General features: G+C 61.0%; 99 protein-coding genes (2 of these 99 running past the window's edge). 54 read left to right on the plus strand and 45 right to left on the minus strand.

The annotated features are described in order from the left end of the window. Nucleotides 1-545, minus strand: the 5' end (the start) of a protein-coding gene (locus E2F43_RS04180) for a Na+/H+ antiporter NhaC family protein (RefSeq protein WP_133209842.1). Its footprint begins 814 nt before the window's first position; the window shows 545 of its 1,359 coding nt (coding positions 1-545); its start codon is at nucleotides 543-545; its stop codon lies off the left edge, out of view. Between the two features lie 44 nt (nucleotides 546-589). Next, a complete protein-coding gene (locus E2F43_RS04185; RefSeq protein ID WP_133209845.1) occupies nucleotides 590-2,341 on the minus strand; it encodes an amidohydrolase in 1,752 nt (583 codons plus the stop codon). A gap of 165 nt (nucleotides 2,342-2,506) precedes the next feature. Here E2F43_RS04185 and E2F43_RS04190 point away from each other — a divergent pair, with 165 nt between their 5' ends. Further along, complete coding sequence (locus E2F43_RS04190; RefSeq protein ID WP_165954190.1) at nucleotides 2,507-3,469, plus strand: Solitary outer membrane autotransporter beta-barrel domain; 963 nt, start codon at nucleotides 2,507-2,509, stop codon at nucleotides 3,467-3,469. Between the two features lie 27 nt (nucleotides 3,470-3,496). On the opposite strand, the gene E2F43_RS04195 is transcribed toward E2F43_RS04190, so the two are convergent. Continuing rightward, complete coding sequence (locus E2F43_RS04195) at nucleotides 3,497-4,846, minus strand: glutamine synthetase family protein (RefSeq protein WP_133209850.1); 1,350 nt, start codon at nucleotides 4,844-4,846, stop codon at nucleotides 3,497-3,499. A 162-nt stretch (nucleotides 4,847-5,008) separates the two neighbouring features. Between E2F43_RS04195 and E2F43_RS04200 the strand changes: the two genes are divergently transcribed. After that, nucleotides 5,009-6,373, plus strand: a complete 1,365-nt coding sequence (locus E2F43_RS04200) for an aminotransferase (protein ID WP_133209853.1) — start codon at nucleotides 5,009-5,011, stop codon at nucleotides 6,371-6,373. A gap of 144 nt (nucleotides 6,374-6,517) precedes the next feature. On the opposite strand, the gene bfr (E2F43_RS04205) is transcribed toward E2F43_RS04200, so the two are convergent. Further along, entirely contained in the window at nucleotides 6,518-6,994 is a 477-nt protein-coding gene (bfr, locus tag E2F43_RS04205) for a bacterioferritin (RefSeq protein ID WP_133209855.1), read from the minus strand. Nucleotides 6,995-7,019: 25 nt separating this feature from the next. Next, nucleotides 7,020-7,484, minus strand: a complete 465-nt coding sequence (gene bfr / locus E2F43_RS04210) for a bacterioferritin (protein WP_133209857.1) — start codon at nucleotides 7,482-7,484, stop codon at nucleotides 7,020-7,022. Nucleotides 7,485-7,697: 213 nt separating this feature from the next. Here bfr (E2F43_RS04210) and E2F43_RS04215 point away from each other — a divergent pair, with 213 nt between their 5' ends. Together E2F43_RS04215 and E2F43_RS04220 are read left to right on the plus strand one after the other, a co-directional pair. Further along, nucleotides 7,698-8,771, plus strand: coding sequence for an efflux RND transporter periplasmic adaptor subunit (locus tag E2F43_RS04215; RefSeq protein ID WP_133209860.1), 1,074 nt, complete (start codon nucleotides 7,698-7,700; stop codon nucleotides 8,769-8,771). A gap of 8 nt (nucleotides 8,772-8,779) precedes the next feature. Then, on the plus strand, nucleotides 8,780-11,938 hold the full coding sequence (locus tag E2F43_RS04220) for an efflux RND transporter permease subunit (protein WP_133209862.1): 3,159 nt from the start codon (nucleotides 8,780-8,782) through the stop codon (nucleotides 11,936-11,938). A 6-nt stretch (nucleotides 11,939-11,944) separates the two neighbouring features. Here E2F43_RS04220 and E2F43_RS04225 read toward each other — a convergent pair whose 3' ends face one another. Together E2F43_RS04225 and E2F43_RS04230 are read right to left on the minus strand one after the other, a co-directional pair. Continuing rightward, nucleotides 11,945-12,283, minus strand: a complete 339-nt coding sequence (locus E2F43_RS04225) for a hypothetical protein (protein ID WP_133209865.1) — start codon at nucleotides 12,281-12,283, stop codon at nucleotides 11,945-11,947. Next, nucleotides 12,273-13,178, minus strand: a complete 906-nt coding sequence (locus E2F43_RS04230; RefSeq protein WP_133209867.1) for a LysR family transcriptional regulator — start codon at nucleotides 13,176-13,178, stop codon at nucleotides 12,273-12,275. Before E2F43_RS04230 ends, E2F43_RS04225 begins: the two co-directional genes overlap by 11 nt. Before the next feature lie 124 nt (nucleotides 13,179-13,302). Here E2F43_RS04230 and E2F43_RS04235 point away from each other — a divergent pair, with 124 nt between their 5' ends. Continuing rightward, complete coding sequence (locus E2F43_RS04235; protein ID WP_133209869.1) at nucleotides 13,303-14,076, plus strand: ferredoxin--NADP reductase; 774 nt, start codon at nucleotides 13,303-13,305, stop codon at nucleotides 14,074-14,076. Nucleotides 14,077-14,141: 65 nt separating this feature from the next. Here the strand turns inward: E2F43_RS04235 and E2F43_RS04240 are convergent, their stop codons facing one another. After that, nucleotides 14,142-14,417: a hypothetical protein gene (locus E2F43_RS04240; protein ID WP_133209872.1), complete on the minus strand. Its 276-nt coding sequence runs from the start codon at nucleotides 14,415-14,417 to the stop codon at nucleotides 14,142-14,144. A 105-nt stretch (nucleotides 14,418-14,522) separates the two neighbouring features. Here E2F43_RS04240 and E2F43_RS04245 point away from each other — a divergent pair, with 105 nt between their 5' ends. Both E2F43_RS04245 and E2F43_RS04250 read left to right on the plus strand, forming a co-directional pair. Next, entirely contained in the window at nucleotides 14,523-16,445 is a 1,923-nt protein-coding gene (locus E2F43_RS04245; RefSeq protein WP_133209875.1) for a DUF3604 domain-containing protein, read from the plus strand. A 125-nt stretch (nucleotides 16,446-16,570) separates the two neighbouring features. Beyond that, on the plus strand, nucleotides 16,571-17,155 hold the full coding sequence (locus E2F43_RS04250) for a nuclear transport factor 2 family protein (protein ID WP_133209878.1): 585 nt from the start codon (nucleotides 16,571-16,573) through the stop codon (nucleotides 17,153-17,155). Nucleotide 17,156: 1 nt separating this feature from the next. On the opposite strand, the gene E2F43_RS04255 is transcribed toward E2F43_RS04250, so the two are convergent. Beyond that, nucleotides 17,157-18,722: a SulP family inorganic anion transporter gene (locus E2F43_RS04255; RefSeq protein ID WP_133209880.1), complete on the minus strand. Its 1,566-nt coding sequence runs from the start codon at nucleotides 18,720-18,722 to the stop codon at nucleotides 17,157-17,159. Nucleotides 18,723-18,965: 243 nt separating this feature from the next. On the opposite strand from E2F43_RS04255, the gene E2F43_RS04260 reads away from it, so the two are divergent. Beyond that, on the plus strand, nucleotides 18,966-19,529 hold the full coding sequence (locus E2F43_RS04260) for an NnrU family protein (protein WP_238946742.1): 564 nt from the start codon (nucleotides 18,966-18,968) through the stop codon (nucleotides 19,527-19,529). A 79-nt stretch (nucleotides 19,530-19,608) separates the two neighbouring features. Here E2F43_RS04260 and E2F43_RS04265 read toward each other — a convergent pair whose 3' ends face one another. Genes E2F43_RS04265 through E2F43_RS04285 form a run of 5 tightly spaced genes read right to left on the minus strand, consistent with a single transcriptional unit; the run spans nucleotide 19,609 to nucleotide 27,214 of the window. Continuing rightward, entirely contained in the window at nucleotides 19,609-21,048 is a 1,440-nt protein-coding gene (locus E2F43_RS04265) for a M48 family metalloprotease (RefSeq protein ID WP_165954191.1), read from the minus strand. Between the two features lie 4 nt (nucleotides 21,049-21,052). Next, a complete protein-coding gene (locus tag E2F43_RS04270; RefSeq protein ID WP_133209886.1) occupies nucleotides 21,053-22,057 on the minus strand; it encodes a phospholipase A in 1,005 nt (334 codons plus the stop codon). 22 nt (nucleotides 22,058-22,079) lie between these two features. Next, nucleotides 22,080-24,671 (minus strand): AsmA-like C-terminal region-containing protein, encoded by a 2,592-nt coding sequence (locus E2F43_RS04275; protein ID WP_133209888.1) that lies wholly within the window; start codon nucleotides 24,669-24,671, stop codon nucleotides 22,080-22,082. Then, nucleotides 24,668-26,299: a glycerol-3-phosphate dehydrogenase/oxidase gene (locus tag E2F43_RS04280; RefSeq protein ID WP_133209891.1), complete on the minus strand. Its 1,632-nt coding sequence runs from the start codon at nucleotides 26,297-26,299 to the stop codon at nucleotides 24,668-24,670. The genes E2F43_RS04275 and E2F43_RS04280 overlap by 4 nt, the downstream gene beginning before the upstream one ends. A 27-nt stretch (nucleotides 26,300-26,326) precedes the next feature. After that, entirely contained in the window at nucleotides 26,327-27,214 is an 888-nt protein-coding gene (locus E2F43_RS04285) for a LysR family transcriptional regulator (protein WP_133209894.1), read from the minus strand. Nucleotides 27,215-27,310: 96 nt separating this feature from the next. On the opposite strand from E2F43_RS04285, the gene E2F43_RS04290 reads away from it, so the two are divergent. The 16 genes from E2F43_RS04290 to E2F43_RS04365 all read left to right on the plus strand — a co-directional run bounded on the left by E2F43_RS04290 (nucleotide 27,311) and on the right by E2F43_RS04365 (nucleotide 44,431). Continuing rightward, nucleotides 27,311-28,447 (plus strand): citrate/2-methylcitrate synthase, encoded by a 1,137-nt coding sequence (locus E2F43_RS04290; protein ID WP_133209896.1) that lies wholly within the window; start codon nucleotides 27,311-27,313, stop codon nucleotides 28,445-28,447. A gap of 213 nt (nucleotides 28,448-28,660) precedes the next feature. Beyond that, the gene (locus tag E2F43_RS04295) at nucleotides 28,661-29,686 is read left to right on the plus strand and encodes an HlyD family secretion protein (protein WP_238946743.1); all 1,026 of its coding nucleotides are present in this window, start codon (nucleotides 28,661-28,663) and stop codon (nucleotides 29,684-29,686) included. Continuing rightward, on the plus strand, nucleotides 29,679-30,611 hold the full coding sequence (locus E2F43_RS04300) for an ABC transporter ATP-binding protein (RefSeq protein ID WP_133209899.1): 933 nt from the start codon (nucleotides 29,679-29,681) through the stop codon (nucleotides 30,609-30,611). Before E2F43_RS04295 ends, E2F43_RS04300 begins: the two co-directional genes overlap by 8 nt. Further along, nucleotides 30,611-31,717: an ABC transporter permease gene (locus E2F43_RS04305; protein WP_133209902.1), complete on the plus strand. Its 1,107-nt coding sequence runs from the start codon at nucleotides 30,611-30,613 to the stop codon at nucleotides 31,715-31,717. Before E2F43_RS04300 ends, E2F43_RS04305 begins: the two co-directional genes overlap by 1 nt. 156 nt (nucleotides 31,718-31,873) lie before the next feature. Beyond that, entirely contained in the window at nucleotides 31,874-32,929 is a 1,056-nt protein-coding gene (locus tag E2F43_RS04310; RefSeq protein ID WP_133209904.1) for an MBL fold metallo-hydrolase, read from the plus strand. 67 nt (nucleotides 32,930-32,996) lie between these two features. After that, nucleotides 32,997-34,631, plus strand: coding sequence for a peptide ABC transporter substrate-binding protein (locus E2F43_RS04315; RefSeq protein ID WP_133209907.1), 1,635 nt, complete (start codon nucleotides 32,997-32,999; stop codon nucleotides 34,629-34,631). A 4-nt stretch (nucleotides 34,632-34,635) separates the two neighbouring features. Next, nucleotides 34,636-36,297: a peptide ABC transporter substrate-binding protein gene (locus E2F43_RS04320; protein WP_133209910.1), complete on the plus strand. Its 1,662-nt coding sequence runs from the start codon at nucleotides 34,636-34,638 to the stop codon at nucleotides 36,295-36,297. Nucleotides 36,298-36,305: 8 nt separating this feature from the next. Beyond that, nucleotides 36,306-37,238 (plus strand): ABC transporter permease, encoded by a 933-nt coding sequence (locus E2F43_RS04325; protein WP_133209912.1) that lies wholly within the window; start codon nucleotides 36,306-36,308, stop codon nucleotides 37,236-37,238. Between the two features lie 4 nt (nucleotides 37,239-37,242). Next, nucleotides 37,243-38,130 carry an ABC transporter permease gene (locus E2F43_RS04330; RefSeq protein WP_133209915.1) on the plus strand — a complete coding sequence of 296 codons (888 nt, stop codon included), beginning with the start codon at nucleotides 37,243-37,245 and terminating at the stop codon, nucleotides 38,128-38,130. Continuing rightward, nucleotides 38,130-39,719, plus strand: a complete 1,590-nt coding sequence (locus tag E2F43_RS04335; RefSeq protein ID WP_133209918.1) for an ABC transporter ATP-binding protein — start codon at nucleotides 38,130-38,132, stop codon at nucleotides 39,717-39,719. The genes E2F43_RS04330 and E2F43_RS04335 overlap by 1 nt, the downstream gene beginning before the upstream one ends. Before the next feature lie 15 nt (nucleotides 39,720-39,734). After that, nucleotides 39,735-40,589, plus strand: a complete 855-nt coding sequence (locus E2F43_RS04340; RefSeq protein WP_133209921.1) for an SDR family NAD(P)-dependent oxidoreductase — start codon at nucleotides 39,735-39,737, stop codon at nucleotides 40,587-40,589. A gap of 14 nt (nucleotides 40,590-40,603) precedes the next feature. Then, nucleotides 40,604-41,413 carry an inositol monophosphatase family protein gene (locus E2F43_RS04345; protein WP_133209924.1) on the plus strand — a complete coding sequence of 270 codons (810 nt, stop codon included), beginning with the start codon at nucleotides 40,604-40,606 and terminating at the stop codon, nucleotides 41,411-41,413. A gap of 1 nt (nucleotide 41,414) precedes the next feature. After that, a complete protein-coding gene (locus E2F43_RS04350) occupies nucleotides 41,415-41,714 on the plus strand; it encodes an antibiotic biosynthesis monooxygenase family protein (protein ID WP_133209926.1) in 300 nt (99 codons plus the stop codon). A 53-nt stretch (nucleotides 41,715-41,767) separates the two neighbouring features. Continuing rightward, a complete protein-coding gene (locus tag E2F43_RS04355; RefSeq protein ID WP_133209929.1) occupies nucleotides 41,768-42,202 on the plus strand; it encodes a nuclear transport factor 2 family protein in 435 nt (144 codons plus the stop codon). 89 nt (nucleotides 42,203-42,291) lie between these two features. Beyond that, complete coding sequence (locus tag E2F43_RS04360) at nucleotides 42,292-43,866, plus strand: phytoene desaturase family protein (RefSeq protein ID WP_133209932.1); 1,575 nt, start codon at nucleotides 42,292-42,294, stop codon at nucleotides 43,864-43,866. A gap of 142 nt (nucleotides 43,867-44,008) precedes the next feature. After that, entirely contained in the window at nucleotides 44,009-44,431 is a 423-nt protein-coding gene (locus tag E2F43_RS04365; protein ID WP_238946744.1) for a VOC family protein, read from the plus strand. 92 nt (nucleotides 44,432-44,523) lie between these two features. Here the strand turns inward: E2F43_RS04365 and E2F43_RS04370 are convergent, their stop codons facing one another. Continuing rightward, nucleotides 44,524-45,435, minus strand: a complete 912-nt coding sequence (locus E2F43_RS04370; RefSeq protein ID WP_133209935.1) for a DMT family transporter — start codon at nucleotides 45,433-45,435, stop codon at nucleotides 44,524-44,526. A 5-nt stretch (nucleotides 45,436-45,440) separates the two neighbouring features. Continuing rightward, a complete protein-coding gene (gene ggt, locus E2F43_RS04375; RefSeq protein WP_238946745.1) occupies nucleotides 45,441-47,231 on the minus strand; it encodes a gamma-glutamyltransferase in 1,791 nt (596 codons plus the stop codon). Nucleotides 47,232-47,363: 132 nt separating this feature from the next. Between ggt and E2F43_RS04380 the strand changes: the two genes are divergently transcribed. The 3 genes from E2F43_RS04380 to E2F43_RS04390 all read left to right on the plus strand — a co-directional run bounded on the left by E2F43_RS04380 (nucleotide 47,364) and on the right by E2F43_RS04390 (nucleotide 50,845). Further along, nucleotides 47,364-47,981, plus strand: coding sequence for a LysE/ArgO family amino acid transporter (locus tag E2F43_RS04380; RefSeq protein ID WP_133209941.1), 618 nt, complete (start codon nucleotides 47,364-47,366; stop codon nucleotides 47,979-47,981). 95 nt (nucleotides 47,982-48,076) lie between these two features. Continuing rightward, nucleotides 48,077-49,657 carry an AMP-binding protein gene (locus E2F43_RS04385; RefSeq protein WP_133209943.1) on the plus strand — a complete coding sequence of 527 codons (1,581 nt, stop codon included), beginning with the start codon at nucleotides 48,077-48,079 and terminating at the stop codon, nucleotides 49,655-49,657. Between the two features lie 108 nt (nucleotides 49,658-49,765). Then, nucleotides 49,766-50,845 carry an MBL fold metallo-hydrolase gene (locus E2F43_RS04390; RefSeq protein ID WP_133209946.1) on the plus strand — a complete coding sequence of 360 codons (1,080 nt, stop codon included), beginning with the start codon at nucleotides 49,766-49,768 and terminating at the stop codon, nucleotides 50,843-50,845. Between the two features lies 1 nt (nucleotide 50,846). Here E2F43_RS04390 and E2F43_RS04395 read toward each other — a convergent pair whose 3' ends face one another. Next, the gene (locus tag E2F43_RS04395) at nucleotides 50,847-52,343 is read right to left on the minus strand and encodes a flavin-containing monooxygenase (protein WP_133209949.1); all 1,497 of its coding nucleotides are present in this window, start codon (nucleotides 52,341-52,343) and stop codon (nucleotides 50,847-50,849) included. Nucleotides 52,344-52,508: 165 nt separating this feature from the next. Here E2F43_RS04395 and E2F43_RS04400 point away from each other — a divergent pair, with 165 nt between their 5' ends. The 5 genes from E2F43_RS04400 to edd all read left to right on the plus strand — a co-directional run bounded on the left by E2F43_RS04400 (nucleotide 52,509) and on the right by edd (nucleotide 58,534). After that, complete coding sequence (locus E2F43_RS04400) at nucleotides 52,509-53,531, plus strand: AraC family transcriptional regulator (RefSeq protein WP_165954192.1); 1,023 nt, start codon at nucleotides 52,509-52,511, stop codon at nucleotides 53,529-53,531. Then, entirely contained in the window at nucleotides 53,531-54,406 is an 876-nt protein-coding gene (locus tag E2F43_RS04405) for an alpha/beta hydrolase (protein ID WP_133209954.1), read from the plus strand. Before E2F43_RS04400 ends, E2F43_RS04405 begins: the two co-directional genes overlap by 1 nt. A gap of 171 nt (nucleotides 54,407-54,577) precedes the next feature. Beyond that, nucleotides 54,578-56,032, plus strand: coding sequence for a glucose-6-phosphate dehydrogenase (zwf, locus tag E2F43_RS04410; RefSeq protein ID WP_133209957.1), 1,455 nt, complete (start codon nucleotides 54,578-54,580; stop codon nucleotides 56,030-56,032). Further along, on the plus strand, nucleotides 56,025-56,708 hold the full coding sequence (pgl, locus tag E2F43_RS04415) for a 6-phosphogluconolactonase (protein WP_133209960.1): 684 nt from the start codon (nucleotides 56,025-56,027) through the stop codon (nucleotides 56,706-56,708). The genes zwf and pgl overlap by 8 nt, the downstream gene beginning before the upstream one ends. Next, entirely contained in the window at nucleotides 56,708-58,534 is a 1,827-nt protein-coding gene (edd, locus tag E2F43_RS04420) for a phosphogluconate dehydratase (RefSeq protein ID WP_133209963.1), read from the plus strand. Before pgl ends, edd begins: the two co-directional genes overlap by 1 nt. A 7-nt stretch (nucleotides 58,535-58,541) precedes the next feature. Here edd and E2F43_RS04425 read toward each other — a convergent pair whose 3' ends face one another. Both E2F43_RS04425 and E2F43_RS04430 read right to left on the minus strand, forming a co-directional pair. Beyond that, nucleotides 58,542-59,747, minus strand: coding sequence for an iron-containing alcohol dehydrogenase (locus E2F43_RS04425; RefSeq protein ID WP_133209966.1), 1,206 nt, complete (start codon nucleotides 59,745-59,747; stop codon nucleotides 58,542-58,544). Between the two features lie 81 nt (nucleotides 59,748-59,828). Next, the gene (locus E2F43_RS04430; protein WP_133209969.1) at nucleotides 59,829-60,683 is read right to left on the minus strand and encodes a sugar phosphate isomerase/epimerase family protein; all 855 of its coding nucleotides are present in this window, start codon (nucleotides 60,681-60,683) and stop codon (nucleotides 59,829-59,831) included. A gap of 133 nt (nucleotides 60,684-60,816) precedes the next feature. Here E2F43_RS04430 and E2F43_RS04435 point away from each other — a divergent pair, with 133 nt between their 5' ends. Then, entirely contained in the window at nucleotides 60,817-61,155 is a 339-nt protein-coding gene (locus tag E2F43_RS04435; RefSeq protein ID WP_133209971.1) for a c-type cytochrome, read from the plus strand. 15 nt (nucleotides 61,156-61,170) lie between these two features. Here the strand turns inward: E2F43_RS04435 and E2F43_RS04440 are convergent, their stop codons facing one another. Genes E2F43_RS04440 through E2F43_RS04460 form a run of 5 tightly spaced genes read right to left on the minus strand, consistent with a single transcriptional unit; the run spans nucleotide 61,171 to nucleotide 66,324 of the window. Continuing rightward, a complete protein-coding gene (locus E2F43_RS04440) occupies nucleotides 61,171-62,340 on the minus strand; it encodes an MFS transporter (protein ID WP_133209974.1) in 1,170 nt (389 codons plus the stop codon). 33 nt (nucleotides 62,341-62,373) lie between these two features. Continuing rightward, complete coding sequence (locus E2F43_RS04445; RefSeq protein WP_133209977.1) at nucleotides 62,374-63,153, minus strand: acetoacetate decarboxylase family protein; 780 nt, start codon at nucleotides 63,151-63,153, stop codon at nucleotides 62,374-62,376. Between the two features lie 56 nt (nucleotides 63,154-63,209). Continuing rightward, nucleotides 63,210-64,088 carry an SDR family NAD(P)-dependent oxidoreductase gene (locus E2F43_RS04450; protein ID WP_133209980.1) on the minus strand — a complete coding sequence of 293 codons (879 nt, stop codon included), beginning with the start codon at nucleotides 64,086-64,088 and terminating at the stop codon, nucleotides 63,210-63,212. Beyond that, complete coding sequence (locus tag E2F43_RS04455) at nucleotides 64,089-65,063, minus strand: Rieske 2Fe-2S domain-containing protein (RefSeq protein WP_133209983.1); 975 nt, start codon at nucleotides 65,061-65,063, stop codon at nucleotides 64,089-64,091. A gap of 46 nt (nucleotides 65,064-65,109) precedes the next feature. Further along, nucleotides 65,110-66,324 carry an amidohydrolase family protein gene (locus tag E2F43_RS04460; RefSeq protein ID WP_133209986.1) on the minus strand — a complete coding sequence of 405 codons (1,215 nt, stop codon included), beginning with the start codon at nucleotides 66,322-66,324 and terminating at the stop codon, nucleotides 65,110-65,112. Between the two features lie 117 nt (nucleotides 66,325-66,441). On the opposite strand from E2F43_RS04460, the gene E2F43_RS04465 reads away from it, so the two are divergent. The 11 genes from E2F43_RS04465 (at nucleotide 66,442) to E2F43_RS04515 (ending at nucleotide 80,008) form a co-directional block, all read left to right on the plus strand. Continuing rightward, nucleotides 66,442-67,065: a TetR/AcrR family transcriptional regulator gene (locus E2F43_RS04465; RefSeq protein WP_165954193.1), complete on the plus strand. Its 624-nt coding sequence runs from the start codon at nucleotides 66,442-66,444 to the stop codon at nucleotides 67,063-67,065. Between the two features lie 71 nt (nucleotides 67,066-67,136). Beyond that, entirely contained in the window at nucleotides 67,137-68,288 is a 1,152-nt protein-coding gene (locus E2F43_RS04470; RefSeq protein ID WP_133209992.1) for a CaiB/BaiF CoA transferase family protein, read from the plus strand. A gap of 10 nt (nucleotides 68,289-68,298) precedes the next feature. Continuing rightward, a complete protein-coding gene (locus tag E2F43_RS04475; RefSeq protein ID WP_133209994.1) occupies nucleotides 68,299-68,745 on the plus strand; it encodes a 2,4'-dihydroxyacetophenone dioxygenase family protein in 447 nt (148 codons plus the stop codon). Between the two features lie 2 nt (nucleotides 68,746-68,747). Next, on the plus strand, nucleotides 68,748-69,947 hold the full coding sequence (locus tag E2F43_RS04480) for a cytochrome P450 (protein ID WP_133209997.1): 1,200 nt from the start codon (nucleotides 68,748-68,750) through the stop codon (nucleotides 69,945-69,947). 133 nt (nucleotides 69,948-70,080) lie between these two features. Continuing rightward, the gene (locus tag E2F43_RS04485) at nucleotides 70,081-71,076 is read left to right on the plus strand and encodes a branched-chain amino acid aminotransferase (protein ID WP_133210000.1); all 996 of its coding nucleotides are present in this window, start codon (nucleotides 70,081-70,083) and stop codon (nucleotides 71,074-71,076) included. A gap of 2 nt (nucleotides 71,077-71,078) precedes the next feature. Beyond that, entirely contained in the window at nucleotides 71,079-72,062 is a 984-nt protein-coding gene (locus E2F43_RS04490) for an NAD(P)H-quinone oxidoreductase (RefSeq protein WP_133210002.1), read from the plus strand. Between the two features lie 9 nt (nucleotides 72,063-72,071). Beyond that, nucleotides 72,072-72,821: an SDR family NAD(P)-dependent oxidoreductase gene (locus E2F43_RS04495; RefSeq protein ID WP_133210005.1), complete on the plus strand. Its 750-nt coding sequence runs from the start codon at nucleotides 72,072-72,074 to the stop codon at nucleotides 72,819-72,821. 41 nt (nucleotides 72,822-72,862) lie between these two features. Further along, nucleotides 72,863-74,716, plus strand: a complete 1,854-nt coding sequence (gene pdxR / locus E2F43_RS04500; RefSeq protein WP_133210008.1) for a MocR-like pyridoxine biosynthesis transcription factor PdxR — start codon at nucleotides 72,863-72,865, stop codon at nucleotides 74,714-74,716. Nucleotides 74,717-74,797: 81 nt separating this feature from the next. Next, nucleotides 74,798-75,664, plus strand: a complete 867-nt coding sequence (locus tag E2F43_RS04505; RefSeq protein ID WP_133210011.1) for a carbon-nitrogen hydrolase family protein — start codon at nucleotides 74,798-74,800, stop codon at nucleotides 75,662-75,664. 116 nt (nucleotides 75,665-75,780) lie between these two features. Beyond that, nucleotides 75,781-78,279 carry a TonB-dependent receptor gene (locus E2F43_RS04510; protein WP_133210015.1) on the plus strand — a complete coding sequence of 833 codons (2,499 nt, stop codon included), beginning with the start codon at nucleotides 75,781-75,783 and terminating at the stop codon, nucleotides 78,277-78,279. 103 nt (nucleotides 78,280-78,382) lie between these two features. Next, nucleotides 78,383-80,008, plus strand: coding sequence for a tetratricopeptide repeat-containing sulfotransferase family protein (locus tag E2F43_RS04515; RefSeq protein WP_133210018.1), 1,626 nt, complete (start codon nucleotides 78,383-78,385; stop codon nucleotides 80,006-80,008). A 228-nt stretch (nucleotides 80,009-80,236) separates the two neighbouring features. Here the strand turns inward: E2F43_RS04515 and E2F43_RS04520 are convergent, their stop codons facing one another. Next, nucleotides 80,237-81,730 (minus strand): sodium:solute symporter family transporter, encoded by a 1,494-nt coding sequence (locus E2F43_RS04520; protein WP_133210020.1) that lies wholly within the window; start codon nucleotides 81,728-81,730, stop codon nucleotides 80,237-80,239. A 168-nt stretch (nucleotides 81,731-81,898) separates the two neighbouring features. Between E2F43_RS04520 and E2F43_RS04525 the strand changes: the two genes are divergently transcribed. Next, on the plus strand, nucleotides 81,899-83,530 hold the full coding sequence (locus tag E2F43_RS04525; RefSeq protein WP_238946746.1) for an MltF family protein: 1,632 nt from the start codon (nucleotides 81,899-81,901) through the stop codon (nucleotides 83,528-83,530). Between the two features lie 106 nt (nucleotides 83,531-83,636). Here the strand turns inward: E2F43_RS04525 and E2F43_RS04530 are convergent, their stop codons facing one another. Then, entirely contained in the window at nucleotides 83,637-84,188 is a 552-nt protein-coding gene (locus E2F43_RS04530) for a hypothetical protein (protein WP_133210022.1), read from the minus strand. Nucleotides 84,189-84,346: 158 nt separating this feature from the next. Between E2F43_RS04530 and E2F43_RS04535 the strand changes: the two genes are divergently transcribed. Then, nucleotides 84,347-85,015 carry a DsbA family oxidoreductase gene (locus tag E2F43_RS04535; protein WP_133210024.1) on the plus strand — a complete coding sequence of 223 codons (669 nt, stop codon included), beginning with the start codon at nucleotides 84,347-84,349 and terminating at the stop codon, nucleotides 85,013-85,015. Between the two features lie 150 nt (nucleotides 85,016-85,165). Here E2F43_RS04535 and E2F43_RS04540 read toward each other — a convergent pair whose 3' ends face one another. The 3 genes from E2F43_RS04540 to E2F43_RS04550 are packed head-to-tail and all read right to left on the minus strand — an operon-like array spanning nucleotide 85,166 to nucleotide 88,525. Further along, entirely contained in the window at nucleotides 85,166-86,686 is a 1,521-nt protein-coding gene (locus E2F43_RS04540; RefSeq protein ID WP_133210026.1) for a parallel beta-helix domain-containing protein, read from the minus strand. After that, the gene (locus E2F43_RS04545; RefSeq protein WP_420820752.1) at nucleotides 86,679-87,884 is read right to left on the minus strand and encodes a cytochrome-c peroxidase; all 1,206 of its coding nucleotides are present in this window, start codon (nucleotides 87,882-87,884) and stop codon (nucleotides 86,679-86,681) included. The genes E2F43_RS04540 and E2F43_RS04545 overlap by 8 nt, the downstream gene beginning before the upstream one ends. A gap of 8 nt (nucleotides 87,885-87,892) precedes the next feature. Then, nucleotides 87,893-88,525 (minus strand): c-type cytochrome, encoded by a 633-nt coding sequence (locus E2F43_RS04550; protein WP_133210028.1) that lies wholly within the window; start codon nucleotides 88,523-88,525, stop codon nucleotides 87,893-87,895. Between the two features lie 220 nt (nucleotides 88,526-88,745). Between E2F43_RS04550 and E2F43_RS04555 the strand changes: the two genes are divergently transcribed. Together E2F43_RS04555 and E2F43_RS04560 are read left to right on the plus strand one after the other, a co-directional pair. Further along, nucleotides 88,746-89,144, plus strand: coding sequence for a zf-TFIIB domain-containing protein (locus E2F43_RS04555; protein ID WP_238946747.1), 399 nt, complete (start codon nucleotides 88,746-88,748; stop codon nucleotides 89,142-89,144). Nucleotides 89,145-89,234: 90 nt separating this feature from the next. Then, nucleotides 89,235-90,299: a 3-deoxy-7-phosphoheptulonate synthase gene (locus tag E2F43_RS04560; protein ID WP_133210030.1), complete on the plus strand. Its 1,065-nt coding sequence runs from the start codon at nucleotides 89,235-89,237 to the stop codon at nucleotides 90,297-90,299. Nucleotides 90,300-90,329: 30 nt separating this feature from the next. Here the strand turns inward: E2F43_RS04560 and E2F43_RS04565 are convergent, their stop codons facing one another. After that, nucleotides 90,330-91,388, minus strand: coding sequence for a DUF481 domain-containing protein (locus tag E2F43_RS04565; protein ID WP_133210032.1), 1,059 nt, complete (start codon nucleotides 91,386-91,388; stop codon nucleotides 90,330-90,332). Nucleotides 91,389-91,588: 200 nt separating this feature from the next. On the opposite strand from E2F43_RS04565, the gene gor reads away from it, so the two are divergent. The 5 genes from gor to E2F43_RS04590 are packed head-to-tail and all read left to right on the plus strand — an operon-like array spanning nucleotide 91,589 to nucleotide 97,813. Next, a complete protein-coding gene (gor, locus tag E2F43_RS04570) occupies nucleotides 91,589-92,947 on the plus strand; it encodes a glutathione-disulfide reductase (RefSeq protein ID WP_133210034.1) in 1,359 nt (452 codons plus the stop codon). A 21-nt stretch (nucleotides 92,948-92,968) separates the two neighbouring features. Then, complete coding sequence (locus E2F43_RS04575; RefSeq protein ID WP_133210036.1) at nucleotides 92,969-93,901, plus strand: ABC transporter ATP-binding protein; 933 nt, start codon at nucleotides 92,969-92,971, stop codon at nucleotides 93,899-93,901. After that, the gene (locus E2F43_RS04580; protein WP_133210038.1) at nucleotides 93,891-96,716 is read left to right on the plus strand and encodes a Gldg family protein; all 2,826 of its coding nucleotides are present in this window, start codon (nucleotides 93,891-93,893) and stop codon (nucleotides 96,714-96,716) included. Before E2F43_RS04575 ends, E2F43_RS04580 begins: the two co-directional genes overlap by 11 nt. Beyond that, nucleotides 96,713-97,606: a DUF4340 domain-containing protein gene (locus E2F43_RS04585; RefSeq protein ID WP_165954194.1), complete on the plus strand. Its 894-nt coding sequence runs from the start codon at nucleotides 96,713-96,715 to the stop codon at nucleotides 97,604-97,606. Before E2F43_RS04580 ends, E2F43_RS04585 begins: the two co-directional genes overlap by 4 nt. Before the next feature lie 18 nt (nucleotides 97,607-97,624). Then, nucleotides 97,625-97,813 carry a hypothetical protein gene (locus E2F43_RS04590; protein ID WP_133210042.1) on the plus strand — a complete coding sequence of 63 codons (189 nt, stop codon included), beginning with the start codon at nucleotides 97,625-97,627 and terminating at the stop codon, nucleotides 97,811-97,813. Here the strand turns inward: E2F43_RS04590 and E2F43_RS04595 are convergent, their stop codons facing one another. Next, complete coding sequence (locus E2F43_RS04595) at nucleotides 97,814-98,806, minus strand: LysR family transcriptional regulator (protein ID WP_133210044.1); 993 nt, start codon at nucleotides 98,804-98,806, stop codon at nucleotides 97,814-97,816. 173 nt (nucleotides 98,807-98,979) lie between these two features. On the opposite strand from E2F43_RS04595, the gene E2F43_RS04600 reads away from it, so the two are divergent. Next, nucleotides 98,980-99,558, plus strand: coding sequence for a DUF4136 domain-containing protein (locus E2F43_RS04600; RefSeq protein WP_133210046.1), 579 nt, complete (start codon nucleotides 98,980-98,982; stop codon nucleotides 99,556-99,558). Here the strand turns inward: E2F43_RS04600 and E2F43_RS04605 are convergent. The 14 genes from E2F43_RS04605 to E2F43_RS04670 form a co-directional block, all read right to left on the minus strand. Beyond that, nucleotides 99,549-100,520 (minus strand): 2-hydroxyacid dehydrogenase, encoded by a 972-nt coding sequence (locus tag E2F43_RS04605; protein WP_133210048.1) that lies wholly within the window; start codon nucleotides 100,518-100,520, stop codon nucleotides 99,549-99,551. The two genes, E2F43_RS04600 and E2F43_RS04605, sit on opposite strands and share 10 nt — an antisense overlap. A gap of 10 nt (nucleotides 100,521-100,530) precedes the next feature. After that, nucleotides 100,531-100,962 carry an HIT domain-containing protein gene (locus E2F43_RS04610; protein ID WP_133210050.1) on the minus strand — a complete coding sequence of 144 codons (432 nt, stop codon included), beginning with the start codon at nucleotides 100,960-100,962 and terminating at the stop codon, nucleotides 100,531-100,533. An 84-nt stretch (nucleotides 100,963-101,046) separates the two neighbouring features. Further along, nucleotides 101,047-102,225, minus strand: coding sequence for an MFS transporter (locus tag E2F43_RS04615; protein ID WP_420820765.1), 1,179 nt, complete (start codon nucleotides 102,223-102,225; stop codon nucleotides 101,047-101,049). 14 nt (nucleotides 102,226-102,239) lie between these two features. Next, entirely contained in the window at nucleotides 102,240-102,803 is a 564-nt protein-coding gene (locus E2F43_RS04620) for a UbiX family flavin prenyltransferase (RefSeq protein WP_133210054.1), read from the minus strand. A 41-nt stretch (nucleotides 102,804-102,844) separates the two neighbouring features. Beyond that, entirely contained in the window at nucleotides 102,845-104,614 is a 1,770-nt protein-coding gene (locus E2F43_RS04625; protein ID WP_133210056.1) for a DEAD/DEAH box helicase, read from the minus strand. 82 nt (nucleotides 104,615-104,696) lie between these two features. After that, on the minus strand, nucleotides 104,697-106,772 hold the full coding sequence (locus E2F43_RS04630; RefSeq protein ID WP_133210058.1) for a TonB-dependent receptor: 2,076 nt from the start codon (nucleotides 106,770-106,772) through the stop codon (nucleotides 104,697-104,699). A gap of 34 nt (nucleotides 106,773-106,806) precedes the next feature. Then, complete coding sequence (locus tag E2F43_RS04635; RefSeq protein ID WP_133210060.1) at nucleotides 106,807-107,106, minus strand: hypothetical protein; 300 nt, start codon at nucleotides 107,104-107,106, stop codon at nucleotides 106,807-106,809. 69 nt (nucleotides 107,107-107,175) lie between these two features. Then, complete coding sequence (gltS, locus tag E2F43_RS04640; RefSeq protein WP_133210062.1) at nucleotides 107,176-108,369, minus strand: sodium/glutamate symporter; 1,194 nt, start codon at nucleotides 108,367-108,369, stop codon at nucleotides 107,176-107,178. Between the two features lie 16 nt (nucleotides 108,370-108,385). Further along, entirely contained in the window at nucleotides 108,386-109,213 is an 828-nt protein-coding gene (locus E2F43_RS04645) for a YbaY family lipoprotein (protein WP_133210064.1), read from the minus strand. 36 nt (nucleotides 109,214-109,249) lie between these two features. Further along, nucleotides 109,250-109,636 (minus strand): nuclear transport factor 2 family protein, encoded by a 387-nt coding sequence (locus E2F43_RS04650; protein ID WP_133210066.1) that lies wholly within the window; start codon nucleotides 109,634-109,636, stop codon nucleotides 109,250-109,252. A 94-nt stretch (nucleotides 109,637-109,730) separates the two neighbouring features. Further along, nucleotides 109,731-110,597, minus strand: a complete 867-nt coding sequence (locus E2F43_RS04655; RefSeq protein WP_133210068.1) for an alpha/beta fold hydrolase — start codon at nucleotides 110,595-110,597, stop codon at nucleotides 109,731-109,733. Continuing rightward, complete coding sequence (locus tag E2F43_RS04660; RefSeq protein ID WP_133210070.1) at nucleotides 110,590-112,149, minus strand: class I adenylate-forming enzyme family protein; 1,560 nt, start codon at nucleotides 112,147-112,149, stop codon at nucleotides 110,590-110,592. The genes E2F43_RS04655 and E2F43_RS04660 overlap by 8 nt, the downstream gene beginning before the upstream one ends. An 80-nt stretch (nucleotides 112,150-112,229) precedes the next feature. Next, nucleotides 112,230-114,503 carry a TonB-dependent receptor gene (locus E2F43_RS04665; RefSeq protein ID WP_133210072.1) on the minus strand — a complete coding sequence of 758 codons (2,274 nt, stop codon included), beginning with the start codon at nucleotides 114,501-114,503 and terminating at the stop codon, nucleotides 112,230-112,232. Between the two features lie 150 nt (nucleotides 114,504-114,653). Beyond that, nucleotides 114,654-115,343, minus strand: partial view of a sodium:solute symporter family transporter gene (locus E2F43_RS04670; RefSeq protein WP_133210074.1) — the end only. 750 nt of this gene lie beyond the right edge of the window; 690 of the gene's 1,440 nt are visible here — the last part of the coding sequence; its start codon lies off the right edge, out of view; its stop codon occupies nucleotides 114,654-114,656.

The raw sequence follows: 115,343 nt of genomic DNA on the forward strand, positions 1-115,343 counted from the left end.
ATGCCTTGTCCGGTTTCGGCAACGCCGTTTTTCTCCAGCAAGCCGGCGAAATAGACCGCCCAGGTAGAAATGGGGATGATCAGGCAGGTCGGCGCGGCGGTGGAGTCCACCACGTAGGACAGCATTTCGCGGGAGGTGCGGTATTTGTCGGTGACCTTCTTCATGGAGGAGGACACGGTCAGCGCGTTGAGGTAGTCATCAAGGAATATCACCATACCCAGGGCCCAGGTCCACATCAGGCTGCCGCGCTTGCTGTTGACCCGCCGGGTCACAAGGTCGCCGAAGGCGCGGGCGCCGCCGGCCCGCACCAGCAGGGCGATGAAACTGCCGTACAGGCCGCAGACCATCAGTACCCAGCCGGTGTTCTCATCTGCCATCACCGTCAGCAATGCTGTTGACAGGGAGCCGATAAAACCCATCCCGTCGGCGATGAGAAAAGCAACAATGGCTCCCGCGGTGACCGCGGCAATGGTTCGGTGAGTCACAATGGCCACCGTGAGAACCACAATGACAGGTATCAGGCTGATCGCCCCGTATTCTTCCACCTTGCCCCCTTACTCGGCACGCATTGGTCGCGCAACCATAATCATCAATTATTGTCGTTGGTCCCGGCGACCACAGCCGCCGGGCTTATCGGGTCACCATACACCTGCCGGCCGTCGACATAGGTCGCTGTTACCGGAACGGTGTGAATCTCGGTGACAGGAACCTCAAAGAGGTTTTTCTGCAACACCACCAGGTCAGCCTTTTTACCCACTTCGATAGAACCTATCTCATCTTCCCTATGCAATTGGTATGCCGCCTCAAGGGTAAAGCCCCGGATGAGGATCGGTAGCGACAGTCGCTCCCTGGCGTCCGGCTGGATCGGGGCATCGGGATCCTCGAGGGCCTGCCGGGTCATGCCGATCTGCATCTGCACCAGTGGTGACATGCCGAGCATACCGGCGCCACTGGCCGGGTAGTCGCTACCCCAGGTCAGCCTGGCTCCCGTCTGTTCCAGGCTGTGAAAACGCCAGAACCGATTGAACTGGTCCTCGCTGACAAACTGCTCTCCATAAACGTCGTAGGAGGCCCACAGGGGCGTGGACTGGGCGATGACATCGAGCGCGGCAAAGCGCGGCAGGTCCTCATCGGTAATCACCTGCACGTGAGTAATCGTGAAGCGGCTTGCACTATCGGGGTGCAGGCGGCGGGCGGCTTCGATTGCGTTGAGCCCCTGGTGCACCGCCCGCTCCCCGAGGCCGTGAAGATGCACGTCAACACCGGCTGCGGCCGCCTCCGTGACCATGGCGGTTACCTGCTCCTGGCTGAACACCAGTTCACCCCGGTTGCCCGGCTCCCCCTGGTAGTCCTCAAACATCGCCGCTGTGCGCCCCTCGACCGTGCCGTCGAGCATGATTTTCAGGGTGTTGTAGTGATACCGTTCGCCCCTTAGCTCCCGCGCCTGGGCAAGCGTGTCCGCGACCGCGGTTTCGGCTGCTGCCAGATCAGTGACGAAATGGCTACCGACAATCCTCACACTCATGTGACCGGCTGTTTCCAGTTCGGCGAGGATATCGCCGCTCCAGTGGGCGGCTTCCAGCGCTCCCGCATCAAACACCGAGGTAACCCCGTAAGCGTTGAGAACGTCGAACACGTAGGCCGTGCCGTCGACGATCACCGCCGGGGTAATCGCGCCCAGCGCATCCATCGCGTCGATGGCGGTACCTTCAAGCAGGTAGCCGGTTGGCTCTCCCTTCGCGTCCCGCTTGTAGTAGCTGAACCCCGGCACCGGATCAGGTGTTTCGCGGTTGATTCCCAGTTGCCGGAGGGCGGCACTGTTTGCCCAGGCACCGTGGAAGCCCTCGTCCATGATCAGGATCGGGCGGTCGGCCGCGATCGCATCCAGTTGCTGCCGCGTCGGGCCTTCCGGACCAAAAGTCGTCGCCAGAAAGCCATAGCCAAACAACAGGCCATCGCCGGGATTGGCGGCGACAAACTCGCCCACTGCATTGAGCCAGTCTTCGACCGTGCCCCAGGTATCCAGCGACAGGGCCCGGGCGTAGCCGCCGCCCGACAGGGGATGCATATGCGCGTCGATAAAACCGGGCAATAACATTTGCCCGCCGAGATCATGCAAGACGGTAGTCTCACCCACCAGGGCCTTTGCGCCCTCGTTGTCGCCGACGTAGACAATGGTGTCGCCCGTGACGGCGACTGCCTCGGCCCACGGCTCCGCCGCATTGACCGTGTAAGCCCGGGCATTCAGGAAAATCCGGTCTGCTGCAGCGTGGGCCAGGGGGGACATTACAAGTGCCAGCACCGCCGCCGCAGTCAGCAGGCCCGGAAACGCCAGGTTCATTTCAGCTTGGCTCCATGGGAAAAGGCGTACATTACCAGACCCGTCTAGCTAATGACCAACACGCTGGCGTCCGGACCTGCATTTTACGGGTATTCGCTCGCCGCTGCCGGTGGGCTGAACTACACTCAAGCGATGGACATATTCCAGCGACACCGGGAGATATGGATGCCACTGAGATATCGATACGCGGCACTGTTGACCTTGCTTTTTTCCTCGTCTTTGCCGGCACTCTCACAGTCCACTGTCGCAGATATCCGCGATCAACTCGGCCGCGATGTGCGCAATAGCGACATCGGGGCCGGCTATGCGCAAATGCTCAACCTGTTTACCGACCCCAGCATCAGCGCTTCCCTGCTGGAGCTCGATGACGGTGTCGACTACAACATTTTCAAGCTGCCGCTGCAGATTGAATTGCCGCCCAGCGAAAGGGGCTGGCAATGGATCCTGCGCGGCACCCTCAGTAAAGCCAGGGCAGAGGGCGAGCTGAGCGTCTTCGAAAACGAAATTATCGATACCCGCTGGGACGCTACCAGCGGCGAACTGGGCGCCGGCCTGCTCGTTCCGGTGAGCCGCGGGTTGTCGGTTTTTGCCGCCGGCGAAGTGGGCATCAGCCGGCTGGAAAACGAGGCCGAATACAACGGCCCCCTGGGGGATATCGTGCTGGCCCCGGTTGCCGATGGCGTACTGTTCAACTGGGACACCAACGCGCGCATTCTGAGTGCCACCCTGGGACTGAACCAGCAGTGGAAACTGCGGGAGCGCTATGACCTGTCGCTGAATTCGCATTACACCTTTTCGCACATCGCCAGTTACTCGGAGTCGGACGATCTGCCCTCGTTCAGCGAGGATACCGGCACCCTGGCGGCGAAAATCGATTTCCGTCACCCCTACGCCGCGACCGTTGCCGACCTGCCCCTGTTCGGCGTCGCCCATCTGGGGGCGACTGCGTTCACCGGGCCAAACCGCGATGCGCTGGACTTCAGCCACTTTTACGAAGCCGGTTATTCCCTGGGCCTGGACCTGCCCGAAACCAGCCGCTATTTCGAATCCCTCAGCCTCGGTTACCAGTGGAATTTCGGCGGTGGTGTGGACGGGTATTCCATCCTCTTCGGCTGGGCGCTGAAATAAGCGCTCGCCGGTTGCGGCCGGCCCGGCCTACAAACAGGCGTCGTACTCCAGCGCTGTTACCTGGCTGTCGAAAGTATCCAGTTCCTGCTGCTTGAGAATCGCAAACACTTTCTGGAACTCACTGCCCAGGTAGGCGGGAATATGCTCGGACTGCTCAAAGTCTTGCAGTGCGTTGGGCAGGTATCGCGGCAGGCTGGGAGGCACCTGCTCATAGGCGTTGCCCTCCAGGGGCTCCGGCGCCAGCAACTCGTTCTCGATCCCGTGGAGCATACCCGCGAGCACTCCCGCCATGACCAGGTAGGGGTTGGCATCAGCCCCCGCCACCCGGTGCTCGATACGGGTGGCCGCGGGTGAATCCGCCGGTACCCGCACCGATACCGTGCGGTTCTCATAGCCCCAGGTCGGCGCCAGGGGTGCGTGGGTTCCACGCCGGAAACGGCGGTAGGAATTCAGGTTGGGTGCAAACAACAGCATACTGTCTGCCATGGTCTGCAGGCAGCCGGCTATGGCCTGACGCAGCAACTCGGTGCCTCTTCCGGTACCGTCGTCAAATGCGTTGTTGCCCTCACTGTCCACCAGGCTGCAATGCACGTGCATACCATTACCGGCGATATCACCGAAGGGCTTGGCCATGAAGGTGGCGACCAGGCCGTGTTTGCGCGCCACGCCCCGGATCACCCGCTGCAGCATCATCGCCTGGTCGGCGGCCAGCAGGGCATCATCCACATGGTAGAGGTTGATTTCATACTGTGAGGGTGCCGACTCCTTGATCAGGGTGTCCACCGGCAGCCCCTGGGCCTTACAGGCATCGCGGATGTCGTGCATCAGCTCCGCCTCATCTTCCATCAGGTCTATGCCGTAGGTCTGGCCTGCGCAGAGGCCACCTCCGATCCGGTCCCGCTGGGTATGCAGGGGTCGCCCGACATCGTCCTCCTCCGGGTACAGCAGGTGGAACTCCATCTCACTGGCCATCACCGGGGTCAGCCCCCTGCTGGCAAAGCGATCCACCAGGTCCTGCAACAGGTAACGGGGGTCGTAGCGACAGCGACTACCGTCGACGTTGTTCATCGACATCAACACCTGGCCGGTCGGGCGATCCAGCCAGGGGGCAGGCACCAGGGTGCGAATATCGGGAGCGCACCAGCCGTCCCCATCGCCACTGTCGAATACCCACTCCTCGGCGTCGCGACCCCAGACATCGAAAGCCAGGGTGCTGAGCGGCATTTTCAGCCCGCCGGCCATCACCTTGGCGATTTTCTCGCGGGTCACCCACTTGCCGCGCAAGCCGCCACAGAGATCCATCAACATGACCTCAAAGATCTCCATGTGCGGATGCCGGTCCAGAAAGGACTGCAGTTTATCGTTGTTTTCAGACATATCAGGTTCCCGTACCCGCGGCTAAAACACCACCTTTGGGTTAATTTCTTGGCCAATTCACTATGCGACACTATTTAACAACGATGCGCAAACCCCGGCCATACCACTTCGGGGTATAGGGAATGTGCAAACACAATGCGTTCCAGACGGGAGAGCAACGCCATGAACATGCAAGCCAACACCGGCAACCTGAAGCAGCTTGATCAGTCCCACTACCTGCACCCGTTTACGGATTTCCGGGACTATGCCCAGCACGGTGGTCGGGTATTTTCCCGCGCGGAGCATATCTACATCTACGACAGCACCGGCCACAAAATGCTGGACGGCATGTCCGGACTCTGGTGTTGCAACCTCGGTTACAGCCAGCCGTCCATCGTGGAGGCGGTCACCGAGCAGATGCACAAACTGCCTTATTACAACAGCTTCTTCCAGTGCGCCAATGAGCCAGCCATCGAGCTCGCCAAGGCCCTGGTGGACGTGACCGAAGAGCGCTTCAACCACGTGTTCTTCACCAACTCCGGCTCCGAGGCCAACGACACCAACCTGCGCCTGGTCAGCCGCTATTACCAGCTTCAGGGCCGGCCGGAGAAGAAGCACATCATCAGCCGCAAGAATGCCTACCACGGCTCTACCATCGCCGCCGCCTCGCTGGGTGGCATGAAAGGCATGCACGACCAGACCAACGGCCTCGATTACATTCACCACATCGACCAGCCCCACTGGTTCGAGGTGGGTCCAGACGAGGAACCCGGGGAATTCGGCCTGCGCGTTGCCCGCCAGCTGGAACAGAAGATCGACGAGTTGGGTGAGGCCAACGTGGCGGCCTTTATCGCCGAGCCGGTGCAGGGCGCAGGCGGTGTCATCATTCCCCCCGATACCTACTGGCCGGAAATCCAGCGCATTTGCGACGAACGCGACATCCTGCTGATTGCCGACGAGGTGATCTGTGGCTTCGGCCGCACCGGGAAGTGGTTCGGCTCCGAGACCTATGGCATCAAACCCGATCTGGTCACGTTTGCGAAAGCGGTGACCAACGGCTTCCAGCCACTGGGCGGGGTCATGGTCAGCGATAAGGTGGCCGATGTGCTGCTGTCGAAAGCAGGCGAATTCACCCATGGCCTGACCTATTCCGGTCACCCCGCGGCTGCAGCCGCAGGTCTTGCCACCCTGAAAATACTCAGGGAAGGCAACATCATCGCCAACGCGGCGGACACGCTGGCTCCGCACTTCCAGGGCCGACTGCAGGAACTGGTCGACCACAAACTGGTGGGTCAGGTGCGCGGTCGTGGCATGTTTGCGGCGGTGGAACTGGTACGGGACAAAGCCTCCCGCGAAAAGCTGGCACCGGAGTCCGCCGGCGCGGTGTTCTGCCGCAACGCCGCCAACGAACTGGGGCTGATGGTTCGCCAGACCGGCGACGCCATGATCATGGCGCCGCCGCTGGTCAGCACAACCGAGGAGCTGGACAACCTGGTGGATATGCTGGTGCAGTCACTGGATGCCACGGCCAGCCATTACGGCATCTGACGGGCCCCGGCTCCATTCCAGGCCCGGCAACCCGCCGGGCTCTGGATAATCCCCTCTAACCGCCAGCGCCGACATTCGGGTCCTAGAAGGCCGCCTGGCTATCGTTTCGCGGCCACCACTGGCGACACCGGGACTGCAGGGCCGTCACTCGCTTCCCATCTGTGACTGCAGGTAATTTGGCAGGCCCACTTTCTCTATCAGGCCCAACTGCTTTTCCAGCCACCAGGTGTGATCGACCTCAGTGTCTTCCAGCAATCGTTCCAGCACTTCCCGGCTGTGGTAGTCCTGCTCGGCCTCACACACCTTGATGGCGTCCTTCAGGGCCTTGTCGACCGCCAGTTCCACATTGAGGTCGTTCTGCAACATTTCCGGGACGTCCTTGCCCACCTGTATCGGCGGACGGGTCACCATATCCGGCGTGCCCTCCAGAAACAGCATGCGCTCGATCAGCGCCTTGGCGTGACCCTTCTCGTCTTCAAATTCGTGGGCGATGCGTTCGTGAAGCTTGTTCAGGCCCCAGTCCGCATACATTTCCGCGTGAATAAAGTACTGGTCCATGGCACCCAGTTCCCAGGCCAGCAGTCCGTTCAACTCGGCAATGACTTTATCGCTACCTTTCATGATGATGTCCTCCGGTTAAACAGGGTTAAATTTGCGACTGGAGATAGTTCTCCAGGCCGGTGTTCTCGATCAGGTATTGCTGGGCTTCAATCCAGTCGACATGATCTTCCTCGTACTCCAGGATCTCCTCCAGCACCTCTCGGCTGACAAAATCCTGCGCCTGCTCGCAATAGCCGATGGCTTCCCGCAACAGGGCGAGCTCCTGTACCTGCAGGGTCATGTCACAGTCGAGCATCTCCCGGGCGTGCTCGCCAATACGCACCTTCTCCAGATGCTGCAGATTGGGCAGGCCCTCGAGGAACAGGATACGCTCAATGAGTTCATCCGCCTGCTTCATGTCCTTGATGGATTTTTTGTAGCTCTTTTCGTTGAGCTGTTCCAGACCCCAGTTGCGGAACATCCTGGCGTGCAGGAAGTACTGGTTGATGGAGGTTAACTCCAGGGTGAGAACGCGGTTGAGATAGCCGATTACCTTGCCATCGCCTTGCATGATTGCACTCCAAACGAGATATTGCTGGCCCTTTCGGGTTGACGCCCTAAAGCCTAGTCGCCACGGCGGTAAAAGTCAAAATATCCTTTTAAATCAATGGCTTGATATTAATAACAATACCGATTCTCATTGCTGTTCAGGCGTCGTACTTCTGGCAGTCAGCAGCAAAACCGGTCATCATTGCGCCTCGTCCACTATCGGCAGAAAACCACTATGCTGCAACGGCGCGGCCTCCCGGCCACCCTGTGTCTGTTCCTGTTCATTGTCACGCCGCTGGCCAACGGCCAGGGCGAGGGAGCGCCGGTGGCGATTGCCAGCGCCCAGGCGAGGGACATTGTCGAGGTGATCCAACTCAACGGCAGCGTGAGCGCGCGCAGGAACGCCCAACTCTCAGTGGCAACGGCGGGGCTGGTCTCCCGGCTCGAGCTGGACGAAGGCGATCAGGTAAAGGCCGGGCAGGTCCTGCTTGCCCTGGATGCCGAACTGGCGAGACAGCAATACCGGGCCGCCATGGCGGCCCAAACCCAGGCCAGCCGGGCTCTCGCTGACGCCCGCAGGCGCCTGGCTGAAGCCGAGGAGCTGGCACCCAAGCAGAGCATTGCCGAGACCGTCGTCAGGGACATCGCCGCCGAGGTGGCCGAGGACGAGGCCGCCCTCGACCAGGCCCGCGCGGAAGCAGGTTACCGGGAGGGTTTACTGGACCGGCATCAACTCAAGGCGCCCTTCGCCGGCGTGATTACCGCCCGCCAGGTCGAACTCGGTGAATGGATCGTACCCGGGGATGCTGCCTTTACCCTGGTATCGACGGATCAGCTGCGGCTGGACTTCCAGGCGCCGGAAGACTACCAGGGAAAGCTGCAGACAGGCCAGCCGCTCGAATTCAGCCTCGGCGGCCGACCGGGGCGCCACCCCGCCACCGTATCCGCCACCGTGCCCGCCAGCGACGCCCAGTCCAGGACGTTCCTGGTCAGGGCTCTGCCAGACCGGGCCGTGGCGGGAATGCTGCCCGGGATGTCAGTGCGGGCCGAGGTTCGCCTGCCCACGGGACAGCGCGGAATAACCGTACCCCGCGATGCGGTCCTGCGCTACGCCGATGGTCGCCAGATCGTGTGGGTTGTGGAGCGCGAGGAGGGCCGCACGGTAGCCAGCGAACGCCGGGTGCGGGTCGGCCTCGCCTTCGATGGCGAAGTGGAGATACGCAGCGGTATCAGCGCAGGTGATTCCGTGGTGATCGAGGGTAACGAGGCCCTGCGCAACGGCCTTGCTGTCGCTGTCACCAACGGATAGGCGCAGCCATGTTCAGCAAAATTATTCACCACGGCACCCTGGTCACCGTCTGCGTGCTGATTGTCGCGGTACTGGGCATTCTGGCGGCCAACCGCATCCCCGTACAGATGATTCCCGATCTGGACGTGCGCACCATCAGCGTGCGCACGGTCTGGCCCGGGGCCACGCCCCAGGACGTGGAACAAGAGATTCTCATCGAACAGGAAGATTACCTGCGCAATCTTCCCAACCTGACCCGACTGACGGCCACGGCGCAGATCGGTTCGGCATCCATTGAGCTGGAATTCCCCCTCGGCACCGACATGACTGACATGATGATCCGGGTGAACAACGCGCTCAGCCAGGTGCCTTCCTACCCGGAAAATGTCGATGAACCGCAGGTCTACGCCAGCTCGTTCTCCAGCAATTCATTCATGTTCTTCAATATCACTCCCCTGCCGGGGAATCCCCGGCAGCTGGACATGGACCTGATTCTCGACTTCCTGCAGGACAATGTCCGGCCGCGGATGGCCGGTGTGCCCGGGGTGTCGGAAATCAACATCTGGGGAGGGTCCGAACGCCAGGTCCAGATCCTGGTGGACCCGGCACGCCTGGCCCAGCGAGAACTGAGCCTGCTGGATGTGCGCACCGCGATCCGGGCCCGCAATCGCGACCGCTCCGGTGGCGACCTGTCCGCTGGCAAGCGCCAGTACCTGCTGCGCACCATCGGTCGCTTCCACGATCTGGAAGAGCTTGAAGAGCTGATTCTGGCCAGGCGCGGCGACAACATCATCCGGTTGCGGGATGTCGCCACCGTGCACATGGATCACTTCGAGAAGCGATCGACAGCCCGCTTCAATGGCGCCGATAGCATCATGATGGCCGTGCGCCGGGAGTCGGGTTCCAATGTCATCGCGATCAAGGAGCAGATGCTACGGGAAGTCGCGGCGCTGCAACAACAGGTGCTGGAGCCCGCCGGGCTGCAGATGAGACTGATGGCCGATGACGTGGTCTACGTGAAAGACTCCATCCGCACCGTGTGGCAGAACCTGTTCCTTGGCGCCCTGTTTGCCACCGGCATCATGTACCTGTTCCTGCGCTCGTGGCGGACCACGGCGGTGGGTGTGATCGGCATCCCGCTGTGTATCATCGTGGCTTTCCTGGGCCTGCTGATGGCGGGCCGGACCATCAACGTCATTTCGCTGGCTGGCATCGCCTTCGCCCTGGGCATGACCCTGGACAACAGTATCGTGGTGCTGGAAAGCATCGAACTTGAACGCCGCAAGGGGGCCGGTCGCTTCGACGCTGCCCTGGCTGGGGTGAGCAAGGTCTGGCCCGCGGTGTTCGCCTCCACCATGACCACGGTGCTGGTGTTCCTGCCGGTGGCCTTTATCGAGCAGGAGGCGGGGCAGCTGTACTCCGATGTGGCGATCGCCATTTCCGCTGCCATTCTCGCGTCGATGCTGGTCGCGGTCACCGTAGTGCCCACCGCGTCGGCGCGTCTGGAGCTGGTCAACGACAGCAAACGGCAACAACGGGGTGAAACCCGCGGTGAAAAACTGCGGGCGACCACCCTGGGCTGGGTAGACAAGTGCCTGCAAACGTCTCGCAACCGCTGGACCACCGTAATTGTGGCTGCGGCGCTCAGCGCGACCATTATCCTGTTCCTGACCCCCCCGGCCGAGTACCTGCCCGAGGGAGAAGAGCCCAAGGTATTCGCCAGCATGAGCGCCCCACCGGGCTACAACCTGGAAACCATGGATGCCATCGCTGCCGAGATCGAAGCGTACCTGCTGCCAGCCGTGGAGGCCGACCCGGAACTGTATCACCGCGGCGAGGCCCAGGTACCCGCCATGAAGTATCTCAACCTGGGGGCCAGCGACACCCGGGTGCGGGTGATTTCCGAACCGGTGGACGCCCGCGATATCGAGGCCCTGATGGATGTGATTACCGCTAAGTACCGCGAATACCCGGGCATGCGCGCCTTCGCCGCGCGCGGCTCCATCATCACCAGTAACGACGGCGGCACCCGCTCGATCAATCTGGAGATCTCCGGGCCCGACCTTTACACCATCTACCGGGTGGCCCAGCTGGCGGACACCCGCGCCCGCCAGGTGTTCGATAACCCCCGCATACAGAGCCAGCCCGGGGCGCTGAGCCTGGCCCAGCCGTTGCTGCAGATTCACCCCCGCTGGGACCGCGCTGCCGAACTGGGCCTCAACATCGACAACCTGGGCTACACCGTGTCGGCCATCACCGACGGCACCTACGTGGATGAGTTCTTTATGGGCGATGACAAGATCGACATGTACCTGTACAGCGACGCCGGGCTGGACATGGATATCGATGCCCTGGGACAGGTGCCGCTGTATACCGCGCAGGGAGAGATCATTCCCCTGGCCGCGGTTGCCGATTTCGAGGAGACAGTCGACACCAGTTCCATTCGCCGGGTTGGCGGTCGGCGCACTGTTACCCTCAACGTTATCCCGCCGCGGTCAGTTGCGCTGGAAAGCGGGGTGGAGACGGTGCAGCAGGACGTTGTTTCCTTCCTGCGTGACCGGGGTGACATTCCCGCCCAGGTGGATATCGTGATATCGGGTGCGGCCGACCAGTTGCAAGCCACCCGAGAGGCACTGCTGAGCAACTACCTGGTGGCGCTGTTTATCGTTTACCTGCTGATGGTGGCCATCTTCAACCACTGGGGCTACCCCCTGCTGATCCTGACCTCAATCCCCCTTGGGGTCGCCGGCGGGCTGGTTGGCCTGGCCCTGCTCAACGGCATTGGCGGACTACTGCCGGTGCTGGGCCTGGCGGCGATATCACAGCCCTTTGACATGATTTCCATGCTCGGCTTCCTGATCCTGATGGGGACGGTGGTCAACAACCCGATTCTGGTGGTGCACCGGGCGGTGGAGAACTTCAATGACGGTGCGGTGCCCCTGGAGGCGGTCAGGGAGGCGGTAAAAACCCGGCTGCGGCCTATCGCCATGTCGACGATTACCACGCTGTGTGGCCTGGCCCCCCTGGTCCTCATACCCGGCGCCGGCACCGAGCTCTACCGCGGGGTAGGCGCTATCGTCATGTTCGGCATTATGGGCGCCATGCTGGTGACCCTGACCATGCTGCCGGCCCTCACGGTCATGGTACTGGAATACCAGTCGCGGCGGGGTGAGACGGTCACTGGCTGACCGCGCTCACTCTTTTCGCTGATGCTCCTGATGGGCTTCCGAGGCCATCCGGGCAACGGTTTCAATCGCCTCGTCCATGGTGAAGTGGCCCTTGTCCTTGTACTGGTCGAACAGGTTGATGTACTCGTCGGAGCGCCTGCCAAGCACCATCAGGCGCAGGTAGAGACTATCCTCCAGGGCCGGCTTGCGGATCGCATCAAGGACAAACACAGCGATGCTCAACGGGCTCATCAGCAGATCGCGCAGGGCATCGGCGCCGAGCTTCAACTGGAACACGACCAGGTGTTTCAGCGCCGGACCAAAGGTGACCCTGGCACTGGAATCTTCAGGGGTGTCAAAAAACATGGGATGGGTTCTCCGTATTGTATTCCCGGCACAGTTCCAGCCACCGGGTGAGCGTACTGGCGTGAAACTTTTCCCGGTGCATGATCAGGTTCAGTTGCCGGCTGAAGTCGCGCTGAGGCACCTGCAGCGGAACCAGTGAGCCACGGGCAAAGGCCTCCCGCAGACTGATACGGGACAGGCAGCCTACGCCCAGCCCGGCTTCCACCGCACGCTTGATGGCCTCGGTGTGCTGCAGCTCCATGGCGATGTCCAGGTCCGTCAGTATGCCATGCATCGCCCGGTCGAAGGTCTGGCGGGTGCCCGAGCCAGGTTCGCGCACGATCCACGGCAATTGCAGCAGTTGCCGGTCGCTGACCGGTCGCCGCCCGGCGAGGGGATGGCCCGGGGCGGCAAACACCTGCAATTCGTCGTCCCGCCAGTGCAGGGTTTGCAAGCGGGGGTGATTCAGTTCGCCCTCGATCATCCCCAGGTCCAGTTCAAAATCGGCGACCTGGCGCGCGATGGTTTCCGTGTTGGCCACCTGCAGGGAGATCTCGGCCCCGGGAAAGCGATCGCGAAAAGCCGCAATCATCGGCACCACCAGGTAGTTACCGATGGTCAGCGTGGCTCCCAGCCGCAGCGAGCCCGCACCCTGTTCGCCACCCAGCGCCGCTTCGAAGGCTTCAGCCTCGGCCAGCAACCGCTCGGCCTGGGGCCGCAGCTGGCGGCCCAGTTCACTGAGCTGCAGGCGCTTACCCAGGCGGTCGAACAATTGCACGTCAAACTGGCTTTCGAGTTCCTTCAGGGCGCCACTGGCTGCGGATTGCGACATCGCCAATGCCGCTGCCGCGCGGCTGACGTTTTCGAAACGGGCCGTGGCGAGGAATACCTGCAGTTGGCGGAGGCTGAATTTCATATCTATTTTTCCGATATACGAAATCGAATATATCTGTTTTACAGATATTTATGCAAGCGCTATCTTGCCCCAACTGCTCGCGGCACTGCGCCGCGGGGACAGCCGGAATTACAGGAGCAAGACCATGGCTGCACTACTGCGGGAACAGGTAACCGAGGTTCACCACTGGACCGATCGCCTGTTCAGTTTCAAGACCACGCGCAACCAGGGATTCCGTTTCAAAAACGGGTTTTTCACCATGATCGGCCTGGAACTGGACGGTAAACCCCTGCTCCGCGCCTACAGCCTGGCCAGCGCCAACTACGAGGACGAACTGGAATTTTTCAGCATCAAGGTTCCCGATGGCCCGCTCACCTCGCGGCTACAGAACATCCAGCCCGGCGATGAACTGCTGGTTAACAGCAAGGCCACCGGCACCCTGGTGACAGACAACCTGCTGCCGGGCAGAAACCTGTACCTGATCGCCACCGGCACCGGACTGGCGCCATTTCTCAGCATTATCCGCGACCCGGAAATCTACGAGGCCTACGATAAAGTGATCCTTACCCACGGTTGTCGTGAGGTGGAGGAACTGGCCTACCAGGAACTGATCACCCAGCACCTGCCCAATCACGAGTACCTCGGCGAAGACGTGCGGCGGAAGCTGATCTACTACCCCACGGTCACCCGGGAAAAGTACGTCAACAACGGCCGCCTGACCGACCTGTTGCGCATCGGCAAGCTGGAAAAGGATATCGGCCTGCCGGCAATCAATACCGGGGACGACCGCTTCATGATTTGCGGCAGTCCCAGCATGCTCAAGGAAATCTGCAAACTGCTGGACAGCCGCGGTTTCAGCGAAACCCGTAACGGCCACATCGGCGAATACGTGATTGAGCGGGCATTTGTGGAAAGCTGAGGCCCGCCTTACCGACCGCGCAGGAGGCTATTGCGTCAGGGGGAAGAAGTCGTAGCGCTGGGTGCCTACGCTGCTGCCATGGGCAAAAAAAGTGAGCGCCCCTCGTCGTAGTAGGACAGCAGGTCTGAAGCTTCATCCGTATCAGTCGTGCTGATATCACCAATGCCCTTGTAGGGGCTGTCGCCCCAGCGCCAGCCAAAACCCGGGCCAGGCGTACCCTGCGGGACGTCGGCGGTGGCGATTTCGGTAACCGGGCTGGTGGCAAGCGCAGCAAGCGGGAAGGCGCAGCCTGCAATGAGCCACAGCCGGACTGCCAGCGACGGGGTGACGAACCTGATCAAAACCCACTGTGCTCCAGATGTTATTTCTGCCACTGGCCATTACCCTGCAATATTCTAGACTTGGAAGGCGACTTGCAAACAAGCTCAGGCAGACAGGGTACTCAAATGAAAAAGCTCACTGCAGCACTGGCGGCGCTATCGCTCACCGTGCTTAGCGGAACAGGTAGCGCCCAGGCGCCCGCCCCGGACAAGGATTCACTGGCGGCGGCCTGGCCCAGCCAGACCCAGTTCTCGCCCTACGCCGGACGCAACTTTCCGGGACAGGTCTTCTGGGGCGATACCCACCTGCACACTGCGATGTCATTCGACGCCGGCGCATTTGGGGCTCGCCTGTCCCCTGAGGACGCCTACCGCTTTGCCCGCGGCGAAGAAGTCACCTCCTCGGGCGGCCTGAAAGTAAAGCTGTCACGCCCCCTGGACTTCCTGGTTGTCGCCGACCACTCGGACAACATGGGCTTTTTCCCCACCCTGCTGGGCGGTGAGCCCTCCTACCTGGCCAACCCCACCGGCAAGCGCTGGTACCAGATGATCCAGACCGGAGGCAGCACGGCGGTGGACGCCGCACTGGAAATCATCGGTGCTTTTTCCGACGGCAGCTTCCCGCAGGAGATCGCCTCCGTGCCCGGCACCCCCACCTACCAGTCCGCCTGGGATATCGCCATTGAGGCTGCTGACAAAGCCAATACCCCGGGGGAATTCACCGCCTTCATCGGCTACGAGTGGACCTCCAACGAAAACGGCGCCAACCTGCACCGGGTGGTGATGTACCGGGATGGCGGTGATGTCGCCAGCCGCAGCCTGCCGTACACCACGCTCGCACCGGCGGGCAGTCCCAACCCCGTAGACCTGTGGAGGGAATTGCAGCGAGTTCACGACAACACCGGCGCCAACCTGTTGGCGATCGCCCACAATGGCAATCTCAGCAACGGCATCATGTTCCCCCTGGTGGACTCGTTTACCGGCAGGAAGATCGACAGGGATTACGCCCGGACCCGGATGAAGTGGGAACCACTGTACGAGATCACCCAGATCAAGGGCGACGGCGAGGCACACCCCTTCCTCTCACCCAACGATGAATTCGCCGACTACGAAACCTGGGACATGGGTAACCTGACCCTCACCGAGGCCAAGACCGACGACATGTTGCAGTACGAGTACGGTCGCTCCGGTCTGAAACTGGGCCTGCAGGCCGCTGACCGACTGGGCGTCAATCCCTACCAGGTCGGCTTCATCGGCTCGACCGACAGCCATACAGCGCTGGCCACTGCCGCCGAGGAAAATTTCTTCGGCAAGCATGCCGGCACCGAACCCACCGTCGAACGAATGACCCACCCGGTGGGATGCTTTGGCGAAAAGTGTATTTTCGGCTGGGAGCAGGCCGCCAGTGGACTGGCGGCAGTATGGTCAACCGAGAATACCCGCGGGGCAATTTTTGACGCCATGAAACGCCGCGAAACCTACGCCACCACCGGCTCTCGCATGCTGGTCCGCTTTTTTGGCGGCTGGGAATTTGACGAGGGAGATACGCTTTCCCGCACCCCGGGGCACGCTGGCTACACCAAGGGAGTCCCCATGGGTAGCGAGCTCAAGGGCGCCAAGGGAAATACGCCCAGCTTCCTGGTCGCCGCGCGCAAGGACCCTTTCAGTGGCAACCTCGACCGTATCCAGATCGTCAAAGGCTGGTTGGACAAAAAGGGCAAGCCCCAGGAGAAGATTTACGATGTGGCCTGGGCCGGTGACCGTACACCCAGCGCGGACGGCAAACTGCCTCCCGTAGGCAATACCGTCGATGTAGCCAACGCCACCTGGACCAATACCATTGGCGACCCCGAACTGATCAGCGTCTGGCGGGACCCCGACTTTGACCCCAACCAGCGGGCCTTTTACTACGCCCGGGTGCTGGAGATCCCGACACCGCGCTGGACCGCCTACGAGAAGTTGCGCTTCCCCGGTGCGGAAGTGCCGGAGGGCGTCCCCATGGTGCACCAGGAGCGCGCCTACACCTCGGCGATCTGGTATACGCCCTGAGTATTTGCCCCCGACCCGGGCGGTCGACCGCTCGGGTCAATTGGTTTGGCTGCAAAGGTCGTTGTCAGCCTACCGCCGCACCGCTACCTTGTGCCCTACACACTTATCAGCATCGGAGCAGGCACATGTCGGAAAAAAGACAGGTTCTTAACAAGGAAACCATGGGCATTGACGAGGGACTGCCGCTGGAGGCCTCGGCGGGCGGCATTGAGGAGTTACGCAGGGACATCCAGCGGCTCATGGACATGGAGGCGATCAAGCAACTGAAGTATGCCTACTTCCGCTGCATCGATACCGCCAATATGGACGAGCTGGCCACCCTGTTGCACGACGATGTGGTGGTGGATTTCAAGGGTGGCGATTACCACTGGCAGCTCAATGGCAAGCAGGAGTACCTGGGCAGCATAGGCACCTCTTTCAGCAAACAGTCCATCGGCCAGCACCATGGCCACCACCCGGAAATCCAGATGCTGTCAGCAACCGAGGCGACAGGCATCTGGTACCTCGAAGACAAGTTCTGGGTGCTGAACCACAAGTACTACACCACCGGCACGGTGCTGTACTGGGACCGCTATGTGAAGGAAAACGGCCGCTGGTTGATTCGCGAGACCCGCTACGAGCGGCTGTATGAATTCAACGAGGCGCTGGCGGAAGAGCCAAAGCCCAGCTCACACTACCTCGGCGTGCACGGGACCGAGCCGGCGTTCTAGATCAGCCCAGCGCGTCCTCGGCCACAAAGTACTTCGGATCCTCGATCACATTGACCTCAACCAGGTTGCCGGCCTTGCGCAGCAACTGTTTGCACTCCGCTGACAGGTGCACCAGGTGCAGGGTCTTGCCGGAATTGAGGTAGCGCTCCGCCAGGGTATCGATAGCCTCCAGTCCGGAGTGATCGCATACCCGCGAGTCGGCAAAGTCGATCACCACATCGTCATTAGCTTCCATGGGATCAAACTGCTCAAGGAAGGAGGTGACCGAACCGAAGAACAGCGGGCCGCTGACGGCGTAGACGGTGGAACCCTTGTGGTCCTGCTGGGCCCTGACCTGGACCTGTTTGGCGTGCTCCCAGGCGAAGACCAGGGCGGAGACAATCACCCCCACCACCACGGCCACCGCCAGGTCGGTGGCCACGGTCACCGCGGACACCAGCACCAGCACCAGCGCGTCGGACTTGGGTACCTTGCGCAACACCCGGAAGCTGGACCATTCGAAGGTGCCGATCACCACGATAAACATCACCCCGATCAGGGCTGCCAGCGGAATCTGTTCGATCAACGGCGACGCCACCAGGATGAAGGCCAACAGGAACAGGGCGGCGGAGATGCCGGACAGCCGCCCGCGACCACCGGAATTCACATTAATCATGCTCTGGCCGATCATGGCGCAACCGCCCATGCCGCCAAAGAAACCGGTGGCCACGTTGGCGACGCCCTGGCCCACACACTCCTTGTTTCCGCGGCCGCGGGTTTCGGTGATTTCATCCACCAGGCGCAGGGTCAGCAGTGACTCGATCAGGCCGATGGCGGCGAGGATCACCGAATAGGGAAAGATGATAGTCAGGGTTTCCCAGTTCAGCGGCACCATGGGAATGTGGAACTGGGGCAGGCCGCCCTTGATGGAGGCCACATCGCCCACGACCTTCGTGTCCAGGCTCAATCCCACCACTAACAGGCTCACCACGACAATGGCCGCCAGTGAGGAGGGGATGGCAGTAGTCAACCGGGGCAGGAAGTGGATGATCGCCATGGTCAACGCCACCAGGCCCAACAGCATGTACAGTTGCTGGCCTTCCAGCCAGGCCACGTCGATGATGGAGCCTTCCATGAAGGTGCCGGCCAGCCAGCCGGGCTCGCCGGGGTTGCCAAACTGCCCCAGTTGGGCAAGGAAAATCACAATCGCCAGGCCGTTCACAAAGCCCAGCATCACCGGATGGGGCACCATGCGGATAAACTTGCCCAGGCGCATGGCGCCAGCGGTGATCTGCAGCACACCCATCAGCACCACCGCGGCAAACAGGTATTCCACGCCGTGATCGGCCACCAGGGCGACCATCACCACCGCCAGGGCGCCGGTGGCGCCAGAGATCATGCCCGGACGACCACCGATACAGGCGGTGATCAGGCCCACCATAAAGGCGGCGTATAAACCCACCAACGGCTCCACGCCCGCGACGAAGGCAAAGGCCACCGCTTCCGGCACCAGGGCCAGGGCCACGGTGAGGCCGGACAGCACGTCATTTTTGACGGACGTGACGTTACTGGGATGGATCTCGAACATCGGACTACTCACCTAATAGTGTAAAGCGGACCATTTGGGCACGCGGGGTCGGGAACCGATCGGCGGAGTCGTTGTTATGCGCAGACAGGGAAGGGCGCGAATTTTACGGGAGTTGGCGGTGCTTAGCCAGCGATCGCGGAGCGTGAAAAATCACACCAGGCGTGAGCCCGCAGGTGAGCACGGCGGTGGCAATCCACGACCAAGGCACTACACTTGAATCAAAACCAGCAAATCAGGCCAGCTATGATTCTACTCACACTCGGCGTTCTGCTCTGGGCAGGCACCCACCTCATGCCATCGATCTCGCCATCGACCCGGGAGGCGCTGGTCGCCCGGCTCGGGGAGAATGGCTACAAGGGTATGTTCAGCGCACTCATGCTACTTGCCCTGGCGCTGATTATTTTCGGCTGGCGAAGCATTGATCAACCCACCTACCTGTATACCCTGCCGCTGTGGACGCGCCACCTCGGCATGCTGATTGTGTTACTGGCCTTTATCCTGTTCGTGGCCTCTGGCCAGCCAAGCCGGATCAAGCAGTACCTGCGACATCCACAGCTCACCGGCCTGATCCTCTGGGCCGGGGCCCACCTGATGATGAACGGAGATACCCGCGCCCTGGTGCTGTTCGGCGGACTGGGACTGTGGGCGATACTGGAAATTATTTTTATCAATCGCCGCGATGGCCAGTGGGTGAAACCAGAAGTGCCGGGCCCAGCACAGGACCTGAAGATACTCGTGGTCTCGCTGGTGGTTTTTGCGGGCGTGGCCTGGGCCCACCCGTGGCTGGCCGGGGTGGCGATATTCTGAATCGCTGGCCGCCCCGGACAGCGGTATCCCGACCGGCTGAAAGCACTTTTCTAGTCAACTGACGGTACGGGGCGACTACTCACAACTGCCCCAGCGCTTTACCCACCTGGTGAAAGAAAGCCAGGCGCCGGTTGATGCGCTCCACGGCGACATTGTCCGGCGCCAGCTTGAGGGCCAGGTTCAACTGCTCCAGCGCCGGTTTCATGGCGCCGTTAAGAAAAAAGTATTCCGCCCGCGACTGGTGCAGGCCGAAGCGATTGCCGGCCAGCCCCTGTACTTCCGCCAGCCAGTACCAGAGCGTCACGTTGGTTGGCTTCAATTTGGCATGGGCGGTTAACAGCTGGTCCGCCTCGGTGTAACGCCCGGCCTTGAAGTAGGCCTTGCCCAACTGAATGGTGATCGGGTGGTTGCCCGGCACCAGTTTTACCCCGCGTTCCAGCTTTTCGATGGCCAGGTCGTACTGTTCTTCTGCCAGGTCAATCTCGGTCTCGGCCAGCGCATAAGTCATGTTTTCCGGTTTGAACTCGCGCATTGGCGCCAGCAGTTGGCGAGCCTCCCCATAGTTGCCATTGTCGGTCAGGGCCAGTACCAGCCCATATTGCGCGGCGACCGCCTCCGCGCCGCGGCTTTCCTTGCGCTTCTTGCGGAAGTGGGCGACGGCTACCGCCGGGTCGTCGATAAAGCTGAGCTCGACACGTGCCCGCACCAGGTGAAACCCGGGATTGTCCTGGTACATCCTGGGTGGAAACTGGCCGGCGCGGTTGCGGGCATCGGCAATCCGGCTTTCGGTTAAGGGGTGCGTCAGCAGGAACTCCGGGGGCCGGCTGCCGTACTTGCGCGACTCGGCCTGCATGACCTCGAACATTCCCGCCGAGCCTCTCGGGTCCCAACCGGCCGCTACCAGATTCTGCATGCCGATCCGGTCAGCCTCCTGCTCGTGCAGGCGACTGTAACGCAGTGACGCGTCCTGGGACGCCGCCTGGGAACCGGCGATGGCCGCCATGCCGGCTTCACCGCCACCGGCGGCAACCGCCACCATCCCGGCGAGCAGCCCGGCCAGGGCCAGCTTGCCGGATGTTTTCGCATTTTCCTGACTGCGGGAAAAGTGGCGCTGGCTCAGGTGGGCCAACTCGTGACCCAGCACCGAGGCCATCTGGGCCTCACTCTGCGCCGCCAGGATCAGGCCGTTGTGTACACCCACCACCCCACCGGGCACCGCAAAGGCGTTAATGCTTTTTGCATTGACCAGCACCACTTCCAGTCGCCGGTCGCGCAACTGGCTGCTGGCCGCCAGTCGGTAGATAAGATTTTCCGTGTAGTCCTGAATAAGCGGATCGCTGAGAATCGGCGCCTGGCGCCGGAACTGCATCAGCCAGGCCCGGCCCATCACGTATTCCTGGGACAGGGGGACCGCGTTGCCCTCGCCAAAGTCAGGGATGGCGGCGGTCTGGCCACGGCTATGGGCCGCAACCTGCAGCAGGCACAGGCCGAGAATGAACGCCGCCAGGTAACGGTTCATACGCTTAGATCGCATCGGTCAACACAAAACCGACGCCAATCCGATTGGTGGCCTCATCGTAGTCGATCAGGCTCTCGCCATAGCCGTTGAAATACTGCACATAGCCCCGGAAGCGGTTGTTGATCGGGAAGGTCCAGTCGAGCTGGATCGCGCCCTTGTTGTCACTACTGAGGTTATTGCGCAGGGTGAAGCCCAGGGTATGGTCCTGCAACTTCCAGTAGCCTCCCAGGTCGCCATAGCCCATATAGTGATACATACGGGGATTGTCGTCGTCTTCCTCATCCTCCGGCAGTCGGTACCAGGCACGCATCCCCAGGCTGAAGTTACCGCGTTCAAATGCAGCCAGACCCATGACCCGGTTCCAACTGCGCGAGAGTATTTTGCCACGGCCATTGGACTGGTGGTTGAGGCTCAGGCCCAACAGGGTATTGGTGAAGCCCAGCACGTCCCAGTCGTTCTCCACCGTCAGCATCAGTTCCGGCTGGTAATTGGTTTCACGAAAAGGGGAAGAGGCATCCGTGTTATACACCTGCCACCAGTTTTCCTGAGTATAGGCGCCCCAGAGATTCGTGCCTTCGCCAAGAATGTCTTGCCACAGTACGGCCTTGAAACTGATCTGTAACTTGGCCTCGATGTTATCCATATCGGCTTCAGGGTAAATCTCAGCCCAGGCCGCTTCGTTCGGGTTGTTGTTGTAGGTCGCCGGCAGCAGGTAATTGCGATGATGGGGGATAATGGCCCAGGCCGACGACATAGCGCCCTCTTCCACCGCCAGCCGGTCCGCCAGCAGGCCGGTCTCTACCGCGGCCTGTTGGCGGACCTCGTTCCCGGCGATCCCCGGAGGCGCCTCACCGGGTACCGCGCCCGCAGCCTCCGCCAGCTTGTCGTAGCAGGCCAGGCGTTCCAGCCCATCACCTATCGCTGCGCAATCCAGGAGCGTTGCCGCACTCGATAGCGGCAGCTGGGTCATGGCCCCGAAAAGTACCAGTGCGGGGAACGTTTTATTCATCACGATAGGTCCTTGCTAGATATTACAGGGGACGGCCAAACAGCTTTTTAAATTCGCTTTCCGCTTTTTTGCTCTCATCAAACAGGGCTTCACAAGGGTTGGCCGAGGTCGCAATCCAGCGATCCCACATGCCCTCGGCCAGAATGGATAAGCCACCGGTTGCGAACGCCGCACCGCCCGAGATAACGACACCCTTGGCGTTCACACCCAGTCGCGGGTAACTGAAGTTACCCTCCAGTTTCAGGTAGGGAGTCAGGGCCTTGGAAGCACTGATACCCACGCCAGTACGCGAGCGGGTATTGAACACCAGGTCCAGTCCCTCGGTGTCCAGGTCGACCGTGCCACCGAGGGCAATATCAACCTTGTCAGTGCGCATTACCATGCCCGGATCCAGGGTGGCCAGGCCATCCTCAAAGACAATAATGCCGGAATGACACTCCACCTGGGTGTAGGGTTCCTGCTGGCTCATTGGGTTGATACTGGCAAAAATCTCGCCAATGACATCGCCAAAGAACAGGTTCAGTCCCTGGTTGTTAATCCTGCCGCCACCGCCGCGCAGGTAAACAGTGCCGTTGAGGCTGGTGGCCAGCTCCCTTACGCTGGCACCGCGGGCGGCGATCGTCGCCCGGTAATTGGATTGCTGTTCAGCAGTCGGATCGCCGGTAAACAACCAGAACAGCGGCAGACGATGGCTTTGCATTTGCAGGTTAACGGCGGCCCCCGCATCCAGATGCTCCAGGACCAGGGAGGCCTCACCGCTGGAGAATCCGCCACCCCACTGCAGACTCTCACTGACCAGCTTGCCTTCGGCCAGGGTAAAACTGAAATCGCCCTGGCTGCGCAGGTCGTCCCGGGCGATCAGCTCTTCTACCACCAGGCTGAACTTGCCCTCGTAATTTTTCAGCCAGCGGAAGTCCAGCGACGTAGCGGGAATCATGCGCTCAGCCAGCTGCGCCTTGCTCAACGGTGTGCTGGCGTCAAACGGCCTTTTCCCGGCCCCGGGACCCGCCTGCTCCACTTCACGGTCAAATGACCGCGACAGGAAGCGCATGTCCAGGGTTTTCGCGGTCAGCTCAGCCTGCAATTGCGCCGGCTCGCCCGGCCGGTAGTAAAACTGGCCGGCGAGGTCACTGCCCCCCAACTGGAGGTCCAGGTCGCTGAGTCGCAGTTCGCCCTCCGCGGAACGCGCCAGTTCGGTCCTCAACAGGTAGGCATCGTCCGGCAGCCGCACATGGAAACCCAGCGCCTCGAGGGCACGGTGGGCCCGCCGGCCACTGAGATTGACCTGTCCCGTTGCCGCGGTTCCGCCTTCCTCCGGCATCAGGGCGAGCACTGCCTCAAGCCTGTTACTGCCCAACTGCAGGTGCAGTTTCTCCACATGCCAGACCGGATCCCGCCAGTGACCTTCCACATCCAGCTCGAAGGGCGCATCCTCCGCGCCATCCCCGGTCCAGGGCGAGAGCGCTTCGGCCACCGAATCACCGTGGGCAAACAGTGATATCTCTGTGCCCTTCAGGCCGCCGGCGAGGGGCAAGACAAGGTCTCCCTGCAGGCGCACACCCCCGCTGCGGCCGACGATTTTTTCCAGCCGGAGCATTTTACCGTCGCTCCGCAGGCGTCCTTCCAGGGCCGCCTGCACCGGCCGATCGCTGGCGGCCTCCAGGGGCAGCAATGGCTTGATATCGGGGGAATCGAACACCAGGTCCAGGTCGAGGCCACGGAGCGTCGCCGGATTGCCGATCTCGCCATTAAGGGTCAACTGGCTCTCACCGGATACCAGCAGCCCGCGAGAGAGACTCAGGCTGCGCCCGGAACCGCCCAGGTGCACATCCAGGTGCAGGGGCAGTTGCCTCGCCGGTTGCTGGCGGGACGGCGGCATCGGCAGCTGACCCTGCAATTCGAGCTGGAAATCCAGCCCGCGAAACGCCAGCGGGTCGGCAAGCGTGCCATCCGCGTTGAGCTGCCACCCCCGATACTCACCCATGCCTGACAGGCTCAAACCGCCGCCCTCATATGACGTGTGGCCAGTGAACTGCAACGGCTGCTTCTGCCAGTGGCCACCGACCTCCAGCAGCAATCCCCTGCCGCCAGTGAGCTGACCCGACAGATTTGCCTGTATTTCCGCTCCCGGCGCCTCATAGGTCACCACACTGTCGCTGACATGGGCCTGTTTTAGCAGCAGCGGCAACGTGAGCGACTCCCTGCCCAGGTCGCCACTTTCGGCAGCCGGCTCAGCGAACTGCCAGTTGGGGGGATTCTCCTCCGCTTCACTCAGGGCAAGCCGGAGCCCGACCAGCGTCAAGTCACTGATGACAACCGGACCATCACCCCACAGTGACGGTACATGCAGGTGCACTCTGGCCCGGGAAAGTTGCAGCAGATAGGGATCCGGCGCCCACGCCGGATTGGCGATGGTGAGGTCTTCAATCAATACCGTGGAGCTGACGCCCAGGCTCAGCTCACGAAGCTTGCCAATGCGCACCTCCCGTTCCAGGGTGTTGCTGAGAACGTTCTCCAGCATTGCCGTGTCCTGCAGCAGCCGATTGACCGCCACCGCCATTGCCACACCGAGCACCAGCAACAAGCACAGCAGCCCGATAGCGGCTTTTTTCACGGCGCCGCGCCCGGCCCCGGCCCATGTCCGGCCAGGTATTCACGCAGGCGAGACTGCGCTGCGTCTGCAAACAGGATTTCGCAGGCTTCTGCGAGGCCGGGGGCTTTTTCGATATCAGACCAGCGCAACACCTGCTCGATCTTCGACCGCCGGCGCATAAAGTCTTCCAGCTTGACGATCATTTCCCGGCGGGCTGCCAACTCAATCTCACAGCGGGTGTACTCAGCGTTTTCGATCAACAGCTCGACACAGCTTTCATCCTCGCGGATATGCTCCAGCAGGCCGAAGGCGGCGGTGCCATAACGCCGCCAGAAGCGCTCCGACAGCGGCTCGGAAGAACTCGGGTCGGTGAGCGCATCCAGGTTCATCAGCCTGGCCTGCAGCATGAATTCCTCGCGCTGGCTCGCCGAGGGCTCACCGTACCAGCAGTTGTCCGGGAGCGGCACGACCACGCCCATGGCGGCAACCTTGTCAACGATCTCATTGCCCACGTTAAGGCAGTCAGTGAGCTTGCCACCGAAAATCGTCAGGTGCCGATGGTGCTCGCTCTGCTCGATCACATGCTTGCGGGAAAGCTGCACCCAGTCGGCCTCGCCGCCCTCGCCCTTGACCGCGAGCGGCCTCACCCCGACCCGCTCGGCAATGATACTGTCCATGGACAGGGGGGGATCGATGTCCAGCAGGGCGTTAACATTGTCGAGTACGAATCGCCTGTCCTCGTCGGTCACCCCTACCTCGGGATCCGCCACCTGGGTGTCGGTGGTACCGATGCAGGTTTTCGGTCCCATGGGAATCAGGAAAAACAGGCGCCCGTCGCTGGCGAAAAAGGTCAGCACCCGTTTGTTATCGGTCACCCGGTCGACAATCAGGTGTATGCCCTTGGAAAACAGGTGGCGGTATTCGGTGTGCTCGCCTGACAGCCGGTTATGGGCGTCGGCGTAGGGGCCACAGGCGTTGATGAGCACCCGGGAGCGAATCTGCAGCTCCCCGCCATCGATACTGTCCCGGGCCCGGGTGTACCACAGCTCTCCCACCCGGCGGTTGTCTATCGATTCCACATAGTTGGCCGCAATACAGCCGTAGTTCAGTGCCGTCCTGATGAAGTTGAAAACAAAGCGGGCGTCGTTGTCGTAGAGGTAGCAGTCGGAGTACTCCAGGCCGCCGGCGGCATTGCTGGTATTGACCACCGGCTCGCGCCGTTCCAGGTCACGGGCACTGTAATACCGGGGTGCAGCGGTCTTGAAGCGCCCCATCAGCCAGTACACCACGGCGCCCAGGTAGACAACAAACGGCCAGAAGCGGAAGCCCTTCTGGATAGTAGTAAAAAAGCGGATTTCCTTCACGGTGGACGGATAGGCGCGCATCAGCTCGTTGCGCGACTTGCACAGCTTGTTGACCAGCAGGTACTCATGGCTTTCCAGGTACTTGATGCCACCCCAGGCAAGATTGGAGGAGTTTGAACTGACGCCGCTGGCGAAATCCTCGCGCTCAATCAGCGCCACTTTCACCCCCCGGCCCGCCAGCGCCGCGGCTGCCACCGCGCCATTGATGCCGCCGCCGACGATCAGCACATCGTAGACCTGCTCGCCCAGCTTCTGCAGATTGCTGCTGCGCAGACTTATTGCCATGTTGTCCCCCTCCCGGAACGCAACACTCTACAAGTTCCAGTGTTGCTCGCAAAGGGCGACAAATTCACCGGCACTCGCATTGAGCTGCTTGCCGCTGCGGTAATAAAGACCCACCTGCTTGTCGATGGTGCTGAATGACACGTCATCAATCACGTGGAAGTTGGCGCAGTCATCGTCCTCGCGCAGCAGCTTCCGGTCGATAAATGTTACCCCCATACCCTCTTTCACCATGTGAATGCGCAGCAACAGGCTGCTCACTTCCCAGACCGTACTGAACTGGTCTCGCAGCCGCAGAATAGACGGCCGCAGGTCGGGATTATCCAGGGCGGAGGTGATCAGCGGGGTCTGCCTGAGGGCTTCCGCGTCGCCCTTCTTCATGTCCTCGTAGCGCGGGTGGCCGGGGCTCACCACGAGATGGCGGCTGTCCGTGTACAGCGGCACGGTGGTAAAGGCCTGCATGTCTTTCTGGAAGGGGCCGAAGCCCAGCTCAACGTTACCCGCCAGCACCGCGTAGATGATATTGCGGGCCGGCATCTCGGAGATCTTCATCCGCACCTGCGGGTTGCGCCGGTAGTACTCGCTGATCAGCGCCGGTGCGTAAAAGCGGTTGATCGAGGCGCTCAGCGCCAGGTTGAGTGTCTCCGACTGTCCCTGGCGCAGCTGGGCGATATCTTCCAGGGTCTGCTGCTCACCGGTCAACACCTCAAAGGCGTGGTCGAACAGCCGCCGGCCGGCGTCAGTCAGCCGCAGTTCCTTGCCGCGGCGGATCAGCGTTGTGCCCAGCTTGCTTTCGAGGCCGGCCACAGCCTGGCTCACGGCGGACTGGCTCAGGTGCAGGGATTCTGCAGCCCGGCGAAAGCCGCCGTCCTCGATCACAGCCCGGAACGCCCGTAACTCACTGTTTTCCAAGCGCATATAAGCCTGCCTTATAGTTTGATAAGTAAAATTAACCCAACTAATCAAGACCGCGAGTATACTGTGAAAAATTACCAAAAGCAGGAAGCCGCAAGCATGTCTGACACCCAATCCGTATTTTCCTATGACCTTGCAGGGGTCGTTGTCGGCGAAACCGCCATCTCCGACGTGCAGGGCGACTCCGGCCTGCTGTCCTACCGCGGTATCGATATCAATGACCTGATCGGTGTGCCTTTCCTCCACGTGGCCTGGCTGGTGGTGTTCGGCGAGTGGCCCGACGAGCAGGAAAAGAGCCGGCTGAAGAGCTTCATGTGTCGTCACGCGCGCCTCACCCACAGCGAACAGGACCTGCTGGGGCAGGTGCCACGGGACCTTCATCCCATGCTGATGCTGCAGGGCATGATTCCCCTGCTGCAAATGCCCGAGGAAGACACCCTGGGCAAGGGGCTGGACGCCGAGCAGGGCCTGTTTATCGCCGCCAAGATATCCGGGCTGATCGCCGCCCACCATCGGTTGGGGCAGAACAAGGTGATTCTCCATCCCATCGCCGGCAAGCTGCGCCATGAAAACTTCCTGACCATGTTCCATGGCAAGGCCCCCTCGCCGGATCAGGTGCGCATGCTGGACGCGGCCCAGATCCTGCAAATGGAACACAGCTTCAATGCCGGCACCTTTGCCGGCCGGGTATGCGCCAGTACCCTGGCCCCCATCCAGTCGGCCATTTCTGCCTCAATCGGCACCCTGTTCGGCAGGCTGCACGGCGGCGCCGACCAGGCGGCCCTGGAAATGGCGATGGAGATCGGCAGCCCCGACAAGGCCGACGCCTACGTCAGGGAATGCCTGGCCAACAAGGTCAAGATCATGGGTATGGGCCACCGCGAGTACCGCACGGTCGATCCACGCGCCAAGATTCTCAAGCCGATGGCCGTCGAACTGTGCCAGGACGAGGACAGCAGAAACCTGCTGGCTACGCTGATCGCCGTGGAAGAAGCCTGCCAGCGCGAGTTCGGCGAGCGCGGCAAGGAAATCTGGGCCAACGTGGAGTTCTACAAGGGCGCCGTGTTCCACAGCCTCGGCATTCCCAGCCACTACTTCACCGCCATGTTCGCCATGGCCCGGGTTTACGGTTACATCGCCCACTTCCTGGAATTCCGCCAGGAGAATCGCCTGATTCGACCGCGCGCCGCCTACGTCGGCAAACCGCCGGTGGCGGCGGACCAGTCGGCGGCCTGAGTCACTTCCGTCATCCCCGCGCAAGCGGGGATCCAGCCGGCCAATATCCTCCCGGCCTAGCTGATCATCCTGTGATGGACCTTTTACTGTGATCCCCGCTAGCGCCGGGACCACGGTGCATGCCTGTCACAATGAGTCTCTCCTCCACAGTTGCGCTATGCTGTTCACCGGACCCGAACCAGAAACAACCATCCCCAAAGGAGCCCGACGTCCGTGATTCGGCTACTTGCTCTGTGCCTGTCTCTCAACCTGCTCACCGCCTGCGGTGACCAGGCCTCCAACCAGGCCCTGGGCACCCTGGAGCGCGACAGGGTCGTCCTGAAAGCCACCGACAATGAAATCATCACCGCCCAACCGGTAGCCGAAGGCACCATGGTCACCGCAGGCACCCTGCTGGTGCAGCTGGATGACAGTCGACAGAAAGCCATCGTTGCCCGCGCGCAGGCGGAGGTGGGGCGTGCCGCAGCACAGCTGGATGAACTGCGCAACGGTGCCCGCCCCGAGGACATTGCCGCCGCCACCGCCCGGGTAGCCGGCGCCAGGGCCACCCTGGTGGAGACAACCGCAAGCTATGAGCGAATGGTCTCGCTGGTGCAACAGAAGCTGGCGGCCCAGGCCCAGCTCGATCGCGCACGGGCGGGCCGCGACGCGGCGGAAGCCAACCTGGAATCCGCCGAGGAAGAGCTGCTGCGATTGACCAACGGCACCCGCAAGGAACAGCTTGATGCCGGGGCCGCTACCCTGCAGGCGGCACAAGCGCAGCTGGCTTTGGAGCAACACCGGCTCTCCGAGCTGTCAGTGGTTGCTACCCGGGATGCCTACCTGGACAGCCTGCCCTGGAACGTGGGTGAACGGGTCAACCTGGGCGCGACGCTGGCCATCATGCTCGCCGGCGACAAGCCCTTCGCCCGGGTATACGTGCCTGAACCCTGGCGGGCACGACTGAGGGTGGGCGACGAATACCCGGTGCATATCGATGGCCTGGACCGCATGTATACCGGCATCTTGCGCTGGATCGCCACTGACCCCGCCTTCACCCCCTACTATGCACTGAACGCCTCCGACCGCGCCCGCCTGGTCTACCTGGCCGAGTTCGACCTGCTGGAGGGCGCGGACCTGCCCACGGGAGTGCCGGTACAGGTCATGCTCGCCGACGAGGTGAATGGCGAAGCCAGAGAGGGTGCCCTGGGGCACAAGGTGAATGGCGAAGCCAGAGAGGGTGCCCTGGGGCATGACTGAGCTCGCCATCGAGACCCGGGGGCTCAGCAAGCAGTTCGGCGACCTGACGGCCGTAAGCGGGCTGGATCTGGAAATTCCCCGGGGCGAGATTTACGGGTTTCTGGGGCCAAACGGCTCCGGGAAAACCACCGCCATACGCATGCTGTGCGGCCTGCTGACCCCCAGCGCCGGCGACATTTCGGTACTCGGACTGGAGATTCCCCGCGATGCCGAGCAACTGCGGCGCCGTATCGGCTACATGACACAGAAGTTCTCGCTCTACGACGACCTGAGCGTCAGCGAGAACATGCACTTCATGGCGCGCATTTACGGCATGGCTCGGAGCGCAGCCCGGGACAGGGTCAGCCAGCTGCTGGACCGCTACTCGCTGGGCAGTATGCGGGGGCGTCTCGCCGGCGCCATGAGCGGCGGCCAGCGCCAGCGACTGGCGCTGGCGGTGGCAACCCTGCACCAGCCCGACCTGTTGATTCTGGACGAACCGACCTCGGCGGTCGATCCGGAGAACCGACGGGATTTCTGGGAAAAGCTGTTTGACCTGATCGACGAGGGGGCTACGGTGCTCGTCTCCACCCATTACATGGACGAGGCCGAGCGCTGCCACCAGCTGGCGATACTGGAAACCGGCCACCTGCGCAAGCACGGCGCCCCCCAGGACCTGATGGAGGCGCTGGCGGGCAGGGTGATTGAAATCGAGGGTGCAGACCTGCGCCAGGTGAAAGAGAGGCTGTTGCGCATTGACGGTGTCCAGTCGGCCGCCCAACAGGGCCTGCACCTGAGGATACTGATGGCAGAAAACGGCCATACCGGCGATGCCGCCATCAGTCGCCTGCACCAGGAACTGGCCGGCGAGGAGCTGCGCATTCATGTCGGCAAACCCAGCCTGGAAGATGTGTTCGTGGCCTGTACCCGGGGAGAAGTTCGCTGATGAGCAGCCTGCAGCGTATGAGCGCCGTCGCCACCAAGGAGCTGCGCCAGTTGTCCCGCGACCGTGTGACCTTCAGCATGGTGGTCATGATTCCTCTCATCCAGTTATTGCTGTTCGGCTTCGCCATCAACACCATGGTACGCGGCATACCGGTGGCGGTAGTGGATCTCAGCGACAGCGCCGCTGCCAGAGTGATCAGCGAACAGGTACGGGTAAGCCAGGTGGTCGATATCGTCGCCCAGTACGACACCCCGGCGGAGGCCGAGGCCGCCATCGTCGCCGGCAAGGTGCGCGCCGCCCTGGTACTGCCGCGCGACCTGCCGCAACGACTGGCCAATGGCGCGACCGTGGGCCAATGGATGGTCGACGGTTCAGACACCATGGTCGGTTCCGCCCTGCTGGGCCTGCGTACCATGCCGCTGAAACTCGAGGCGGGCGTACCCCCGGGGGCTTATACCCAGCGTGTGCCCAGTTTCGAAGTGGCGCTGTTTTTTAACCCGGAGCGACGCTCGGAAGTTAACATCGTGCCCGGCCTGACCGCGATCATACTCACCATGACCATGATCCTGTTCACCTCGGTGGCGCTGGTCAGGGAGCGCGAGCGGGGCAACATGGAGCTACTGATTACCACGCCCATCCGCCCGCTGGAACTGATGCTGGGCAAGTTACTGCCCTACGTGTTTGTAGGGCTCATCCAGATCACTATCATTCTCGGCCTGGGCAGACTGGTGTTCAACGTGCCGTTCCAGGGCGCCCTGTTCGACCTGTCTGTCGTCACCCTGGCCTTTATCGGCGCCAGCCTTGCCCTCGGGCTGCTGATCTCCACCATCGCCAAAACCCAGATGGAAGCGATGCAGATGACAGTGTTCATACTCATGCCCTCCATATTGCTGAGCGGCTTCATGTTTCCCTTCGATGCGATGCCACGGGCCGCCCAGCATATCGCCGAGCTGTTACCGGCCACGCATTTCATGCGTCTGATTCGTGGCGTTTACCTCCGCGGGGCGACGGCCGGCCAGATGTGGGCTGAACTGTTATGGCTGCTGGCATTCGCCGCCATCATGCTGACCATCGCGACCAAACGTTTTCACAAGAGCCTCGACTGAGTTTTCCTTCGGGGCAGGAGCAGCGTGGGCGCCAGCCACGATAACATTCCAATGGATTTCGGCTCCGCCGGTAACAACGCTTTTACCCAACCAGATCAATCTGGCGCAAGCAGAGTGATGCTAGAATCGTCATGCCGAAAGCCCGGGGAGCGCAGCATGATTTTTCGCCAACTGTTCGATTCCGATTCGTCTACCTACACCTACCTGCTGGGATGCCCCGACACCCGCGAGGCAGTAGTGATTGATACGGTTTTCGAACAGCACGCACGGGATGCCGCATTGATCCGCGAGCTGGACTTGAAGGTGCGCTACGCCCTGGATACCCACGTACACGCGGATCACGTGACCGGTGCCTGGCTGATGCGGAAAACCTTCGGCGCGCAGACGGTGATCTCCGGCCAGGCGGGCGTCGATGAGGCGGATATCGAGGTCAATGATGGTGACGTGCTGGCTTTCGGCAACCAGTCGGTCTCGGTGCGGGCGACCCCCGGCCACACCGATGGCTGCCTTACCTACGTGACCCGGGACAAGGATATGGCCTTTACCGGCGACTGCCTGCTGATCCGGGGCGCCGGGCGCACCGACTTCCAGGCCGGTGATGCCCACCGCATGTGGCGCAGTATCCGCGAGCAGATTTTCTCCCTGCCGGAGGACTGCCTGCTGTACCCCGGTCACGACTATGACGGTCGCACGGTTTCCACCGTCGCCGAGGAAAAGGCCTTCAATCCGCGCATTGGCGGGGAGGCCAGGGAGGAGGACTTCGTCGGTTACATGGAGAACATGGCACTGCCCCACCCCCGGCTGATCGATATCGCGGTACCCGCCAACCTGCGCGGCGGCAAGCCCGAGGACGGTGTGGTACCGGACACCCCCGACTGGGGCCCGGTAACGAAAAGTTTTGCCGGCATCCCCGAGGTGCCGCCGGACTGGGTAGCCAGGCACAGCCGTGAACTGTGCCTGCTGGACGTTCGCGGCCCCGGTGAATACGCTGGCGAGTTGGGACATCTGGCAAACGCGCTACTGATTCCACTGGATCAGCTACGGGACCGCCTGCACGAGATACCCGACAACCGGCCGGTAATCACTATCTGCCAGTCCGGCAAACGCTCGGCAATGGCGACACAGATCCTGCTCAAGTCAGGTGTCGACAGGGCCGCCAACCTCGCGGGAGGTATGATCCAGTGGAATCGCCTGGGTTTACCGGTGGCCTGAGCCGCCGCGGCGCGAAAGCAGGTGATTTCTGTATAATAAGCGCTTGAATCCATACCGGGCACCACCCATGATCCGCAATCTCGCCACTGTCGTTCTCGCACTACTGCTCGCCGCCTGCGGCGGCGGTGAATCCAACGTGGTCCAGGGTAACCGCGAGGGAATTCTTCATTACGGCAATGGCTCTGAGCCACAGGGACTGGATCCGCACGTGGTCACCGGGGTGCCGGAAAACAAGCTGATACGCGCCCTGTTCGAAGGCCTGGCGGTCAAAAACCCCTACACCCTGGAGCCCGAACCCGGAGTCGCCGAATCCTGGGATATTTCCGCTGACGGCAAGGTGGTCACCTTCCACATCAATCCCGAGGCACGCTGGTCCAACGGTGAACCGGTGACCGCCGGAGACTTTGTCTGGTCCTGGGAGCGGGCACTTAACCCGGCCATGGGTAATCTCTATGCCTACATGCTGTTCCCCATCGTCAACGCCGAGGCCTATGCCAAGGGCGAACTGGAGGATTTCGAGCAGGTAGGCATCAAGGCGCCGGACGACCAGACCCTGGTGGTGAATCTCAACGCCCCTACCCCCTATTTCATCCAACTGATGGACCACTACTCCACTTTTGCCGTTCACCCGGAAACGATTCTCAAGCACGGCAAGAAAACCGATCGATTCACCCGTTGGACCCGGGTGGAAAACATGGTCAACAACGGGCCTTTCAACCTCAAGGAATGGAAGCTCAACCGCCGCATCAGCATGGAAAAAAGCGATACCTACTGGGATCGCGACAAGGTCAGGCTCAATGGGGTGATCTTCTACCCCACAGAAAACCTGGTTTCCGAGGAACGGATGTTCCGGGTGGGCCAGCTGCATTACACCCAGACCATTCCCCTGGACAAGATTCCGGTGTACCAGGCCATGGAGGACACGCCCTACGTCCAGGCGCCCTACCTGGGGACCTACTTTTACCTGATCAACACCAGGCGTCCGCCGGTGGATGATGTGCGGGTACGCAAGGCCCTGTCCATGGCCATCGACCGGCACAAGCTCAATGACACGGTACTGCAGAAGTCCAATGTGCCGGCCTACAGCATCACGCCACCGGATACCCTGGGATACTACCCGCCCAAACTGTTCGAGTACGACCCGCAGCAGGCTCGCCAGTTGCTGGCGGATGCCGGCTACCCCAATGGCGAAGGCTGGCCCGGGCTGGAGTTGATTTACAACACCTCGGAGAGCCACCGGAAAATCGCCGTCGCCCTGCAGCAGATGTGGAAGGACGTCCTCAACATTGCGGTGACCATTTCCAACCAGGAGTGGAAGGTCTACCTCGATTCCGTCACCCAGATGGATTTCCAGATTGCCCGTCGCGGCTGGATCGGCGACTACGTCGATCCCAACAACTTCCTCGACCTCTACCTTACTGACGGCGGCAACAACAACACCGGCTTCGCCGACCCCCGCTATGATGAAATGATTCTCGAGCTGGCCCCGCAGGCCGAGACCCAGGAAGAGCGCTACAGAATCTTTTACGAGGCCGAAACCATGCTGATGGAGCAGATGCCCATCCTGCCGATCTACACCTATACCAGCAAACACCTGATTCACCCCAGCGTGAAGGGCCTGCCGTCCAACCTCATGGACTCACTCAACCTCAAGTACGTCTGGCTGGATCCGGACTGGGACCAGCAGAAGCGGGCAGAATAACGCCATGGCTACCGACAACAGCGCAACGCGGTGGGTCGGTCCTCTCCTCGCAGCCCTGCTGGCGCTGTGCGTCGGCAGCTGCGGCTTCAACGAATCCAACGTCGCCGCGGGCAACCGCGACGGCGTATTCCACTTCGGCAACGGCACCGAACCCCAGAGCATCGACCCGCACGTGATGAGCGGCTCTCCCGAGGTCAACATCGCCCGGGCGCTGTTCGAGGGGCTGGTCACCCGCCACCCCCACACCATGGAAATGGTGCCAGGCGTTGCCGAACGCTGGGACATTTCGGAAGACGGCAAGGTCTACACCTTTTACCTCAATCCCCGGGCCCGCTGGTCCAATCGCGACCCGGTCACCGCCGAAGACTTCCGCTGGTCACTGCATCGCTCCCTCCACCCGCAGCTGGGCAACCAGCTGGCCTATACCCTGTTCGGTATTGTCGGCGCCCAGGATTTTGCCACCGGCAGGAACACCGACCCGGAGTCTGTGGGTATAGACGTGCTGGACGACCTGACCCTGCGTATCCGCCTGAACAACCCCGACCCTTACTTCCTCAGCACCATGGGCACCTATCCCACCTACCCGGTGCATCGCGCCACCGTGGAAGCCCATGGACAATGGACTGACCGTTTTGCCCAGTGGACCCGGGTGGGCAATTTTGTCGGCAACGGTCCCTTTGTTCTCAGCGAGTGGAAGCTCAACCGGCGCCTGGTGGTCACGCGCAGCGAGACCTACTGGGACCGCGAAAAGGTGACATTGAATGCCGTGGTGTTTCACCCCATTGAGAGCGCAACCGCCGAGGAAAAGATGTTCCGGGCCGGGCAGTTGCACTTCACCCAGTTGGTGCCGCTGAGCAAAATTCCCGGCTACCAGGCGATGGACAACTCCCCCTACCAGCAACACCGCTGGCAGGGGACCTACTTCCTCCAGTTGAACGTCAGGCGTGACCCGCTGGACGACAAGCGGGTGCGACAGGCACTGGCGCTGGCCACCGACCGGCAGAAAATCGTCAATACTGTATTGCTGAAAACCGAGGTACCCAATTCCGCACTGGTACCGGTCAACACACCGGGCTACCAGTCTCCCCCCGCCCCGGATTACGACCCGCAACGGGCGCGCCAGCTCCTGGCAGCGGCCGGCTACCCCGGCGGCGAGGGCTGGCCCGGGATGGAGTTTGTTTTCAATACCAGCGAGAACCACCGGAAAATCGCCGTTGTCCTGCAGCAAATGTGGCAGGAAGCCCTGGGTATCAGCATCACCCTGGCCAACCAGGAGTGGAAAGTCTACCTGGACACAATCAACGAGGGGGACTACACCCTGTCCCGGATGGGCTGGATTGCCTCGAACCTGGATCCGGCGACCTACCTGAACATTTTCACCAGCGAGAGCGGTATCAACCGCACCGGCTTCTCCAATGCGCGATATGATGAAATAATGCTCGAACTGGCGCCCGCCGAGGCGGACCCGGAGAAACGTAACGCGCTGATGCGGGAAGCGGAAGCCATCCTGCTGGAGGAAGTTCCGCTGCTGCCACTTTATACCTATAACAGCAAGCACCTGGTTCAACCCAGCGTTAAAGGAGCACCACCCAACGTGCTCGACGTACAGAACTACAAATACATCAGCCTGGACCCGGCGATCCCGGTCTGGAAAGGCGAGGGTTAGTAGACAACATGTGGCGATTTATCGGCTACCGCCTGTTACAGGCAATCCCGGTGATACTGGCAGTGATCACCGTTACCTTCTTCCTGGTGCGCATCGCGCCCGGTGGGCCATTCGACAGCGAAAAAGCCGTGATGCCGGAGGTGAAAGCGGCGCTGGAGGCCCAGTACCGGCTGGACCAGCCGCTGTTTTCCCAGTACACCGCCTACCTGGGGGACCTGGCCCGGGGAGAGTTCGGCCCGTCCTTCAAGTACCCCGGTCGCAGCGTTAATGAACTGATCGGCGCCGGGCTGCCGGTAACCGCGGAGCTTGGCTTCTACGCCCTGCTGGTGGCGGTCGTCATCGGCGGCCTCGCCGGCGTGATCGCCTCACTCAAGCCCAATACCGCCCAGGACTACATACCGATGACGGCGGCAATGATCGGTATCTGCATGCCTTCGTTCCTGCTGGGACCGCTACTGGTGCTGGTGTTTGGCATCCACCTGGACTGGCTGCCGGTATCCGGGTGGGGCGATATTCCCGGGGACAAGCTGCTGCCGTCCATCACCCTCGGCTCCGCCTATGCCGCCTATATTGCCCGCCTGTCCCGGGCCGGCATGCTGGAAGTCATGTCCCAGGATTATATTCGCACCGCCCGGGCCAAGGGTCTGCCGGAATGGCAGGTGGTCACCCGACACGCCCTGCGTGGCGGCCTGATCCCGGTGGTGGCTTTCCTCGGTCCTGCCTTTGCCGGCCTGCTCGCCGGCTCCTTCGTGGTCGAGACCATTTTCCAGATTCCCGGGCTGGGCCGCTTTTATGTGCAGGCCGCCTTTAACCGCGACTACACCATGATCCTCGGGACCACCGTGTTCCTGTCTACCCTGATCGTGCTGTTTAACCTGCTGTCGGACATCCTCGCCGCCTGGATGAACCCCCGACTGCGGGCACAATTCGGGGAGCAGTAATAAGATGACCACCGAAGTGATTACCGACATTACCGAAGCGGAACAGGGTTCCTCCCTGTGGCACGACGCCTGGCTGCGGCTGCGCAAAAACAAGTTGGCGCTGTTTGGCGGCATTACCCTGATCCTGTTCGTGATCATTGCCATTCTCACACCCTGGATCGCACCCTATTCCTACGAGACCCAGAACCTGGACCTTGGCGCTACCCCGCCCTCGGCGGCCCACTGGCTGGGCACCGACATTTTCGGCCGCGACCTGCTGACCCAGATCATGTATGGCGGCCGGATCTCCCTGGCCGTCGGCTTTGTAGCAACCTCGGTGGCGCTGATTATCGGTATCAGCTGGGGCGCCGTCGCCGGCTACGTCGGCGGCCGGGTGGACGCTGCGATGATGCGCTTCGTGGATATCCTCTACGCCCTGCCCTTCATGATTTTCATCGTGTTGCTGATGGTGGTGTTTGGCCGCAATATCCTGCTGCTGTTCCTGGCTATTGGCGCCGTGGAATGGCTGACCATGGCCCGTATCATGCGCTCACAGGTACAACAGCTGCGGCAACAGGAGTTTGTAGAGGCGGCCATTTCCCTCGGACTGCCGCCCAGCACCATTATCCGCCGGCACCTGATACCCAATGCGCTGGGACCGATCATTGTTTACACCACCCTGACCATTCCCTCGGTCATGCTGCTGGAGGCCTTTCTCAGTTTCCTGGGCCTGGGTATCCAGCCGCCGCAAACCTCCTGGGGCCTGCTGATTTCCTACGGAGCGGAAACCATGGAAGAGTTCCCCTGGCTGCTGATCTTCCCCGGCCTGGCACTGACGCTGACCCTGTTCTCACTCAACTTCCTCGGTGACGGCCTGCGCGACGCTCTCGACGTAAGGAGGTCCAAGGACTGATGGCACTACTGGAAGTCAATAACCTGCAGGTCAGCTTCGTGACCCGCATGGGCACCAACAGGGCCGTGGACGGTATTTCCTTCTCGGTCGAGACAGGGAAGATCACCGCCATCATCGGCGAATCGGGTTCCGGCAAATCGGTAGCCTGTTATTCCATGCTCGGGCTGATACCCCAGCCGCCGGGACGCATTGACGGCGGTGAGGCGCTATTTGAAGGGCGGGACCTATTGCAAATGAGCGAGGCCCAGTTGCGGGAGATTCGCGGTCGGGATGTGGCGATGATCTTCCAGGACCCGATGACCTGCCTCAATCCCTATATGACCATCGGCAAGCAGCTGATGGAACCGCTGCTCTACCACAAGCACGTCAGTAAGGAACAGGCAAAAAATCGCGCGCTGGAGCTGTTGGAGGAAGTCGGTATTCGTGACCCCGAGAGCACGTTTGAAAACTTTCCCCACCAGTTTTCCGGCGGCATGCGCCAGCGGGTCATGATCGCCATGGCGCTGATCAATGAGCCCAAGCTGCTGATCGCCGACGAGCCGACCACCGCCCTGGATGTAACCATCCAGGCGCAGATTCTCAAGCTGATCGCTGACCTGCAGACCAAGCGGGACATCGGTGTGATCTTTATCTCCCACGACCTGGCGGTGGTGGCTGACATCGCGGACCAGATTATTGTGATGCAGCAGGGCAAGGTGGTCGAGGGCGGCGACAGCCAGCACATCTTCCACAACGCCGAGCATCCCTACACCCGCAAGCTGCTGGCCGCCATCCCCGCGGGCAGCAAAACGCCGATGGCGGGGGAAACCCGGCCACTGATACAGGTGCGCGAGCTCTGTACCTGGTTCGAGCAGGGCAGGCACAAGGAACCGGTGAAGGCCGTCAACGACGTCAGCTTCGACATCAACCGCGGCGAGGTGCTGGGGCTGGTGGGCGAGTCCGGCTCAGGCAAGTCCACCATAGGACGCTCGATCCTCCGGCTGGTGCACGTCACCTCGGGATCGGTCACCTTCGACGGCACCGATGTCACCCGGCTGGAGGGCGGCGACCTGAAGAACTTCCGCAGCCGCATGCAGATGATCTTCCAGGACCCCTTCGCTTCACTGAACCCCAGAATGACCGTATTCGATACCCTGGCGGAACCGTTACTGCTACACGGCATCGAGAATCGCAAAACCGTTGCCAGCGGGGTGTTGAAGCTGATGGATGATGTGGGCCTGGCCCGCAACTTCGTCCGCAAGTATCCCCACGAATTCTCCGGCGGGCAGCGCCAGCGCATCGCCATCGGCCGTGCCCTGGCCACCCACCCCGAGTTCGTGGTGGCCGACGAGCCGGTGTCCGCCCTGGATGTCACCATACAGGCGCAAATACTGGACCTGATGCAGGGACTGAGCCGCGAGTATGGCCTGACCATGCTGTTTGTCTCCCACGACCTGGCCGTGGTGCGCCACCTGGCGGACCGGATACTGGTGCTGTACAAGGGAGAAGTGGTGGAACAGGGCACCGGCGACGACCTGTTCGAGCGACCACAGCAGGAATACACCCGACAGTTACTGCAATCCATTCCCGGGCGAGCGCTCATCGCCTGACAGAGGGCCAGGCACATGGACTTGAACGGCAAGCACATTGTTATCACCGGCGCGACCGCCGGCATCGGGCGCAGCAGCGCACTGACCCTGGGGCAACTGGGCGCAGACCTGACACTGCTCAACCGCAATCCTGAGAAAGCCGAAGCGCTGGCCGAGGAGGTGATGGCCGCCGGCGGCAGCGAGCCCACCCTCATCACCATGGACATGGCACGGTTGGACAGCGTCCGCGAGGCGGCCGCCGCAACCCTGGCCCTGGGCAAGCCGATCGACGTGCTGCTGAACAATGCCGGGTTGGTGAATACCGAGCGCAGGGTGACCGCGGATGGCTTCGAGGAAACCCTGGCGGTCAATCATTTCGCCCCCTTCCTGCTCACCGGGTTGCTCCTGCCCGCCCTGCAACAGGCGCCCGCGGCGCGCATCGTCAACGTTGCTTCCGATGCCCACGCCTTCGTCAAAGGCATGGGCTTTGAGGATATGCAGGCCGAGCAGAGCTACAAAACATTTCGAGAGTACGGCCGCTCCAAACTGGCCAATATCCTGTTTACCCGCAGCCTGGCGACTCGACTTGCAGACAGCAACATTACCGTCAACTGCCTGCACCCCGGTGCAGTGGCAACCTCCCTGGGCTCGCAGAATGAAGGCCTGCTGGCGAACCTGCTGCCGAAACTGCTGAAACCCTTTTTCCGCAACCCGGACAAGGGCGCGGAAACCTCGATCTACCTGTGCCAGAGCGATGCGGTGGCCGGCATCAGCGGCGCCTACTTCGCCAACTGCAAACAGGCCAAACCCAAACCCTGGGCCAGGGACGATGCAGCCGCCGCCAGGCTCTGGGAGATCAGCGAAGACTGTACCGGGTTTCACTATCCCTGAACCGCCGGGATGTCATGAACATTGATCACCAGGCAATCACGGGCATTCTCCGCGAAGCGGCGACACGGGAGATTCTCCCCCTCTGGCAAAATCTTCACCAGCACCACATTGAGCAGAAACAGCCCGGGGACCTGGTAACTGTGGCCGACCGGGCCTGCGAGGAATTCATCAGCCGTGAGCTGCTCTCCCTGATGCCCGGTTCCCTGGTCATTGGCGAGGAAGCGGTGCACCATGACCCCGGCCTGATGCTTGCACTGGAGTCAACGCGGCCGGTGTGGGTCATCGATCCGCTGGACGGCACCGGTAATTTTGCTGCCGGGGAGGGGCCCATCGCAGTGATGGTCTGCCTTGTCCACCAGCGGGAGACGCTGGCGGCGTGGATTTTCGATCCGGTGGAGAATACCATGCTGGAGGCTGAACTCGGCGCCGGCGCGCAGCTGGATGGAAGCCACCTTGCGATAGACGCTTATACCGGAGAGACCGGGGATATTTGCGGCGCCCTGTCCACCAAATACCTGCCAGGGAAACTTCGCGACCCGGCAATAAAGGGCGCGAGGCAGCTGGGTATGACGGTGGCCAGTGGTTGCGCCGGCAGCGATTACCGGGCACTGGCGCGGGGCGAATACCAGTTCGTGTTTTACTACCGTACCCTGGTTTGGGATCACGCGCCCGGTGTGCTTATCGTCAGCGAAGCGGGTGCCCATGCCGGGCGCTACGATGGTGCGAACTATCGACCGGGCCCTGGCGGCACCGGGCTGATCTGCGCGGCAGACCGGACCACCTGGAATACCGTCAGGAACCTGCTGGTGCCTTCGGAGATGTGATATGTATGCAGTGATTTTCAGGGCTGACATCCGGCAACTTAACCCGGAATATGTCCAACTGGCCGAGCAATTGCGTACACTGGCGATGGAACGCTACGGTTGCCGGGAATTTTTTTCCTGTACCGAGGGAAACCAGGAAGTGGCGATTTCTTACTGGGACAGTGAGCAGCAGATCAGCCGCTGGAAGCAGGACCCCTTGCACCAGCGGGCCCAGCAGCTGGGCCGCGAACAGTGGTACGCGTCCTACCGGGTACAGGTTGTGGAACTGAAGCGGGAATACGCAGGCACCGGAAGCGGGTAAACAGCCTCTGCCGAATCAGCGGGCAACAGCTCAACACTATTTGGGAACCGGGTATGTCAGTACAACAGAACCGCGAAATCGTCGAGAAAATGTGGCTCGCCCTCAGTAAGATGGACTGGGAAACCATGAAAAGCTGCATGCACCCGGATATCCATTATCGCGATGTGCCCAGCGATGACCCGGGGGCCCATGGGCCGGACAATTGCGTCAGGCGGCTGCAGATCGCGTTCAGGCACCTGAGCAAACAGGAGCAGGAAACGCACCATCTGGTCGCCGAAGGTGACGTGGTGTTTCTCGACCACACTGAAACCTGGACCTTCACCAGCGGTGAAACGGCCTCGCACAATTTTGCCACCATGCACGAGATCCGGGATGGGCTGATCTATCGCTGGAGCGACTACTGGGACATGCAGAAGTTCGTCGGCCAGTTTCCGGTCTGGTTCCTGGAAGAAATGATGCAAGCCAGCGCCGGGGACTTCAGTGACTGACGGATTCACAGGGCAATTGCACCCGGGGTCGGCAGGCCGCAAGCTGGGCCGCCTCCCGCTCGCAGCGAATCTCAGCAGGTAAGCCGCACATGTCCCTGGATATCATTATTATCGGCGGTGGCCACAATGGCCTGGTCTGCGCCAGCTACCTGGCCCGGGCCGGCCGTAAAGTGCGCATCCTCGAGCGTGCCCCTGTTGTGGGCGGCGCCGCCATCACCGAGGAATTCCATCCGGGCTTTCGCAACTCGGTAGCCTCATACACCGTCAGCCTGCTCAACCCGAAAATTATCAGCGACCTGGACCTGTATCGCCACGGCCTGAAGATCGTGGAGCGCAAGGTTAACAACCTGTGGCCCAACGACAGCGGCGACTTTATCGCCTTCCCTGCGGGCAGTGAGGCCCTGAAAGCCGAACTTGCCCGCTACTCCCGGGCTGACGCCGACGCCCTTGAGCGTTACAACAGGGACACGGGCATGGTCGCGGACCTGATCCGCGACTATCTGCTGAAAACACCGCCCAACGCCGGCGGCGGTCTCCGCGACCTGTTCAGGATGGCCGGCTTCGCCAACCGACTGCGCAAGCTCCCGCTGGAAGACGAACGCATCGTCATGGATATCTTTACCAAAAGCGTGGCGGATTTCCTGGCGCTGTATTTCGAGAACGATTTCGTCAGGGGTGCCTTCGCCTTCGACGGCCTGGTGGGAAACTACGCCGACACCCGGACGCCCGGCTCAGCCTACGTGTTAATGCACCACGCCTTCGGCGAGGTCAATGGCAAGAAAGGCCTCTGGGGCCATGCCATCGGCGGCATGGGCGCCATCACCCAGGCCATGGCGGCTGCCGCGAGGGAGCGCGGCGTGCAAATCGAGGTCAATCGCGAGGTTGAACAGGTGCTGGTGGAAAACGGCCGGGCGGTTGGCGTCCAGCTGGCCGACGGGGAGACCGTTCGCGCCAGAGCCGTGGTGTCCAACGTCAATCCTTCATTACTGTACGGCCGCCTGGTCGACCCGGCTGAGCTGCCGGCTGAGTTTTCCCGCCGTATCCGCCAGTACCGGAACGGTTCGGGTACCTTCCGTATGAACGTGGCACTCGATTCCCTGCCGCGGTTCAGCTGCCTGCAGCAACAGGCGCGGGCCACTGAAGACCACCTCACAGGTGGCATCGTCATCGGTCCTACCATGGACTACCTGGACAAGTCCTACCGCGATGCCCGAGAGCACGGCTGGTCCCGGGAGCCGCTGGTGGAAATGCTGATCCCCTCCCTGCTGGACGACAGCCTCGCCCCGCCCGGGCAGCATGTCGCCAGCCTGTTCTGCCAGCAATTCGATCCCGATGTGGACTGGGACCAGCACCGGGACGCTGCCGCAGAGCAAATACTCGACCAGGTGGAAAAGTACGCCCCGGGTTTCAAGCAAAGTATCGTCGGCAAACAGGTGCTCAGCCCCCTGGACCTGGAACGCAAGTTTGGCCTCACCCGCGGCGACATCATGCACGGGGCGCTCAGTATCGACCAGATGTTCAGTGCCAGGCCCATGCTGGGCCACGGCGACTACCGGGGACCGATCAGTGGCCTGTACATGTGCGGCGCCGGCACCCATCCTGGCGGCGGCGTCACCGGGGCGCCAGGGCACAACGCGGCCAGGGAGATATTGCGCGACGTCTGACTGTCGGTCGCCGCGAGGCGGGATCAAGCAGAGTCCCTGGCATTGGGCGACCTAACCTCTCAGAGCACACGCTGCCGATTCCGGCCAGGTCTTCACAAAGCTGCTACGCTGATGCTTTGCAATACCATCGAGAGGCGCTCCCGTGGCAGACATCAGCGGCATGGCACACCTGCAGCTCACCGTATCGGACATGGCCCGATCCCGGCCTTTCTACGAGCGGCTCCTGCACAGCATGAACATGGTCACCCTGCTTGACGACCCCAATTATTTTTACTGTATCGGCGGCAAGACCGGGCTCGCCATCGCTCCCGCCGACCCGGACCTGGCGGGCGACGGTTTCCACCAGCGACGCCCCGGGCTGCACCACCTGTGCTTTCGGGCGCGGAGCCGTGAAGACGTGGACGAGTTGTATCGCACCGCAGTGGACCTCGGCGCGGTAATCGTGCGCGAGCCACAGGAGGCGGAGTGGGCCCCGGGCTATTACTCCACCCTGTTCGAAGATCCGGACGGTATTCGCATCGAGGTCAATTACGTACCCGGCAAGGGCCATTTACAGCAGCCGTAGACCGGGTTTCCAGCAGCATCAGACAGCGGGCGGTTGCTCCGGCAATCCCTCGGTGGCCGGCCCGGGCGCGACGGCACTCCGGCAACGCGAGCTCAGCCGTAGCCCCGGACCTTCAGTCTTCGCGCCTCAAGAAAAAGCCCCGCCGCGTTGCCGGCAACAATCAGTGCCGAGCCCGCTACCAGCGACAGAGTGACGGTTTCGCCGTATATCAGCCAGGCCAGCAACATGATCAATGGCAGTCGCAGGTAATCCATTGGCATGACCACCGCGGCATCCGCCAGCGACAGGGCACGACTCAGGCAATAATGTGCCGCCAGCGCCGTGATCGCCGCAACCAGCAACCAGAGCCAGTTGCGTGAATCTGGCAATTGCATCTCACCGATAACAGGCAGCAGGGAAAAACAGGCCTGCATGGCGGTCATATAGAACAGGATAATCAGGAACGTCTGCCCGTTCCCGTGCAACAACTGGGTGAGTCGGCGGGTAGAGATAACGCTGACACCAAAGCCGATAGCGCCCGCCAGCAGAACCAGGCTGGCGGGATTAATGACCGCAGCTCCTGGCCTGAGAATAAACAGCACGCCCAGCAGGCCAAGCACCAGCGATATCCAGCGCCCGCGACTCAGGGACTCGCCCATAAACAGCGCTGCCAGCAGCGCAGCCCAGAGCGGGGTGGTGAACTCCAGGGCAAACACTTCAGCGAGGGGCAACGCGGCGATCGCCATCAGCCAGGCACACTGGCCGAAAAAATGACTGCTGTTGCGCAGTAGATGCCAGCCCATGACCCGACGGGGCATGCGCACGGCAGCAAGCCCTCCCGAGCTGAGCAGCAGGGTGGTCACAATGACCCAGCCCAGCAGGCTGCGCCAGAACAGGATGTCCAGGGTGCCCAGACTGGCCGTTAGCTCCCTGCTGGCAATCGCCAGCAGGCAGAAGCAGGCCAGTGCAACAATCATCCACAACACAGCCAACGCGGTGTTGTGGCCCGTTTCAGCCCGGCTCAATCAAGTCACCAGGCGGCAACAGTTCCGTCCTTGCGCATTTCGGTGGCGCCTGCGTAGCTGCCTGTTTCCCTGTCGACCCTGATCGCCTGGTAGCCGCCGAAGCGCACACCGCTTGGATCCACCTCGACATGGTGACCCATGGCGCGCAGCCGCTCCACCGTCTCGGCGGGCACGCCGGGCTCAACATACAGGGTACCCAGCGGGTCACCATGCTTACCCGTGGGTTGTCGTCCGCCGTCGTGCAGGAAGCGGGCAGCGTCACCCGCTTCTTGTACATTCATGCCGTAGTCGATCATGTTCACCAGAACCTGCACATGGCCCTGGGGCTGCATGCCGCCGCCCATCAGGCCAAAGCTCATGACCGGCTCACCGTCTTGCATCAGGAAGGCAGGGATGATGGTGTGAAAGGGACGCTTGCCCGGCGCATAGGCATTGGGGTGCTCCGGGTCCAGGGAGAACAGCTCACCGCGGTTTTGCAACATGAAGCCGGTACCGTCGGCGACCATGCCGGAGCCCATGCCGCGGTAGTTGGACTGGATCAACGACACCATCATGCCGCTCTCATCGGCAACAGTCAGGTAGGTGGTATCGCCCTCGCCTTCCAGCCTGGGCTCGCCCGGGCCGAATTCAGGCGAGGCCCGTAGCGGATCGATTTCAGCAAATCGCTGCCGGCCGTAGTCATCGGACAGCAAACCGTTCAGGGGGATGTCGGCAAAGTCCGGATCGGCGTAGTAGCGCGCCACATCTTCAAAGGCGAGGCGCTTGGCCTCCACCAGGTAGTGGAATACCTCGGCGGAGCCGCGGGACCACTGCCTGAGGTCGATGTTTTTGAGGATGGAGAGCATCTGCAGGGCCGCGTACCCCTGGCCATTGGGTGGCAATTCGTAAAGGTCGTAGCCCCGGTAATTGACGCTGCCCGGCTCGACCCACTCGCCCTGGTGTTGGCTGAAGTCCTCGTAGGCCAGGCCCCCTTCCATACCCTCGAAGTAGCCTGCCATGCGCCGGGCAATACTGCCCTTGTAGAACGCGTCGCGACCCTCAAGAGCAAGGGTTTCCAGGGTATCAGCCAGGTCTTGATTGGTCAGCAGTTCCCCCGGCTCCACCGCCCGGCCCTGCGGAAACCAGGTGCTGCGGATGTTGTCGAGATAGGGGGTGCCAGCAAACCGTTGGCTGAAAAACTTCCAGCTGCGGTCGAAGTAGTAGGAAATCACCGGGCTGACCGGAAACCCCTCCCGGGCGTAGTCGATGGTGGGCGCCAACAACTGGTTCATGGGCAGCTTGCCAAAGCGCTCATGCAGGGCGAACCAACCGTCCACGGTCCCGGGCACCGTCACCGGCAGCGGTCCGTGCGAGGGAATACCCCGCGCGTCCGCGGGTAACTGTCCCTGCGCCTTGAGCGCATCGATACGAGACTTGAGCTCGGCCAGGTTCTGCCCCCTCGGAGAGCGCCCGGAGCCGTTGTAACCATGCAGTTGCCTGCTGGCGGGATCCCAGACGATAACAAAAATATCACCGCCAATTCCGTTGCCGGTAGGCTCCATCAGGCCCAGCGCCGCATTGGCGGCAATGGCCGCATCCACCGCGGTACCGCCCTGTTTGAGGATATCCAGGGCGACCTGGGACGCCAGGGGCTGTGCGGTGGCCGCCATCCCCTTGCTGCCGTACACCGGGCTCCGGGACCAGATCTCCCCGACCGGGCGGCCCCCGGCCCCCAACTCAGCAGTCACGGGAGTCGCCATCGGCTGCGGCGCCGGGGACGCGCAGGCCTGGAGCAGGAACAGGGTTGAAACAGTCACCAGGAATCTGCATGTAAACGATCTCATTTCACTCACGGGTCGGTATTGAATCAGTGGCTAGCATAGCCCAGATTGTAAGCGCCCTGGACGCGACTTACACTGCTGCAAACGTTTTTGCCAGGAGACCCACCAGTGAACGCCCTCGTCGCGGGCTTCTCCCTCAGCCTGTCACTCATCCTGGCAATCGGCGCCCAGAATGCATTTGTGCTCAAACAGGGTTTAAAAAAACACCATGTGTTCATGGTGTGTGGTATTTGCGCCCTGTCGGATGCCATCCTGATCGTCGCCGGCGTGGCGGGGTTCGGCGCGCTCATCGCCAGCTTTCCGGCGATAGAATCGATCGCCAGCCTGGGCGGAGCCGCCTTCCTGATCGCTTACGGCAGCCGCAGCCTGATCTCGGCATTTACCGCGGAGCATGCGCTGGACCCCGCCGGCGATGCCACCGCCAGCGCCTGGAAAACTGCCCTGGCCTGCCTGGCGTTCACCTGGCTCAATCCCCATGTCTACCTGGATACTTTGGTATTGATCGGTTCGATCTCCACCCAGTACAGTGACAAATTGATGTTCACGGCCGGCGCGGTTGCCGCCTCACTGACATTTTTTTTCAGCCTCGGTTACGGCGCGCGCCTGCTGACCCCGATCTTCCAGCAACCCCGGGCCTGGAAGATGCTCGATGGGCTGATCGCCCTGATTATGTATGCGATTGCCGCATCACTGCTGCTTCGCGTACTGGACTGGGGTCCCGGCTGACCGCGAATCCAATAATTTGTGGCCCTAGCGACCATTGCCCCCGGGGGCTCAGCAACGAAAACTATGATTCACAGTGACCAGATAACGGAGCGACCATGAGCAACGATGCCCTGTACCAACCGACCCTGATGCCGCACCTGCTGGTGGAAGGACTGAACCGTTACGATGACAGGCCCTGCCTGCACCTCGGGGACAAGGTTGCCAGTTACCGGGAAATGCGCGAACTGACCAGTCGCCTGCAGCAGGCACTGCGCTCAAAGGGCATTGGCAAAGGCAGTCGGGTGGCGATTATCTCCACCAACCGGCCCGAGGTACTGGCCAATACCGCCGCCATGCAACTCAACGGCTGCATCGGTACGCCACTGCACCCACTGGGCTCGATCGACGATCACGCCTATGTACTGGAAGCGGCGGACATCGAGGCGCTGGTTTTCGATGCCCCGGCGTTTGCGGAGCTGGCCGCCGCGCTGAAAGCCAGGGTACCGGGCCTGAAACACCTGCTGGGCTTTGGCCCCAACGAAGTGGGCGATGACTACCTGGCTCTGGCGGAAGGCTTCAGCCCGCAAGCGCTGGTGGCTCCCGATATTTCCGCCGAGGATATCGCCTCGGTCAATTTCACCGGCGGCACGACCGGCAAGCCCAAGGGTGTAATGAGTCCCCACCGGGTCAGCGCCTATATGACCCAGATCCAGTTGGCGGAATGGGAATTCCCCGATGAGTTGCGGATGCTGATGGCCACCCCGCTATCCCACGCAGCGGCGGCGTTCTTTATCCCGGTGCTGCAACGCGGCGGCGCCTTTTACGTGATGCAGGGCTTCAGCCCGGACGAATTTTTCGACGTGGTGCGCGACCACAAAATCACCTGCACCATGCTGGTACCGGTCATGCTCTATTTCCTGCTGGACTCACCCCGCGCCAGCGATGGCTCCATGGACAGCATGGAAACTATTTTTTACGGCGCCTCGCCCATAAGCCCCGCCCGCCTGCGGGAGGGCATTGAAAAGTGGGGGCCGATCTTCTACCAGTTCTTCGGCCAGTCCGAATGCCCGATGGTCATTGCCAACATGCGCAAGGCTGACCACGACCTGTCCAAACCCGAACGTCTGGCGTCCTGCGGTAGACCCAGCCCGTGGATACATCTCGCCCTGCTCGACAATGACTGCCAGCCGGTCGCGGCGGGTGAACCCGGTGAAATCTGCGTGCGCGGCCCGCTGGTCATGAAAGGTTACAAGGACATGCCGGAGCAGACTGCGGAGGCCTTCGCGGGGGACTGGTTGCACACCGGTGATGTCGGCAGGCTGGACGAGGACGGTTTCCTCTATATCGTCGACCGCACCAAGGACATGATAGTCACCGGCGGCTTCAACGTATTTCCCCGGGAGGTAGAGGATGTGCTGGGCAGCCATGAAGCCGTCGCCCAGGTGGTTGTGGTCGGCGTACCGGACGAACAGTGGGGCGAGGCCGTCAAGGCCGTCATCGTACCCAGGCCCGGCGTGGAGGCCAGCGAGGAACTCAGCGCCGAACTACAGGCGCTGGTCAAGGAGAAAAAGGGCTCGGTGCAGTCTCCCAAGTCGGTGGACTTTGTCGACGCCTTGCCGCTGACACCGGTGGGCAAGCCCGACAAGAAGGCCGTAAAGGCCCGCTACTGGGGCGATCACGCGCGCAACGTGAGCTGAATCCAGTCCCTCTGGAGACCCGGTACCGGCACCGCCGCGGAATTGCAAGTCTGGACAGGCGGCTCGCAGAAGCCGAACATAGCCTTCCACTGTCACTCCGGACGGACCATGATCACGGACACCAGCGAAACCTACCGCGGACTCAATTACCCCTTCGGCCGCAGACCCGACCTACCGCCGGGGCAACCGGTAAAAGTCGCCGAAGGCGTTTACTGGGTCAGGTTTGCCATGCCCATGTCGCTGGATCATATCAACCTCTGGCTGCTGGAAGACGGCGATGGCTGGACTGTCATTGACACCTGCCTGAACATCGACAGCGCCCGGGACACCTGGGAGCAGCTGTTCAGCGGTTTTCTGCACAACAAACCCGTCAAGCGGGTGATCTGCACCCACCTGCACCCGGACCACGTGGGTCTCGCGGGCTGGCTCTGCGAGCGCTTTGACGCCGAATTGTGGATGTCGCGGGAAGAGTTCCTGATGTGCCATACCATGGCCGACGATACTGGCAAGCCGGCCCCGGATGTGGCCCTGCGCTTTTACAAGGCTGCAGGCTGGGAAGAAGACTGGCTGGAGGGATACAAGGAAAGGTTCGGCAATTTCGGCCGTGCGATCTATGCCCTGCCGGAAAGTTTTCGCCGTATCGTCGACCGGGAGACCATTACCATTGGCGGCCACTACTGGCAGGTGATTGTCGGCAGGGGCCATTCCCCGGAACATGCCGCACTCTACTGCCCGGGGCTGAAACTGCTGATCTCCGGCGACCAGGTACTGCCGCGCATCTCCCCCAATGTCAGCGTATTCCCCACCGAACCCAAAGGCGACCCACTCAAGGAATGGCTGCGCACCCAGAGCGTAATCCGGGAAATTCTGCCCGACGACCTGCTGGTACTGCCCGCCCACGAGGCGCCCTTTTACGGTCTCGACGTGCGCCTCAGCCAGATTATCGAGGGTCACAAGCGCGACCTGATCACCCTGTTCAATTTCCTGCAACAACCCTGTCGGGCGGTGGACTGCTTTCCAGCCCTGTTCAAGCGGGAAATAGACGGCCATAACATCAACCTCGCCACCGGTGAAACTCTCGCCCACCTCAACTGCCTGCTGGGCAGACACCGGATTACCCGTACCCGCGACGAGCATGGGGTGGACTGGTATCAGCAGATACCTGAAACCGCGGAATTCGACGAATAGCTCAGGCCGCCGGCCTCAGGGGCTCTTCTTCTGCCGGGGGCTGGCGCACAAAGTCGTCGAGCACCGGCTGCTCATGTTCCCGCACCCACTGTTGCCAGGAGTAGGGCCACATGGCCGGGTCGCCATCTGCATCCAGGTACCAGCTCTGGCAACCCCGCACCCAGACCGTCTTGCCCATACCGGCTTTCAGGTAGTCATTGTAACGCTGCTTGGCTTCCTCCGTTGCCTCCACCGTTGGCAACTCGCGGCGGCGCCACAGGTCGATCAGCTTTAACACGTAGTCGGTTTGCACTTCGCTCATGGCAATAACCGAGTAGTTGCCGATGGGCGAGTTCGGCCCCAGCATCAGGAAGAAATTGGGAAAACCGGGAATGCACAGCGAGCGGTAAGCCTGCACTTTTTTCTTCCATGCTTCATCAATGGTGACCCCGTCGCGGCCGCGTAAATCCATCGGCCGCATGAAATCGAACGGCCTGAACCCGGTGGCCAGGATCAATACATCCAGTTCGTGGGTGCGGCCATCGGCTGTCACCACGCCCTGCTCGCTGATGCGCTCGATCGCGGTTGTTTCGAGGTGTACGTTGTCGCGCTGCATGGCCTCGTAGAAGTGGCTGCTGATAATCAGGCGCTTGCATCCCACCGGGTAATCCGGCGTCAGCCTGGCGCGGAGCTCGGGGTCGCGCACGCTCTTGCGCAGGTTCCGTTTTGCCAGCCAGCTCACATAGGCATGAGGGAGTTTGCTGCCCGTGACTGCCTTGCTGAAGGTATGACGCAGGGCGAAGGCATACCAGCGGCGCAGGGCCGCCAGTCGGGAGGGCTTGCGGCTCAACCTGGCCTTTTCCTGCTCGCTGTATTCCTTGTCGGGTACAGACACCACCCACTGGGCAGTGCGCTGAAAAACCGTCAGCTCACAGTCCAGCCCGGATATCTCGGCAATGACCTGGCAGGCGGTGGAACCGGTACCGATGATTCCCACCCGCTTGCCGCGCAGGTCCACGTCGTGATTCCAGCGTGCCGTATGCCACAGGTCACCAGCAAAGCTGTCCAGACCGGGAATGTCGGGATAGGCAGGGTGATGGAGAATGCCGGTGGCAGAGACGACAAAATCCACCACCCGTTCAGCACCCTTGCTGGTCTTCAGCCGCCACTTGCCGTCGACATAGTGACACTGCTCCACGGCCTCATTGAAGCGCACCATTTCGCGGATACCCTGCTCCTCAGCGACCTGTTCGAAGTAGCGCTGGATCTCGTCGCCATGGGCAAATCGGTGACTCCACCAGGGGTTGGCCCGAAAACTGTAGGTATACATATGAGCGGGCACGTCGCAGGCCACCCCCGGGTAGGTATTTTCCCGCCAGGTGCCCCCAACCCTGTCGGCTTTCTCCAGGATGTGGATGTCGGCAATGCCCGCCTCGCGCAGCCTGATCGCCATCAGAATGCCGGTCATGCCCGCACCAATAACGGCGACCGAAGGATTCTGTCTTTTTTCATCGCTCATTGGGGTCAATTCCCGCCTTATGAAGTGACTGACAGGCTGACTTTACCCCCTGATCGGGACTGATCAAATAGCGATCAAGGACAAAAACTTATGAAATTCGGACAGAACCTGCTAGCCTGCGGACGTAGTCACGGGGCTTGCGGCCCGGGGAGAAAGCAGTACGGCATGGCGCGTAAAGTCGATACCACACATCACATCAGGGCTATTCCACCGGCCCTGGATGCCATGAAAACCATGGGCTTCGCCCCGCAGGACTGCCTCCAGGGAACCGATCTCAGGCTCTCGGATCTCGGCCGACCCGGGGCCGACATTGACTTTACGCTGGAGCAGGAATTCCAGTTTCATCGCAACCTGCTGGCGCTCAGCGACAACCCGATGCTCGGTCTGCTGCTGGGTAAATCCTACCTGCTGGAAAGCTATGGGCTACTCGGTTATGCCTTCATGAGTGCCCCTACATTGCGCCATGCACTGATCGTGTTGCGTAACTACGGCCCGCTCACCTTCACCCTGTTCCAGGTGAACTTTCTCAGCGAGGGCAACAAGGGCACCCTGCGCCTGTCGCCAGACATTCCGGTGCCCGACGACCTGCTTCAATACTATGTGGACCGCGACCTGACCGCCGCCGTCAATGGCGGACGCGGGGCACTGCGCGTGCCACTGGAGCCCCGACACATACAGGTCATGCACGGCACACAGAGGCTGCGCAACACCTACGAGCGTCACTTCGGTTGTTCTATTTCCTTCTCCGCCGAATGCTCGGAACTGCAGCTTGATGCATCACTGCTGGACGTGCCGATGCCCCTGGGCGACAGCGAAACCAGCGCCACCTGCCAGCAACAGTGCCGCCTGTTACTGGCCCGGATGCGGGCCGGCAGTACCTTTGTCGACAAGGTACGCGGGCTGATCCTGGCCCGACCGGGCTACTTTCCCGATATCGATTACGTGGCCGAGCGACTGAATATGACCAGCCGTACCCTGCGCCGACGGCTGTCCGCAGAGGACAGCAGTTACCAGGACATCCTGGCCGAAGTTCGCTACGAACTGGCCCGCGAATACCTGGCGACCTCGACCCTGCCTATGGAGGAGATTTCAACCCTGCTGGGCTACAGTGCGCCAGGCAATTTCAGCAACGCCTTCAAACGCTGGCACGGCTGCTCCCCCCGCGCATTCCGGCAGGTGTCGCGGTGATGTGGCTGGACAAGGTACAAGCCCGGCTACTTAGGCTTGGTTACCGGCTCAGTAACCAGTATGTCTGGCGCGGAAAATTCATCGATCACGCCACCTCATTGCTACAGATCCCCGGCCCGTCAGGGCCGCTGGCAGCGCGACTGTACAGCAACACAGCCAGTGGCAGGCTGCCGCTGATTCTGTATTTCCACGGCGGTGGCTGGGTGATCGGCGACCTCGACACCCACCACCCTTTTTGCCAGGTGCTGGCCGAACGCAGCGGGGCTACGGTACTGGCCCTGGACTACCGGCTGGCGCCGGAACACCCCTGGCCGGCGGCGCAAGCGGATTGCCTGGCCGCGTCCGAATGGGTAGCCGGCCACCTGTCGGAACTGGGCCCCAACAACGGGCGGCTGGTGATCGCCGGCGACAGTGCCGGAGGTAACCTGACTGCCTGCAGCGCGCTGGATCTGGGCGCAGATGCCCGGCAGCGACTTGCTGGTGCGGCCACCCTCTATCCGGCGGCAGACCACCCGCAGCAGGCCTGGCCGTCGTACCGGGAAGAGGCCCGCAGCGGCCTTCTTACCACCGGGCTGATGCGCTGGTTCTGGGGGACATACCTGGGCGGCACCCCGCTTGCGCAGGCCGCAAACGCCCGCCCGCTGCGCTCTACACGGCTGGGCCAGCTGCCTCCCCTGTTTGCCGTCACCGCCGAGCGCGACCCCCTGCGGGACGAAGGCCAGGCCTTTGCCGATGCGGTCAGGCAGTGCGGGGTGGATGTGCGTCACCGGCACTTCGCCGGTGCCGCCCACGGCTTCGCCTGCTCCGAGGGTCCCACGGATGATTTCAATGAATTCATCGAAGAATTCTGCGACTGGCTGGATTCGCTGGAGTGAAAAGGCGCTAAATTACCCGAGACTCGGGCATGGAGATTCTGTTATCATCCACTGCTCTCCAGCAGCCAGAGAACGCTGCGGACCGAATCACCGCTATAACACCTGTCTGCGCCCGCAGACATGTTACGACACACAAAATAATTACTACTCAGTCTTGAGGAAGCTTTTTATATGAGTGAAATTGTCGATTTGGTGATTTTCGGGGGCACCGGGGATTTATCCACCCGCAAACTGCTACCCGCTTTATACCAGTTACAACGGCACAACCTGGCGAACCGGCTCAACCGGATCATCGCCACCGGTCGCGGTGAAATGGAAACCGAGGCTTTTCGCCGTGAAGCCCGCGCCAACCTGGAGAAATACCTGCCCCATGAAAATTGGGACGAGTCCGTCTGGGAAGCGTTTCGTGAACGCCTCGAATACGTCAAGGTAGACGCCGACAAGGCGGATGATTACCAACAGCTGGCGCAACTGCTGACCGCAGGCAACACCTCCGGGCGGCTTTATTACCTGGCCACCCTGCCCTCACTGTATGGCGAGATATGCCAGCAATTGCAGGATGCAGGGGTCGTCAATGACGACAGCCGGGTGGTGCTGGAAAAACCGCTGGGGCACGACCTGCAGTCCTGCCGGGCAATCAACCAGCAGGTAGGCCGGGTATTCGACGAGGAAGCGACCTTCCGCATCGATCACTACCTGGGCAAGGAAACGGTGCAGAACCTGCTGGCACTGCGCTTCGGCAACCAGTTGTTCCATCCCATGTGGAACAATACCTTCATCAGCAGCGTACAGATCACCGTGGCCGAGGAAATCGGCGTCGCCGGCCGTGGCAGCTACTATGCCGACACTGGCGCCCTGCGCGACATGGTCCAGAATCACCTGCTGCAGGTGCTGTCACTGGTGGCGATGGAACCACCGGCCACCCTGAAGGCCACCGACATCCGCGACGAAAAAATGAAGGTGTTGCGCTGCCTGGAGCCGATCACCGCGGACAACGTCAAGGAGTGCACCGTGCGCGGGCGCTACACCGCCGGCGCTGTAGCCGGCAAAGCGGTAAAAGGCTTCCTCGAGGAAGACGCCTTCCACGATGCAGACAATACCGAAACCTTCGTCGCCCTGAAGGCCAGCATCAATAACTGGCGCTGGGCCGGGGTACCGTTCTACCTGCGCACCGGCAAGCGGCTGTCACGGCGCTATTCGGAAATCGTCATCGAATACCGGCAGCAGTCGTTTTCGCTGTTTGCCAACGACCCCCAGGAGCTGACCAACAAGCTGGTGATTCACCTGCAGCCGGAAGAGAGCATCAGTCTGCACACGGTCAACAAGAAGCCGGGCCTCACCAACAAGCTGAGACTGCAGCCGGTTGAGCTGCACCTGACGGACGAATCTCAGAACAGGCAAGACAGCTACGATGCCTATGAGCGACTGCTGCTGGATGCCATTCACGGTGACCAGACCCTGTTTATGCGCCGCGACGAGGTGGAGACAGCATGGCGCTGGATCGACTCCATCATCGAGGCGTGGGATGAAAATGGCACCGCCATCAAGTCCTATAACGCGGGCACCATGGGCCCCAATGCAGCAACGGCGCTGATTGCCGTGGACGGACGCAGCTGGCATGAGTAAGCAACACAGTTTCAGCGACCGACCAGCACTGGATACGGCATTGGCAGCGCACATCGCCGAACGGCTGGCGGCGGACATTGCAAGCCGCGGCAAAGCCAGCCTGGCAGTCTCTGGCGGCAGCACACCCCAGGGAATGTTTGCGGCACTCTCACGCCAGCACCTGCCCTGGGACCAGGTGTGGATTACGCTGGTTGATGAACGCTGGGTGGATGCCGACAGTCCCGATTCCAATGAAAAGCTGGTACGCGAGAATCTGCTGCAGAACGCCGCCGCAGAGGCCCATTTTATCGGCCTCAAAGGCAATGCGGCAGATGCCGCCGCAGGACTGCAGGAGGTAACCGCCCGTCTGGATGAACTACCGCTGCCACTGAGCTGCGCTGTTCTGGGCATGGGTGGCGATGGCCATACCGCTTCCTGGTTTCCCCAGGCCAGCAACCTGCAGCAGTTGATCGATCCGCGGGGCGAAGCGTTGCTGGGTTGCTGCGACCCGGTCACCGCGCCGCACCAGCGCATTACCTTTACACTCCCGGCCATTCTCGCCGCCGGCGAGATTATTCTCCACATCACCGGCGAGGAAAAGCGCGCGATACTGGCCGAGGCCAGTGAAAAACGCTATCCCATTGCCGCAATTACCGAACAGCAGAGCAATCCTGCAAGTATCTGGTGGGCCCCCTGATGACCGATTCTAGACTGACAACCATAACCCAACGAATTGCCAGCCGCAGCGCCGACACCCGCGCCGCCTACCTGGAAAAAATAGACCGCATGCGCGGCCAGGGCCCCCTGCGCGGCGGCCTCTCCTGCTCCAACCTGGCCCACGGTTTCGCTGCCTGCAGCGAGCGGGACAAGCAGACCCTGAAACTGACCGAGTCGGCCAATATCGGTGTCGTCAACGCCTACAACGATATGCTGTCCGCGCACCAGCCACTGGAGAGCTACCCGGCACTGATCAGGCAGGCCGCCCACGAAGTGGGCTGTACCGCCCAGGTCGCCGGTGGCGTGCCCGCCATGTGCGACGGCGTGACCCAGGGTATGCCAGGTATGGAACTGAGCCTGTTCAGCCGCGATGTGATCGCCGGGGCCACCGCCATTGCCCTGTCCCACAATATGTTCGATGGCGCCCTATGCCTGGGCGTGTGCGACAAGATTGTACCCGGCCTGCTGATCGGCGCCCTGTCCTTCGGTCACCTGCCGGTTATATTTGCCCCGGCCGGCCCCATGACGTCGGGAATATCCAACAAGGAAAAAGCCGCCGTCCGCCAGCAGTACGCCGAGGGCAAGGTGGGCCGGGACGCCCTGCTGGAGTCAGAGTCCGCCGCCTACCACGGCGAGGGCACCTGTACTTTTTACGGCACCGCCAACAGCAACCAGATGCTGATGGAGGTGATGGGCATTCATATTCCCGGAGCGGCCTTTGAACCGCCGGGGACCGAACTGCGCAACGAACTCACCCGCGCTGCCGCCCAGCGGCTTTGCAAGATCACCGCGCTGGGCACTGAATACACCCCGCTGGCCAATGTTGTCGATGAAAAGTGCATCGTCAACGCGATTGTCGGCCTGCTGGCGACCGGCGGATCCACCAATCACAGTATTCACTGGATCGCCATTGCCAGGGCGGCGGGTATCCTCATCAACTGGCAGGATTTCAGCGACCTGTCGGCGATCACCCCGCTGGTCGCCCGGGTGTACCCCAACGGCAGCGCCGACGTTAACCACTTTCACGCCGCCGGGGGCACCGGTTACGTGATCCGCACACTGCTGGAGAACGGCCTGCTGCACGAAGACGTGAATACCAACTGGGGGCCGGGGCTGTCCCGCTACAGCCAGGAACCCCAGCTCGAAGGCGGCAAGCTCCACTACGTGCCCGGCGTGGCCGAGAGCGCGGATACCGAGGTGCTGCGGCCCGCCGACCAACCCTTCTCCCCGGAGGGTGGTCTCAGGCTGCTCAAGGGCAATCTCGGCCGCAGTGTGATCAAGGTATCAGCCGTTGCCCCCGAGCACCGTGTGGTGGAGGCACCGGCCAAGGTGTTCTCCGACCAGGCTGAACTCTTCGCCGCATTCGAGGCCGGGGAGCTGGAACAGGATCTCATCGCCGTTGTGCGCTTCCAGGGTCCCGCTGCCAACGGTATGCCCGAACTGCACAAGATGACCCCCTACCTGGGTGTTCTGCAGGACCGGGGCTTCAAGGTCGCGCTGGTCACCGACGGCCGTATGTCAGGCGCTTCCGGCAAGGTGCCGGCAGCGATTCACCTGACCCCGGAGGCATTGCACGGTGGCCCTATCAGCCGCGTGCAGGACGGCGACCTGCTGCGCCTTGACGCGGACAAGGGGGAACTCAGCGTGCTGGTGGCCGAGGACGAGTGGCAGGCCAGGGAGAATGCCGTCCGTGACTCGCTTGAAAGCGAGAGCGGCATGGGCCGGGAGCTGTTCGCCCACATGCGCCGTTCGGTGACCGAGGCCGAATCCGGAGCCAGCGTCTTCCAGGGCACCCCGCTATCCTGAGGCCCTGCTACTCGGTTATCTGGCTGAGGATCGCCAGGGTGCTGGCCTCGTCAAGCAGCCGCGGCACCGGGTAACCCAGGCTCTCGGCAATGGCCGCATCGGCCAGGGCGGTGTGATCCTCGCGCCGAATCAGGTCCGAGCGATCGGGTATGCCCACCTGGGTGCGTAGCTCGCGCACCGCCGCGATGAACTTGAAAGCCAGCTGCGCCTCGGCCTCACCGGGTTCACCAGCACCGACCACCAGCGCAAGCTCCGCCAGCCTCGGCTGCGCTTCTTCCCGGCAGTACTCCAGCACGTGGGGCAGTATCAGCGCGTTGGCCAGACCGTGGGGAATCCCGTACCTGCCACCCACCTGGTGGGCTATCGCATGTACGTTACCGACATTGACCTGATTGATCGCCTTACCACCGTAAAAGGCGGCCATGGCCATACCCTCCCTGGCCTCTGAGTCGCCACCATCCTCGTAAGCATTGACCAGGTGCTGGAAGACCAGCTGCACCGCGATTCGCCCGTCTTCCAGCCGGGTACCCCGCTCCCAGACCCCGATATAGGCCTCGATGGCATGGGTCAGCGCATCCATCCCGGTGGCGGCGGTTATGTGCGGGGGCAGCCCCGCCATCAGTGAGGCGTCAAGGGCGGCGGCCCGGGGTAACATTCCCGGCCCCGAAACCACGACTTTCTCCAGGGTTTGCGAATCCTTCACCACCGCCCCCGAAGTCGCCTCGGAGCCAGTGCCGGCGGTCGTCGGAATGGCATAAATAGGCAGCAACTCATGCTTGACCTTACCCATCCCGACCCAGTCCCGCGGTGACTCGTCGGACGTCGCACAGGCGGAGATAAGCTTGGCGCAATCCATTACCGAGCCACCGCCAATCGCCAGCAGGGTGTCGCAGTTCTCTCGCTTTAACACGGCCAGACCGGCATCGACCTGCTCGTGCGTGGGATCGGGCAGCACACCGTCAAACCAGGCGCAGTCCACCCCCGCCTCCAGCAGGCCCGCCGCAGCGGTGTCGGCAACACCCAGTTCCCGCAGGGGCTTATCGGTGACGATCAAGACCTTGCGGGGCGACAGGCTGGCAATATGCTGGCCCAGTTGCCGGCTGCTGCCCTGGCCGACAAAGGCCATGTGACTTGCAGCGGGCAGAATTCCTGTCATGGCACGTAACATGAGCAGGTAAAAGCGGTGGCGGAGCTTGCGAATGAAAGCGGACATCAGTGGTTTCCTTATTCTCTGGCAGGCTAATACTAGCAGACAGGCCGCCTCGGTCACCGAAGCCCGGAACGCAAAATCAGACTACTGGCGCTGAATGCGCAAGATCTGCCGGATAAGGCGAATGGCGTCGGCGCTTAACTGCTCGCGACTGTCGAAGTTATCGCGCCAGATGTTCTCCGGGCTCGCGGTGCCGGACCCGACCGCCAGTGCCTGCACAACCAGCCAGCCACGATAGTCGAGGAAATCCAGGGTGGCAAAGGTCTCCTGCCATTGCACCTGACCACGGCCCAGTTCGCCGCGATGACTTTCGCTCAGGCGCACGTGCAGCAGTTGCTCGCCTGCGGCTGGCAGAGCCCGGGCGGGATTGAATTCCTCCAGGTGCGCGTGGAAGGTGTTGTACAACACACCGACGTTGCCCAGGCCAATATCCCGGCACATGCGGGCAGCGTCGGCGGCAGTATTGATCAGGTGGGCATCGAACCTGCACTGGAATTCCAGGGCCAGGGAAATGCCCATACCGGCGGCGTACTCCGCCGCGGCGCGCAGGCACTGCCTGCTCCATTCCCACTCGCGGTCGGTAGGGGGTTTACCGGTAAACACACCCTGGGATTGAAACAGGCCACCGGACAATACCGTGCTGCCGAGGATCGCCGACTCGTCCAGCCGGGCGCGCAGGAAATCAAGCGCAGCCTGGCGCTCGGCGGGGTCGCTCGAAACGGGATTGGCCGCGGGCGGCAGCCGGGTGCTGGTGGTGACATCGAAATCCAGATTATCCAGGGCCACCCGCAACAGCTTCAGTGCGGAGCTGCCCTGGCCACAGACCGGAATTTCCACGCCCTCATAGCCCTGAGCGGCCAGCATTTCCAGTACCGGCAGCTGCTCGACCCCGGGGTTGTCTCCCCACAGTCGCATGTCCATGCCAATCCTGACGTCCACAGGCTCTCCACTACGCTAGTCACGGCTAGATTATCAAGCATGACAGGTACCGGCATTTTTGTCATCGCATTGGCAAAAGTGCCGATTCAGGCTCTGCTACACTGAAACTGCAGTCACCGGGGAGATTAATAACATGAGCAAGTCTATTGCGGCCACCATCACCACCGCCGTGCTTCTGGCCGTGGCGCAGGGCGCCACCAGCTCGGAGCGCCTGGACGATGGCAAGCGCTCCTATGAGCTCATCTGCGCGAAGTGCCACGAAACCGGCGTTGAGGGTGCACCCGTGGCAGGCAACCAGGAAGACTGGGCCGGTCGCTCCCACCTGTGGGACGCGGTGCTGACCGAACACGCGCAAAAAGGCTACCTGAAAATGCCGGCCCGGGGAAACGCCGGTCATGCCACTGACTATGATATTGGCGCTGCCGCGGAATACATGCTGACCATTACCCATCCGGAGATGGCACCGGACTGAGTCCAGCGGCCGCTATCAATACCGCGAGCGCGGCAGGATCAGCACAACAACCACCGCCAGCAGCATGATTGCCGCCAGCCCCGCCACCACCAGGTCGTAACTGCCGGTCCTGTCGTAGACATAACCGGCCAGTGGCGGCCCGACAAGCCCCAGCGGCAGGAACAGGGGACCCTGGGCGCCATTGACCTGGCCGATGACCCCGGCGGGGAAGTAACGACTGTTGAGGTAGGGGTGCATGGGCAGAAAAGCCCCACCGCTGAACCCCATCACGGCAACGCTGACGGCCACCAGCACGGTGGTATCGGCCTGCAGCAACATCAGCAGTCCCAGCATGTTCAGCAGCAGTAACGCCGCCGCGAAGAAGCGCGCATGGGGCCGGAACAGGTCCGCCAGCAGGGCCACGATGAGCTTGCCCAGCGCGCCACCGGAACCTGCCACGGCCAGGAACAGTCCGGCCTCGATAGCACTGAAGCCCCGGTTGGAAAACAGCGGCGGGTAGCAGATGGTCATGATGACCATGACGTTCAGCGTCAACGCCACGGTGATGCCCACCAGCCAGAACTCACGCTGGCGGTAAAAGCCACGGTCGAGCTTGCGCTCCACCGCGTCCACGACGGCGCCGGCATCGGCAGGGATGGCCAGTAAAATCCACAACCAGAGTACCGCCAGCAGTGACAGTGACATCAGCGCCAGGGTCTGGCGCCAGTCAAGCCACTCAAAGGAAGCGCCGATCACCGGCGGCAGCGTTACCGATGCCACGCTGATGCCCAGCGCGGCGACCGCCAGGGCCCGCCCCTGCTGGTTGGCATACAGCTTCACCATCAGGCCATTGACCACCACCGGACCGTAAAAGGTAATGCCTATGGCGAATCCGAGGAAGCCCAGGCCGGCCTGCCAGAGGCTGGAGGACAGGCTGATGGCAAACAGGGACAGCATGGCGAACGCGCAGCCGCCGAGCAGCATGCGCCGGATGGGCCAACTGTCCACCAGCCGACCCACCATGGGCGCGATGAGGCCGGGCACCAGCAACAGCGCCACTGGTGCGATATTGATCGTTGCCACACCGACAGCAAACTCTGCGGCCACCGGCTCGACAAAAAAACCGAACAGGGAGATCAGGCCCGCGCCCAAACCCAGGCAAGTCATCCCCGCCATGGCGGGGAGCCAGGCTCTCAGCGAGCGCATGTCAGGACTCTGTCAGCGGGCACAGCGCAGCAGTCAGCTGCGCTTCGGTCCTCCGTTCTCACCGGGCCAGCGGGAGCCGGAAATCGTATCGGCGTAGGGTAAAAAGGCCTCCGCATCCAGTTCGCCGGCGAGGGTAATCTGGCGGTCGAGGAAGATGGGCCACCACAGGTGGGCCGATACCTGCTCGCGCAGGGGCAACAGACTGGCCAGCGGATCCCAGGGGCTGTCACGCAATACCAGTTCGCCCTGGACCTCTTCTTTCCACGCGGTACCGTACTTGCTCATCACGTGCACCACGTGGGGCGGGAAATCGAAACCCGTGGCCGGCCCCCCGACGCTGACCGCGCGGGAGTATTTCAGCCACCACTCGTTCTGCACCCACTCCTCGGCAGCTTCCACCGGGCCGGTGGACACGCCCTTGAATTCCACAAACGTGTAGCCCTGGTGGATGCAGCGGGCGCTGACCTGGGGCCCCAGCCGATAGTACTCGGTGGTACAGGGGTACTTGGGCTGGCCGTTGGTTTCCTGGCTGATGAAAATCGCCGACTCCTGGTCGATACCATAGCCCAGGGTGTATTCACCGGCGGTGCCCTGGTAGTCGGCATCAACGGTGGTGACGATACCGAACTCGGGCTCGTCGGGAACCGGGAAGTTATAAATGGTCAGATTCACGTGCGGATTTGCGCCCGGATCTATACCGGGGGGAAGCAGTTTGGCAATCGCCTCCGGATCGGTCCGGTAGACGATCTTGAGCATGGGCCAGTTGACGATATCGCCGGGGTTGCCCTGGGGTGCACCTGATTCATTTGTCATAGTTTTTTCCTTTGCTTGTCGTTCAGAGTTTGTGGAGTGCGGCTGCTCGGGCGGCCCTACCCCACCATCGCCGGCACAGGCGTTGTGCGATTGAGGATCATGTCGGCCCGGGCCCGTATCTTGGCATCCGTGTCCTCGGTGGTTGCCAGCAGCCAGAAGGCGTCCTGTTCCAGGCCTTTCACCGCCATCTCGGCCACTTCATCCGGGTGGGTGGTCTGTAGCTCAATGCCGTATTCGGCGGCCATCTTCTTCATGTCCTCGACGGAATTGATGCCGGACTCGTTGCCCGCTACCGCTTTTTGCAGCGCCTCAGGGCGTACCCTGCCGGAATTGAACAGGCCGGTGTCCACCACATGGGGACCCGGGAACAGGGCGCTGACTTTCACCGGCAGCCCGCCGGCCTGGCACTGGTAATGCAGGTTTTCGGTAATCGCGTGCACGGCGGCTTTACTGGCGGTATAGATCGGGGCATCGGGCAGGATGATATAGGCGCCGTTGCCGGAGCCGGTCACCACAAAGTGCGCCTCCTTGCCGGAGGCCACCAGGCGGGGCATAAAGGCGCGGATACTGTTAATCACCCCCCACACATTGACGTTGAGGCACCACTGCCAGTCTTTCTCGGAGTAGTCCCACATGGCGCCGCTCTCGCCGGCGCCAATACCGGCGTTGGCAAACACCAGGTCCAGGCCGCCAAAGGCTTTCTCCGCCGCGTCGGCCAGGGCGTTGAGGCTGTCTACGGAAGTCACGTCGCAGTGCTCGACCAGGTGATCGATACCCTCGGCGGCGAGATCCGCCGCGATCTGCTCCATGGCACTTTTATCCACATCGCCCACCACGATCCGGGCGCCCCTGCGTCCGAGGGCGAAGGCCAGTGAACGGCCCACACCGCTCGCTCCGCCGGTGATAAGCGCTACTTTACCGCTGAAATCCTGCACTTATGCAATCTCCTGCTTGTCCTGGGACGTGATGTAAAACTGGCGCACCCACTTGCGGAAGGTGACCAGGGTTTTATCTTCCCGGCAGAACACCGGGCGATGCTTGTGCACCTTGTTGGCCCAGATTGGGTAGTCGTCACCCAGCCCATCGATGATGCCTTTCATCACGTCGTCACCGGCCAGATCTTCGATCTCCCTGCGCACAATCAGGGTCCAGCGCATCAGCGTCTGGTTACGGTCGATCGGCTGCGGGCTGTTGTACATGATCATCTCCGCATTGGGGCCGTAGGTGGTGCGCACCAGGGCAAAGCCGGGGCTGTAGGTGGTGGCATGGAGGTGACTGGGATAGTCGTTGTTTTTCATGTCCGAGTGCAGGTGCATGGTGCGACCGTCCGGATCGATGGTGACCTCGGAGTCGGGTATTTCCATCTGGCTGTGAACGTAGGCGAAGTGCACCGGGTCGCAGGAATTTTCGCAGATGTCCTGGACATGGGCCGGCACCAGGTGCTCGGTGTAACGCGGCGCCGTCCAGGCCGGGTCACCGAGCTCCGGGAGGTCTGGAAGCTGCCACTGGGGAGGCGTATTCTCCGGGTGGAACCAGACGTAAACCTCGCCGTTTTTTTCCTCGGTGTGCCAGGTACGCACCCGGGCCCGCTCGGGTATATCGTCACAGTAGGGAATGCTGGAACACTTGCCGTCCTCGGCATTGAACTGCCAGCCATGGAAGGGGCAGCGCACGGTTTCGCCAATCACCCGTCCCTCATGCCCCAGGTGGGCACCCAGATGGGGGCAGAAAGCGTCCTGCAGGGCTACCCTGCCCGAGCGGGTTCGGTAAAGCACCAGTTCCCGGTCAAAGGCCTTGACCGGCTTGACCTCGCCGATGGCCAGTTGGTGCGAACGCTCCACCGAGTACCAGCCCATGGGAAATTCAGGGGTGGTGTTGGTCTTGGATTCACAGGCTTCCACGATAGTCATGATGGGTCTCCGTCGCCTTGCTGTCGTCTGTTCAGGGTTGCGTGTTTCAGTTGAAAATGGATACGTCAGGGCCGATTTCTTCGGCCACCTGCTGCAGGCGGGCCCGGTCCAGGCGGTAAAACTCGACGGCGTTCTCACCGAGAATCTTGCGCCCGTCCTGCTCCGGCAGGTTGCTGAAGGTGTCGCGTAAATACTGGGCCGTGTTGGGCCAACTGCCCTCCGGGTGCGGATAGTCGCTACCCCACATGATTTTTTCCAGGCCAATGTCATCTCGGATGTCGATGTCGGGACGCAACACGCAGGACGCGCCGATCCCGATATTGCGCTGGTAGTATTCGCTGGGCTTCATTGACAGGTGCTCGCGGAAATTGCCCAGCTTGGCGGAAATCTGGCCCTCGCTGTAATGGAAGTCCATCAACCGCAGCCAGGGCGGTAACATGAACATCGTTCCGCCTTCGACAATCATCACCTTGAGCCGCGGAAAGCGCTCGAATACACCGCCCCAGATCATGAAGGTCAGCGGGCGGTACAGCCACCACATCACCTCGGAAACATAAACGCCCATGGCGCCGGGCAATTGTTCGCGGTTGTCCTCGGCGGGGAAGCCGGCACCGAAATATTCGGCGTGGGGCGCGGGACCGGAGTGGAAGTGAACGATGACGCCCAGGTCTTCGCACACCTCCCAGAAGGGGTCGTACTTCACGTGGTGGTAGGCGTCCTGCTCGTACCACAGGGTGGGAATCATTACCGCCCGCAGGCCGTTGTCCACGCACCAGCGCACCGCTTCCACGGCCTGATCTACGTCCCACAGCAGGGGAATGGAGGCCACGCCGATGTGCCGCGCGGGATCATTGCCGCACAATTCCACCAGCCAGCGGTTGTGGGCCATGGCACCGGCCCATTGCAGCTCGGGCACCATGTCCTTGGGCGACAGCCCCAGCCCGGCGCCAAAAGGGGGAGTATTCTTTTCGGTAATCCCGTCGGGGAAGATGACCTCGGCAGCAATGCCGTCATTGGCCAGCATTTTCACCCGCTCCCGGTAATCCCATGCCCCGGTGAGCTCCTGCTGGATCGGTGCCCGCCAGGCGTCGTTGATGTCCTTGATCAGGAATTGCGACTCGGACTTCTCCATCATCTCCACGGTGATGGGAACCGCCATATCCAGCATTTCGTGGTATTTCGATTCCACGTAGGGCTTGTAGTCGGCGATGGGCAGACCGGCATGGCAATCGGTGGAGACCACCAACAATTTATCTGACATGGTTGAATTCACGCTTCAGTTTTATCGACAAAATAACGCTACAAACGGGCAAGCTTGCACATTTGTATACAAAATAGTTTAATGCCCTGACGAATGCAACTGCATTACGGTTTATTCATGGACACTATTGAGGCCCCTCTGGGGCGTCGCGAAAAGCGCAAGCAAGAGATCCGCCAGCGCATCGAGGACGCCGCCTACCGCCTGTTCCAGCAACACGGCATCGAGGACACCAGCATCGAACAGATCTGTGTCGAGGCGGACGTTGCCCGGCGCACCTTTTACGGCCACTTCAACAACAAGCACGCCCTGCTCGGCGGGCTGGGCATCAACCGGCTGTACAGCCGTTCCGAACCGATGCTGGCTGAGTTGATGGCTGCCCACAGCACCACCCGTGGTCGTCTCGAGGCAATGATCGACTACATTGAATCCAGTTTTTCCGGCATGACGGACATCGACCGCCAGCTTATTCTGGTGGGCCCGACAGCGTTCGCCGAGGACCCGGACAAGCAACGGGAAATCGGCCTTTCCGCCATGGCCAGCTTTACCCGGCTGTTTGAAGCCGGGGTGGCACAGGGCGATGTCAACACCCGCTTTTCCCCGGAAACGCTCGCCACTAACGTGGTGGGCACCCTGAACATGCTGACCATCAGCTGGTGCCTGGATAGCAGCTACCCCGTGTTTGCCAAATTGGAAGAAGCCCGCTGCCTGTTCGAGTACCTGATCTGTAAGGACAGCCAGTAAGCCCAGTCTCGCCATTGTTCATCGCTCTGGCGAAGGGCAAGCTGCACCCCCGATGACACGGAGCAACACGCATGGGTCCACTGACAGGCACTACCATCATCGAAATCGCCGGCCTTGGGCCGGGCCCGTTCGCCGCCATGTCACTGGCCGACATGGGTGCCGACGTTATCCGCGTGGAGCGCCCCGGCGGCGGCCTGTTCGCCGACCAGCAGGACCCCTGCCTCGATGTGCTCAACCGCGGCAAGCGCTGCATCGCGGCAGACCTCAAAACCGTCGAGGGCGTTAATATCGTACTGACCCTGGTGGAAAAGGCCGACGCCCTGCTGGAGGGCAATCGCCCCGGGGTGATGGAGCGCCTCGGGCTGGGCCCGGATACCTGTCTGGCACGCAACCCGCGACTGGTCTACGGGCGAATGACCGGCTGGGGCCAGGAGGGCCCGCTGGCAGGCGAAGTGGGGCATGACCTCAACTACGTGGCCCTGAGCGGCGCTCTGCACGCTATGGGCCGGGCGGGAGAAAAGCCGGCTATCCCATTAAACCTGGTGGGCGACTTTGGCGGTGGCGGGATGATGCTGGCATACGGCATCGTCTGCGCTCTACTCGAAATGAAAACCTCCGGCAAAGGCCAGGTGGTCGATGCGGCCATGGTGGACGGAGCCGCCACCCTCATGGCGAGTACCTACGCCGCACTGCAGGCGGGCTTCTGGTCAGACGAGCGCGGGACCAACGTGCTCGATTCCGGCTCCCATTTTTACGAGGTCTACGAAACTGCCGATGGCAAGTACATCAGCATCGCGCCGGTAGAGCCGCAGTTCTACGCCGCTTTCCTGGAGCGACTGGGCGAGGATACCGCGGGCCTGGAAAATCAGTGGGACATGGCAAACTGGCCGGCCTTCAAAGCCCAGTTGGCCGATCTCTTCAAACAGCGCAGCCGGGACGAGTGGGATTCATTCTTCGCCGGCGCGGACATTTGCTACGCGCCGGTGCTGTCCCTGTCAGAGGTCCGTCACCATCCCCACCATCAGGCCAGGGCCACCTATCTCGACGATGGCAACAGCTGGCAACCGGCGCCGGCGCCCCGGTTCAGCCGGACCCCGGGGGAGATCCGGCGCCCGCCCGCCAGGACAGGCGCGCACTCAAGGGAAATACTGGCGGAATTCGGCTTCGCCGAGACAGAAATCGAGGCCCTGATCGACAAGGGCGCAGTTAAGCAGAGTGATTAAGGAGAGAGCAATGACCCTACCCGAAGCGGTCCACTTTGGAGAAAACGACCTGCCATTTATCGATATTGGCGATGGCAGCCAGCTCAAGGTCCTGCAGGTAAAGCGTGGCGAGGGACTGTGGATTATCGAGAATATTTTCCAGGCCGGCTACGAGGTGGAACAGCACAAACACACCGGGCCCGTTTGGGGCTATACCTCATCCGGCGCCTGGAAGTACCGGGAATATGACTACGTTAACCGTGCCGGCTCCTTTCTCTATGAGCCGGCAGGCTCAGTGCATACCCTGCAATGTGTCGAGGACAACACCCGGGTCTGGTTCCAGATGTATGGCAGCAACATCAACCTCGGTCCCGACGGCAACATCACCTCCGTCGTCGATGGCCAACTAACCCTGGATTTCTATCTCGCCATGTGTGAAGAGCAGGGCCTGCCCCGGCCCAATGTGCTGGTGGAATAGCCGTGTTGATCGATATTTACAGCCCCGGGATCTACACTGCCGGCATACCTCACCGCCAGTTTGCCTGGCTGCGGGAAAACGCACCCGTGTACTGGCATGAGCATCCCGACGGCGGCGGCTACTGGGTCGTGAGCCGGCACCGGGAGGTGGTCCAGGTATCGAAAGACTTCAAGACCTACTCCGCCGAGCGCGGCTTCGTCATGGTCGACGACATGGAACCCGACGTGCTGGACATGGTGCGAAACCAGTTGCTGGGCATGGATCCGCCCCGTCACGCTCCCCTGCGGCGGGCCGTGATCACCCGCTTTACATCGAAGCGACTGGCGGCACTGGAGCCCCGGGTACGGGCCATTGCCCGCGGCATCATGGCGCGGGTCGGCGCGTTGGAGGACATCAATTTCGTCGAAGACCTGGCCGGCGACCTGCCTACCGCGGTGATCTGCTCGCTGCTGGATATACCCGAGGACATGTGGCCGCAGATTCGCCGCTGGTCAGACCTGTGCACCTCCGCCACCGACCCGGACCTCGGCGGCACTCCCGAGGAGGTCAACCAGGCCAGCATCGAAATGGGTACCTACGGTTTTCAGCTCGCCTCACAGCGCAAGGACGGTGGCGGCGATGACCTGATTTCCCTGCTGATCAACCAGGAGGTCGATGGTGAGAAAGTATCAGAGGCGGAATTCGCCTCTCTGTTTGTGCAAATTGCCGTCGCCGGCAACGAAACCACCCGTGGACTGATCAGCAGCGGTATGTACCTGCTGGCACAACACCCGCAGGCCTATGCTGAGCTGGAACGCGATTATTCGCTCATTCCCTCGGCGGTGGAAGAAATGCTGCGCTGGACCTGCCCGCTGCACTATTTCCGCCGCACCGCTACCTGTGATACGGAACTGGGTGGGGAAAAAATTGCCGCCGGTGACCGGGTGGTCATGCTATACAGCTCGGCCAACTTCGATGAAAGCGTCTTCCACCAGCCAATGAAGTTCGATATTCGGCGCAATCCCAACCCCCACCTCGCCTTCGGCTACGGCATTCACCTGTGCCTGGGCGCCAACCTGGCGCGGATGGAAGCCAGACTGTTCCTGGAGGAGTTCTTCCGGGCTTTCAGTGGCCTTGAGCTCACCGGGACGCCCAGCTACATCGAGTCAAATATTGTGCACGGATTCAAGCAGATGCCAGCACGGCTGACGCGCCGTCACTGACGGTCTGGTACTCCCCGCTCACAGCGGTCGGCTGTGACATATTTCTGTCTATTTTTGACCGCCAACTGCTCCATAGGCGTGCGTCTCGGGGTATTATTGAACGTTTCAGCAAAAGAACTTTGAGACCTAGGCGATGGCGGCATTTGGCACGAAATTTACCGGGAAGATGATACTGGGTACCTACCAGGACGGGCACTGGTCCGACCTGGAGCTGGTGCCCGTGGCGCCCTTCTCCCTGCATCCGGCCACTCACGTGCTGCACTATGCCAGCGAATGCTTCGAGGGCCTCAAGGCCTACCGCACGGACAGCGGCGAGGTTCACCTGTTCCGTCCCGACCGGCATGTGGCCCGGATGCTCAACAGCGCCGCGCAACTGCTGCTGCCCATACCCGACGGCGACACCCTTACTCGCGCCCTGCATATGGCAGTTGCCGCGGTAAAAGATGAAATTCCTGCCTATCCCGGTGCTCTCTACCTGCGCCCCACCCTGTTCGGTACCGAGGAAGATATCGGCGCTGCAGCCCGGCCCACCCAGAAGGCTATCTTCTACGTGCTGACGTCACCCGTTGGCGACTACTTCGCCGGCGGCCTCAAGCCCCTGCGGGTCAAGGTGGATGACCAGGCCCAGCGCTCCACTCCGAATTTCGGCGAGGTAAAAACCGGCGGTAATTACGCCGCCGCCATGCGCCAGGTCGTCCGTGCCCGCGAGGAACTGGGGGCGGACCAGGTACTGTTTGCCCCCGGCGGCATTGTGCAGGAAACCGGGGCTGCCAACTTTGTGCTCATTGAAGGTGATGAATTGTTGACCAAGCCGCTGGACGGCTCAATTCTGCCGGGTGTCACCCGCGACAGCATACTCACCCTGGCAGCGGACGCCGGCCTGAAAGTGACAGAACGGGACTTCACGGTGGAAGAGCTCCTGCGCCGGGCTCCCAATGGCGAGGCCGCGCTGACCGGCACCGCGGCAGTACTCACCCCGGTCGGCGAACTGCTCTACAACGGTGACACGATACAAGTGGGCGATGGGCAGATGGGGCCCTGGTCCAGCCGCCTGCGGGAGCAGCTGTGTGCCATCCAGAGTGGCGAGGCAGACGACCCCCATGGATGGCGGGTGGCCCTGGCTGAATGAGCATGTCGCATCCACGCCGCTACATCGACATCAATCCCGAAGACCGCAGCCTTAAGGTGGCCACTGACACCCTTGCCGACCCGGCCCCCGGGCAGATATTGATCAAGGTCGCCGCGGCGGGAATCAACCGCGCCGACCTGCTGCAACGGGCGGGGCTCTATCCGCCGCCGGAGGACGCCTCACCGATCATGGGCCTTGAAGTGTCCGGTACCGTGCTCGCCCTCGGCGACGGTGTGGAGGGCTGGCAGGTCGGTGATCCCATTTGCGCCCTGACCCACGGCGGCGGTTACGCGGACCTGGCGATCGCGCCCCAGGGCCAGTGCCTGCCCATTCCCGGCGGCCTGAGCATGGAAGGGGCAGCGGCCCTGCCGGAGGCCCTGCTGACCGTATGGCACAATATTTTCCAACGGGCCGCGATGCAGCCCGGCGAAAAAGTACTGATCCATGGCGGCGCCAGCGGCATCGGCACTTTGGGTGTCCAGATGGCCAGCGCCATGGGTGGCGAGGTCTATACCACGGCGGGGAGCGACGAAAAGTGTGCGGCGCTGGAAGCCCTCGGCGCGCGCAGGGCGTTCAACTACAAGACCCAGGACTTCGAAACCGCCTGCAGCGAGGCCGGCCTGCGGGACCGTATCAACGTGATCCTGGACCTGGCCGGTGGTGACTTCATCCAGAAGAACCTGAACCTGGCGGCGCCGGAAGGCCGCATCGTATACATCGCCTTTATTCGCGGCTTCAAGGCCGAAGTCAACTTCGCCCCGCTGTTGCTGAAGCGCCTGACACTGACCGGCTCGACACTCAGGGCGCAGAGTTTCGCCCAGAAGACAGTCATGTGCGAGGAGCTGCGCCAGCATATTTATCCACTGCTGGATAACGGCAGCATCAAACCGGTAGTCGACCGGGTATTTGAACTGGCAGACGTGGCCAAAGCCCACGATTACATGCAAAGTGGCGCTCACATGGGCAAGATCATTCTCCGACCCTGAGGAGCCACAATGCAGAGATTCGACGACAAGGTCGCACTGGTTACCGGTGCGGCCTCCGGTATTGGCCGCGCCACCGCTATTAGACTGGCCTCAGAGGGGGCCGCCGTATTCCTCGCTGACATCAACCCCGCCGGGCTCGCCGAGACCGTCGCCGCATTGCCGGCAGACGGTCGCAGCCGCAGTTTCCAACTCAACGTCAGCGATTCCGCTGACTGCAACAACGCGGTAGCGGCCTGCGTGGAGGCCTTTGGCAAGCTTGATATCCTCTGCAACATCGCCGGTGTCGCGATCTGCGACAACCTCTCCAACATTACCGACGAACAATGGCACCGGGCGGTAGGCATCAACCTGGACGGAGTGTTTTTCATGTGTCGGGCCGCCATGCCGCACCTGCTTGAAAGTGGGGGCAACATCGTCAACATGTCTTCCTCTGCCGGCCTTGTCGGCCAGGCTTACAACTCAGCTTACTGTGCAACCAAGGCCGGTGTGCTGATGTTCAGCAAATCCCTGGCCCTGGAATACGCCAGGCAGGGCGTGCGGGTCAATGCGGTTTGTCCCGGTTTCGTGAAAACGCCGCTGTCCGCCAACTTCGCCATGCCACAACAGGTGGACACGGACCTGATGGCAAGGCTAATGCCCCTGTCCGAGGGGGCTGAGCCGGAAGAGATCGCCGCCAGTGTCGCCTACCTGGCGTCAGAGGAAGCGCGTTTTATCAACGGCATCGGCCTGCCCATCGACGGTGCCCAGACCGCCGGCTAGTGATTGCTTGCTCTGACGCTGGCGTCGGGTAATATCCGGGCATGAGCGATGCCATCATTTACCTCGATCCCGATTCGGAGCTTAATCTCCAGGCCCAGATCCGCCAGAAAATGGTGGAGGCTATCACCCTGGGCAACTTCCCCGAGGGAGAACGCCTGCCCTCTTCCCGCAAGCTGGCGGAACAACTGGGCGTTGCCCGCAACACCGTGGTTCTCGCCTACCAGCAACTGGTCGACGAAGGGTACCTGGTCAGTCGCGAGCGCAGCGGGCTCTACGTCAACGAGGAGATCCGCAGCGGACAGGTCGCGCCGGAGCAGTACAGCAGGCGCCAGCGGCAGGCCAGTGATCGCTGGCGGCAACGGTTTCGCAACTCGACCACTCCCGCCCAGGACTTTACCTGCCCGCCCAACTGGCAACAATATCCGTTCCCGTTCATCGAGGGGCAGTTCGATCACTCCCTCTACCCGGTGAGGGAGTGGCGAGAGGCCAGCCGGCTGGCGCTGGGGGTCAAGGAGATCAACACCTGGGCGGGTGAAACCGGGGACATCGACGACCCGATGCTGATTGAACAGATCCGCTCCCGTATCCTGCCCCGCCGGGGCATTCAGGCCCGGCCGGAGGAAATTCTGGTCACCGTGGGCACCCAGCAGGCGCTTTACCTTGCTACCGAACTGCTGGTGGATTCCAGCGTAGCGGTAGCCGTCGAGGAACCGGGCTACCCGGGTATGCGCCGGCTGCTGGCACAGCGCGGTGCCCCCATCGTCTACCAACCGGTGGATGAAGAGGGCCTGGTGGTGGATGACCGGCTGGACGACTGCCAATTGATTTACGTCACCCCCAGCCACCAGACGCCGACCGCGGTGACCATGTCCAGCGAACGCAGGAAGGCCCTGCTGGCCCGCGCCAACGACTCTGATGCGCTGATTATCGAGGACGACTTCGAATTTGAGAGCAATTACCTGAGCTCACCGCACCCGGCCCTGCGCAGCATGGACAACGGGGACCGGGTGATTTACGTCTCCTGCCTGTCCAAGGTATTGTCCCCCGGCCTGCGCCTGGGCTTCATGGTGGCGGCGCCGGAGGTCATAGAGGAAGCGCGCAAGCTGCGCCGGTTGATGGTGCGCCACCCGCCACTGAACAACCAGCGTACTGCCGCGTTCTTCCTGTCCCTGGGACACTACGACAGCTTCCTGATGCACCTGCACCGTATTTTCGAAGAGCGCTGGATTGCGCTGCGCCGCGCCCTTAATTACTACATGCTGTTCTACGTGGAAATGGCGCCGGCCCAGGGGGGCACATCCCTGTGGATCAAGGGGCCGGAAGACCTGGATGTGAAATTCGTTGCCCAGGAGGCAGCCAGGCGCGGCATACTGATCGAGCCAGTGGATCACTACTACGCAACGTCCAACGCGCCCCGCAACTGCTTCCGCATGGGTGTGACCAGCATACCTCATGGCGCGATTCGCGACGGTGTGCTGGCACTGCGGGACCTGTTCCACGATCTCACTGAAAACAAGACCGAAACCTTTGACAGTGCCCGCGGCGAGCACCTCACCGGCGACGCCCTGCGCGAGGCCCTGGCGGGCAAGGTGATGGTCAGCATTATCGCCTATGGCGACCCCTGCACGATAGAAGTCTGCGACGACGGCTCACTGATAGGCAAGGCCGGCTACGCCGCCGAGGACCAGGACGAAGGTCAGTGGTGGATAGAGCACGACCGCTGGCATCGCCAGTGGGGTCGTTGGGCCTGGGGCGAAATCGGGATATATGACGTACGCCGCGAGGGCAATATTCTCAAGCTGTTCGACGAGGACGGCTGGTTGATAGACCGTTATATTCCACAAAAATCCAGTGAACAGGATGCGCAGTTGGCATCTGGCCTAAAAAGCGGCTGACAACTGGCCCTACCTCAACGCCGACTTTTTTCCGTAGATTCAACTCTCAACCTTTCACCGGCTAACAACGGAGGACAGCCGATGAGTCACTTTGCCATTGCCGGGCTACAGCTGGAGGTATCCGGCAAGGACAACCGCTATCTCATCCAGAAAGAGATAGAAAAAACGATCCGCCTCTACCCCTGGATACAAATGGTGGTGATCGGAGAGTTGGCTACTTTTGGTGCCGATAAGTCCTTTGCCCAGGAGCTACCTGGCGACATCGAAAGCTTTTACTGCCGCATCGCCCACGACCTCGGTATCTGGCTGGTGCCTGGCAGCATTTACGAGAAAGACGGTGATGAGATCTATAACACCGCGATGGCCATCGACCCCGAAGGCAAGGTGGTCGGCCGTTATCGCAAGATGTTCCCGTTCTGCCCCTACGAGGAAAACGTCACCGGCGGCACTGAATTTCTGGTGTTCGATGTGCCCGGGGCTGGTCGCTTCGGCATCCACATCTGTTATGACCAGTGGTTTCCGGAAACCGCACGACAACTGGCATGGATGGGAGCGGAAGTGTTGATCTGCCCCACCATGACCAACACCATCGACCGGGAGCTGGAGCTCTGTCTGGCACGGGCAAACGCAATCAGCAATCAGTGCTACGTATTCAACGTCAACGTGGCAGGCAAGCTCGGCAATGGCCGCTCTATTGTCATCGGCCCTGACGGCAAGGTTATCCATGAAGCGGGAGAACTCCAGGAAACGATTCCCATCGAGCTGGATATTGCCAGTGTCGCGCGGGTCAGGGAACGCGGCGTGCTGGGACTTGGGCAAACCCTGAAAAGCCTGCGTGACTCGGGGTCCGAATTCCCCGTCTACCGGGGTGCGGCTCCCGCCGGGGCTACCGCCACACTGGGCCCGCTGGTCAAACCGGAGCCACACCGCAAAGACAAACTGGACTAACGACGAATATGCAATTGGCCCTACGTCGCAGAAACCGACTTAGGTAAGTTAACTGACAGAAGCACAAATTAAGCTATTACCGGAACAAAATCCTGTAAGTCATCCTGGGGGAATACATGAGTACACAGAGAACGTTTAGCAAGAAACTGCTGGCAACCGCCATCAGCGCGGCTTCAACGCTCACCGCCGCTACCGCACTGGCGCAACCCGACACGCTGGAGGAGGTCCTGGTTACCGCCTCCGCGCGCGAGCAATCCATGCAGGATATCCCATACAACATCTCGGCCATGAGCGGTACCGACATGGAAGCGCAGCAGATCACCGATCAGGCTGAGTTACTCAGGGCCATGTCGGGTGTTTCCGTCGTAGACCGTGGCTATCGCAACTCAGGTATGGTCAACAGCATCATCATTCGCGGCCTCAATGTGGACAACGGACTCAATGGCGACATCGCCCTGAACGCGGTGCCCACAGTCTCCACCTACGTGGATAACACGCCGCTGTTCGCCAATTTCGTACTACGCGACATCCAACGCGTGGAAGTGCTGCGCGGTCCACAGGGCACCCTGTATGGATCGGGTTCCCTGGGCGGCACCGTTCGCTACATAACGAACAAGCCGACGTCGGAGGGAATCGAAGGACAGATCACAGCAGGATACAGCGAGACTTCCGGCTCGGACGGCAACAATGCCGACCTGTTCGGCATGATCAACGTACCGATTGGCGATTCCTTTGCGGTCCGGGGCTCTATCGGTCGAATCGACAATGACGGCATCATCGACTACGTCAACGCCTACCAGCTCAACCAGTTTGGCGAGCCGCTGGTTGCCACCGACGGCGGCTGTGTCAGCCCCAGGGACGCCGCTGATGAGGCGGTGTTGAAAAACGGCGCCTGCTACACCAACAAAGAAGATGCCGATGATGTCAAGATCGACTACCTGCGCATTGCTGCAGGCTGGGATATTACCCAGAACCTGAGTGTGCTGGCGAGCTACCACCAGCAGGAAGATGAAGTCGGAGCGCGACGCGCAATTACCGAGGGCAATAACAACCAGCCGGAAGATTCTGAGCTGTACTTCGAGTATGGCGACCACGAAAGCGGCCAGGTGCTGCTGGAACCCTCCGAACGGGAAGTGGACCTGCTCAGCCTCGATGTCGAATGGGACCTGGGCTTCGCAACGCTGACGTCCAACTCCTCCTGGTACGACAATGAAGGCTACGGCGAAAGCGACAACGGCGGCCTCTGGGTCAGCGGCGGCGAAGAAGTACCGGAAGCCAGCAGGGACTGGATTACCGCCTTCGGCTACTCAGGCTGGCCGCGGCCCGCGCAGCGCGCTGAACGCGGGTACACCGACGAGACCTTTGTTCAGGAGTTGCGACTGGTATCCAACGAATCGGTTGCCAACTTCGACTGGCTGGTCGGCGCTTTCTACCTCGACCAGGATCAGACCGTCTACCAGGACAGCTACAACCCGGGTATGAACGAGTTCAGTATTGCCTGCGCCGACACCGGCGATCCCGTGTGCGATAACTTCTGGCCGAAACTCTATCCCGAGCTGAGCGAACGCGACCTGGAATACCGACGCGATGTCACCTTTGAAGAACTGGCGGTCTACGGCGAAGTGACCTACAACTTCAGCGAAGCCCTGCGCCTAACGGGTGGTTTCCGCTGGTTCGACAACGAAACGGTAAACGACACCATACTGGGCTTCCCCCTGGGCCTGGGGGCGACCTCACCGTCAGCCCCCCAGTCCAGGGATGAAGACGACGACGTGTTATTCAAGGTCAACCTTTCCTGGGACATGACTGACAGCAGTATGCTCTACGGCACCTACTCCGAAGGTTATCGCCGTGGCGGGGCCAACGCGATTCCCAGTTTCGAAAACGGCGACAATTTCGGCGAGCCCAATGCCGAGGCGATCCGCACCTTCGAGTCCGATTCTGTCAACAACTACGAGATCGGCATCAAGGGCCAGCTTGATCGCACCGCCTATACGGTTTCGGTGTTCTACGTCGACTGGCAGGACCCGCAGCTTAACACCACCTCGGCCTGGTACGGTTTCTACATGGCCGACAACGGTGACGAGGCATCCACCTCGGGCATTGAACTGGAGCTGAACGGCAACCTCACCGACTCACTGGGTTACCACCTCGGTTACACCTACGTGAAGGCGGAACTTGAGAAGGATTTCCTGAGCAGCCAGACCGGCGCCCTCATAGCACCCAAGGGATCGACATTGCCCGGCACTCCGGAAAACGTATTCAGCGGTTCAGTGGACTACGTCTGGCAGCTGTCCGGGGGAATGGACCTGGTATTGAGAGCCAACGCCTACTACCAGTCCGAGGCTGAAAACTTTATCGATGAAGACTCCCTCCTGAACCAGACCCATGACGACTTCTGGTTGTTCAGCGGTTCCCTGGGACTGGCAACGGAGCACTGGGATGTCACCCTGTACGGTAAAAACCTGGGTGACGAGGAAGGTGTGACCGGCGCCTTCCCCTCAAGTTACTGGAGCTACGATACCGGCAGCTTTGAAAACTGGTACGGCAATGGCAACCGGCAGATGATCACCCAGCCGCGCACCATAGGGCTGTCCGCCAACTACCGGTTCTAACCCATGCTGGCCACTCCGTCCTACCTGGAGTGGCAATGCTTACCGGGCCCTGCGCCCGGTTTTTTTATGGCCAAGGATCGTCACGGACCGCATAATCGACACCATGAGCAATACCGCAACAGGCAGCGAGGACGCCCCTGATCCCGCCCAGCTGGAAGCCAGGGTGCTTGCCGCGATCGCCAGGGGCAATACCCGACTGGCGATAGACGTCTGTCGACAGCTCAATAGCCGGTTCCCCGAGTTTGCCTCCGGCTGGTACACCACCAGCCAGCTGGCCGCCAGGGTGGGCAACGCCAGGGGGGCACTGCTGGCCATAGAGAAGGCCATTGCCCTGCAGCCAGAGAATCCGCGATGGCAGTTGCAAAAGGCGGCCTGCCTGATGCGTATGGGTGACACCCGGGGCGCCAGGCCACTGGTGGAAACGCTGGATAAAATCGATTTGGACAGTGGCTTCCAGTGCGCCCAGCTCGCGCTGCAGCTGTCCAGGCTGGATATGCATGAGCGGGCCCTGTACCACTACCAGCGCGCGATCAGACTGGAGCCCGGTGAGTCCGAGCACTACTACAACCTGGCAACCGTCCACCGTTTCCTGGGCAACTTCAGCGCCGCCGAGCAAGCGCTGGAAAGCGCCATCGAACTGAATCCCGGTGATTTTGAAGCCTATAAACTGCGCTCCGACCTGGGCACCCAGACCGCGCGGAAAAACCACCTGGACTCGCTACTCGCCGCTCTTGAACGCCACCGGGATGACCCCAACGCCCGGGTGCAGCTTAACTTCACCCTGGCCAAGGAATATGAGGATCTGGAAGCCTGGCCTGAGGCCTTTGAGCACCTTCGGCATGGGGCAGCGGCGCGGCGCGAGCGCATGCGCTACGACGTCAACGGTGACGTGGAGACAATGCAGGCCATTGCGGCCTGTTACGACAGCGATTTCCTGCGCGAACACCAGGGCAGTTGCAGCAACGGGGAAGCCATATTCGTTCTCGGCATGCCGCGCACCGGTACCACACTGGTAGAGCGGATACTGGCCAGCCACTCCAGGGTCACCAGTGCCGGTGAGCTCAACAACTTTGCCCTGCAGATGAGCAGCGCAGCAAAGCAGCAAATGCCAGCGGAAAAAGTACAGACCGGAATTTCGAAGCTCGACAGGGTGGTGGCCAGCACTAAAATCGATTTCACCAGGCTGGGGCAGCGGTACATCGATAGCACGCGGCCGCTCAGCGGCGATAGCAAACGTTTCATCGACAAAATGCCGCTCAATTTTCTCTACGCCGGACTCATACGCCTGGCACTGCCGGAGGCGAAAATTGTTCACCTGCAGCGCCACCCCCTGGACACCTGCTTTGCCATCTATAAAACCCTGTTTGCGGACGCCTACCCGTTCTCCTACGACCTGGTGGAACTGGGCCGCTACTACGCGGCCTATCGCCGGCTGATGGCACACTGGAAGGAGGCTATGCCCGGTGTAATTTACCACCAGTCCTACGAGGCTTTGGTTGCGGACACCGAAGGCCAGGCGAGAAAACTGCTGCAACACTGCGAGCTGGACTGGGAAGATGCCTGCCTGGATTTCCACAAACACCGCCAGGCGTCCACAACCGCCAGCGCCACCCAGGTAAGGCAACCCGTTTACACCAGCTCAGTGGGCAAATGGCGTCAATTCCGCAGTCAACTCTCACCATTGATCAGCACGCTAGAAGCCGAGGGCATCGATCCGCAGCTGGATTGACCGGGCGGATGAAACGAATTGCCCTCGCAGTCATCAGCAACCTTGTCGCCGCCGTCGCCCTGGCCGGGGCGCCTGCTATCAACCCTGCGCGACTACGGCAGACTGGGGCTGTTCGCCCTCGGCGGCGGCGCGCTTGCCAAAGGCGAACAGGTCCTGAGCGAAAACTGGATGGCTGATTCCGTGGCGCCGTCAGCAGTCAATGCCCGCTGCGGGTACCAGGAGCGGCCGCTAATCGCGCAAGCGGCCCGCAACCGCATCGGTGCGCACCAGCGGCAAGGTCCCCATCCGGTCGTGCAGATTCAGCGGCTGCCCGTCCACATCGGTCAGCAGCTTCGGTGGCGAACGTTTCTGGGTGGCCAGTGAAACCACCACCGCCACCACCAGTGACACCCAGAAACCCACGAAGTCTGCCGGCAGTTCAGGAAAAGCAAGTTTCAACACGGCAAACGTACCAAAGCCGGCGAAAATACCGCTGTAGCCACCGGCGCTGTTCAGTTTCGGCCACCAGATGTTGAGAATCCCCGGCGCGGAAAGACCGGCAAAGCCCAGCGAAATGGCCGCCGCGATGGCGGATATGACAGTGGCTGTGTTGAAGGCGGTGTAAAGCGCGATCAGGGCCATAACGGGCACCGACCAGCGGGCCACCCGAAGCTTCAGCGCTTCACTCGGGTTGGCATGAACCCTCGGCAGCAGGTTCACCGAAATGATGGTGCCGCAGCCCAGCAGGATGCTGTCGGATGTGCTCATAATGGCGGAAACCACGGCGCCGACAAAAATGGCAACCAGCACCGGATGCAGATGCTCCATCGCCAGCAGCGGAATAATGGCATTGGGGTCCTCAACGCCGGGCATGGCCACAGTGGCGATATAGCCAAGGGTGACCGGCACCATACCGAAGATCAGGTACACCGTGCCGCCGATGTAGAAGGCGTTCTGGGCCACGTATTCATCCCGGGCTGCCATGGCCCGCTGCACCAGCGACATGGTGCCTATGGCAACCAGCCCGGAGGAGAACCAGACCTGCAGATAGCTGAACCAGTCGCTGAAACTGTCTCCCTGGGGGGTGAAATCAAAAGCGTGGGCGGGCAGTTGGGGGACCACTTCGGCCCAGCCTCCGGCGTCGAACAGCACCACCACGAACAGGACCAGCACACCGACCACGATGAACAGCATTTGCAGCACGTCGGTGGCGGCCACCGCCTGCAACCCGCCGAACATGGTATAGACCACGATGACCGCGGTGCCTACCAGAATACCCATTGCGGCCGGCTGGCCGGTGAGCGTCTCGAACACCACGCCGAACGCGAACAGTACGCCGCCCAGCCAGATAGTACCGGCGATCAGGTTGACCACGGAACCAATAACACCGGCGAGCGGACCGATGCGAATCTCGGCAAACTCAATGCTGGTCGTTCGCCTGGACCGGCGGTAGGTGCGGGCGAAAAAGAAGCCGGCAATAAACAGGGAGACGCCGGACACCAGCGGATCGCGTAACACCTCCAGTGCATTACCCGCATAGGCAGCGGCGGCAGACCCCATCATCGGACCGCTGCCAAACCAGGTAGCGACAATAGAGATCGAACACACGGTCAGCGACATGTTGCGCCCGGAAACCGCGAAATCCTGCATCGATGTAGAGCGTCGGGCAGCCAGCAGTCCCACCGCGAGCATCAGGACCACGTACATGCACACACCCACCAGTATCACCGTCTGTTCAGACATAACCCACTTTCCAAAAATCCAGTCCTGCCCAGTCACTCCCGAATGCGACTGCCGCTATTTCATGGCTCACCATAGCAACTGTAAGTACGGGGAGTAGCGCCAGATAACGGTGGGCAATGGTGCCAATTTGGGCGGCCCCTTGCCAATACCTGCGGCCGGAGCGATGATGTGGGCTGCGGTGCCAACGGCAGCCACTTTGGACGTGAAGCAACAACAATACCAGCGATGATGCACTTTACCCGACTACTTTGCCTGACCAGCTTTCTCCTGATCACAGCCTGTGGCGATGCCGCAGAACAGGCCCCTTCCGGCAACCCTGCCGCGGAGACCGGTCAGACCTCTGCCACTGAAGTACCTCAGGGAACGGCTGATGGGCCCTCCATCGCCCCTACCGCCGACGAGGATAAGCTGGATCATATTCGCAGTTTCCGCGATCCCTGGATCGGCGACCTGGACAAAATGGAAAAACAGCGGGTGATCCGCATGCTCACGGTATACAGCCCGGGGCGCTACTATCTGGAGGAAAACGGCGAGGAAAAAGGCCTGGTCAAGGAAATGGCCACCCGCTTCGAAAATTTCGTCAACAAACGCCTGAACCGTAACTCGGTTCGGGTCAACGTGGTGATCATTCCCATGGCCCGCAGCCAACTGATTCCCGCACTGCTCGCGGGACATGGCGATATCATCAATGCCAGTCTGTCGATCACCCCGGAACGGGCTGAGATCATGGACTTCAGCATACCGGCGACCAAACCCCTGTCGGAAATTCTGGTCACGGGCCCCAAGGCGCCCCAGCTGAAGTCGATTGATGACCTGTCCGGCAGGACCATTTACGTTCGCCTGTCCAGCAGCTACCGGGAAAGTGTAGAAAGCCTGAACGCTCGACTGAAAGCGGCAGGCAAGGCACCGGTTAACATCGAACCTGTGTCGGAATTTCTCGAGGACGATGACCTCATAGAAATGGTCGACAAGGGTTTACTGCCCTGGGCTATTGTGGACGACTACAAGCTGGACCTCTGGAAAGACGTATTTACCAACACCCGGGCGCGCCGGGATATTGTCTTTCGCGAAGGGGGTCGAATCGCGTGGGCTTTTCGGGAAGACAGCCCGCTGCTGGAGTCCGCGGTCAACGACTTCCTGAAGAAAAACCGCGAGGGTACGCTGATCGGCAACGTCCTGAAAAATCGCTATATCCGTGACTTCGACTGGGCTGCCAACGCCCTGGATGACAGTGACTACCAGCGTTTTCTCGAACTGGAACACCTTTTCCAAAAATACGGTGAACAGTACCGGGTGGACTACCTGATCGCGGCAGCCCAGGGTTACCAGGAGTCCCGGCTCAACCAGAACGCCCGCAGCGCTGCCGGCGCCATTGGCGTCATGCAGCTGTTGCCCTCCACCGCAGAGGACAAAAACGTGGGTATTCCCGATATCCACAAGGTCGAACCCAACATTCAAGCGGGTATCAAGTACCTGGACTTCCTGCGCAACCGCTACTTCGACGATCCCGCCATTGATACCCGCAACAAAACCCTGCTGGCGCTGGCCGCCTATAACGCGGGACCGACACGGATGATCAATATGCGCAACAAGGCGAAGAAACTTGGATATGATCCCAATGTCTGGTTCGATAATGTGGAACTGGTCGCAGCACGCGAGATCGGCCGCGAGACCGTCCAGTACGTGTCCAACATCTACAAATACTACATCGCCTATCGTTACACCCAGGAGCAGCAGGCGCGTCACGCCCAGGCCCGGGAGCGGGCCGGCATGACACCCTATCGATCCTCCACCGACTGATCAGTCGCAGGTGAATGAAGGGCCTTTAGAGGGGAACGAAAGAAGAACAGGACGCAATCAGCCAGCGCGGTTACACCGAGCTGGCTGATTTGCTTATTGCTGAGGCTTATTTAGCCGCGGCTTTCTTTTTCGGCGCCGCCTTGCGCTTGGCGGGGCTTTTTTTCTTGGCTGCCGCTTTCTTTTTTGGCGCTGCTTTTTTCTTTGCCGGAGCTTTCTTTTTGGCAGCCGCCTTCTTCTTCGTAGCGGCTTTCTTGCCAGGCTTGGCCGCGGCTTTTTCGACCGCTGCCGCAGCGCGATCGGCCGCTTTTGCCTTACGCTCTTCGATAATCGCATCAGTTTTCACTTTTGCGTATTTCTGCGCAGCCTCATAGGCGGCCTTGGCAATCTTGCCCACGGTATCGCCAAGTTCCTGTACCTGCTTTTTCAGCGCCTCGACTTTTTGCTGATTGTCGGGAGTCGCTTTCTTTTTCGCTGCATCCCGGGCTTTCTTCAAGCGGGCATTTGCTGTGCTGTGTTTTTTGCGCGCTGCTTGAAGTTCCCGCTTTGCTTTTGAGTTTGCTTTCTCAGATTCAGACACGAGTTTTTTGCGAAGTTGCTCTACTTTCTTATTGGCCTCTGAGGCCATCTTGGTGGCCTGGGCCAGTTCTTTTTCCAACATTGCTCTACGCGCTCCGTATGGTGAGTCGATACCGCCCGGATAGTGTAGGCCTAATTATGAAAGATGTAACGAACATTTTTTAACCTACATCAAGTCTTCTGATTTTTTTGCTTGCTAGCATCAACGACAGGAAAATACCGCTCATCCGGAGGCCGTCCATGCAGGATAAAACATCCCCGGTCATCATTGATTACTACAGTGATGTGCTCTGTGTCTGGGCCTGGATTGCCCAACCGAGACTCGATGAACTGTCACGGCAGTGGGGACCACAGGTGCTGCTTCGACACCACTACGTCGATATTTTCGGTGACTGTAACCAAAAGATTGCCCGTAACTGGGGAGAACATGACGGCTTCGAAAAATTTGCCGACCATGTGCACCATTCTGCCGAACCATTTGAGGATGCCACGGTGCATCCCGAAATCTGGCGGGCGACACGACCGAGCAGTTCCGCGCAGGCGCATTTGCTGCTACGGGCCATCGGCCTGGTTGCATCGGAAGAAAAGCTCGCGGCTACCGCTCTGCGAATCCGCCGGTCTTTTTTCTGTGACGCGAAAGACATCAGTGACATGGACCTGCTGTTGCAGATTGCCCGCGAGGAGGGTGTGGACCACGAGGCGATTTCACACTGTTTCCGCAAGGGCAGTGCCATGGCGGCCTTGAGCAGCGACCTCAGGGCCGCCCAGGAATCAGGTGTGCGTGGCAGCCCCACCTGGATACTCAACAATGGCCGCCAGGTACTGTACGGCAATGTCGGTTACCGCGTTCTCAATGCCAATATCGAGGAGTTACTCAAACATCCCGGAGACGAGGCCAGCTGGTGTTAGCACTCCGGAATGATTATTTGGGGTGATTATTTGGGGTCAGAGTTATATTTGGGGTCAGAGTAAAAACTCTGATCACAAGCCACAAACGGCATGCGGGCGTGCAGAATAGTTTTTACTCTGACCCCAAATATAACTCTGACCCCAAATATACTACTTCTTCAGGTCCAGCATGAACCTGGCTGCTGCCAGCCGGGTCTCTTCATCCAGGTGCGCCTGGGGTGGCATCTGTGGATAGTCGTCGCGTTTCTTCACCGGGTTGGCGGCGTAGGCGGCGATGCCTTCCGGGTTGTCCATGTACAGGGCCTGGATTATCTGGGTAGGCGGACCGATCATGCGCGAGCTGTAAGCGTGACAACCGGCACAAACGCCGTAGTAGGCCAGTTTGCCCTTGTCCATGTTGGGCTCATCCTTGCGGGGCGGTACCGGCTCCGGCAGGGTATAGCTCAGCACATTGCTGGTGCTGGAAAACTCACACTCCCCATACTTGTCCAAACCCAGGGTACGAAAGCGCTCGGGATGACTAATACAGCCGTCATCCATACCCACGGTGTCGACGAAGTCAGGACCCTGGGTTTCCAGCTGTGTCGCCAGGAAGGCACGAACCATCGGTGCCGGGTTGTTACCATTGTCCTGCATGATGTTATTGAGGATCTTCGGGCGATTCGGGTAAGGATCCGCATCGGGATCGCGAGCGGCATTGGTCACCAGCGAGAAGTCGGTAAACAGCACACCGACTGAATCGTTACCGGTGATAATATTCTGTTCCAGGACCACATCGTCACACGCCATGATCAACATGCCTGTGCCCGGCGGGATGTTGGAAACGAGTGAGCCTGGAATCGCAAAGTTTTCGTGGTTGTTGTTGACCACGAAATTGTTGCGGATGATCACGTCGCCGCAGGTCTTGATCGGAAGTCCCGGTGTGATAAAGGCCAGGATGCCGCCGGTGTTGTCGTAGACATAGTTACCCTCAACCAGCGCGGCGCGGCTGTTTTCAATCTCGATGCCGGCCACACTGTCAAATACCTGGTTGTACACCACATCGACGTTATCGGACATGCCCACATAGATCGCGGCATCCTCGATACCGGAAATGATGTTGTGCGCTACGATGCCGTTCTTGCCCAACTGGGGAAAGATACCGTAAACACCGGTGTCGACGATGATATTGTTGCGGATGATGTAGTTATTGCCCGCCTGCCCCATGATGGCATTGCCCTTGTAGCGGGTAATGTACAGGTTCTCGACCGTCACCCCGTTTCCGGAGTAGAGCACTGCGTCGTTGCGCACGCCCTCACCTTCCAGTACCGGGTAACGGCCCTCTTCTATCACCCCGGACAGGGTAATGTTGTCCTTGTCGATGTAGACCGTTTCCTTGTAGGTGCCGGGCATTACCTTGATGACGGCACCGGGCTGGGCCGCGGCCACCGCCTCCTGGATGGATTCACCGTCTTTCACGACGATAAGTTCACCCGAGGTGGGTGTTTCCCAGGCGCGGACGCTGACGGTGCTCGAAACAGCGGCAACTTCAGAGCTGCCTTCGGACACAAATTCCGCTTTCGGCGTCGAGGGCACCTTGATCACGGTGGGCTCGGGTCGGTTTGCGGTGCCGAGGTAGTAACCCCCTGCCAACAGCACCACTGCGCCCGCCAGAACTGCGATTTTATTCATTATTGGTTGCTCCATCTTGTATTTCGCCGGCAAGGGCGATGTCGTCGTGAACCGGCCGCATCCCGGAGGGCAAACGGCTGGGTGTTTCAGGTTTAAAACTCTCGTCGGTCAGTGTTCTGAGAAAATCGACCAGTCTGTCCAGTTCTACCTCGCTCAGGTTCGGTTCCCAGATATGCCAGTGAATCTTCAGTTCCTCACCTTCCGGCACCGCGTGGCCGCGCCCGCCAGTATAAAAAGCGGCGGCCTCGCGAAGGGTCGCAAATCGTCCCGAGTGCATGTAAGGCGCGGTCAATTCTATATTGCGCAGGCTGGGCACCTTGAATGCACCCCGCTGGCTGGGCTCCTTGAGCACGGGTTCGGCACCCACATCGAATGGCATTCCCACAGGCTCGGGGGTACCGATTACTGCCAGCTGCTGGTTGGTGAACAGCGGTGGAGTATGGCACTCGGCGCAACGGGCCACAAATGAGCGAAAGATGTTCAAGCCCTCCTTTTCCGGTTCAGTCAGGGCATTGGCATAGCCGTGGGCGTACTGGTCATAACGGCTGTTGAGGGAAACCAGAGATACCTGGAACGCAGCCAGGGCAGTGTAAATCTGGTCCAGCCGAATCTGCGCAGCATCATTTGTGAAGTCTGCAGGGAAGGCCTGGGCAAACAGCGCCCGATAGGCTTCTATACCGTTGAGCGTTGCGAGCAGCCACTGTGGATCGCCGCCCATTTCATGCGTGTCGTAAAGCGGACCCTGCATCTGCTCTTCCAGGGTTGAAGCCCGGCCGTCCCAGAAAAAACTGTTGAGAAAGGCCACGTTCCAGAGGGTCGGCGCCGACCGGGGAAGCACTGCGTCGTGGATGCCGACACTCCGGCCCCGGCCATCGGAAAAACCCTTGTCGGGATGGTGACAGCTGGCACAGCTGATACTGCCGTCACGGGACATGACCGGGTCAAAAAACAGGTAGCGGCCGAGATCGGTCTGCTGCGGGGTGAAGCCGTCGCGATATGCGGGCAGGCCGGTCTTGAGCCCACCGACGCCAGCCTCCTGCAGGGACGGGTACATCTGGTACAGGCTGCGCAGTTCGCAATGCCCCGCGCTCAGTTCAAACCCCGGGGGACAATCTGCGTTGAGTTCAATCGCCTGCTCCGCCCCCAGTACGGGGCAGCCCAGGGGCAGCAAAACCAGCAGTATCAGCTTGCGCAGCACAGTGCCTCCTACTGCTCGAGGCCGTGCAGGAAGGCAACCACATCTTTTACCGCCTGCTCATCCGGGAGTATCACCGCCATTGCCCGCATTTGCCTGCCGGTCGTGTCCCGGGGATCGGCGCCCCGCTGTCCCGCTCGGAATGCCAGCAGTTGCGCCTCCAGGTACCAGTCATCGCCGCCCGCCAGGCGCGGGGAGTTCAATGACAGGTTGCCCTGGGCAGCAGCGCCGTGGCAGGCGCCGCAGAACTGGTTGTAGTAGTCAGCACCCATGACGGTATCACCCTCGATGGTCGCCGCCGAGGGCTCGCTGTCAAGACTGGCGATGTAGGCAGCGACATCCTGAACTGCCTGCTCATCGGCCAGTACGGCAGCCATCGGTGCCATTTGCCGGGCGCTGGCGCTGGCGCCATCTCCCCCGCGAATCCCACCACGGAACTTGTCCAACTGAGCAGCGATATATACCGGCTCTAGATGATTGAGACGGGGGGCATTCAGTGCCTTGTTGCCCTCTGCATTTTCGCCGTGGCAGGCAACACAGGTCGTGAACAATCCCTTGCCCGCCTCCACCTCCTGGGCGAAGCCTGGCAAGGCTGCAGTTACCAGTCCGGCAAGGACCAGGGCGGTTTTCATGCAATTTTTCATCACTGTTTCTCCGTGGGATCTGGCTGGGACCCCAACCCACTTGTATCAGTTGCAGCCCCATATGATAATTCCGAAGATTAAACGTAGCTGAAAAACCGTTTTTCTGCCCCGGAGCTGCCTCCAGGGGAGGACAAGCATGAAGACGTGGGCTAGACTCTGTCAGGTTATGGGTCTTCACCCCCAAGCGCGCTCAACACTGACCAGAAGATAGGGATAACAGATGGAATACAACGCAGACGAGCACAGCATGAAGTGCCCCAAGTGCGGACACGGCATGAACGAGATCACCTACGGCGGCGATGTGGTGATCGACCGCTGCAGCCATTGCCAGGGACTCTGGTTTGACGTCGGCGAGGCTGAGGCGTTAAAAGGCAAGTGGATGGGTGACGCCCTGGATATGGGCGATCCGGCGGAAGGCAAAAAGTGGGACGCGGTAGAAGACATCGCCTGCCCGCGCTGTGGCAAGGACATGGAAAAACGCTCGGACCCGGACCAGCCTCACATCTGGTTTGAGGAGTGCGAAGAACACGGCATGTTTATGGACGCAGGTGAGTTCAGCGACTACAAACACGAAACCTGGGCGGACTGGTTCCGCAGTCTGATCAAAGGCGCCCGGTAAACCTCGATGAGGTGAGAAAGGCGGCCCAGGTCGCCTTTTTTAATAGCTATCAACGATAGCAAGTACTTACTTCAAAACAACGGAAACGGTATGGGCCAGACGACAACAGATGATATCCGGATCGGCAGCGCGCGGCCGCTGATCACCCCCTGGGTACTGGCGGATGAGCTGCCGCTGGCAGAAGGCGCTGCGGCAACCGTCGCCAACGGCAGGAGGACTATCGAGGGCATTCTCTCCGGGAATGACCCCAGGGTCGTGGCCATCGTCGGCCCGTGCTCGGTGCACGACCCGGCTGCCCTGCTGGATTTCGCCCGCCAATTCAGGGCCGCCTGTGCGCCGATGGAAGATGCGGTGTTTCCGGTGTTGCGGGTTTACTTTGAGAAGCCACGCACCGTGGTCGGGTGGAAAGGCCTGATCAACGACCCGGACCTGGACGGCAGTTTTCACATCAACAAGGGCCTGCACCTGGCCAGGGAGGTACTGCTCAATGTGGCGGACATCGGCCTGCCAGCGGCCAGCGAGTTCCTCGACACGACCTTCGGCCAGTACTATGCAGACCTGGTGAGTTTCGGTGCCATCGGAGCGCGCACGGTAGAAAGCCAGATTCACCGCGAACTGGCCTCTGGCCTATCCATGCCCGTAGGGTTCAAAAATGGCACCAATGGACACATCGACGTGGCCATCGACGCTATTCGCAGCGCCGCCCACAGTCACTGGTTTCCATCCTTGACCAAGGAGGGCACCCCGGCCATCCTGCGCTCCACTGGCAACCCGCACGGGTACCTGATACTGCGCGGCGGCAAGCAGACCGGGCCCAATTACGGCCCCGCGGCGGTGCAGGAGGCTGCTGTGGCGCTCGCCGAGGCAGCACTGACACCTTCGCTTATTGTTGACTGCAGCCACGGCAACAGCGAAAAAAATCACCAGCGGCAAGCCCAGGTTATGTCCAGTCTTTGTGAACAAATCCAGACCGGGCAGGAGGCGATCAGGGGGGTGATGCTGGAATCCCACCTGGTGGAGGGTAGCCAGGGCATCGGCGACGGCAGTGAGCTGGTCTACGGCCAGAGTATCACCGATGCCTGCCTGTCACTGGCCAATACCGTACCGTTGCTCGAACAGCTGGCCGCCGCAGTGCGAATGAGCAGGAGCGGATAGCGGGCGACGCAGAGCCGCCCGCGATCGGGGTTACCAGCTATAACCGATGCGCAGGCGATAGGTTTCGTCCAGGTCGTCTACCCCCTCACCAGCACCGGAGTCATACTTCCACAAAATCTCGGCGGCCGCTTCCAGGCTCCACAACAGGGGGAAAGAAAGGCCCACTGCGGTATCAATGATCACGTCAGAGGCCTCGTCAAGATTCCAGATACCCCGCTGGTCGAAATACAGCTGTGAGTCGCCGCCCAGATAATCGCTGGTCATCCGCAGATACCAGTTGGCGGCGGCGTAATCCCGGTCCTCGGCGACGATGAAATTCTCATTCACATAGGAGGCACCGACCTCAGCTGTGAGGGTAAACAGCGGGTCGGTGAGGAAATCTCGGCCAATGTAGGGGCCTACCAGGTAGCGTATATCCAGGTCCTTGAACTCGTCTGATCGAGCCGAGACATTCACACCCCAATAGGTGATATCACTGAGGAAATAGTCGTATTTGCCCTGAATAATCCAGTTATCCGCAATTTTCTGGTCATTTGCCTCTTTGATTTGCGCATCCATTTTAAGCGTGTAGCGATCGCGAAGGCTGCGCCAGTAAGTCTCCAGCTTGTAGTCGAGCTCATCGGTATCGCTGTTGCCCCGCTCTACAGCGAAAGCAAAACCAACCTGGCCAGTCCAGTGGTACCCTTCGCCCAGCTCCCAGGGTTCCGGGTTGGCAATCAGCACCTGCTCAAGCGCATATGACTGCTCCGGGACCCCGGGCTCATCGACGATCAGCTGAGAGTTTCTCACTTCAATGCCCTGTCCCTCGATCACGGTATCGTCCGCCAGCAGCAGGGTAGCGGGATCGCTGGTGGTCATCGTCACAATCTGCTCCATGGATACGCTGATGGCTCCGGCAAAGTCGGTCTCCAGGGTGACAACGCCGTCGCGGATATCGGTGACCTTGCCGATGACTCTCGAGCCGTTCTTGAGCCGGATTTCGTCAGCGGCGACGGAACCCTCTGCGGCGGCCTCCTGGGCCTTCACTCCGGTCGCCTGCAGCGCAACAAGGGCAACACTGAGAGCGATGATTCGCATAAATACTGTCATGGGATGGCCTCTTTCCTGCCTGTCTATGGCAGATTCGGTGGTAAGTAAAATCGGTTTCGATGATACTCAAATCAACTGGCATAGTCAGTGTCCGGGACCGATTTCGCTAGTCTCAGGCAATCGCTGCCATAGCAGGGTTTAAATTGGGCCGCAGGGCCAACGCTGCTAAGATTGGCCGTTCATCGAATATTGGAGAGATCATGTCCGAACTGGACTTTGACCTGTTTGTCATCGGCGCGGGTTCTGGCGGAGTACGGGCGGCCCGCATGGCAGCCGGCTTTGGTGCCAGGGTAGCCGTGGCAGAGGACCGTTACATGGGCGGCACCTGTGTCAATGTGGGCTGCGTACCGAAGAAACTGTATGTCTATGCCTCCGAGTACGGCAAGGGGTTCAGCGACGCCAGGGGCTTTGGCTGGGAGGGCGGAAAGCCCACGTTCCACTGGAATACGCTGCGCGACAACAAAAAGACTGAAATTTCCCGCCTGAACGCGATTTACCGCAACCTGCTCTCCGGCGTCGAGGCGACACTCATCGACGGCCGGGCACGCATCGTGGATGCCCATACCGTGGCCGTGGGAGAACGCCAGTACACTGCCGAACGCATCCTCATAGCGACCGGGGGCTGGCCCCACATTCCGTCGTTCCCGGGCAGCGAACATGCCATTACCTCCAACGAAATTTTTGACCTGGAGGACTTCCCCCGGCGGCTGGTGGTGGTTGGCGGCGGGTATATTGCTGTCGAATTTGCCGGCATTTTCAATGGCCTCGGCTCCCAGGTAACCCAGCTCTATCGGGGTCCGTTGTTCCTGCGCGGCTTTGATCCTGACATTCGCGCTCATGCCGCCCGGGAAATCGCCAAGAGCGGCGTTAACCTGCAGTTTGAAACTAATGTAACGGCCATAAAGCGGGGATCGCACGGCCTGCAGGTGGAACTGACCGATGGCAGCACCATTGAGGCAGACACCGTCCTTTATGCGACCGGCCGTAAACCAAACCTTCAGGGTCTGGGGCTGGAAAATGTCAGTGTAGAGCTCAAGCCCGACGGCACCATCGCCGTGGACGAGCACTTCAGCACCAGTGAACCCGGCATCTTTGCCCTCGGCGACGTGACTGGCGGCATGGAGCTTACGCCGGTAGCGCTCGCCGAAGGTATGGCCTTTGCCCGTCGGCAGTTTGACCGGCAAAATGCCGCCCCGGAGTACGATTTCATTCCTACCGCCGTGTTCTGCCAGCCCAATATCGGCACCGTGGGATTTACCGAAGATGAAGCCCGCGAGCGATTCGGCGATATAGTACTCTACAAGTCGAGCTTCAAGCCGATGAAACATACCCTGTCGGGTCGCGATGAACGCAGCTTCATGAAGATGATCGTCGACCGGGAAAGCGACCGGGTAGTGGGGGTACACATGGTAGGGCCGGACGCCGGTGAAATCATGCAGGGGATTGCCATCGCCATGAAGGCCGGGGCTACCAAGGCGGTGTTCGACAACACGATCGGCATTCACCCTACCGCCGCTGAGGAATTCGTCACAATGCGGGAGCCATTCCCTGAAGATTAACTGCCGTCTGCGCTATAGAGCATGATCGAAGCCAGCCACCTGACCCGACAGTTTGGCCGCAACACAGCGGTGTCAAACGTCTCCTTTAATATCCACAACAATGAGGTGGTCGGCCTGCTTGGTCCCAACGGGGCCGGCAAAACGACCATCATGCGCATGCTCAGCGGCTACCTGGAACCCACAACCGGTTCGGTTACCGTCAACGGCGAAAACCTCGAACAGAACGCATACACCATCCAGCGTCAGTTGGGCTACCTGCCGGAAAACCTGCCGGTCTACCCGGATATGATGGTGGCGGATTACCTGGACTACGTCGCCACGATAAAGGGCATTCCCCGAACAGAGCGGCTGCGAGCGGTCAAGGAAGCGCTTTTCGCCACCGAAATGACGGCTCACGCCCTGCAGACCATCGACAAGTTATCACGCGGACAGAAACAGCGGGTGGGTGTCGCCCAGGCCGTGCTGGGACGACCGAGTTTCCTGATCCTGGACGAGCCCACCAACGGCCTGGACCCACACCAGACGGAACAAATGCGCGCGTTGATCGACCAGCTGTCGAGGCGGGCCACGATTATCCTGTCGACCCATATCATGCAGGAAGTAGAAGCCGTGTGTGACCGGGTACTGGTCATCCGCAATGGCCAGTTGGCCCTCGACCAGTCACTGGCAAAGCTGCGCGACTGCAGCAGCATGGTGCTGCGAACAGACGCCGCCGGCGACAACCTCGCCGATTTGTTGGCTCACCTCCCGCAAATAGACACCGTGCAGTGCGTCAAAAGCCGCGAGGACATGCGTGAATATCATCTGCAACTGCGTGGAGATTGTTCTGCCGATACCGCCGCAGGCAATATCTCTCACTGTGTTCTGCAGGCAGGCGCTCGCCTTTACCAGCTGGAGTCACAGTCCAGGCACCTCGAGGATGTCTACCGGGAGGTGATCGACAATGGACACTAGTCGCGTGGCCGGGCGCGTTGCGCGCAAGGAACTGTCACTGTTTTTCGCCTCTCCCGTCGCCTGGCTGTTCCTTGGGGGCTTCGCCTCAGTCTGCCTGTTCGTAGTCTTCTGGGTGGAATCTTTTTTCGCCCGCAATGTGGCCGACGTCCGGCCCCTGTTCGAATGGATGCCGGTACTGCTGATTTTCCTGTGCAGCGCCATCACCATGAAAATGTGGAGCGAGGAACGCAGAAGCGGCACGCTGGAACATGTGCTGGTGCAACCGAGTCCTCTCTGGCGATTCAGCCTGGGCAAGTTCCGCGCCTGCCTCGGCCTGTTGTTGCTGGCCCTTCTGGCCACGCTGCCGCTGCCGATCACTGTCGCACTGCTGGCCGAACTGGACTGGGGACCGGTGTGGGGTGGTTACCTCGCCAGCGTCCTGCTGGGCAGTGGCTACCTGGCGATCGGTCTCTTTGTCTCCAGCCGCACCGATAACCCCATTGTCAGCCTGTTAGGCAGTGTTGCCCTCTGTGGTCTCCTGTACTTGCTGGGCAGTGACCTGTTTACCAGTTTTTTCGATGATCGCACCGCCCAGGTTTTGCGGCAGCTGGGCAGCGGTTCACGTTTTGACAATATTGCCCGCGGTGTTATCGACCTGCGGGACCTGACCTATTACCTGAGCCTGGTGATTGCCTTTCTCGGTCTCAACATTTACTACCTGGAGCGGGAGGGCTGGGCACGATTTGCCAGCACCCCCAGGCAGCGCCACTGGCGCATCGGGATTATCCTGTTGCTGGCCAACCTGATTGTCACCAACCTCTGGCTGGCGAAGGTACCCGCACTGCGCTGGGACATTACCGAGGGCCGGGTGCACTCACTGTCCCCGTCCAGCCGCCAGCTGGTGGAACAACTGGCGGAACCGCTGCTGATTCGCGGCTACTTCAGCGCCCGCAGCCACCCGCTGCTGGCGCCTCTGGTACCACAACTGCAGGACCTGATGAAAGAGTATGCCGCCGTCGGCGGACCCAGGGTGCGGGTGGAGTTTGTCGACCCGGCCCGCAACCCGGCCCTCGAAAAAGAAGCCAACGAACAATACGGCATCAAGCCCACGCCATTCCAGGTCACCAACCGGTACCAGGCCTCGCTGGTCAACGGATATTTCAATGTGCTGGTGAAATACGGCAGCGAATATCACGTGCTGTCGTTCTCTGACCTGATCGAAGTCCGCACCAGCGCCCGCGGCGACGCCGAGGTACTACTGCGTAACCCGGAGTTTGATATCACCCGGGCCATTCGCGATGTCCTCTATAACTACCGTGCCGGCGGCGACCTGTTCGCCGGTATCGACAAACCGGTGGAATTCATCGGCTATGTGTCCAATCAGGAGCGACTGCCCGGCATGCTCCTGGCCTACCTGGACTCCATCAAGCAACAACTCGAAAAAGCCGCCGCTGCTTCCGGCGGCAAGTTCAGCTACCGCTTTATAGAACCCGAGGCCAACAGCGGCGGAGTCGCTCGCCAGATCGAGGAACAATGGGGCTTCGCCCCCATGAGCAGTTCGCTGGACGAGGAACAGGAATTCTACTTCTACCTGACCCTGGCAGACGAGAAACAGGTCGTGCAGCTGCCAACCGGGGATTTCGACCCCGGCAGTTTTCGCAAATCACTGGACACCGGTCTCAAGCGCTTTACCAGCGATTTCACCAAGACCGTGGCCCTGGCAGCGCCCAGGTTGAACCGGACAATGGCAGCCTACAACCTGGGGGGTCCCAGCTTCGACACCCTGCAGGCTGCCATTACCCGCAACCACAGAATCATCGCTGAGGACCTGACAGACGGCGAGATCAGCCCGGAGGCGGATATTCTGGCGGTGATCGCACCACAGGTGCTGGACACCCCGGCGGTATTCGCCCTGGATCAGTTCCTGATGCGCGGCGGCACCGTCATACTGGCCACTTCCCCGTTTTCGGTCGAACCGCTGGGAGGTGAGCTCAAGCTGCGCCGCTGGAGCAGCGGGCTGGTCCCCTGGCTTGAACACCACGGTATTACCACCGACAAATCGCTGGTACTGGACAGGCGCCATGCCCGCTTCCCGGCCCCGGTACACCGCAGTGAAGGCGACTACCAGTTCCAGGACAGCAAAATTGTCGATTACCCGTTTTTTATCGATATTCGTCGTGACGGTTTTGGCCGCCACCCGATTAATGCCAGCCTGCCCCAGTTGACCATGGCCTGGGCTTCCCCCCTTGAGATAGAGCGGGGCAACCAGCGCCGGGTCTCCCAGTTGCTCTGGAGCAGTGAAGATTCCTGGCTGGAGAGCGGCGAGGACATCGCGCCGCGCGAAAACGATGACCGCAGCCCCGATGGCGCCACCGGGCGCAAACTGCTGGGGGCAATACTGCAGGGTCGTTTCCACTCCTACTTCAAAGCGCCACCGACAGAACTGGCGGCCCTGCCGACCCGCGTCAGCGCCGGGGTGAACAGTTTTGTGAAGCGCTCCCCCGAATCAGCGCGCATCATCCTCTACGCTTCCAACGATTTTCTCAGCGACCGGGTGCTGGGGGCACTGGTCCGCGCCAGCGGCAGCCGCTACCTGGGACCTCTGGAACTGTTCAATAACAGCCTCGACTGGGCCCTGCAGGATCAACAGCTGTTGCAGATTCGATCTCGCGCCCACTTCAATCGCACACTGCCGCCCATGGAGCAACAGCACCGGCTGTACCTTGAACTGTTCAACTATGGCGCCGCGCTGGTCTGGCTGGGCGTGCTGGGACTGGTATTCTGGATACGGCGGCGCCGGCTGGCACGCTACTACGCCAGGGAGCTTGGGCTGTGAACCGGGTCGGCCTCTTTCTTGGCATACTGCTGATCGCGCAGTTGTTCCTGACCTTGCTGCTTTATCGCCAGGACAGCGCCGGCGCTGGTGACACCGACAATCAGGCGCTGGTGTCCAGCGGTGCTTACGTTATCGACGAGCTGACGGTGGAGGATGCTAACGGAAACAGCGTGGTGCTGCGCCGTACCGGCAACCTCTGGCAGCTGCCGGACCTGGCCGGACTTCCCGCCGACCCGGAGAAAGTCGCAAAAGTATTACAGCAGCTGACCGACGAGGATCCGGGTTGGACCGTGGCCCATACACTGGCCGCACGGCAGCGCTTCCAGGTGGCCGACTATCACTTTCGTCGTAAAGTCAGCCTGGCGTCACTGGGGCAAACCATTGGCACGGTTTATCTCGGTACATCACCCGGTTTTCGCAAGGTCCACGCTCGCAACGAGCGAAGCGACGGGATCTACAGCCTGGACCTGAACCTCTATGACCTGCCACTCGAGGCAGGCAAATGGCTGGAACCGAGGTTGCTGCAGGTGCGGGCGCCGGTGGCAATCACGGCCGATGGCTACAGTCTGCAGCGCAGGGACGGCGAGTGGCGGCTGGGTACAGGTAAGGCCCCGGATCCACGGGAGTTACAGGCTCTGCTCGACGCCCTGCGCAACCTGCAGGTTCTCGGCGTTGCCTCGCAGGAGCAGCAGGAAGCGACAACCCGCTCAGAGGCGACCCTGGTACTCGACATCACCAGCCTGGCGGGCAGCAGGAAACTGGAGTTTTTCCGGCTGGGCGACGATCACTTCGCGGCCAGCAGTGAATACCCACACCTGTTCCGGATCAGCGCTTACGATTTCGACCAGCTGACAGGTATCGACAGCCTGCTGTTATCGGGCGCACAATAGGTTCACGGAGGTGCCATCATGAGACTACTCGGTATGATCCTGGCACTGGGTGCCATTGGCTGGATACTGTATAACGCCGCGGGGGGCGATGAAGCGGAATCCATCATCCCCGAAAGCTACCAGCAATCGCTGGACAAGGCCAAGGGCGTGGAGAGTATGGTCAAGGACTCGGCGGAACAGCGCCTGCAGGCCCTGGACGATGAATAGTCAGGGAATGGCCTGCAGCTGACGTACCGGCTCTACCTGCTCACCCGGGCCGCTCAAGTGTTTCATCAGCAGGGTCCGCATCCACTGGTGGGGAGCGCTGCGGGAAGTGCGAGTATGCCGCAGCAGCGACATCTTCCCGCGGTTATTGCTGTGGGTATTGCGTATCATCCGCTGCAACTCGGCGGGCATTTCCCGGCCGGTGATTAAATCCTTGTACAGACCGCTGGCCTCAAAGCCGGAGTTCGCCACCAACAGACAATCGGTGCGCGCCAGTACGCCGACAGCTGATGCAAACTGGGTCGTTTCCAGCACAATATTCCGATGCACCCCGTACTGACCCAGCACGTCATCCACCATGGACGTGTTCTCCCGGGTCAACCCCGGGAGGTAGAGTCGCAAATGACTGTAGGCGAGGAAGTCCTTCAGGTTGATTTCCTCTTTCTCAACCAGCGGATGCCCAACCCGCATATAGCAACGGGGAGCCAGGGTGGCGATGGGCTCGGCATGAATGTCGCGGTCCGTTTCCAATGCCACGAAGGCGGCAAAATCGATCTCGCCCTTTTTCAGCAGCTCCTGGTAATCCGGCGTGACCTCGGCAGTCATGATCTGCACGCCCGGAGCGGACTTATCCAGTTCAGCCACCAGGCCCGGCAACAGCGCCTCACAAAGGATGGGCGGTAACAACAGTTTGAAACTTCCGCTGTAGGTCGCCGGGTCAAATTCCGAATCTCCCAGCACCTGCTCGACCGTCTCCAGCAGGGCGGGCAAACCGGCCCCCAGTTCCTCCGCCCGGGGGGTCGGCACGAGGCCATGGGCGGTGCGGGTAAAGAGTTCATCCTCGAAGCAATCGCGCAGCTTCTGCAGGGTTTTGCTGAGCGCCGGCTGACTGACCGACAACCGCTCGGCCGCCCGGGTAACATTGCGCTCTTCCAGCAAAATCTGCAGTGCCACCAGCAGATTCAGATCGGTCCGGATCAGTTTCCTCGAAATCATTTCTTCGCCCCCAAAGAAATAACTTATGGTTATGCGCCCAATGCTAGCAAACAGTAGCTATCAAGGAACAGCAGAAATGTCCTAAACCTGATAAAGCCGATTCCACTCCGCCTGCGCTGGCTGGCGATCCCGCGGACTGCTAACATGGCCGCTTTCAACCAGCGAGGCGCCGCATGCGTATCCTATCTTCCCTGCTGCTGTTACTGGCCGTGACAGCCTGCAGCAGCATTGAAACCCGCCCCGGCGAGACCGTCGCCTTTGCAGCGGGGGACTACAAGTACTACCGCTGGCGCAGCCAACCCCTGGTTAATTCAAGGCAATCAGGCGACGTGTTGTACCTGATAGACCCCATTGTTCGCCGCGAGGTGAATGCGGCCCTCAACAATCTCGGCTACGTCGAGGACCCGGCACAGGCACAGTTCAGCGTGGATTACCTGCAGGCCCTTGGCTTGCGCGAGGGCGTGAAAAGCCAGGATGCCAGTGGCGGCATTGACCCCATACCCTCGGCCCGCCCCAACCGCCTGGTCAACCAGGCCATGGTGGATAACGCCAACGCCCTCGCCGGATTACAGACCACCAATAATATCGCCATTCAGTTCAACGACACTGCCACCCAACAGGAGGTGTGGCAGGTGGTGATGACAAGCATCGTGGAGAACAGCAACGAGATCGACGTGGACGCCATGGAGCGCAAGATCACCAAAGCGGTCAGCCAGGCTTTTCGCGTCCTGCCCCGGGCGGGTCAGGAATAAACCTCCGGATTGACGCAGTGGGGCATCTCCTGCCCCTTGAGTGCAGCGATCGCGTTGTCCACCGCGAGGTCTGCCATTTTTGCCCGGGTGATAAATGTGGCGCTGCCGATGTGCGGCGCCACTACCACGTTCGGCAGCGACAGTAGCGGATTATCGGCCGCTACAGGCTCCTGCTCAAACACGTCTATGCCCGCCGCTGAGAGCCTGCCGCTCGCCAGCGCAGACGCCAGCGCCTCCTCGTCGACGATGCCCCCGCGAGCCGTGTTCACCAACACCGCGCCAGGCTTCATCAGGGCAATCCGCTCGGCGTCGAGCAGGCCCCGGGTGTCGTCGGTCAGCGCCACGTGCAGGCTGACAAAGTCACTGCGCAACAACAGTTCATCCAGGGAGACACTCTCTATTCCGGGCACTTCCCGCCGGGTCCGGTTCCAGGCCAGCACCTCCATGCCAAAACCGGCGGCGCGGCGAGCCACCGCCTGGCCAATTTCCCCCAGACCGACAATACCCAGGGTCCCACCGCTGACGTCCTTGCCGGTAAAAAAGTCCGGGGCCCAGGCATTTTCCGGGGTCCAGTTGCCCCTGCGTACAAACTGGTCCGCTTCCACCACCCGCCGGGCAGCCGCCAGCATCAGGGCGAACGCCGTATCTGCTGTCGTCTCCACCAACACCCCGGGAGTGTGGCCCAGGGGCATTCCGCGGGCAGAGAGGGCCGCCACATCGACGTGGTCAACGCCGACTGACATGCTGGACACAAAGGTTAACTCCGGCAGCGCTGCCACCAGGTCGCGGTCGATGCGATCGGTGAGCATGCATACCAGGCCGTCACAACCGGACAGTTCTTCGCGCAGGTTCGCGGCACTGATCAGCCCGGGCCCCATCCACACATTCACATCGCAGAAGCGGGAGAGTTCGTGGATACGATCCCCGGGAAGCTGGTGAGTGACAAAAACTTTCTTGTTCATCACTCGCCCGTCAGTCGACTGGCGTGACCGGCTTCAGGTCGAGCATACGCACCAGGGCGTACTGCCACTCTTCCAGTCGTTCAGGGCTGTAGGCCTCGGAGTCTTCCAGATTGCCCCACACCGGTTGCGGCCAGCAGGGATCGACCGTCGCCCTGCCGATCACGTGCAAATGCATTTGCGGCACCACGTTGCCAAGGCCGGCAAAATTGACCTTGGAAAATCCCAGCAAATTCTTGATAAAACCCGACACCGCGACGCAGTCGGCCAGTACCGCCCGCCCGTGCTCCGCAGGCAAATCGAGAAAATCAGCGAGCTCTGTGTCCGGTACCAGGATAAACCAGGGCAGGCTGGCATTGCGGTGCAGCAGCAGGTCGGTCGCCGGCAACTGTCCCAGATGATGACAGTCCTGCAACAATTGCGGGTGTATGTTGAACACACTCATAACACTATCCTTTGACCTGAGTATAACTCTAGTCAGCAGACTGCGGCTTTGGCAAACACTAATTGGCTTTACGCCAATATCGCCTCAGGCGCCCCGACTCTCCCGCACTGCCCAGGCGAGGTAAAAGGCGACCACTACCGCACAAAACGCCCAGGCAGTGGAATAGCCGAACACGGCCAGGTTAAATCCGGCAATGGCCGGGCCGAACACCCGGCCCCAGGAAGAAGCGGCGGAGGTTGCTCCCAACAGGCGGCCGCGATAAGCGGCCGCAGTCCGGTGAGTGATCAGCGTATTGAGCAGCGGCATACACAGGGTCGCGCCGGTCATCGCCACAAACATGGAGGCGACCATGCTGGGCATATTCCAGGCTACAACGGCCAACACCAACCCGCCGAGGAATCCGCAAATGGCAATACGCAGCAGTCGCCATTCCCCCAGCAGGTTCACCAGGGCGCCCATGGCACCGCCCTGCATAATCACCATAATCACGCCCTGCACCCCGAACACGATACCTACCTCGCGCGCAGTCCAGTTCAGCAGGTCACCGACCCACAAAGGGAACAGGTAGGTGGATGAACTCACACAGGCCGTGTGCAACACATACTGGGCCACGAACAGGCGATTACCCGATGACTTCAGTATCGACAGGGTCGATTCCCGGTCTGGGCTACTCTGCAACTCCCGATTGGCCGCCTGTCTCTGGGAAGAAACGGATTCAGGGAGGAAGATCGCTGCCGCCATGATCGCCATCACCGACATCAGGCCGGCCACCAGGCAGGGCAGCGTAAAGCTGCCGCTTTCTCCCGCCAGCAGCCCGCCCAGCAAAGGACCCAGCACCATGCCCAGGCCAAAGGCGGCGCCGATCAGCCCCATGCCACGGGCACGGTTTTCCGCTGTGGTGATATCCGCCATCATCGCCGAGGCCACCCCAAAGTTACCGGCCATCACACCGGCGAATGCCCGGGCCGCGAATATCATCCACAACTCGCTGGCCAGGCCGAGCATCACGTAGGACAGTGCTCCCCCGAGCAGGCAGATCATGATAACCGGCTTGCGTCCCCGACGGTCCGAGAGCTTGCCCCAGAAAGGAGCAAAGATGCCGGCACAGGCTGAGTAAGTGACGATAATCAGCGCTATATCGACATGATCTGCCCCCAACTGCGGGGACAGGAAAGGAAGAATGGGAATCACGATGCCAAAGCCGATCAGGTCGATCAGCACCACGACGAACAGCACAGGCACTAGCGCGTACTCCCGCTGCAGTGACCGGCTCTCATTTACTCACCCTGCCAGCGGACCACCTGACTGACCGGTAAATCGAACAAATCCAGGACCCGGCCGACACCCTGGGTAACCATGTCCTCAAGGGATTCCGGCCGGGCATAGAAGGCGGGCACAGGGGGCGCGATCACGGCGCCGATTTCCGATAGCCGGGTCATGGTGCGCAAATGCCCGGTGTGCAGCGGTGTTTCGCGCACCATCAGCACCAGTCGGCGACGTTCTTTCAGTACCACGTCGGCAGCGCGAGTGAGCAGCGTCGAGGTTACACCGGAGGCGATTTCAGACATGGTGCGGATAGAACAGGGTGCGATGAGCATGCCGCCGGTGATAAACGAACCACTGGCAATGGACGCACCGACATTGCGGATGGCGTGGACTTCACTCGCCAGCGATTTTAGCTCACGGGTCGTCATCTCAAGCTCGTGGTGCAGGGTCAGCTCTGCCGATTTGCTCATCACCAGGTGAGTCTCCACGCCGAGCTCACGCAACATTTGCAGCGCGCGCACGCCATAGACGATGCCTGAGGCACCACTGATACCCACAATAATCCGCTTTTCCATCACCAGGCCCTGCTATCCGGAGGGCAAACTCTAGCAAATATTCAGCGTTCGCGCTTTGTCCCGCCCTTGCCCCTGGGGCCTTTGCTGGGCGGGCCCTTACGTTTGGGCTTGCCGTGACCGGCCTCGCCGGCCCGGCTGATTTTCAGCTTCTGCCCACTCACCCAGACTGACTTGAGATGGTCGAATACCTCTTTGGGCATACCGTCCGGCAGGTCCACGGTGCTGTGGTCCTGGTAAATTTCGATCCGGCCGATGTACTCGGCGTCAATTTCCGCCTCGTTGGCGATGGCACCGACGATGTTTCCGGGTTTCACACCGTGCTCATGGCCAACCTCAATCCGGAAGCGCTCCATGCCCTTGTCTGGCGCCGGCAAATCCTTGCCCGTACTGCGCGGGGTCTTCGGCTTTTTCGGCGCCATGTCAGCCCGGTCGCCACGCTCCCTGGGGGGCTTTTCACGGCCGGACTTTTCGACCACCGCCTTGTCACGGCCGGGCTTGTCCACCAGCGGCTTCTTGCCCTGAGCCATGGCAGCAAGAGCGGCGGCAATTTCAACCACGGGCACGCCGTATTCCGCCTGGTAGTCCTCCACCATTTTGCGGAACAGGTCGAGCTCTGCCGTGGCCAGGGTTTCGGTAATACGCTGCTTGAATTTGCCAATCCGCTTGTCGGCGACTTCCGCTGCGCTGGGAAGCTCCATTTTTTCAATGCTGCCCGTGGCCTTTTCGATCGCCCGCAACAGGCGCCGCTCACGATTGGCGGCAAACAGGATGGCGTCGCCCTCGCGCCCGGCCCTGCCGGTGCGACCGATACGGTGGATGTAGGCTTCCACGTCATAGGGGATATCGTAATTGATCACGTGACTGATGCGCTCGACATCCAGACCCCGGGCGGCGACATCAGTGGCCACCAGAATATCGATTTTGCCCCGCTTCAGGTTTTCGACGGTGGTCTCACGCTGTTTCTGGGGTATATCACCGTTGAGTGCCGCGGTACTGTAGCCGCGAGCGGCCAGTTTTTCCGCCAGTTCGGTGGTGGCAATCCTGGTACGGACAAAGACGATGACCCCGTCAAATTCCTCCACCTCGAGGATCCGGGTCAACGCATCCAGCTTGTGTACACCGGCCATCATCCAGACCCGCTGGCGGATGGACTTGTTGGTAACAGTTTGCACTTCGATAGCCACGTTGACCGGATTATCGAGATGCTGCTGGGCTATACGTCCAATGGCGGTTGGCATGGTTGCCGAGAACAGCGCAACCTGACGCTGCTCGGGTGTCTGTTCGAGAATCCACTCCACGTCGTCGATAAAGCCCATGCGCAACATTTCATCGGCCTCGTCCAGCACCAGCGTGCGCAGGCCGGAAAGATCCAGTGAACCGCGACGCATGTGGTCCATCACCCGGCCCGGGGTTCCCACCACCACCTGTACACCGCGCTGCAGCTGCCGCAACTGGCCGCGATAATCGGCGCCACCATAAATAGGCAGGACATGGAAATTCTTCAGGTAGCGGGCGTACTTCTGGAAGGCCTCTGCCACCTGGATAGCCAGTTCACGCGTTGGGGTCAGCACCAGCACCTGGGGCTTTTTGCCTGCGGCCTCCAGCCGGGCGAGCACCGGCAGGGCGAAGGCGGCGGTCTTGCCGGTGCCGGTCTGCGCCTGGCCGAGCACATCGCGTCCTTCCAGCAGGGCGGGAATCGTCGCCCCCTGGATCGCAGAGGGGGTTTCATAGCCGACGTCGGAGAGGGCTTTTTGCAGGGGCTCAGGTAAGGCCAGCTCCGCGAAGCTGCTTACCGCCGGTTGCGTGGACATGTCATTTCCTTGGGCGGCAGAATAGGCCGCCCCCAGAGAGAGGGGGCGGGGATTATACAGGGTTAGGGCCCGGTGTCACGGGCTAAAAGTGGTAGCGAACCCCAAGCTCCACTCCGCGCCCGGCCTCGGGAGCCACGTCGCGCAGGAAGGAGGTGCTGAGGCGGATTTCCTCGTCGCTGATATTGTTGAATTTGGCAAAAGCCAGCAGGTCCCACTGCTGGGTCTGCAGCCGATATTCAACGCCGGCATCCCAACGGGTGTAGCCCTCGCTTGCCTCCTCGTTCTCACCGGGTCGGTCCTGGTCGGCAGCATCCAGTACGCCACCCCAGAGATGCCACTGACTGTTCTCCCAGCTCAGGCGAGCACCAATACGCATGGGGGGCATGCGCGGAACATCAGCGCCATCGTCGAGCTGGCCACGAATACTGTCACCAAAAACATCCAGGCGCAGATCGCCACCGGCCAGGGCAGCCAGGCCGAAACCGGTCTCGATTTCAACGCCGTAGAACTCGGCATCCTGCTGGTCGTAGACATACACCGGCACCTCGTCCACTTCGATCCCGGTGGCCAGCAGGCCAATGTAGTCCTGGAAGTCGTTGTAGAACAGGGTGACCGAGGCGTGATGCCGGTCGCCACGCCAGTCCACCGAGAAGTCCGCATTATTCGAGGTTTCCACCTCGAGGTCAGCATTACCCAGCTCGATGGCGCCAGTGGCGGCGTGCACCACCCAGTCATCGGCACCCGTATTGTCTACGTTGGAATACAACTCCTCCGTGGCCGGCGCACGCTCGGCCTTGGACAGGGCCAGCCCCAGTTGCCACTGGGCAGACACATCCCACAGCGCAGAAGCGGACAGGCTGAAAGCATCAAAGCTCTGGTCGGAGGCGGCGGCAGACTCCGGGGACAGTTCGTCCCGGTCATAGCGCAGGCCGATTTCAAACAGCCAGTTGTCGGCATGATAGTCCTCGACCAGGAACAGGCCCAGGCCTTCCCGCTGGGTCAGCGGAATAAAGGCCTCTTCACCCTCGGCTGAAAACTCGCTGTCAACCGCCTGCAGGCCCAGCACACCGTGGAAGTTGCCCAGGGGCTGGTGCACCAGTTCCAGCCGGCCTTCCCAGGATTCGTTTGCATACACCGTGCCGACCTCACCACTGCCTTCAATCTCGGCATGCTCATAGTCGGTGTAGGTCACGAAGCCGCGGACCACCTCCAGGCCGGCAAAGGGCTCATGGATGTGCAAAGCCGCATCGTAGCGAGTCTGCTCCAGTTCAATGCTGATATCGCCATGGCCGTGCTCATCTTCCTCGTGGTCTTCCGCTTCTTCCTCGTGTTCCTCATCCTCATGATCCCCGTGGGAGCCAGCGGGAATACCGTAGTTGTTTTCCAGGCGATTCACCGCCAGCCCGAAAAAGCCGTTGTCGAAGTGATAACTGCTGCCGAGGGTCAGGCTCTTGGTGCGCCCGGCAGTATTGTCGATTTCGCCGTCACCGCCTTCTTCGTGCTGTTCATGCTCCTCGTCCTCTTCGTGAGCCTCTTCACGCACGGCAAGGCCGGGAATAGTCAGGTTGTCCCAGTCGCGGTAGAGGGCATCGGCATACAGGGCGAAGTTACCGGCCGCTGCCTGGCCACGGGCAACCACATTATCCTGGCTGGCAGCGGTATCGTGGCGATATTCGAAGTCTCCCCCGGCCTTTTCCGGCAGGGTGGTGGGGATGCGGTTGTCGAGGATGTTGACCACACCCCCGATGGCGCCGCCGCCATACAGCAGGGTGGCAGGTCCCCTGAGCACCTCAATGCTGTCCGCCAGCAGAGGTTCTACAGCCGTCGCATGATCGGCGCTGATATTGGAGGCATCGGCACTGCTGGTCCCATTTTGCAGCACCGTTACCCGCGGGCCCTGTTGCCCCCGAATCACCGGTTGGCCCACGCCGGGACCGAAAGAGGCGTTAGCAAGGCCGGGCTTGTTGGACAGCGTCTCGCCGATGGTGCCGGCGACTTCGCGGGTCAGTTCATCACCGGTCAATACGGTGACCGGCAGGGCAGTTTCTGCCTCCTGCTTGTGCAGCGGCACGGAAACCAGCACATGCTCCATGGGAAGCGGTTCTGCAGCGGACGTTGCCGTAGCGACAGCCACGGCAAGGGGGATGATACGTTTCATTTCTTACTCCTTGGGTAATCGAAAAAAGATTGCTTCAGGAGTTGAAAGGGGGCCCTCGGGCATCGAACGCGGTGCTTGCCGGCGCAAGCGTTGACTGGGTGGGTTGCGCCCTGACAACAATGCCAGTGCTGACAACCTGGTCGACAGACGCCCCGGAGGTCGGGATCGCCGTTCCCGCTTTGCACACCAGGCACTGGGAATAGCTGTCGTCGATGGAGCTCCAGTGATCGTGTCCGGCTTCCTGGACCTGCAATGCACCGGCACACAGCAACGCCACCAGGGCGAAAATACGCGCCAGGGGCGGCTTGTTGCGGGTGCGACAAATCAGGGGCATAAGATCATGGATCTCATATATTCCGGACCGCATTATAACCAGAAGCTGGAGAATCAGGCTATCCCGGCGTCAGCCGAACACGTGCAACAATAGATTAATGACCACCGCATTGGACAGATCGATGAAAAAGGCGCCGACCAGGGGCACCACCACGAAAGCCCTGGGAGAGGGCCCCAGCGACTTGGTTACCGCGGCCATATTGGCGATGGCGGTGGGTGTCGCCCCGAGGGTCAGCCCGGAATAGCCGGAGCAGATCACCGCGGCATCGTAATTGGCGCCCAGCACCCTGAAAACCACAAAAATACTGAACAGGATAATCAACAGCACCTGGGCAGCCAGCATCAGCATCATGGGGCCGGCCAGGCCCGCCAGAACCCAGAGTTGCAGGCTCATCAGCGACATGGCCAGGAACAGCCCCAGGCTGACATCCGATACCAGCGCCAGAGAGCGGGTTCCGGTTGGCCACTGGTACCTGGGGAGAAACCGGGGCAGGCTGTTGGTAAGGATGATGCCGGCAAACAGGCAGGTGACAAAATCTGGCAACATCAAACCCCAACTGCTGAACAGGTCGTTCAGGTGGATTCCCACGCCAATGGCTATAGCGATCACCAGCAGCACTTTGAGAATGCCATCCACATCAATGATTTCATGCTCCTTGTAGCGAAAGCCGACCGTCAGGTCGCCGGATTGCTCGGGGCTCAGCTGGTGGCGCCAGACCAGGAACCGGGCGATGGGGCCACCAATAATGCCGCCAAAAATCAGGCCGAAGGTGGCGCAGGCCAGGCCGATTTCCATGGCAAAGGGGATGCCGTATTCACGGCCGAAGACAGGCGCCCAGGCAATGGCAGTGCCATGACCCCCGCTGAGGCTTACCGAGCCGGTCAACACCCCTGTCGCCGGCGGCGAACCGGTTGCGACGGCGATACCGATACCGACAAGGTTTTGCAGGAACAGGTAGCCCACCGCCAGAAACAGCAACACCAGTAGCGACTTACCGCCCTCTTTCAACACATCGATCCGCGAGGACAGCCCGATGGTGGTAAAAAATACGATCAACAGCATGTCGCGATTGGCCATGTCGAAGTCGACTTCAATGCCCCCAATGGTGTAGACCAGGGCAAACGCAAGGGAGGCCAGCAGACCGCCGGTCACCGGCTCGGGTATATTGAAGTCCCTGAGCACACGCGTCCGGCCGTTGATGTAGCGCCCCAGGTAAAGCACCAGAATGGCGATGATCAGGGTCTGGCGGGAGTCCATTTCCATGCTGAGGCCAGCGGGATCAGTGCATGTTGAAGGTTGCGACTACTTCGCTGCCCTGCAGCAGCACCAGACTACTCCCCTGCATGCGGTAAGCGTCAACCTTGTCCAGCATTTGCAGGTAAGCACGCTCCGCCGGGTCCCCATCCGCGCAGGCCATCCTGGTACCGGCCACGGGGCCGAACTTGAGAGGAGTGCCGTGGCTGGACTTGCCGTCATTGCTGAAACTTCCGCTGTAGCGGTTGCAGCCGGAAAAACCTGATGCGGTCATGTCACCCGCATTGAGCACCAGTTCGATGGGCTTGCCTCCGGCGCCGACAGGAGCCGCCTCACCCGCCAGGGTCTCAAGCACCCAGGTTGGTGAATCACCCTCCTCTGCAACCGGCTCGGTGGCCGACGCGGGACTCCGGTCGACAGGCTCGGGAACCCGCTGAACCAGGATGCTGATTTCCTCGCCACTGAAAGGGTCAATAAACTCGGTACTGGTGAACATCAGCCTGTCCCCCACGCTGATGGTCGCACGCAGGGAATAGCGCATGCGTTCATCGATATCGGCGGGGCTGTACTCGATGGCAAAAGGATAGGGGGGAGCCCCCTCGGGAGTGAACATGACACTGGCCATCACCGTCGCCAGGGCATCCGCCCTGGACACATCCTGTAGCTGCACCTCTACCTCTGCGCCCGACGGCAGCATCATCCGCTCCCGGTAAAAGACTGTGCCCACAATGGCCGACATTGCCGCCCCCTCCTCTCGGGCGCTGGTCTCATCGGCACTGCCGCCGCAGGCCGCCAGCACCACAATTAACGGCACCAGTAACAGAGCGCGAATACTCGGGGTCTTCATTTGCATGGTGGTTCTCCTCGATGATACTGGCAATATAGCTGCTCAGGCTGAGAGTTGCTCCAACATTTGCCGCATTTTCTCGTGCACTCTGTTAATGGCCTTTAACGGCCGCAGCATCACCTTGAACTCACAGATCTTACCGGCTTCATCAAAACTGATGATGTCGACGCCGTTGACCTGGACGCCGTCGATTTCGCAGACAAACTCCAGCACGGCGTGCCGATCGTCTACGATCTCTTTCTGGTAGTGAAATCCGTCCTGCAGCACATGCATGGCACCGGTCAGATACATCAGGGTGATATCGCGCCCCCGCTGGGGGGTATGGACCACCGGGGACAGGAACACACAGTCCTCGGCAAGAAGCTCCCGCAACAGCGCGGTATCCTGGTTGGCGACCACCCGGTGCCAGGCTTGCAATGATTTATTCATACGGATTCCTCCGGGAGCTGGCGTCCATTCGCCAGCACCCGGGGATGGTAAGGCACGGAACCGGGGTTTCCAAGGGTCCGCGCCGGCTGTCGCCCTACAAAGCAGCCAGGAACTGATCGATTGCCAGCCGGGAAACCGGTTCATTGAGCGTGGGCGCGTGGCCCCGCCGCGGGATGTCCGCGAGCGCCAGATCGGGCTTCTTCTCACGCATGGTGGCCACACAGTCGGGCGCCAGAATGTCGGAGCTTTCACCGCGTATCACCAGCATCGGAATGTCGGTAATCGCTTCAAACAGGGGCCAGAGATCCGGGGGCACTGCGTTGGAATCGTCATCGTTCATGGGCCGGGAAATGGCAGGGTCGTAAGCCAGCACCGGCACACCATTCTCTTCCCGGTAGAGACCACGGGTGAACTCTTCCCACTCCTGCTCGGTAAAGTCGGGAAAGGCGATCTCGTTGATTTCCCGGGCCTGGGCAATGGCCTCGGTCCAGTTGCTGACGGGACGGCTCTTGCCCACGTAGCCCTTGATGCGGGCCAGCCCGGCGGGATCGAGTTCGGGGCCGATGTCATTGATAATCATGGCCTTCACCCGCTCAGGCTGCATCGCCGCCATCATGAAGGACATCAGTCCACCCATGGAAGTGCCGCAAAGAATCACCTGGCCTATACCCAGTTCCCCCAGCAGGGTGAACATGTCCTGGACATAGGTCGCCGGCGTGTAATTGGCGATGTTGCTGTCGTAGCCGGAGAGGCCCCGCCCGCGATTGTCCACCGCGATGACCCGGTAGCTGGCGCTCAGGTGGCGGGCAAGACCGGCGAAGTCGGCGGAATTTCGGGTCAGGCCATGCATGCACAGGATCGCCGGCGCACTGGCCTGTTCCCCACTGCGACAGGGGTAATCCCGGGCGTAGAGGCGCAGGCCATCACTGCTGTGGTAATACACGTCCTGGTAGTCAGCCATACTCCCGATCTCCATAACGCTGGCGCAACTCCCGCTTGAGTATCTTGCCATTGGGATTGCGAGGCAACTCGGCAACAAGAATCACTTCTGCCAGTCGCTGCTGGCGACCGAGGCGTTCGTTGGCCCAGGCCATCAGCGAGCCGGGGTCTATCGGTTGCTGAGCTACCGGCACCACCAGAGCCACCGGGGTTTCTCCCCAGCGCTTGCTGGGCAGGCCTATCACCGCCACATCGTCCACCTGCGGGTTGGTGACCAGTTGCGCCTCTATGTCCTGGGGGTAGATATTCTGCCCCCCGGACAGAATCATGTCCTTCTTGCGGTCGACGATATAGAGGTATCCTTCTTCATCGACATAGCCAATATCCCCTGAACGCAGCCACTGTACGCCATTATGGTCGATAAACTCCGCTTCGGCGGTAGCGTCTTCGCGCTGCCAGTATCCGGGCATTGATATCCTGCCGCGAGACGCAATTTCGCCCGACTGATTGATACCGAGCACCCGATCCTGGTCATCGACGATACAGATATCAGTGCCGAGCAGGGGCCGGCCCACGCTGGACCAGCGCCCTTCGGCGTCCTCCGGCTCCAGGGTGGTGATGATGCCCTCGGTCAGGCCATACAGTTCGATGATGCCGCAGGGGAAGCAGTCAAATATCTCCCGTTTTAGCGTCTCGCGCAGGGGAGACCCACAGCTCATCATGGCCTGCATGCTGCTGACATCCGCAGGTACCACTTTTAGCTGTTCCACCACTCGCTGAAACTGGATGGGCACCATGGCGGTATGGGTAATCGACTCACGCTGTACCGTAGCGAGAAATTCTGCGGCATCAAAGCGGGAGTGGACCACCAGCGTGCCACCAGCCAGTACGGTGCATAACATGGCCACCCAGGAGATATTGGAATACAGCCCAATGGTCAACAGGGTGCGCGCCGAGCCGTTGTAGCGCAGGGCGATGGCCAGGTCGTAGGCCCAGTCACGCCGACCGCGGTGGGTGTGCATGATGCCTTTGGGCAGACCGGTGGTACCCGAGCTGTAGATCACGTTCAACGGGCCATCGGGATCAATGTCGACCTCCGGCAGGGTGTCGGGCTGGCCGCTGCACAACTGGTCAATAGTGGTCCAGCCATCGGCGGGGGCATCGTCACAAACCAGCAGTTGCAGGCTTTCCGGGAGACCCCCGGGCAGCGAGCGGATGCGCATCACCTGGTCGGCCGTGGCGACCAGCGCCACCACCCCGGCATCGTGCAGCATGCCGGCAAGGGCCTCATCCGACACCGACAGATTGATCGGCACCGAGCAGGCGCCGCTCGCCATGCTGCCGAATATCGCCTGCACCATGCTGACACCGTTGGACATGACAATCGCTACCCGGTCGCCGGGCCTTACCCCGGCGGCAATCAGCCCGTGGGCGAAGCGATGGTTGGCGGCGCACAACTGCGCCCAGGACCAACGTTCCTGTTGCCACAGCACAGCGTCACAATTGGCTCGCCACTTGCCGTGCAATGCCAGTATTTCGGGCAGCAGGGGTGGCGTATTATCAAATTTTTTCACGCGTCAAAACCTGAAGTCAGTCCCTGAAAAAGGCCGCAGGCATCACCTGCGGCCAGAGGGCACCGCAGCCCAAAAATGGCCTAGAAGCGGTACGCCACTGTAGCGCTGATGGTGCGGGGCGCAGCGTAAAAGATCGACGTGTTATCTTCGAAACCCAGCGGGCTACAGTAGCTCTCGTTACCGAAGCAATAGCCGGCGGTTTTGATCTCTTCGTCGCTCAGGTTCTTGCCGTAAAGCCCCAGCAGCCAGGCTTCGCTGGCAGACACCCAGACCACACTGGCGTTGAACATGTCGTAGGCCTCCTGGTCGAACACCGGAGCTGCAAATTCAAACTGGGTGCTATCGCCCCTGTAGGACCAGTTCGCATTCAGGTTGAGGTCGCCGCCAAATGCCCCGGTGAGGTAGTTGAAGGCAACATAGGCCATTTCCTCCGGCGTGTTCTGTACCGACCGATCATCGGACACATCCACATCGTTGACGATCCACTCGGTAATCTCCGCGTCGAGGAAGCTGGCCGCCACCTGCATGGAGAAGTTCTCCGTGAACAGGAAGGTTCCCTCGATCTCGATACCGGAAATCTCCGCCTCACCGGCATTGGTCAGGGTGCCGGCAAAGTCGTCATTTATGCCATCGCCGTCGGTGTCGATACCCACGGAGCCCGGCACCTGCATGTCGGTATATTCAGAGTAGAACAGGGCTACATTGGTGATCGCACGGCCATCCCAGTAACTGGCCTTGATGCCGACCTCGTAGGAATCCAGCGTCTCGGGGTCGACGCCCTCCTCTACCGCCGGGGTGAGGAAGTTGGCGCCCCGCGGGTCGAACATACCCGCCTTGAAACCCTGGCTGTAGCCACCGTACACCGTAATGTCATCGGTCCACAGGTAGCTGATGTTTACCCGGGGAGAGAAGTCCGTCCAGGATTCTTCCGCCTGATAATCACTGGAAGCGCCCAGGAACAACGCGTCATCGTTGCCGAAGAAGGGAGAACCGCCGGCCCCGAGGTAGCTGGCGCGCAATACATCCGCGGTTCGCTTGTCATCGGTGTAGCGACCACCCACAGCAACCGACAGTTTGTCGGTAAAATTCCAGGTGAGATCGGCGAAGGCGGACCAGGACTCGGTGGTCACCTTGCCGCCAGTGTAGGCAGTCAGTTCCGCGCCATAGGCAGCACGCCCCAGTTGTCCCAGCACCACGTCGAAGTCATTGGAGGCGTCGGCGTCGATGTAATACAGTCCGGTCACCAGGTTCATTTTCTCGCCGTTGTACAGCAGCTGGAACTCCTGGGTGAACTGCTCGTTATCGTAGATAACCGGAGCGTCAAAGTCGTCAACCGCGAGGCTGTCAAAGTCGATCACCGATTCAGTGTAATCCTCGCGCTCGGCGGTAATGGAGCGAAAGGTATAATGATCACCGAAGTTCCAGTCCACAGAGACCATCCAGCCCTCCGCTTCCACCTCGTTATTACCGCCAATGCCCTGGGTTGAGATGTTTTCCGCTGCACCGGCAGTGGTGTCGTAAATATCGCGCAATACGGGGTCACCCGAAACAGCACCTGGACGCACCCGGTGACCGGCAACCGGGTTGGATTTATCGGTGGTGTCGTCATAGGCGAGGCGCACCAGCAGGTCCTCTGTCGGCAGCCATTCCGCACTCAGGCGGTAGGCGAATACATCCTTGTTGTAATGTTCATCGCCGGTGGTCTTGTTCTCGCCATAGCCGTCGCGCTGGAAAGAGGCCACGGTACCGCCGATGCGGAAGGCATCACTCACCGGCACCGAGACAGTGCCTACCAGATCGATCTGGTCATACTCTCCGTAGGTCGCCTTCAGGCGACCGGAGAATTCATCGCCAAGACGTCGGGTAATGTACTTGATTGCACCACCCACGGTATTGCGGCCGTAAAGAGTCCCCTGGGGACCGCGCAATACCTCGATACGCTCAACGTCATAAATATCGATCACGTTACCCTGGGGGCGCGCCAGGTAGACATCGTCCAGGTAAAGGCCGACGCCCTGCTCATAGCCAGCCAGTGGATCCTGCTGGCCGACACCCCGAATAAAGGCGGTCAGGGTGGAGCTGGTCGCCCGGGAAGGCTCCAGGGTCACGCTGGGGACAGACTGGGCCAGCTCGGTGATGTCCGAATCGCCCCTGATGGCGAGGTCCCGGGCAGAAAATGCAGTCACCGCAATAGGCACATCCTGCAGGCTTTCGCTGCGTCGCCGGGCAGTCACTACCACTTCTTCAAGCGCAAAACCGGGCTCATCGGTCTGGGCAACAAGGGTTGGCGAAGACATTGCAGAGGCAAAAGCCACGGCAGCAAACAGGGGAGTACGAGCGGTACATGGTTTCATGATGGAGACCTCTTTCCAGGTTTTTATATGTCGGCATTCGTTATGTTATCCATCGGCCCGCCACGGCCGACCTGTTTCAACATTTGTTGAATTTTCATAGAATCTAATTCAACAAGTGTTGAAATGTCAAGCCTGCACCCGATTTTTTATTCAGCCAGCCTGGACCGGCCGCTGGTCTCGACTCATCGCCAGGCCGACCAGACCAAAGCCGAGTGAGGCGAAGATCGCGTAGGTTGCTGATACTGCCGGGTTTTCCACCCCGCCGAACAGGTTGAGGGCCAGGTGCAACAACAACCCGATCGCGGCCGCTCCGACAACGACCCACAGGGGAATGTGGCGCCTGACCAGCACCCCGAATAAAACCGGCACCAGCGAGGCCGCGGCAAGACCATACACACCCTTCTGGGCAAACAGGCCGATCAATGGCGGCGGGTTCCAGGCCAGCACAACCCCCACCACGCCGACCACCACCAGCACCCACCGGGACAGGGCCAGTCCATTCACCCTGTCTCCCGCCAACGGTTGCACGATATCGTTGACCACCATGGCCGACAGCGACACCAGGATCCCGTCCAGGGTGCTCATTCCCGCGGCGAGCAGAGTAATGAAAATAAACACCAGCACATACTCGCCCCAGAGGGAACTGCCGAACTCATGCAACAGGTACTCGCGAACCACCGCATCCTGGGCGTCCACCTCTACCCCGGACAAGCGGGCGTAGAAACCGATCATCAGCATCAGGGTAAACAGGGAGCCCACAACAACGGTGGTACCAATGAATTTGTTGATGTCTTTTTCGCTGCGCAGGTAGAGAACTTTGGTCAGTATGTGCGGCTGCAG

Origin of the sequence: Seongchinamella unica (assembly GCF_004354085.1) — a bacterium.
Classification (GTDB): Bacteria; Pseudomonadota; Gammaproteobacteria; order Pseudomonadales; family Halieaceae; genus Halioglobus; species Halioglobus unicus.

Bases quoted from the DNA above. Each gene is read 5' to 3' on its own strand.
- E2F43_RS04325 (WP_133209912.1), top strand. From the start codon at position 36,306: ATGTGGCGATTTATCGGCTACCGCCTGTTACAGGCAATCCCGGTGATA.
- E2F43_RS04350 (WP_133209926.1), top strand. From the start codon at position 41,415: ATGTATGCAGTGATTTTCAGGGCTGACATCCGGCAACTTAACCCGGAA.
- bfr (WP_133209857.1), bottom strand. From the start codon at position 7,484: ATGCAAGGCGATGGCAAGGTAATCGGCTATCTCAACCGCGTTCTCACC.
- E2F43_RS04455 (WP_133209983.1), bottom strand. From the start codon at position 65,063: ATGACTATCGTGGAAGCCTGTGAATCCAAGACCAACACCACCCCTGAA.
- E2F43_RS04445 (WP_133209977.1), bottom strand. From the start codon at position 63,153: ATGACAAATGAATCAGGTGCACCCCAGGGCAACCCCGGCGATATCGTC.
- E2F43_RS04530 (WP_133210022.1), bottom strand. From the start codon at position 84,188: ATGTTGGAAAAAGAACTGGCCCAGGCCACCAAGATGGCCTCAGAGGCC.
- E2F43_RS04625 (WP_133210056.1), bottom strand. From the start codon at position 104,614: ATGTCCACGCAACCGGCGGTAAGCAGCTTCGCGGAGCTGGCCTTACCT.
- E2F43_RS04310 (WP_133209904.1), top strand. From the start codon at position 31,874: ATGATTTTTCGCCAACTGTTCGATTCCGATTCGTCTACCTACACCTAC.
- E2F43_RS04200 (WP_133209853.1), top strand. From the start codon at position 5,009: ATGAACATGCAAGCCAACACCGGCAACCTGAAGCAGCTTGATCAGTCC.
- E2F43_RS04440 (WP_133209974.1), bottom strand. From the start codon at position 62,340: ATGCGCTCGCTGAGAGCCTGGCTCCCCGCCATGGCGGGGATGACTTGC.
- zwf (WP_133209957.1), top strand. From the start codon at position 54,578: ATGAGTGAAATTGTCGATTTGGTGATTTTCGGGGGCACCGGGGATTTA.
- E2F43_RS04485 (WP_133210000.1), top strand. From the start codon at position 70,081: ATGGCGGCATTTGGCACGAAATTTACCGGGAAGATGATACTGGGTACC.
- pgl (WP_133209960.1), top strand. From the start codon at position 56,025: ATGAGTAAGCAACACAGTTTCAGCGACCGACCAGCACTGGATACGGCA.
- E2F43_RS04255 (WP_133209880.1), bottom strand. From the start codon at position 18,722: ATGTTCGAGATCCATCCCAGTAACGTCACGTCCGTCAAAAATGACGTG.
- E2F43_RS04190 (WP_165954190.1), top strand. From the start codon at position 2,507: ATGCCACTGAGATATCGATACGCGGCACTGTTGACCTTGCTTTTTTCC.
- E2F43_RS04290 (WP_133209896.1), top strand. From the start codon at position 27,311: ATGTCTGACACCCAATCCGTATTTTCCTATGACCTTGCAGGGGTCGTT.
- E2F43_RS04270 (WP_133209886.1), bottom strand. From the start codon at position 22,057: ATGAATAAAACGTTCCCCGCACTGGTACTTTTCGGGGCCATGACCCAG.
- gltS (WP_133210062.1), bottom strand. From the start codon at position 108,369: ATGGAAATGGACTCCCGCCAGACCCTGATCATCGCCATTCTGGTGCTT.
- bfr (WP_133209855.1), bottom strand. From the start codon at position 6,994: ATGAAAGGTAGCGATAAAGTCATTGCCGAGTTGAACGGACTGCTGGCC.
- E2F43_RS04355 (WP_133209929.1), top strand. From the start codon at position 41,768: ATGTCAGTACAACAGAACCGCGAAATCGTCGAGAAAATGTGGCTCGCC.
- E2F43_RS04360 (WP_133209932.1), top strand. From the start codon at position 42,292: ATGTCCCTGGATATCATTATTATCGGCGGTGGCCACAATGGCCTGGTC.
- E2F43_RS04300 (WP_133209899.1), top strand. From the start codon at position 29,679: ATGACTGAGCTCGCCATCGAGACCCGGGGGCTCAGCAAGCAGTTCGGC.
- gor (WP_133210034.1), top strand. From the start codon at position 91,589: ATGTCCGAACTGGACTTTGACCTGTTTGTCATCGGCGCGGGTTCTGGC.
- E2F43_RS04535 (WP_133210024.1), top strand. From the start codon at position 84,347: ATGCAGGATAAAACATCCCCGGTCATCATTGATTACTACAGTGATGTG.
- E2F43_RS04260 (WP_238946742.1), top strand. From the start codon at position 18,966: ATGATTCTACTCACACTCGGCGTTCTGCTCTGGGCAGGCACCCACCTC.
- pdxR (WP_133210008.1), top strand. From the start codon at position 72,863: ATGAGCGATGCCATCATTTACCTCGATCCCGATTCGGAGCTTAATCTC.
- E2F43_RS04185 (WP_133209845.1), bottom strand. From the start codon at position 2,341: ATGAACCTGGCGTTTCCGGGCCTGCTGACTGCGGCGGCGGTGCTGGCA.
- E2F43_RS04330 (WP_133209915.1), top strand. From the start codon at position 37,243: ATGACCACCGAAGTGATTACCGACATTACCGAAGCGGAACAGGGTTCC.
- E2F43_RS04590 (WP_133210042.1), top strand. From the start codon at position 97,625: ATGAGACTACTCGGTATGATCCTGGCACTGGGTGCCATTGGCTGGATA.
- E2F43_RS04395 (WP_133209949.1), bottom strand. From the start codon at position 52,343: ATGAGCGATGAAAAAAGACAGAATCCTTCGGTCGCCGTTATTGGTGCG.
- E2F43_RS04250 (WP_133209878.1), top strand. From the start codon at position 16,571: ATGTCGGAAAAAAGACAGGTTCTTAACAAGGAAACCATGGGCATTGAC.
- E2F43_RS04470 (WP_133209992.1), top strand. From the start codon at position 67,137: ATGGGTCCACTGACAGGCACTACCATCATCGAAATCGCCGGCCTTGGG.
- E2F43_RS04280 (WP_133209891.1), bottom strand. From the start codon at position 26,299: ATGGCAATAAGTCTGCGCAGCAGCAATCTGCAGAAGCTGGGCGAGCAG.
- E2F43_RS04285 (WP_133209894.1), bottom strand. From the start codon at position 27,214: ATGCGCTTGGAAAACAGTGAGTTACGGGCGTTCCGGGCTGTGATCGAG.
- E2F43_RS04515 (WP_133210018.1), top strand. From the start codon at position 78,383: ATGAGCAATACCGCAACAGGCAGCGAGGACGCCCCTGATCCCGCCCAG.
- E2F43_RS04225 (WP_133209865.1), bottom strand. From the start codon at position 12,283: ATGTTTTTTGACACCCCTGAAGATTCCAGTGCCAGGGTCACCTTTGGT.
- E2F43_RS04465 (WP_165954193.1), top strand. From the start codon at position 66,442: ATGGACACTATTGAGGCCCCTCTGGGGCGTCGCGAAAAGCGCAAGCAA.
- E2F43_RS04475 (WP_133209994.1), top strand. From the start codon at position 68,299: ATGACCCTACCCGAAGCGGTCCACTTTGGAGAAAACGACCTGCCATTT.
- E2F43_RS04320 (WP_133209910.1), top strand. From the start codon at position 34,636: ATGGCTACCGACAACAGCGCAACGCGGTGGGTCGGTCCTCTCCTCGCA.
- E2F43_RS04580 (WP_133210038.1), top strand. From the start codon at position 93,891: ATGGACACTAGTCGCGTGGCCGGGCGCGTTGCGCGCAAGGAACTGTCA.
- E2F43_RS04315 (WP_133209907.1), top strand. From the start codon at position 32,997: ATGATCCGCAATCTCGCCACTGTCGTTCTCGCACTACTGCTCGCCGCC.
- E2F43_RS04505 (WP_133210011.1), top strand. From the start codon at position 74,798: ATGAGTCACTTTGCCATTGCCGGGCTACAGCTGGAGGTATCCGGCAAG.
- E2F43_RS04435 (WP_133209971.1), top strand. From the start codon at position 60,817: ATGAGCAAGTCTATTGCGGCCACCATCACCACCGCCGTGCTTCTGGCC.
- E2F43_RS04400 (WP_165954192.1), top strand. From the start codon at position 52,509: ATGGCGCGTAAAGTCGATACCACACATCACATCAGGGCTATTCCACCG.
- E2F43_RS04305 (WP_133209902.1), top strand. From the start codon at position 30,611: ATGAGCAGCCTGCAGCGTATGAGCGCCGTCGCCACCAAGGAGCTGCGC.
- E2F43_RS04220 (WP_133209862.1), top strand. From the start codon at position 8,780: ATGTTCAGCAAAATTATTCACCACGGCACCCTGGTCACCGTCTGCGTG.
- E2F43_RS04575 (WP_133210036.1), top strand. From the start codon at position 92,969: ATGATCGAAGCCAGCCACCTGACCCGACAGTTTGGCCGCAACACAGCG.
- E2F43_RS04405 (WP_133209954.1), top strand. From the start codon at position 53,531: ATGTGGCTGGACAAGGTACAAGCCCGGCTACTTAGGCTTGGTTACCGG.
- E2F43_RS04645 (WP_133210064.1), bottom strand. From the start codon at position 109,213: ATGCAAATGAAGACCCCGAGTATTCGCGCTCTGTTACTGGTGCCGTTA.
- E2F43_RS04655 (WP_133210068.1), bottom strand. From the start codon at position 110,597: ATGGCTGACTACCAGGACGTGTATTACCACAGCAGTGATGGCCTGCGC.
- E2F43_RS04340 (WP_133209921.1), top strand. From the start codon at position 39,735: ATGGACTTGAACGGCAAGCACATTGTTATCACCGGCGCGACCGCCGGC.
- E2F43_RS04610 (WP_133210050.1), bottom strand. From the start codon at position 100,962: ATGAGTGTGTTCAACATACACCCGCAATTGTTGCAGGACTGTCATCAT.
- edd (WP_133209963.1), top strand. From the start codon at position 56,708: ATGACCGATTCTAGACTGACAACCATAACCCAACGAATTGCCAGCCGC.
- E2F43_RS04560 (WP_133210030.1), top strand. From the start codon at position 89,235: ATGGGCCAGACGACAACAGATGATATCCGGATCGGCAGCGCGCGGCCG.
- E2F43_RS04460 (WP_133209986.1), bottom strand. From the start codon at position 66,324: ATGTCAGATAAATTGTTGGTGGTCTCCACCGATTGCCATGCCGGTCTG.
- E2F43_RS04510 (WP_133210015.1), top strand. From the start codon at position 75,781: ATGAGTACACAGAGAACGTTTAGCAAGAAACTGCTGGCAACCGCCATC.
- E2F43_RS04550 (WP_133210028.1), bottom strand. From the start codon at position 88,525: ATGAAAAATTGCATGAAAACCGCCCTGGTCCTTGCCGGACTGGTAACT.
- E2F43_RS04600 (WP_133210046.1), top strand. From the start codon at position 98,980: ATGCGTATCCTATCTTCCCTGCTGCTGTTACTGGCCGTGACAGCCTGC.
- E2F43_RS04605 (WP_133210048.1), bottom strand. From the start codon at position 100,520: ATGAACAAGAAAGTTTTTGTCACTCACCAGCTTCCCGGGGATCGTATC.
- E2F43_RS04540 (WP_133210026.1), bottom strand. From the start codon at position 86,686: ATGAATAAAATCGCAGTTCTGGCGGGCGCAGTGGTGCTGTTGGCAGGG.
- E2F43_RS04620 (WP_133210054.1), bottom strand. From the start codon at position 102,803: ATGGAAAAGCGGATTATTGTGGGTATCAGTGGTGCCTCAGGCATCGTC.
- E2F43_RS04565 (WP_133210032.1), bottom strand. From the start codon at position 91,388: ATGACAGTATTTATGCGAATCATCGCTCTCAGTGTTGCCCTTGTTGCG.
- E2F43_RS04630 (WP_133210058.1), bottom strand. From the start codon at position 106,772: ATGAAACGTATCATCCCCCTTGCCGTGGCTGTCGCTACGGCAACGTCC.
- E2F43_RS04650 (WP_133210066.1), bottom strand. From the start codon at position 109,636: ATGAATAAATCATTGCAAGCCTGGCACCGGGTGGTCGCCAACCAGGAT.
- E2F43_RS04555 (WP_238946747.1), top strand. From the start codon at position 88,746: ATGGAATACAACGCAGACGAGCACAGCATGAAGTGCCCCAAGTGCGGA.
- E2F43_RS04595 (WP_133210044.1), bottom strand. From the start codon at position 98,806: ATGATTTCGAGGAAACTGATCCGGACCGATCTGAATCTGCTGGTGGCA.
- E2F43_RS04635 (WP_133210060.1), bottom strand. From the start codon at position 107,106: ATGCCCCTGATTTGTCGCACCCGCAACAAGCCGCCCCTGGCGCGTATT.
- E2F43_RS04245 (WP_133209875.1), top strand. From the start codon at position 14,523: ATGAAAAAGCTCACTGCAGCACTGGCGGCGCTATCGCTCACCGTGCTT.
- E2F43_RS04335 (WP_133209918.1), top strand. From the start codon at position 38,130: ATGGCACTACTGGAAGTCAATAACCTGCAGGTCAGCTTCGTGACCCGC.
- E2F43_RS04230 (WP_133209867.1), bottom strand. From the start codon at position 13,178: ATGAAATTCAGCCTCCGCCAACTGCAGGTATTCCTCGCCACGGCCCGT.
- E2F43_RS04265 (WP_165954191.1), bottom strand. From the start codon at position 21,048: ATGAACCGTTACCTGGCGGCGTTCATTCTCGGCCTGTGCCTGCTGCAG.
- E2F43_RS04665 (WP_133210072.1), bottom strand. From the start codon at position 114,503: ATGAAACCATGTACCGCTCGTACTCCCCTGTTTGCTGCCGTGGCTTTT.
- E2F43_RS04385 (WP_133209943.1), top strand. From the start codon at position 48,077: ATGAGCAACGATGCCCTGTACCAACCGACCCTGATGCCGCACCTGCTG.
- E2F43_RS04520 (WP_133210020.1), bottom strand. From the start codon at position 81,730: ATGTCTGAACAGACGGTGATACTGGTGGGTGTGTGCATGTACGTGGTC.
- E2F43_RS04425 (WP_133209966.1), bottom strand. From the start codon at position 59,747: ATGTCCGCTTTCATTCGCAAGCTCCGCCACCGCTTTTACCTGCTCATG.
- E2F43_RS04390 (WP_133209946.1), top strand. From the start codon at position 49,766: ATGATCACGGACACCAGCGAAACCTACCGCGGACTCAATTACCCCTTC.
- E2F43_RS04345 (WP_133209924.1), top strand. From the start codon at position 40,604: ATGAACATTGATCACCAGGCAATCACGGGCATTCTCCGCGAAGCGGCG.
- E2F43_RS04490 (WP_133210002.1), top strand. From the start codon at position 71,079: ATGTCGCATCCACGCCGCTACATCGACATCAATCCCGAAGACCGCAGC.
- E2F43_RS04195 (WP_133209850.1), bottom strand. From the start codon at position 4,846: ATGTCTGAAAACAACGATAAACTGCAGTCCTTTCTGGACCGGCATCCG.
- E2F43_RS04215 (WP_133209860.1), top strand. From the start codon at position 7,698: ATGCTGCAACGGCGCGGCCTCCCGGCCACCCTGTGTCTGTTCCTGTTC.
- E2F43_RS04235 (WP_133209869.1), top strand. From the start codon at position 13,303: ATGGCTGCACTACTGCGGGAACAGGTAACCGAGGTTCACCACTGGACC.
- E2F43_RS04495 (WP_133210005.1), top strand. From the start codon at position 72,072: ATGCAGAGATTCGACGACAAGGTCGCACTGGTTACCGGTGCGGCCTCC.